This is a genomic window from Klebsiella sp. C283 (assembly GCF_048822555.1).
In the GTDB taxonomy this organism is placed as follows: Bacteria; Pseudomonadota; Gammaproteobacteria; order Enterobacterales; family Enterobacteriaceae; genus Klebsiella; species Klebsiella quasipneumoniae.
Window position 1 is genome coordinate 227,065 of sequence record NZ_JBMEZS010000007.1, and the last position, 115,343, is coordinate 342,407.

Genomic DNA, 115,343 nt, shown 5'->3' on the forward strand with positions numbered 1-115,343 from the left:
AAGACGTGGCGCGCTACAGCGAATTGACCCTGACCGGGGTGCTACAGAAGTCGAGTAACGTCGGTGTTTCTAAGCTGGCGTTAGCGATGCCGTCCTCAGCGTTAGTAGATACTTACTCACGTTTTGGGCTTGGAAAGGCGACCAATTTGGGGTTGGTCGGAGAACGCAGTGGCTTATATCCTCAAAAACAACGGTGGTCTGACATAGAGAGGGCCACCTTTTCTTTCGGCTACGGGCTAATGGTAACCCCGTTACAGTTAGCGCGAGTCTACGCAACGATTGGCAGCTACGGCATCTATCGCCCGCTGTCGATTACCAAAGTTGATCCACCGGTTCCGGGCGAGCGTGTCTTCCCGGAATCACTCGTTCGTACCGTCGTTCATATGATGGAAAGCGTGGCGCTGCCCGGCGGCGGCGGCGTGAAAGCGGCGATCAAAGGTTATCGCATCGCGATTAAAACCGGTACGGCGAAAAAAGTGGGGCCGGATGGCCGCTATATCAACAAATATATTGCTTACACCGCAGGCGTTGCGCCCGCCAGCCATCCGCGCTTTGCGCTGGTGGTGGTGATCAACGACCCGCAGGCAGGTAAATACTACGGTGGCGCCGTTTCCGCGCCGGTGTTCGGTGCCATCATGGGCGGCGTATTGCGCACCATGAACATCGAACCGGATGCGCTGGCAACGGGCGAAAAAAGTGAATTTGTAATTAATCAAGGCGAGGGAACAGGTGGCAGATCGTAATTTGCGCGACCTTCTCGCTCCATGGGTGCCAAACGCACCGGAGCGCATTCTGCGAGAGATGACGCTGGACAGCCGGGTGGCGGCTTCCGGCGATCTCTTTATCGCGGTACAGGGTCATCAGGCGGACGGGCGTCGTTATATCCCGCAGGCGATAGCGCAAGGTGTGGCTGCCATTATTGCTGAAGCGCAGGGCGAAGCGAAAGACGGTGAGATCCGTGAAATGCACGGCGTGCCGGTTATCTACCTGAGCCAGCTTAACGAACGTTTATCGGCGCTGGCCGGGCGTTTTTATCATCAGCCGTCGCAGCAGCTGCGTCTGGTGGGCGTGACTGGTACCAACGGCAAAACCACCACCACCCAGCTTCTGGCGCAATGGGCGAAACTGCTCGGCGAAACCAGCGCGGTGATGGGGACCGTCGGCAACGGGCTGCTGGATAAAGTGGTGCCGAGCGAAAACACCACCGGCTCTGCGGTCGATGTTCAGCACGTGCTTTCCGGCCTGGTCGAGCAGGGGGCAACCTTCGGCGCGATGGAAGTCTCTTCCCACGGGCTGGTGCAGCACCGCGTGGCGGCCGTGCAGTTTGCCGCCTCGGTATTTACCAACCTGAGCCGCGACCACCTCGACTACCATGGCGATATGGCGCACTACGAAGCGGCGAAATGGCTGCTGTACTCCACCCACCATTGCGGCCAGGCCATCGTCAACGCTGACGATGAAGTCGGTCGTCGCTGGCTGGCGAAGCTACCGGACGCGGTGGCGGTGTCGATGGAAGATCATATCAATCCGAACTGCCACGGCCGCTGGCTGAAGGCCACCGCGGTCAACTATCACGACAGCGGCGCCACCATCCAGTTTGACTCCAGCTGGGGCAACGGTGAAATTGAAAGTCGCCTGATGGGCGCCTTTAACGTCAGCAACCTGCTGCTGGCGCTGGCCACGCTGCTGGCGCTGGGCTATCCGCTGGCCGATCTGCTGAAAACGGCGGCTCGTTTACAGCCGGTATGCGGCCGTATGGAAGTGTTCAGCGCGCCCGGTAAACCGGCCGTGGTGGTGGATTATGCCCATACGCCTGACGCGCTGGAAAAAGCGCTGCAGGCCGCGCGCCTGCACTGCAGCGGCAAGCTGTGGTGCGTCTTCGGCTGCGGCGGAGACCGCGACAAAGGCAAGCGTCCGCTGATGGGGGCGATTGCTGAAGAGTTCGCCGATATCGTGGTCGTCACTGACGACAACCCGCGTACCGAAGAGCCGCGGGCGATTATCAACGATATTCTGGCCGGCATGCTCGATGCAGGTCATGCAAAAGTGATGGAAGGCCGTGCGGAAGCGGTGACCAACGCCGTGATGCAGGCGCAGGAGAACGACGTGGTGCTGGTGGCGGGTAAAGGCCATGAAGATTACCAGATCGTCGGCAACCGTCGTCTGGATTATTCCGACCGCGTCACCGTCGCGCGTCTGCTGGGAGCGGTAGCATGATTCGCTTTACGTTAAGCCAGCTCGCCGCGATCGCTCATGGCGAACGGCAGGGTAGCGATATCGCTATCGACGAGGTGACCACCGACACCCGTAAAATCACGGCGGGCTGCCTGTTTGTGGCGCTGAAAGGCGAGCGTTTCGACGCCCATGATTTTGCCGAACAGGCGAAAGCGGCAGGCGCCGGCGCGCTGCTGGTGAGCCGTCCGCTGCCCTGCGATCTCCCGCAGGTGATTGTGAAAGATACCCGGCAGGCTTTCGGCGAGTTGGCCGCCTGGGTACGTCAGCAGGTGCCGACTCGCGTCGTCGCCCTGACCGGCTCGTCCGGTAAAACCTCGGTCAAAGAGATGACCGCGGCGATCCTCAGCCAGTGCGGCAACACGCTGTATACCGCCGGCAACCTGAACAACGATATCGGCGTACCGATGACCCTGCTGCGTCTGACCAAAGAACATCAGTACGCGGTGATTGAGCTTGGCGCCAACCACCAGGGCGAAATCGCCTGGACCGTCAGCCTGACGCGTCCGGAAGCGGCGCTGGTCAACAACCTTGCCGCCGCGCACCTTGAAAGTTTCGGCTCGCTGGCGGGCGTGGCGAAGGCGAAGGGCGAAATCTATACCGGTCTGCCGGAAAACGGCATCGCCATTCTCAATGCCGACAACAACGACTGGCTGAACTGGCAGGCGGTGATTGGCGATCGCAAAGTGTGGCGCTTCTCGCCGAACGCGGCCAACAGCGATTTCACCGCGACTAACGTGCAGATCACCAGCCACGGCACCGAATTTACGCTGCAGACCCCAACCGGCAACGTTGACGTACTGCTGCCGCTGCCGGGACGCCACAACATCGCTAACGCGCTGGCGGCGACCTCGCTGGCGATGGCGGTAGGCGCCGATCTGGCGGCGGTGAAAGCCGGTCTGGCGCAGCTGCAGGCCGTTCCGGGACGTCTGTTCCCGATCCGCCTGACCGAGAGTCAGCTGCTGCTGGATGACTCCTATAACGCTAACGTCGGTTCGATGACCGCGGCGGTGCAGGTGCTGTCAGAGATGCCCGGCTTCCGGACGATGGTGGTCGGCGATATGGCGGAGCTTGGCGCGGAAAGCGCGGCTTGCCATCGTGAAGTCGGCGAAGCGGCGAAAGCGGCAGGGCTGGATTGCGTTCTCAGCGTCGGCGCCTTGAGCGCGGATATCAGCCGCGCCAGCGGCGTGGGCGAACATTTTAACGATAAAGCCGCCGTGGTGGCTCGCCTGCGCGAGCTGCTGGCGGAGCATAAGATAATGACCATTTTAGTGAAGGGTTCACGTAGTGCCGCCATGGAAGAGGTAGTACGCGCATTACAGGAGACTGGGACATGTTAGTATGGCTGGCCGAACATTTGGTCAAATATTATTCCGGCTTTAACGTCTTTTCGTATTTGACGTTTCGCGCCATCGTCAGCCTGCTGACCGCGCTGTTCATCTCTCTGTGGATGGGCCCGCGCATGATCGCCCGTCTGCAAAAACTCTCCTTCGGCCAGGTGGTTCGTAACGACGGTCCGGAGTCCCACTTCAGCAAACGCGGCACGCCGACCATGGGGGGGATCATGATCCTCACCGCGATCACCGTGTCAGTGCTGCTGTGGGCTTACCCCTCCAACCCGTACGTCTGGTGCGTGCTGACGGTATTAATCGGCTACGGGATCATCGGCTTCGTTGATGACTACCGTAAAGTGGTGCGCAAAGACACCAAAGGCCTGATCGCCCGCTGGAAGTATTTCTGGATGTCGGTGATCGCGCTGGGCGTGGCGTTCGCGCTCTATCTGGCCGGGAAAGACACCCCGGCGACCGAGCTGGTGGTGCCGTTCTTTAAAGACGTTATGCCGCAGCTGGGGCTGTTCTATATCCTGCTGGCCTACTTCGTGATCGTCGGCACCGGCAATGCGGTTAACCTGACCGACGGTCTCGACGGCCTGGCGATCATGCCCACCGTCTTCGTCGCGGCGGGTTTTGCGCTGGTGGCGTGGGCGACCGGTAACATGAATTTCGCCAACTACCTGCACATCCCCTATCTGCGCCACGCCGGCGAACTGGTGATCGTCTGTACGGCGATCGTCGGCGCGGGGCTGGGCTTTCTGTGGTTTAACACCTATCCGGCGCAGGTCTTTATGGGCGACGTCGGTTCGCTGGCGCTCGGCGGCGCGCTGGGCATTATCGCCGTGCTGCTGCGTCAGGAATTCCTGCTGGTGATTATGGGCGGCGTTTTCGTGGTGGAGACCCTGTCGGTGATCCTGCAGGTCGGCTCCTTTAAGCTGCGCGGTCAGCGTATCTTCCGCATGGCGCCGATCCACCACCACTATGAACTGAAAGGCTGGCCGGAGCCGCGCGTTATCGTGCGCTTCTGGATTATTTCGCTGATGCTGGTGCTGATTGGCCTGGCGACGCTGAAGGTACGTTAATCATGGCAGATTATCAGGGTAAAAAAGTCGTCATTATTGGGCTGGGCATGACCGGCCTGTCATGCGTGGACTTTTTCATGGCGCGCGGCGTAACCCCGCGCGTGATGGACACCCGCGTCGCGCCTCCCGGGCTGGATAAATTGCCTGAATCGGTCGAATGCCATGTCGGCGGCCTCAATGATACCTGGCTGCTGGCGGCGGATCTGATTGTCGCCAGTCCCGGCATCGCGCTGGCTCATCCTTCGTTGAGCGCGGCGGCGGACGCTGGCGTAGAGATCGTTGGTGATATCGAACTGTTCTGCCGCGAAGCGCAGGCGCCGATCATCGCCATTACCGGCTCGAATGGCAAAAGCACCGTCACCACCCTGGTGGGCGAGATGGCGAAAGCGGCCGGGGTTAACGTCGGCGTGGGCGGCAATATCGGCCTGCCGGCGCTGATGCTGCTGGATACCGATCGTGAGCTGTATGTCCTGGAGCTCTCCAGCTTCCAGCTGGAAACCACCTCCAGCCTGCAGGCGGTGGCGGCAACCATCCTCAATGTGACTGAGGACCATATGGACCGCTACCCGCTGGGGCTGCAGCAGTATCGCGCGGCGAAGCTGCGGATTTACGAGAATGCGAAGACCTGCGTGGTCAACGCGGACGATGCGCTCACCATGCCGGTACGCGGCGCGGACGATCGCTGCATCAGCTTTGGCGTCGATGTCGGTGACTACCACCTTAACCGTCAGCAGGGCGAGACCTGGCTGCGCGTTAAAGGTGAGAAAGTCCTCAATGTAAAAGAGATGTCTATCACGGGTCAGCATAACTACAGCAACGCCCTGGCGGCGCTGGCGCTGGCCGATGCCGCGGGCCTGCCGCGTGCCAGCAGCCTGAAGGCGCTGACCACCTTTACCGGCCTGGCGCATCGCTTCCAGCTGGTGCTGGATCACAACGGCGTGCGCTGGATTAACGACTCGAAGGCAACCAACGTCGGCAGTACCGAGGCGGCGCTGAACGGCCTGCAGCTTGATGGCACGCTGTATCTGCTGCTGGGCGGCGACGGCAAGTCCGCTGATTTCACCCCGCTGAAGCGCTACCTTGGCGGCGATCGTATCCGCCTGTACTGCTTTGGTCGCGACGGCGCCGAGCTCGCCGAGCTGCGTCCTGAGGTGGCGGTACAAACTGAAACCATGGAACAGGCGATGCGTCAGATTGCGCCCCTGGTGAAAGCGGGCGACATGGTTCTCCTGTCGCCGGCCTGCGCCAGCCTGGATCAGTTTAAGAACTTTGAACAACGGGGCGAGATGTTTGCCCGCCTGGCGAAGGAGTTAGGTTGATGCGTTTCTCTCTCCCACGCCTGAGAATGCCGCAACTGAGCTTGCCTCGGTTGAGACTGCCGCGACTGCCGGGGATGTTTATCTTCGCCTGGCTGTTCGCCGCGCTGAAAGGCTGGGTGATGGGCTCGCGCCCAAAAGATAACGACAGTCTGGTGATGTATGACCGGATGCTGCTGTGGCTGACCTTCGGCCTGGCGGCGATCGGCTTTATTATGGTGACCTCGGCGTCAATGCCGGTGGGGCAGCGTCTGGCGAACGATCCTTTCCTCTTCGCCAAGCGTGACGGCCTGTACATTGTGCTGGCCTTTGTCCTCGCGCTGGTGACGCTGCGACTGCCGATGGATTTCTGGCAGCGCCACAGTACCGCGATGCTGATCGCCTCGATCGTCATGCTGCTGATCGTGCTGGTGGTGGGTAGCTCGGTAAACGGTGCATCGCGCTGGATCGCCCTCGGTCCGCTGCGCATTCAGCCGGCGGAGTTCACCAAGCTGTCGCTGTTCTGCTACATCGCCAACTATCTGGTGCGTAAAGCTGACGAAGTGCGCAACAACCTGCGCGGCTTCTTAAAACCGATGGGCGTGATTTTCGTGCTGGCGATCCTGCTGCTGGCGCAGCCTGACCTCGGTACGGTGGTGGTGCTGTTCGTTACCACGCTGGCGATGCTGTTCCTCGCCGGCGCCAAGCTGTGGCAGTTCATCGCCATTATCGGCATGGGCATCTCGGCGGTGGTCCTGTTGATCCTCGCCGAACCGTACCGTATTCGCCGCGTGACCTCCTTCTGGAACCCGTGGGAAGACCCGTTCGGCAGCGGCTACCAGCTGACCCAGTCGCTGATGGCCTTTGGCCGCGGCGAGATGTGGGGGCAGGGACTCGGTAACTCGGTGCAAAAACTGGAGTATTTGCCGGAAGCGCACACTGACTTTATCTTCGCCATCATCGGCGAAGAACTCGGTTATATCGGTGTGGTACTGGCGCTTTTAATGGTATTCTTCGTCGCTTTCCGCGCCATGTCGATTGGCCGAAAAGCGCTGGAGATCGATCATCGCTTCTCCGGCTTCCTCGCCTGTGCGATTGGTATCTGGTTTAGCTTCCAGGCGTTAGTTAACGTCGGGGCGGCGGCGGGGATGCTGCCGACGAAAGGTCTGACGCTGCCGCTGATCAGTTATGGTGGTTCCAGTCTGCTGATTATGTCGACGGCCATCATGTTGTTGTTGCGAATTGATTATGAAACGCGTCTGGAAAAAGCCCAGGCGTTTACACGGGGTGTTCGATGAGCGGTCAGGAAAAGCGGTTGATGGTGATGGCGGGCGGTACCGGCGGGCATGTGTTCCCGGGACTGGCGGTCGCGCACCATCTAATGGACCAGGGCTGGCAGGTTCGCTGGCTGGGTACCGCCGATCGTATGGAAGCGGATTTAGTGCCGAAAAACGGCATCGAGATTGATTTTATCCGTATCTCCGGCCTGCGTGGCAAAGGGATTAAAGCACAGCTGCTGGCGCCGGTGCGGATCTTCAACGCCTGGCGTCAGGCGCGGGCGATCATGAAGCGTTTCCAGCCGGACGTGGTGCTGGGCATGGGCGGCTATGTGTCCGGGCCTGGCGGTCTGGCGGCGTGGTCGCTGGGGATCCCGGTGGTCCTCCACGAGCAAAACGGCATTGCCGGCCTGACCAACAAGTGGCTGGCGAAGATTGCGAAGAAAGTGATGCAGGCGTTTCCCGGCGCCTTTCCGCATGCGGACGTGGTCGGCAATCCGGTGCGCACCGATGTGCTGGCGCTGCCGCTGCCGGGGCAGCGTCTGGTGGGCCGTCAGGGGCCGATTCGCGTACTGGTGGTCGGTGGCTCTCAGGGCGCGCGCGTCCTGAACCAGACCATGCCGCAGGTGGCGGCGAAGCTTGGCGATACGGTGACCATCTGGCATCAGAGTGGTAAAGGCGGCCAGCAAACCGTGCAGCAGGCCTATGCCGCCGCGGGGCAGCCGCAGCATAAAGTGACGGAATTTATTGATGATATGGCCGCGGCGTATGCCTGGGCAGATGTCGTGGTTTGCCGTTCCGGCGCGCTGACGGTTAGCGAAATCGCGGCCGCGGGCTTACCGGCGCTGTTTGTACCGTTCCAGCACAAAGATCGTCAGCAGTACTGGAATGCGCTGCCGCTGGAGAAAGCCGGCGCGGCGAAAATTCTCGAACAGCCGGCGTTCACGGTAGAGGCGGTAGCCTCTACTCTGGCGAGCTGGGATCGGGAAACCTTGCTGGATATGGCGGAACGAGCGCGTGGCGCTTCGATTCCGGACGCTACCGAGCGGGTAGCAGAAGAGGTCAGCGCCGTAGCTTTGGCGCGCTAATTGCGGTGATTTTCACCGCCCGAATACAGAAGTTGATGGCGTAAAGAATGAATACACAAGATTTGGCAAAACTGCGTTCCATAGTGCCCGAGATGCGTCGCGTTCGGCACATTCACTTTGTCGGCATCGGCGGTGCCGGTATGGGCGGTATTGCCGAAGTGTTGGCTAATGAAGGTTACCAGATCAGCGGCTCCGACCTGGCGCCGAATCCGGTGACCCAGCAGCTGTCGCAGCTTGGCGCCACCATTTATTTCAACCATCGCCCGGAAAACGTGCGCGATGCCAGCGTTGTGGTCGTTTCCAGCGCGATTTCTGCGGATAACCCGGAAATCGTCGCCGCGCACGAAGCGCGTATCCCGGTGATCCGTCGTGCGGAAATGCTGGCGGAGCTGATGCGCTTCCGTCACGGGATCGCGATTGCCGGAACTCACGGCAAAACCACCACCACCGCGATGGTGTCCAGTATTTACGCCGAAGCCGGGCTGGACCCGACCTTCGTCAACGGCGGGTTGGTGAAAGCGGCGGGCGTGCATGCCCGTCTCGGCCATAGCCGTTACCTGATTGCGGAAGCGGATGAGAGCGATGCGTCGTTCCTGCATCTGCAGCCGATGGTCGCGATTGTGACCAACATCGAAGCCGACCATATGGATACCTACCATGGCGACTTCGAAAATCTGAAGCAGACCTTTATTAATTTCCTGCACAACCTGCCGTTCTACGGACGCGCGGTAATGTGCGTGGACGATCCGGTTATTCGTGAACTGCTGCCGCGCGTCGGCCGGCAGATCACCACCTACGGTTTCAGCGACGACGCCGACGTTCGCGTAGAAGACTACCGTCAGGTTGGGGCGCAGGGGCATTTCCGCCTGGTGCGTCAGGATAAAGAACTGCTGCAGGTGACGCTCAATGCCCCGGGACGCCATAACGCGCTGAACGCGGCGGCGGCGGTTGCCGTGGCGACGGAAGAGGGGATTGACGATCAGGCGATCCTGCGCGCGCTGGAAAGTTTCCAGGGAACCGGACGCCGCTTTGATTTTCTTGGCGAGTTTCCGCTGGCGGAAGTCAACGGCAAAGCGGGCAGCGCGATGCTGATCGATGACTACGGCCACCACCCGACGGAAGTCGATGCCACTATCAAAGCGGCGCGTGCCGGCTGGCCGGATAAAAATCTGGTGATGGTATTCCAGCCACACCGTTATACCCGTACTCGCGATCTGTACGATGATTTCGCCAACGTGCTGACCCAGGTCGATGCGCTGCTGATGCTCGATGTCTACCCGGCAGGCGAAGCGCCGATCCCGGGCGCCGACAGCCGCTCGCTGTGCCGTACGATCCGCGGTCGCGGTAAAGTCGACCCGATTCTGGTGTCCGACCCGGCGCAGGCCGCGGCGATGCTGGCGTCGGTGCTGACCGGTAACGATTTAGTGCTGGTGCAAGGTGCCGGAAACATTGGAAAAATCGCCCGTCACCTGGCTGAAATCAAACTGATCCCGCAAAAAACGGAGGAGGAGCGCCATGGCTGATAAAATCGCGGTGCTTTTCGGTGGAACCTCCGCTGAACGTGAAGTGTCGCTGAATTCAGGCGCCGCGGTGCTGGCCGGGCTGCGTGAAGCCGGGGTGGATGCCCATCCGGTTGACCCGCGCGATGTCGATATTACCCAGTTGAAAAAGCTGGGCTTTAAGAAAGCGTTTATTGCACTCCACGGCCGCGGCGGGGAAGATGGCACGCTGCAGGGGCTATTGGATCTGATCCAGCTGCCTTATACCGGCAGCGGCGTGATGGCTTCGGCGATTTCAATGGATAAACTGCGCAGCAAATGGCTGTGGCAGGGGGCCGGATTACCGGTCGCGCCGTGGGTGGCGCTGACCCGCGCCCAGTTTAGCGCCGGATTATCTGCTGATGTCGAACAGCAGATTGCGGCGCTGGGTCTGCCGCTCATCATCAAGCCCAGCCGCGAAGGCTCCAGCGTTGGGATGTCGAAAGTCAGCGAAAGCTGTGATTTAGCGAGTGCACTGGCGCTGGCTTTTCAGCATGATGATGAAGTTTTGGTCGAAAAATGGCTCAGTGGGCCGGAATTTACCGTCGCCATCGTCGGTGAAGAAATTTTACCGTCAATACGTATCCAGGCGGCTGGAACCTTCTATGATTATGAGGCGAAGTATCTCTCTGATGAGACGCAATATTTCTGCCCAGGATTGGAAGATCCAGCGCGTGAGTCAGCCATTCAGAGCCTGGTGCTTAAAGCCTGGAATGTTCTGGGTTGCAAAGGCTGGGGCCGTATTGACGTCATGCTGGACAGCGATGGCCAGTTTTATCTGCTGGAAGCGAATACTTCCCCGGGCATGACCAGCCATAGCCTTGTACCGATGGCGGCGCGTCAGGCAGGAATGAGCTTCTCCCAGCTTGTTGTACGAATTCTGGACCTGGCGGGGTGATATGTCGCAGGCTGCGCTGAATACGCGGAACCATGAAGAGGACGTTTCTTCTTCGCGTCGGAGTAATGGAACGCGGCTGGCAGGGATCGTTTTCCTGCTGGCGGTGCTGTTTACCGTGCTGGTCAGCGGGTGGATGGTTCTTGGCTGGATGGAAGACGCGCAGCGTTTACCGCTGTCGAAGATGGTGGTGACCGGCGAGCGTCACTATACGCGCAATGATGACATCCGCCAGGCGATCCTGGCGCTGGGTTCGCCGGGCACCTTTATGACTCAGGATGTGAACATCATTCAGAGTCAGATTGAACGTCTGCCATGGATTAAGCAAGCGAGCGTCCGAAAGCAGTGGCCCGATGAATTGAAGATTCATCTGGTTGAATATGTGCCGATTGCACGCTGGAATGATCAACATATGGTGGATGCAGAAGGAAATGCCTTCAGCGTGCCGGCGGATCGCACCAGCAAACAGAATTTACCGATGTTATATGGCCCGGAAGGCAGCGAGAACGAAGTGCTGCAAGGGTACCGTGACATGGGGCAGGTGCTGGCAAAGGATAAATTCACGTTGAAAGTGGCGGCAATGACCGCCCGTCGTTCCTGGCAGTTGACGCTTAATAATGACATTAAGCTCAACCTTGGCCGTGGCGACACCATGAAACGGCTTCAGCGCTTTATGGAACTCTACCCGGTTCTTCAGCAGCAGGCGCAGACCGACGGCAAACGGATTAGCTACGTTGATTTGCGTTATGACTCGGGTGCGGCAGTGGGCTGGGTACCTGCTCCCGCAGAGGAAACTAATCAACAACAGAATCAGGCACAGGCAGAACAACAATGATCAAGGCGACGGACAGAAAACTGGTAGTTGGACTGGAGATTGGCACCGCCAAGGTGGCCGCTTTAGTAGGGGAAGTTCTGCCCGACGGCATGATTAATATCATCGGCGTGGGCAGTTGCCCATCGCGTGGTATGGATAAAGGCGGTGTGAACGACCTCGAGTCGGTGGTGAAATGCGTACAGCGCGCCATCGACCAGGCCGAACTGATGGCGGATTGCCAGATTTCATCAGTTTATTTGGCTCTTTCGGGTAAACATATAAGCTGTCAGAATGAAATCGGGATGGTACCGATTTCGGAAGAAGAAGTGACGCTGGACGACGTCGAGAACGTGGTCCATACCGCGAAGTCGGTTCGCGTACGCGATGAGCATCGCGTCCTGCACGTGATTCCGCAGGAATATGCCATTGACTACCAGGAAGGGATAAAAAACCCGGTAGGGCTGTCCGGCGTGCGTATGCAGGCGAAGGTACATCTGATTACCTGCCATAACGATATGGCGAAAAACATTGTTAAAGCGGTGGAACGTTGTGGTCTGAAAGTTGACCAACTTATTTTCGCCGGTTTAGCGGCCAGTTATTCCGTATTAACAGAAGACGAACGTGAGCTGGGCGTCTGCGTGGTGGATATTGGCGGTGGTACAATGGATATCGCCGTCTATACCGGCGGCGCGCTGCGTCACACCAAAGTGATCCCGTACGCGGGCAACGTGGTGACCAGCGATATCGCCTATGCCTTCGGTACGCCGCCGAGCGACGCCGAAGCCATTAAGGTTCGTCACGGTTGCGCATTGGGTTCCATCGTCGGTAAAGACGAAAACGTCGAAGTACCGAGCGTAGGCGGACGGCCGCCGCGTAGCCTGCAGCGTCAGACGCTGGCTGAGGTGATTGAACCGCGCTATACCGAACTGCTTAATCTGGTCAATGAAGAGATCCTGCAGCTGCAGGAACAGCTCCGCCAGCAGGGGGTTAAACACCATCTGGCGGCGGGGATTGTGTTAACCGGCGGCGCGGCGCAAATTGAAGGTCTGGCGGCCTGTGCGCAGCGCGTGTTCCATACTCAGGTGCGCATTGGCGCGCCGCTGAACATCACCGGTTTAACGGACTATGCCCAGGAGCCGTATTATTCGACGGCGGTGGGGCTGCTGCACTACGGAAAAGAGTCACATCTGAGTGGTGAAGCGGAAGTCGAAAAACGCGTGACGGCGTCGGTGGGCTCGTGGATTAAGCGACTCAACAGCTGGCTGCGAAAAGAGTTTTAATTTTTTAAGAGAACGCAGACAATTAGCGTTCTCAGGCGACAGGCACAAAACGGAGAGAAACTATGTTTGAACCTATGGAACTGACCAACGACGCGGTGATTAAAGTCATCGGCGTCGGTGGCGGCGGCGGTAATGCCGTTGAACACATGGTGCGCGAGCGCATTGAGGGTGTTGAATTCTTCGCGGTGAACACCGATGCGCAGGCGCTGCGTAAAACGGCTGTTGGCCAGACTATCCAGATCGGTAGCGGTATTACCAAAGGTCTGGGCGCTGGCGCGAACCCGGAAGTCGGCCGTAATGCGGCGGACGAAGACCGTGAAGCGCTGCGTGCGGCCCTTGATGGCGCAGACATGGTGTTCATCGCGGCAGGCATGGGCGGCGGTACCGGTACCGGCGCGGCGCCTGTTGTTGCCGAAGTGGCTAAGGATCTGGGGATCCTCACCGTGGCGGTGGTCACTAAGCCGTTTAATTTTGAAGGCAAGAAGCGCATGGCGTTTGCTGAGCAGGGGATCACCGAGCTGTCCAAGCACGTTGACTCACTGATCACCATCCCGAACGACAAGCTGCTGAAAGTACTTGGCCGCGGCATTTCTCTGCTTGATGCGTTCGGCGCGGCAAACGACGTCCTCAAAGGCGCGGTGCAGGGTATCGCCGAACTGATCACCCGTCCGGGCCTGATGAACGTCGACTTTGCGGACGTCCGTACCGTGATGTCAGAAATGGGCTACGCGATGATGGGCTCCGGCGTGGCGAGCGGTGAAGACCGTGCGGAAGAAGCGGCTGAAATGGCTATCTCTTCTCCGCTGCTGGAAGATATCGACCTGTCCGGCGCGCGCGGCGTGCTGGTTAACATCACCGCGGGCTTCGACCTGCGTCTGGATGAGTTCGAAACCGTGGGTAACACCATCCGCGCATTTGCTTCGGATAACGCCACCGTGGTTATCGGTACCTCTCTGGACCCGGATATGAACGACGAACTGCGCGTCACCGTAGTGGCGACCGGTATCGGCATGGACAAGCGTCCGGAAATTACCCTGGTGACCAACAAACAGGTTCAGCAGCCGGTGATGGATCGCTACCAGCAGCACGGTATGTCCCCGCTGACGCAAGAGCAGAAGCCGGCGGCAAAAGTGGTGAACGACAATACGCCGCAAACCGCGAAAGAGCCGGATTATCTGGATATCCCAGCCTTCCTGCGTAAGCAAGCCGATTAAGAATCGACTGGAAGTTGGGCATCTGCGCTCTTTGTGCTAAACTGGCCTCCCGATAGTGGTGTACACTTCGGTTGGATAGGTAAATTGGCGAGATTATACGATGATCAAACAAAGGACTCTTAAACGTATCGTTCAGGCGACTGGTGTCGGTTTGCATACCGGCAAGAAAGTCACACTGACGTTACGCCCTGCGCCGGCAAATACCGGGGTCATCTATCGTCGCACCGACTTGAATCCACCGGTAGATTTTCCGGCTGATGCCAAATCTGTGCGTGATACCATGCTCTGTACTTGCCTGGTTAATGAGCATGACGTGCGGATTTCTACGGTTGAACACCTGAACGCCGCATTGGCTGGCCTGGGTATCGACAACATTATTGTTGAAGTCGATGCACCGGAAATCCCGATTATGGACGGCAGTGCGGCTCCGTTCGTTTATTTGTTGCTGGACGCCGGCATCGATGAACTGAACTGCGCCAAGAAATTTGTACGTATCAAAGAGACGGTTCGCGTCGAAGATGGCGACAAATGGGCTGAATTCAAACCGTACAATGGTTTTTCGCTGGACTTTACCATCGATTTTAACCATCCGGCGATTGATGCCAGCACCCAGCGCTATACGCTGAACTTCTCGGCCGATGCGTTCATGCGTCAGATTAGTCGTGCGCGTACCTTCGGTTTCATGCGCGATATCGAATATCTGCAGTCCCGCGGCCTGTGCCTGGGCGGCAGCTTCGATTGTGCCATCGTTGTTGACGATTATCGCGTACTGAACGAAGACGGTCTGCGCTTTGAAGACGAATTTGTTCGCCACAAAATGCTGGATGCGATCGGTGACCTGTTTATGTGTGGTCACAACATTATCGGCGCATTCACGGCGTACAAATCGGGTCACGCGTTGAATAACAAACTGCTGCAGGCTGTTCTGGCAAAACAGGAAGCCTGGGAGTATGTGACCTTCGAAGACGACGCAAAACTGCCAATGGCGTTCCGCGCACCGTCGATGGTTTTGGCGTAAGCCTGACCATTCAGTAAATTCGACTGGTAACCTGGTACTCTCTCCGACCAGGGAACCAGTCGTTTTTCTTTTATAGCCTCTTCCCGTTATTTTTCGCTGCGATTTCTGGGTAATAATTAGCGCGCGTTCGCTGCTTTATTAAGCGTTTTCCCCGGGCAACAGCCTTCATTCATGCTGCCTCAGCGCGCTATTAATGTTAGTATTTGAGCGCAAAATTATTTCTCCGGGTTGCTTTACCCCGTGGACATCAGGTTGTCCTGCGAAAAACGTTAATAAAGAGACAGCCTGAACGACAACGGGTATACCAAAGAAAGGTAATGAACGTGAGTGGATTGCTGACGCGCTGGCGACAGTTTGGCAGACGGTATTTTTGGCCGCATCTCCTGTTGGGGATGGTCGCGGCCAGCCTCGGCCTGCCTGCGCTAAGCAACGGCCATGAGACCGCGACGCCAGCGAAGGCGACCGCCAGCAACCATAATCCGAGCAAAGTTAATTTCTCCCAGCTGGCGCTGCTGGAGACGAATCGCCGGCCAAACTTTACCGTCGACTACTGGCATCAGCACGCCATTCGCACCGTTATTCGTCATCTCTCTTTCGCCATGGCGCCGCAGGCCTTGCCGGTGGCGGAAGAAGCGTCCCCGCTGCAGGCGCAGCATCTGGCGCTGCTCGACACGCTCAGCGCGCTGCTGACGCAGGACAGCACGCCGCCGGTGGTGTTCCGCCAGGCGGCGTATATCCCTTCCTCATATTCTGCCTTCCGCGTCAGCGCCTGGATAAGCCAGGTGGCGGGGATCCGCGCAGGGCCTCAACGTCTCAGCTGAAAATAACCACGGACTATCCTATTTTTTGTGACTCCGCACCGCGGGGCGTTTGAGATTTTATTATGCTTATTAAAATGTTAACCAAGGTTTTCGGCAGCCGTAACGACCGTACGCTGCGTCGTATGCGCAAAGTCGTCAATATCATCAACGGTATGGAACCGGCGATGGAAAAACTCTCTGATGACGAGCTGAAAGCGAAAACCGCTGAATTCCGCGCGCGCCTGGAAAAAGGCGAAGTGCTGGAAAACCTGATCCCTGAAGCTTTCGCCGTCGTTCGCGAAGCCAGTAAGCGCGTGTTCGGCATGCGTCACTTCGACGTCCAGCTGCTGGGCGGTATGGTGCTTAACGATCGCTGCATCGCAGAGATGCGTACCGGTGAAGGTAAAACCCTGACCGCGACCCTGCCGGCCTACCTCAACGCGCTGACCGGCAAAGGCGTTCACGTGGTGACCGTCAACGATTATCTGGCCCAGCGTGACGCCGAAAATAACCGCCCGCTGTTCGAATTCCTCGGCATGACCGTTGGCATCAACATGTCCGGCCTGCCGGCGCCGGCGAAGCGTGAAGCCTACGCTGCCGATATCACCTATGGCACCAACAACGAATACGGCTTCGATTACCTGCGCGACAACATGGCCTTCAGCCCGGAAGAGCGCGTTCAGCGTAAACTGCACTATGCGCTGGTGGATGAGGTGGACTCCATCCTGATCGATGAGGCGCGTACCCCGCTGATCATTTCCGGCCCGGCGGAAGACAGCTCTGAAATGTACCGCAAGGTCAACAAGATCATTCCACACCTGATCCGTCAGGAAAAAGAGGATTCGGACACCTTCACCGGTGAAGGCCACTTCTCGGTGGATGAAAAAGCGCGTCAGGTTAACCTGACCGAACGCGGTCTGGTACTGATTGAAGAGCTGCTGGTACAGGAAGGCATTATGGATGAAGGTGAGTCCCTGTACTCCCCGACCAACATTATGCTGATGCACCACGTTACCGCCGCGCTGCGCGCCCATGCGCTGTTCACCCGCGACGTTGACTACATCGTTAAAGATGGTGAAGTTATCATCGTTGATGAGCACACTGGCCGTACGATGCAGGGCCGCCGCTGGTCCGATGGCCTGCACCAGGCCGTTGAGGCCAAAGAGGGCGTGGAGATCCAGAACGAGAACCAGACCCTGGCCTCTATCACCTTCCAGAACTATTTCCGTCTGTATGAGAAACTGGCGGGGATGACCGGTACCGCCGATACTGAAGCCTTTGAATTCAGCTCCATCTACAAGCTGGATACCGTGGTCGTCCCGACCAACCGTCCGATGATCCGTAAAGACATGGCGGATCTGGTCTATATGACCGAAGCGGAAAAAATTCAGGCGATTATCGAAGATATTAAAACCCGTACCGCAGCCGGTCAGCCGGTGTTGGTGGGGACAATCTCGATCGAGAAATCGGAAGTGGTTTCCCGTGAGCTGACCAAAGCCGGCATTAAGCACAACGTTCTGAACGCCAAATTCCACGCCAGCGAAGCGGACATCGTCGCCCAGGCAGGCTATCCTTCCGCGGTGACCATCGCTACCAACATGGCGGGCCGTGGTACCGATATTATGCTCGGCGGTAGCTGGCAGGCGGAAGTCGCGGCGCTGGAAAACCCAACGCCTGAGCAGATTGAACAAATCAAAGCCGACTGGCAGGTGCGCCACGATGCGGTACTGGCCGCAGGCGGCCTGCACATCATCGGTACCGAGCGTCATGAATCGCGCCGTATCGATAACCAGCTGCGCGGCCGTGCCGGTCGTCAGGGGGATGCCGGTTCTTCCCGCTTCTACCTGTCGATGGAAGATGCCCTGATGCGTATCTTCGCCTCCGATCGCGTATCCGGCATGATGCGTAAACTGGGGATGAAACCCGGCGAAGCCATTGAGCACCCGTGGGTCACCAAGGCTATCGCCAACGCACAGCGTAAAGTCGAGAGCCGTAACTTCGATATTCGTAAGCAGCTGCTGGAATATGATGATGTGGCCAACGACCAGCGCCGGGCAATTTACACCCAGCGTAACGAACTGCTGGACGTGTCTGACGTCAGCGAAACCATCAACAGCATCCGCGAAGACGTGTTTAAGGCGACTATCGATGCCCATATTCCGCCGCAGTCGCTGGAGGAAATGTGGGATATCGAAGGCCTGCAGGAGCGTCTGAAAAACGACTTCGACCTCGACCTGCCAATCAAAGAGTGGCTGGATAAAGAGCCGGAGCTGCATGAAGAGACCCTGCGCGAACGTATTCTGCAGAGCGCGGTAGAGACCTACCAGCGTAAAGAAGAAGTGGTCGGCGCCGAAATGATGCGCCACTTCGAGAAAGGCGTGATGCTGCAGACCCTGGATTCGCTGTGGAAAGAACACCTGGCGGCGATGGACTACCTGCGCCAGGGTATCCACCTGCGCGGCTATGCGCAGAAAGATCCGAAGCAGGAGTACAAGCGCGAATCGTTCTCTATGTTTGCCGCGATGCTGGAGTCACTGAAGTATGAAGTGATCAGCACCCTGAGCAAAGTGCAGGTGCGGATGCCGGAAGAAGTCGAGGCGATGGAGCAGCAGCGTCGTGAAGAGGCCGAGCGCCTGGCGCAGATGCAGCAGCTCAGCCATCAGAGCGATGATGAAGCCGCTGCACAGGATCTGGCGGCGCAAACCGGCGAACGTAAAGTGGGGCGTAACGATCCCTGCCCGTGCGGTTCCGGTAAAAAATACAAACAGTGCCATGGCCGTCTGAGCTAAGGGCTGATAAAAAAACAAAGGCGCAGAGTTCTGCGCCTTTTTTATGGAGCTGATTCAATGAAAAAACTGCAAATCGCCGTAGGGATAATTCGCAATCCAGAAGGCGACATCTTTATTACCCAGCGCGCCGCCGATGCCCATATGGCGAATAAACTGGAGTTCCCGGGCGGGAAGATTGAATCTGCTGAAACGCCAGAGCAGGCATTGATCCGCGAGCTACAGGAAGAGGTGGGGATTACGGTCACCACGTTTTCACTATTTGATAAGCTGGAGTATCAGTTCCCCGATCGCCACATTACGCTGTGGTTTTTCCTCGTGGAAAGCTGGGAAGGCGAGCCCTGGGGCAAAGAAGGGCAGCCGGGACAGTGGATGGCGCGGCAGGCGCTGGATCCGGCGGCGTTTCCCCCGGCTAATGAACCGGTTATCCGCAAACTTATCGCCCAGGGCTGAGCCCCGGGTCGGGAGACTAACCCAACAGGCGTTGGGTTAGCGTGCCGTCAAATCAGGGCTGCTGTTCGCTCCAGTCATCGCTATCGGAGAGATCGCCCGCGCTGGGGATGCGCTTCTCCTCTGCTGCCCATTCTCCCAAATCGATCAGCTGGCAGCGCTTGCTGCAGAACGGACGATAGGGGCTTTGTTCGCCCCAAACCACATTTTTGCCGCAGGTCGGACAATTGACGATGGTCTCTTCTGACATGTTATCTCCTTAACAGCAGGCCAGTTCAAAATCAAAGCGCTCCGGCACGATCCCATACTCACTGTCCAGCGGCAGGAAGCGGATGGCGAAACGGCTCTTATGGCCGGAGATCTGCGGATAAAGCTGGTGGGCCAGATCGAGACGCAGGCGCAGCAGATCGGCATCTTCGCCATTATCCTGATAAAAGCCATTGAGGCTGGTCTGTTTGCGAAACTGCCCGGAGTTACGGATCAGATCGAGGATCAGGCTCAGGGACTGGACCAAAGGATCGAGGCTGGCAAGCCAACTGGCCACCTGCTCGTCACGATGCGCCTGCGGCATATGGAGCCAGATATGCAGGGTCGGTAAATCGAAGCTGCAGCAGCCTCCAGGGATACTCAGACGCTGACGCACTAGCGCAATCAGGCGATCTTCACGCAGAAACTGACCAATGCGCGGCGCGGCCATCAGGGTGCTGGAAGACTGCTTGAGCTGCTGGCGCAGCGCGTTAATGCGCTCCTGATCGACTCCCGGCACTTCTGCCCAGGACTGGAGCTTACGCTGCTGGCGCTCCAGCTCTTTGACCAGATCGGTACGCACCTCGCCGCGCTCCAGGACATCCAGCAGATCGCCGGCGTTACGGAAAAAATGGAGCGCATCGGCATGGCTGGCAATCATCGGATGGAAAGCCATCTGCTGGATCAGAAATTCGATGCGCAGCCAGGTGCGCATTTTCTCATTAAGAGGATGTTCAAACAGAACGGGGGTATGCATTACGAGTTTTCCTGTGAGGCGGCCTGCGATGCCAGCGTTAAGTACTTTTCGTGCAGGCGGGCAACATCCGATGCCACTGCATCCGGCGTGCCAGTGTTTTCAATAACATCGTCCGCGACGGCCAGGCGCTGCTCGCGCGTGGCCTGGGCGGCAAGAATATGTTCAGCATGTTCGCGGCTGACCTTATCGCGCAGCATGGTGCGTTCGATTTGCGTCTCTTTTGGCACATCGACGACCAGGACGCGATCGGCCTGGCTGGACAGGCGGTTTTCGACCAGCAAAGGTACGACCCAGAGGAGATAAGGGGAGGTGGCGGCCTGCATCTGGCGGCGCGTTTCCTGCTGAATTAGCGGATGCAACAGCGCGTTGAGCCAGGCTTTTTCCTCCACCTGAGCAAAAATTTTTTCCCGCAGCAGACGGCGGTTTAGCGTGCCGTCGGGAGCAATCATCTGTGGCCCGAAGTGGCCGGCAATGGCCTGGAGCGCCGGGGTGCCGGGTTCGACTACCTGGCGGGCGATAACATCGGCATCGATAACGTTAATCCCGAGCTGCGCGAAGGCGTCGGCAACCGTACTTTTACCGCTGCCAATCCCGCCTGTTAACGCGACTGTGTACCCCATATCTTCTGACCCTGAAACGGATTGCTCGTATTTTTTGGTATTCAGACAGCGAGGACGGGCAGTATGCCGGAGAGGCGACAGCGATCTTGTCGTGATGGCCCCGTGCCAACCGGGAGCGCCGTCCGCTATTCTGTTTATTTTAATCAAGCAAATCAAATGGTTAAAAATAATACGCTGGCGGGTGGAGACATAAGCGCTTTTTTCTCCATTCACCAGGTAAATTTATACGATTGTAGCGTAAAAAAAGTGAAAATCGCAGTCTTGCGCGGGCCTGATTCGTGCGTATGATAACGTCACTGGAGTTGTGCTCTCACATTAATGCCATTAACCCCAGGAATTCGCACATGCGTATTGAAGAAGATCTGAAGCTTGGTTTCAAAGACGTTCTTATCCGCCCGAAACGCTCTACCCTCAAAAGCCGTTCTGATGTTGAGCTGGAACGTGAATTCACCTTTAAACATTCAGGCCTGACCTGGTCCGGCGTGCCGATTATTGCGGCAAACATGGATACCGTCGGCACCTTCAGCATGGCGAAAGCGCTGGCCACTTTTGGCATTCTGACCGCAGTACACAAGCACTACACCGCAGAAGAATGGCAGGCGTTTGTCCAGAGCGTATCCGCAGACGTTCTCAAGCATGTGATGGTTTCCACCGGTACTTCCGACGCGGATTTCGATAAAACGCAACAGATCCTCTCTGAGAACCCACAGTTGAATTTTGTGTGCATTGACGTCGCCAATGGCTACTCTGAACACTTCGTTCAGTTTGTGGCGAAGGCGCGCGAAGCCTGGCCGCAAAAAACCATTATCGCCGGGAACGTGGTCACCGGTGAAATGTGCGAAGAGCTGATCCTCTCCGGCGCCGATATCGTCAAAGTTGGCATTGGCCCGGGGTCCGTTTGCACCACCCGTGTCAAAAGCGGGGTCGGCTACCCGCAGCTCTCCGCCGTGATCGAGTGTGCTGATGCCGCACACGGCCTTGGCGGCCAGATCATCAGCGATGGCGGTTGCACCATGCCGGGCGATGTGGCGAAAGCCTTCGGCGGCGGCGCTGATTTCGTGATGCTCGGCGGTATGCTGGCGGGCCACGAAGAGAGCGGCGGTACTGTGGTTGAAGAGAACGGTGAAAAATTTATGCTGTTTTACGGTATGAGCTCCGAGTCGGCGATGACCCGCCATGTAGGCGGTGTCGCGAAATACCGCGCGGCGGAAGGGAAAACCGTGAAGCTGCCGCTGCGTGGCCCGGTGGACAATACCGCGCGCGACATTCTCGGCGGCCTGCGTTCAGCCTGCACCTACGTTGGCGCCTCGCGACTGAAAGAGCTGACCAAACGCACCACCTTTATCCGCGTTCAGGAACAAGAGAACCGGGTATTCAACAGCCTGTAACCGGCTGCGCTGGCACCTGCGCGGTGCCAGCGTTTCTCATCCTCCCGCCCCGCCAATGGCATCGCCCAGGTGAAAAACGGGCAAATACATCGCCACCACCAGGATCCCAACCAGCGAGCCGGTTATTACCAGCATCAGGGGTTCCAGATGCGCAGCCAGACTGTCGGCTCGCTGATGGGTCTGCTCACGATGATGATGCGCCAGGTTTTCCAGCATCTGATCCAGCGCCCCCGCGCTTTCCCCCGTACGGATGAGCTGCAGACACAGCGGTGTAAATCCGCCGCAGCGGCTTAACGCCTGCCAGATCGGATCCCCCTGAACGATCAGCGCGCGGGCCTGCGCCAGGCGCTGGCGCCACAGCGGGCACGACAGGGTCTCTTCAACGCTTTGCAGCCCCTGCAGAAAGCTGATACCAGCGCTTTGGGTTAACGCCAGAACGGTGAATATCAGGCTCAGCTGTTGGCCGCCGATCAGGGGGCCGACGAGAGGGAGCGCGTTAAGCAGCTGCTGGCGACGCAGCAGCCAGTCGGCGCGCTGCCGGACCAGCTGGTTGAGCAGCAGCGGGCTCAGCAGAAAGGCCAACAGCAACGGCCAGCCGCGGCTCAGCATGTCGCCTGCCGCAATAACCATTCGCGTCAACAACGGCAGCGGCGTATTGAACGTCTGGTAGATGGCGGTGAATTCGGGAAGGACAAAATAGAGCATTCCAAGCACCACCAGCAACGCCAGAGTGAGCACGATTAGCGGGTAGCGCAGCGCCTTTTTGACCTTGCCGGCAAGCCGCTGCTGCTCCTGCTGCTGCTTGGCCAGCTGCTGGCAGCAAATATCGAGCTTGCCCGTCAGTTCGCCGGTGCTAATCATCGCCAGATACAGTGGCGGAAAAGCCTGCGGCCACTGCGCCAGTGCGGCAGAGAAGGCTACGCCCTGGGCCAGTTCGCGGCCCAGCGCCTCAAGCAGCGCCTGCCACTGCGCATGCGGTTGCTGCTGCGCCAACAGCGATAGCCCTTCCGCCAGCGGTAGCCCGGCCTGCAGCAGGGTTGCCAACTGGCGGATGGTTTCGCTGCTGTAGCGCGGGTGCCACAGGCTTTGCTTCACCGAACAGCGGCGTATAGCCAGCGGCATGATGCGCTGCTGCTGGAGGTGATGCAGCACCTCCGGACGACAGGCTTGCCATAGCATCCCCTGACAAGGAGCGCCTTGTGCATCGACGCCTCGCCAGCGCCAGAGACGCTTAGTCGCCATGGGGGATCCCCAGCACCCGCACCACCTCTTCGAGGCTCGTCAACCCCTGTTCGATAGCCTGACATCCGCTTTCAAAGAGCGTCATCATGCCCGCGGCTCGCGCCAGAGATTCGATCTCAAGGGCGTTGAGTCCCTGGACTATCCCCTGACGTAGCCCCGGGGTGACAGGCAAGACCTCGAACAGCGCCAGACGGCCATGATACCCGTGATAACAGTTTTCGCAGCCTGCTGCCTGCCAGCGCGGTAGCGGGCGGGGCCACAGACTGTGCGGCAGGTCGGCGGCGCTGCCGGCATTGCGCCGGCAGTGGGGGCAAAGCTTGCGGACCAGACGCTGGGCGATAACCAGCGAGAGCGCAGAAGAGATCATCCAGCGGGCGATGCCCATTTGCTGCAGGCGAGTGAGGGTTTCGCTGGTGGAATTGGTGTGCAGGGTTGAGAGCACCAGATGGCCCGTTTGAGCGGCTTTCAGCGCGATTTCAGCGGTTTCGGCATCGCGGATTTCACCCACCATCACAATATCCGGGTCCTGGCGTAACAGGGCGCGCAGGACGCTGTGAAAGGTCAGCCCGGCGCGCGGATTGATTTGCGTCTGGTTCATCCCGGCGATAGGGATCTCCAGAGGATCCTCGACGCTACAGATGTTCACTTGCTCTCGGTTTCGGGCCTGCAGGGCGCTGTAGAGGGTCACCGTTTTCCCGCTTCCGGTTGGGCCAGTGACCAGCAGCAGCCCCTGCGGCTGATTCAGGGCCTGGCGAAAGGCCGCCAGCTGAGAGGATGAGAGGCCGAGAGCCTCCAGATCCAGCGCCTGGTCAACCTGATGCAGAAGGCGCAGGACAATTTTCTCGCCATAGCGGCAGGGCAGGGTGGCGATGCGAAAGGAGAGCGGCCGTCCGGCGAGGTTCAGCGCGAACTGACCATCCTGCGGCAAACGATGCTCGGCGATATCGAGATTGGCCATCACCTTGAGTCGTGCGATAACCGGCGCGGCCAGCTCGGGCGCCAGCAGCGGCAGCGCGTGTAGCACGCCATCGACACGCAGGCGGATCCTTAAGTGCGCTTCCGTGGGCTCGATATGAATATCGGACGCCCGCTGACGCAGGGCCTGCTCGAGGATCTGGTTGACCCGCTCGGCGATGTTTTCCGGCCCTGCATTTTGCGCCAGCAGCGCCTGCTTTTCCTGGACTTGCAGGCGCTTATCCATCTGCTCCTGGCTCCAGCATTCAATATCGATCCGTTTTTGCGTCGCGAAACGCAGCGCCTCCATTAGCTCCGTCGGTGGGGTATCGACCACCGCAATGGATATCGTCTGCTCATCGCTGTGTAGCAGCAGGGCGTGATGGCGACGACAGAGAGGGATCAGCTGTTCTGTTTTCATGTTGTCGCCCTCACTTCACCCGGAAGACGTCTTCGCAGGCCTGCTGAAGTGCGCTGTTGTCGGTGATAGTGCAGACCCGCTGCCAGCCGGTGACGCCTTCGGCGTTATCCCAGGTCGGGGTCAGGGTGACGCCCAGTCCGTTGAGACTTTCCTGGCCGGTGAGGGTAACGACGCCTTTGGCCACGCTCATGGCGGAGAGGTAGCGCGTGGTTGTTGGCGAGGGGATGCCATTGCTGCCGCCGTCGCATGTCGTCAGGCCGCCATGATCGAGCGCGCAAAGTTCGATTGCCGTCCGGTAGGGGACAAAGGTCTGCAGCAGGTCGGTGAGGGCGGCTTTACGCAGGTAGTTCTGGTAGGCCGGGATGCCGATGGCGCTGAGAATGGCGATGATGCCGATGACCACCATCAGTTCAATCAGGGTAAAACCTCGTTGTTTATCCATAAGTCGCTCCTTGTTGTGACAGGAGCACTGTGACGGGATTCTGGGGGGCAGGCGAGGAGACGAAAACGATCCGGGAAACCGGGTTCCAGGGTTTTTACCGGTATTGCATGGCGAGCAAGAGCGACTGCGAGTCGGGTCGCAAATTCAGGCCTTCACGCCCGGAAGCGTGAAGGCCAAATCCTCAGCGGAAACGCATCGACAGGTCGAGCGCCTGCACATGTTTGGTCAGGGCCCCGACGGAGATATAGTCGACCCCGGTCTCGGCAAATTCGCGGATAGTGTCAAAGGTGACGTTGCCGGAGACCTCCAGCGCCGCCTGGCCAGCGGTGATTTTCACCGCCTCGCGCATCAGGTCGGTGGTGAAGTTATCGAGCATAATGATATCGGCCCCGGCTTTTAACGCCTGCTCCAGCTCATCCAGCGTTTCCACTTCCACTTCCACCGGCACATCAGGATGCAGCCAGAACGCCTTCTCCACCGCCTGACGGATCGAGCCGGAGGCGATGATGTGGTTTTCTTTAATCAGGAAAGCGTCGAACAGCCCCAGACGATGGTTGGCGCCGCCGCCGCAGAGAACCGCGTATTTCAGCGCGGTACGCAGCCCTGGCAGCGTTTTACGCGTATCCAGGAGTTGGGTTTTGGTGCCGGCCAGCAGGTCGACATAGCGGCGGACGACGCTGGCGACGCCGGAGAGGGTTTGCACAAAGTTCAGCGCCGTACGTTCGCCAGTGAGCAGAATGCGCGATGGGCCTTCCAGCTCGAACAGGGGTTGATCGGCTTTGACCGCGTCGCCATCGGCGACGTGCCAGGTGATCGTCACGTCGTCACCGGCGAGCTGAATGAAGACCTCTTCCACCCAGCGTTTACCACAGAAGACGCCATCTTCGCGGGTAATGACCACCGCATGCGAGCGTGCATCCTGCGGCAATAATTGTGCGCTAATATCGTTGCTGGCGTCGACTTCGCCGCCCAAATCTTCCCGCAGGGAGTGTGCGACAGCATCGGTAATATCGAGATTAATTCGTTCCAGCAGCACGTCACGGCGGCGGTCGGGGTTGTAACGACGAGGCGACATGATAAAGCTCCAGATAGATAAGATTCAGAAGTGGGAAACATGCTAACCTGAACGACGTTTCAGTACCATACACACTTCATCCTTTGGGCCGGCGTGTGGCCCGGAAGCATGAGTTCGCGAAAGGAGATCCCGCATGCAGTTGAACGAGGGATGGCTGGTCGGCGCGCGTCGGGTTCCCTCGCCGCACCATGACTGCCGTCCGGATGAAGAAGCCCCTTCCTTACTGGTAGTGCATAACATTAGCCTGCCACCAGGTGAATTTGGTGGTCCATGGATTGACGCGCTGTTCACCGGCACCCTGGATCCGCACGCGCATCCTTTCTTTGCCGAGATCGCTCATCTGCGCGTTTCGGCGCATTGTCTGATTCGGCGTGATGGTGAAATCGTGCAGTATGTGCCTTTCGATAAGCGTGCGTGGCATGCGGGGGTCTCCTGCTATCAGGGGCGCGAACGCTGCAATGACTTTTCCATCGGCATAGAGCTGGAAGGCACGGATACCCTGGCGTATACCGATGCGCAGTACCAGCAGCTGGCGGCGGTGACGGATCTGCTTATCACGATTTATCCTGCCATCGCCACAAACATCACGGGCCATAGCGATATCGCGCCCGTGCGCAAGACAGACCCGGGACCGGCCTTTGACTGGAAAAAATTTCGTGCGCTGCTCAGCGCGCCGTCAGAAAAGGAGACCTCATGACGCTGTTTACTACGCTGCTGGTGCTTATCGCTGAACGCCTGTTTAAACTGGGCGAACACTGGCAGCTTGATCATCGGCTGGAGGTGGTGTTCCGCCGGATAAAACATTTTTCGTTGCCGGGAACGCTGCTGATGACCCTGGTCGCCGTCGCGGTGGTCTACCTCATTCAGCGCTTGCTGCAGGGGCAGCTGTTCAACGTACCGCTGCTGGTGTTCTGGATCTTGCTGGGTCTGCTGTGCATCGGCGCCGGCAAGGTTCGGCTGCACTATCATGCCTATCTGAAAGCGGCGTCGCGCAATGACAGCCGCGCCTGCGATGCGATGGCCAGCGAGCTGACGTTGATCCATGGCGTCCCGCCGGGCTGTGATGAGCGCGAGTACCTTAGCGAACTGCAAAATGCGCTGTTATGGATTAACTATCGTTACTACCTGGCGCCACTCTTTTGGTTTGTGGTGGGTGGGGCGTGGGGGCCGCTGACGCTTATCGCTTATTGCGTTCTGCGTGCCTGGCAGACGTGGCTGGCGCGCTACCAGACGCCGCATCACCGTTTGCAGTCTGGAATCGATGGTATCCTGCATATTGTCGACTGGCTGCCGGTGCGTCTGGTGGGGGTTGTCTATGCCCTGGTGGGGCATGGAGAGAAAGCGCTTCCGGCGTGGTTTGCATCGTTAGGCGACCGCCATTCGTCGCAGTATCAGGTATTGACCCGCCTGGCGCAGTATTCCCTGGCCCGTGAACCGCACGTGGATAAAGTGGCGACCCCAAAGGCCGCGGTGTCGATGGCCAAGAAAACCTCGCTGGTGGTGGTGGTGATCATGGCGCTGCTGACGATTTACGGCACCCTGGTGTAACGGCCTGCGCCCGTACTCTATCTGTCAGGATACCCCACCTGCGGGGCTTTGATTGCCGGATGGCGCTGCGCTTATCCGGCCTGGGGCTCACACCACGCAGGCCGGCAAGCAATAGCGCCGCCGGGCGCTATATCTGACGCCGCGCTTGTCATGTTGCCGGGGGGGCGGCTTCGCCTGACCCGGCCAGGAAAACCCGCGCCCGCGGGCAGCATACCGAACCGCTACAGCGTATCCGCCGGCGGGATGCCGAAGTCGGGCATGCCGTCCTCTCTCCAGGCGACGAGTTTTAGCCGCGTATGACGATTGGGATCATACAGCGGGTCGCCTTCAATCTCGGTGTAATTCCGCGCGTGATATACCAGCACATCTTCTCCCGCCGGCGTTTGGGTAAAACTGTTATGGCCCGGGCCATACTGGCGGTTTTCATAGCTGGTCCGGAACACTGGCTGCGAGGCTTTATGCCAGTTTTCCGGCTGCAGCGGATCGGCCTCCCGGTCGATCCAGAGCAATCCCATGCAGTAGTTTTCATCGGTGGCGCTGGCGGAATAGCTGATGAAAAGCTTATCGCCATGCACCAGCACCGCGGGTCCTTCATTAACCTTAAATCCCCGGCACTCCCAGTCGAACTCCGGCTTGCTCAGCATGACCGGCTCGCCTTTTAGCGTCCACGGGTTGGCCATTTCAGCGAGATACAGGTTTGAGTTGCCCGCGATATGCGGAGATTTTTGCGCCCACAGGTACCAGCGTTTGCCCTGATGGATAAAGGTGGTGGCATCGAGGGCGAAGGTATCGAAAGGCGTCTCCACCTGGCCTTTTTCCTGCCAGCGGCCGGTCAGCGGATCGCTGTCGGCGCACTCGATAACGAACATGCGATGCTGGAACATGCCCAGCGCATCCAGATCGTGGGTATGGGTGGCGGCAAAATAGATATACCACTTACCGTCTATCTCATGTAGCTCCGGCGCCCAAATCAGCTGGCTCATCGGCCCGCTTTGCGGTGCGCGCCACACCACTACCGGCTCAGCATCGCGCAACCCCTCAAGGGTTGCCGCGCGCCGGATCTCCAGCCGGTCGTATTCCGGCACTGAGGCAATAAAGTAGTAATGATTCAGGTGGCGCAGAATAAAGGGATCTGCGCGCTGCTCAATAAAGGGGTTTGGCCAGTTGTTCATCAGGCTTTCCTTACGTGTTCACTGGTTTTCAGTTCCTGGTATTCATTCAGCTCGCTGTAGTTGCTGCGGCGCTTCTCTAAATCGCTCTGAATCTGGCGCATCAGGGTGCGGTCAACTTTAAGCAGGCGCACCACGCCGGCGGTGATCAGGTAGCCGACGCCGGGGATGACCGAGAACAGCAGCACGATGCCGTTGAGGGCCGAGGCGCTTTGCGCTTTGGCGCCGGCGTCGTAGCCGTACCATGACAGCAGGAATCCGACCATCGCCCCGGCGACCGCCAGGCCGACTTTAAGGAAAAACAGATTGCCGGAGAAGCTAATACCGGTGATGCGCTTGCCGGTTTTCCACTCGCCGTAGTCGTCAACATCGGACATCAGCGACCAGTGCAGCGGGGAGGGGATCTGATGCAGGATATTGAGCAGGAAGTAGAGCACCATAATCAGCGTGGTGGCGTGCGGGTTAAAGAAATAGAAGGCGCAGGAGAAGATCGCCAGCACGATGTTGGTCCAGAAGAAGACCTGCAGTTTGCACCAGCGGTCGGTGAGGACTTTTGCCAGCATGCTGCCAATCATCATCCCGACCACGCCGAGGCTGATAAACAGCGTGGCAAAATGGGTGCTTTGCCCCATCACCCAGGTGACGTAGTACATAGTGGCGGCCATGCGGATAAAGCCCGGACAGACGTTGCATAGCGTGAGCAGCAGGATGCGTACCCACTGGTCATTTTTCCACACGTCTTTGAGATCTTTTTTCAGTTCATCATTGGTCTGCACCGCCGGGTGGATGCGTTCGCGCACGGTGGCGAAGCAGAACAGGAACATACACATGCCGATAAAGGCCAGCACGGTCATCGCCATCTGATAGCCTTTCGCTTTATCGGCGCCGCCGAACCAGTCGGCCATGGGCAGCAGCGTCAATGACAGCAGCAGCGTGGCGATACCCACCATCACGAAACGATAGGACTGGCAGGCAACACGTTCTTTCGGGTCGGCGGTCATCACCGTTCCCAGCGAGCAGTAGGGTATATTAATCGCGGTATAGGTAATCGACAGCAGAAAGTAGGTAACAAACGCATAGATGACTTTGCTGTTATAGGTCCACTCAGGAGTGGTGAACATCAGCACGCTGAACAGGGCGTAGGGGAAGGCAATCCACAGCAGCCATGGACGAAAGCGACCATATTTACTGCGGGTGCGGTCGGCGAGGGCGCCCATGATCGGGTCGGTCACCGCATCGATGACGCGCACCGACAGCAGCAGTACGCCCACCAGCGCCGGCGCCAGGCCGAAGATATCGGTATAAAAATAGTTAACAAACAGCATGATGGCGCCAAAGATGATATTGCATCCGGCATCCCCCATCCCATAACCAATCTTTTCTTTTATTGAAAGTCTATTGTCTGCCATGTGCGGTCTCTCCGTTGCAGTATGGAGAGAATTATTGGCTGCTATCGAGAGAATTACGTTGCAGGAACGCGTTGACGATATGGATAAATAAGCTATGGAAGGGAAAGTGTGAAGCAGATAACAATGCTCTGCGCCCGTTATTAAGGGAGGGCGCAGAGCAAAGAGAATTATTGATGAGATGTATTATTGTGCTTTTACGGTGGCGGCGGCTTTCTGTTTAAACAGATAACCCACGCCCAGCACTGCGATCCATACAGGGATCAGCCAAACGGAAATCGCCATCCCCGGGGTCATCAGCATAATGATCAGCACCGCGGCCATAAACAGCAGGCACACCCAGTTACCCAGCGGGTAGAAGAGGGCGGGGAAGCGGGTGGTGACGCCCTGCTGCTGTTTGGCGCGACGGAATTTGATATGCGCGAGGCTGATCATCGCCCAGTTGATCACCAGGGCGGAGACCACCAGCGCCATCAGCAGGCCAAATGCGGATTCCGGCGCCAGGTAGTTGATCAGCACACACAGGGCGGTGACCACGGCGGAGACGAGAATGGTATTGACCGGCACGCCGCGTTTGTCGACGCTGAGCAGCGCTTTCGGCGCGTTCCCCTGCTGGGCAAGGCCGAACAGCATACGGCTGTTGCAGTAGACGCAGCTGTTATACACCGACAGGGCCGCCGTCAGCACCACCACGTTGAGGGCGTTTGCCACCAGCGTATCGCCAAGCTCATGGAAAATCAGGACGAACGGACTGGTGTCCGCGGTCACGCGCGTCCACGGCAGCAGCGAGAGCAGGACCGCCAGCGAACCAACATAGAAGATCAGGATACGGTAGATAACCTGGTTGGTGGCTTTCGGAATGCTTTGCTCCGGGTTATCCGCTTCCGCCGCGGTGATACCCACCAGCTCGAGACCGCCGAAGGAGAACATAATGATCGCCATCATCATCACCAGCCCGGTAAAGCCGTGCGGCAGGAACCCGCCTTGATCCCACAGGTTACGTACCGTCGCCTGCGGGCCGCCGTTGCCGCTGAACAGCAGCCAGCCGCCGAACAAAATCATCGCCACGACGGCGACCACTTTGATAATGGCAAACCAGAACTCCATTTCACCGAACACTTTCACGTTGGTCAGGTTAATGGCGTTGATGGCGATGAAGAAAACCGCCGCTGAGGCCCAGGTCGGGATTTCCGGCCACCAGAACTGGATATATTTGCCGACGGCGGTCAGTTCCGCCATTGCCACCAGGACATACAGCACCCAGTAGTTCCAGCCGGAGGCGAAGCCGGCAAAGCCGCCCCAGTATTTATAAGCAAAGTGGCTAAACGAACCGGCTACCGGCTCTTCCACCACCATTTCGCCCAGCTGACGCATGATCAGAAAGGCGATAAAACCGGCAATCGCGTAACCAAGAATGATACCCGGGCCGGCGGACTGAATGACGGACGCGCTCCCCAGAAACAGGCCGGTGCCGATAGCCCCGCCCAGCGCGATGAGCTGGATATGGCGGTTTTTGAGGCCGCGCTTCAGCCGATCGCCGTGCTGTTGACCTTCCATATGAAACCTCGTGTGTGGTTATTTTTTGTGTACGTCATCCGTCAGGTTGCTGCTTCACTGCTGTCCCTGCCAGAAAGCATAGCCAGCGAAAATTTGGGCGAAGTGGCCCACTTTTTACCTGAGTGATGGCGCGCACATATTGTTGTGTTTGTGTATTTTTCGACTTCCGTTTCTGTATTGTTTTGTTTACGGAAGGCGGTGCAGTAATTCAGAAAAGGGCCTTTCGTCTCAGGGAGAATAGTGGTAAGCGCGTTTGAATGCACCTGCTTTATGAAGGGATGATGACCATGTGTTTAAAAAGACATCAATAGACACATTCAGTATTATTCCGACGCATTGTTCTCATTTGGTTATTTATTCGTATTTACTGCTTTTATATTCACTTATCTGGTCGTTGAATCGGTTCAGATAGCGTAATTTTTCGTTTCCATTAAGTTAATGCTACCTCTTTATGAGTAAACGTAACATTTGTGCAAGGTTACATTTCTGAAATGTTATTTCTGTAAGGTTGTTAAAATGTCCGTGGTTTACTGATTTCAATCAAAACCTGTATGGACAGAAGGTGAATACTTTGTTACTTTAGCGCTACGAACTTTAAATTGGTAAGACCAATTGACTCCGGGCTAATGGCAGAGACAGGGAATATGGCCTACAGCAAAATCCGCCAACCAAAATTATCCGATGTGATAGAGCAGCAGCTGGAGTTTCTGATCCTTGAGGGGACCTTGCGCCCCGGTGAAAAACTCCCGCCTGAACGCGAACTGGCTAAACAGTTCGACGTTTCCCGCCCCTCGCTGCGTGAGGCGATTCAACGCCTCGAAGCCAAGGGCCTGTTGCTTCGTCGTCAGGGAGGTGGAACGTTTGTACAGAGCCGCCTGTGGCAGAGCTTCAGCGATCCGCTGGTCGAGCTGCTGTCCGATCACCCTGAATCCCAATTCGATCTGCTTGAGACCCGTCACGCGCTGGAAGGCATTGCGGCTTATTACGCGGCGCTGCGCAGCAATGATGAAGATCGCGACCGTATCCGCGAGCTGCATCAGGCTATTGAGCGGGCTCAGCAGTCGGGCGATCTGGACGCCGAGTCCGGCGCCGTCGTCCAGTACCAAATCGCCGTCACCGAGGCGGCACACAATGTGGTTTTGCTCCATCTGCTAAGGTGTATGGAGCCGATGCTGGCGCAAAACGTGCGTCAGAACTTTGAATTGCTGTATGCCCGCCGGGAAATGCTCCCGTTGGTCAGCAACCATCGCACTCGCATTTTCGAGGCGATAATGGCCGGGGAGCCGGAGCAGGCGCGTGAGGCGTCGCACCGTCACCTGGCGTTCATTGAGGAAATTTTGCTGGACCGTAGCCGTGAGCAGAGTCGTAGAGAACGCTCGCTGCGTCGTTTACAGCAACGAAAGGACGAGAACTCCGGTTCTTAAGCGCCATTTTTAGAGCGCGGCAACTAAACGCAGAACCTGTCTTATTGAATTTTTGGTTGTTCAAAGGTGAAGAACGAAGAGTTCAATGGGACAGGTTCCAGATTAATCAACGATTAGATAGATAAGGAATACCCCCCATGTCAGAACGTTTACCAAATGACGTGGATCCGATCGAAACTCGCGACTGGCTACAGGCGATCGAATCGGTCATCCGTGAAGAAGGTGTTGAGCGCGCTCAGTATCTTATTGACCAACTCCTTTCTGAAGCCCGCAAAGGCGGGGTGAAAGTGGCTGCTGGCGCATCGACCGGCGGTTACGTAAACACTATTGCCGTTGAAGATGAACCGGAATATCCGGGTAATCTGGATCTGGAACGTCGTATCCGTTCTGCGATCCGCTGGAACGCCATCATGACCGTTCTGCGCGCATCGAAAAAAGATCTCGAACTGGGCGGCCATATGGCTTCTTTCCAGTCTTCCGCAACCTTCTACGAAGTGTGCTTCAACCACTTCTTCCGCGCACGCAATGAGCAGGATGGCGGCGACCTGGTGTACTTCCAGGGTCACATCTCTCCGGGCGTTTATGCGCGTGCTTTCCTGGAAGGTCGTCTGACTGAAGAGCAGATGAACAACTTCCGTCAGGAAGTTCACGGTAAAGGTCTGTCCTCTTATCCGCACCCGAAACTGATGCCGGAATTCTGGCAGTTCCCGACCGTTTCTATGGGCCTGGGCCCAATCGGGGCGATTTATCAGGCTAAATTCCTGAAATATCTGGAACACCGTGGTCTGAAAGACACCTCCAAACAAACCGTTTACGCGTTCCTGGGCGACGGTGAGATGGACGAGCCGGAATCTAAAGGCGCGATCACCATCGCGACCCGTGAGAAGCTGGACAACCTGGTCTTCGTTATCAACTGTAACCTGCAGCGTCTTGATGGCCCGGTCACCGGTAACGGCAAAATCATTAACGAACTGGAAGGCATCTTCGCGGGCGCTGGCTGGAACGTTATCAAGGTTATCTGGGGCGGTCGTTGGGATGAGCTGCTGCGTAAAGACACCAGCGGTAAGCTGATTCAGCTGATGGAAGAAACCGTTGACGGTGACTACCAGACCTTCAAATCCAAAGACGGCGCTTATGTGCGCGAGCACTTCTTCGGTAAATATCCGGAGACCGCCGCGCTGGTTGCCGACTGGACTGACGAGCAGATTTGGGCTCTGAACCGCGGCGGCCACGATCCGAAGAAAGTTTACGCTGCACTGAAGAAAGCGCAGGAAACCAAAGGCAAAGCGACCGTCATCCTCGCCCATACCATCAAAGGTTACGGCATGGGTGATACTGCTGAAGGTAAGAACATCGCTCACCAGGTTAAGAAAATGAACATGGACGGCGTTCGCTACGTCCGCGATCGTTTCAACGTGCCGGTTGCCGATGCCGATCTGGAAAAACTGCCGTACGTAACCTTCCCGGAAGGTTCCGAAGAGCACACCTATCTGCACGCTCAGCGTCAGAAACTGCACGGCTATCTGCCGAGCCGTCAGCCGAACTTCACTGAGAAGCTGGAGCTGCCGACGCTGGAAGATTTCCGCCCGCTGCTGGAAGAGCAGAATAAAGAGATCTCTACCACTATCGCGTTCGTTCGTGCCCTGAACGTGATGCTGAAGAACAAATCCATCAAAGACCGCCTCGTGCCGATCATCGCCGACGAAGCGCGTACTTTCGGTATGGAAGGTCTGTTCCGTCAGATCGGTATCTACAGCCCGAACGGTCAGCAGTACACCCCGCAGGACCGTGAGCAGGTTGCTTACTACAAAGAAGACGAAAAAGGCCAGATCCTGCAGGAAGGGATCAACGAGCTGGGCGCAGGCGCATCCTGGCTGGCTGCGGCGACCTCTTACAGCACCAACAACCTGCCGATGATCCCGTTCTACATCTACTACTCGATGTTCGGGTTCCAGCGTATCGGCGACCTGTGCTGGCAGGCAGGCGACCAGCAGGCTCGCGGCTTCCTGATCGGTGGTACTTCCGGTCGTACGACGCTGAACGGCGAAGGTCTGCAGCACGAAGATGGCCACAGCCATATTCAGTCTCTGACTATCCCGAACTGTATCTCTTACGATCCGTCCTACGCCTACGAAGTGGCGGTCATCATGCATGACGGCCTGGAGCGTATGTACGGTGAGAAACAAGAGAACGTTTACTACTACATCACGACCCTGAACGAAAACTACCACATGCCGGCGATGCCGGAAGGCGCCGAGGAAGGTATCCGTAAAGGTATCTACAAACTCGAAACCATCGAAGGTAGCAAAGGTAAAGTTCAGCTGCTGGGCTCCGGTTCTATCCTGCGTCACGTCCGTGAAGCAGCGCAGATCCTGGCGAAAGACTACTGCGTGGGCTCTGACGTGTACAGCGTCACCTCCTTCACCGAACTGGCGCGTGATGGCCAGGATTGCGAACGCTGGAACATGCTGCACCCGCTGGAAACCCCGCGCGTGCCGTACATCGCTCAGGTGATGAACGACGCTCCGGCTGTGGCATCCACTGACTATATGAAACTGTTCGCCGAGCAGGTTCGTACTTACGTACCGGCTGACGATTACCGCGTACTGGGTACCGATGGCTTCGGTCGTTCCGACAGCCGTGAAAACCTGCGTCACCACTTCGAAGTTGATGCTTCCTATGTGGTCGTTGCAGCGCTGGGCGAACTGGCTAAACGTGGTGAAATCGATAAGAAAGTGGTCGCTGACGCGATCGCGAAATTCGACATCGATGCAGAAAAAGTTAACCCGCGTCTGGCGTAAGAGGTAAAAGAATAATGGCTATCGAAATCAAAGTACCGGACATCGGGGCTGATGAAGTTGAAATCACCGAGATCCTGGTCAAAGTTGGCGACAAAGTAGAAGCTGAACAGTCGCTGATCACCGTAGAAGGCGATAAAGCCTCTATGGAAGTCCCGTCTCCGCAGGCTGGCGTCGTGAAAGAGATTAAAGTCTCCGTCGGCGACAAAACCGAGACTGGCAAACTGATTATGATTTTCGATTCCGCCGAGGGTGCAGCAGCCGCTGCACCTGCGCAGGAAGAGAAGAAAGAAGCCGCTCCGGCCGCTGCTGCGCCAGCCGCCGCCGCGGCAGCGAAAGAAGTGCACGTCCCGGATATCGGCGGCGATGAAGTTGAAGTCACCGAGATCATGGTTAAAGTGGGCGACACCATCGCCGCTGAGCAATCCCTGATCACCGTAGAAGGCGATAAGGCCTCTATGGAAGTGCCAGCGCCGTTCGCGGGTATCGTGAAAGAGATCAAAATCAACACCGGCGATAAAGTGTCCACCGGCTCCCTGATCATGATCTTCGAAGTCGCGGGCGCTGCGCCTGCGGCCGCTCCGGCACAGGCTGCCGCTCCGGCTGCCGCGGCACCGGCTGCTGCTGCCGGCGCGAAAGACGTTAACGTCCCGGATATCGGCGGCGACGAAGTTGAAGTCACCGAAGTGATGGTGAAAGTCGGCGATAAAGTGGCTGCAGAGCAGTCCCTGATCACCGTCGAAGGCGACAAAGCGTCTATGGAAGTGCCGGCGCCGTTCGCGGGCACCGTCAAAGAGATCAAAATCAGCACCGGCGATAAAGTCAAAACCGGCTCCCTGATCATGGTCTTCGAAGTGGAGGGCGCTGCGCCTGCCGCCGCTCCGGCTCAGGCTGCTGCACCGGCACCGGCTGCTGCACCGGCTCAGGCCGCTAAGCCTGCCGCGGCGCCGGCTGCGAAAGCAGAAGGCAAAACCGAATTCGCTGAAAACGATGCTTACGTTCACGCGACTCCGCTGATTCGCCGCCTGGCGCGCGAGTTCGGCGTTAACCTGGCGAAAGTGAAAGGCACCGGCCGTAAAGGTCGTATCCTGCGCGAAGACGTTCAGGCCTACGTGAAAGAAGCCGTTAAACGCGCTGAATCCGCACCGGCGGCTGCCGCTGGCGGCGGTATCCCGGGCATGCTGCCATGGCCGAAGGTTGACTTCAGCAAGTTCGGCGAAATCGAAGAAGTGGAGCTGGGCCGTATCCAGAAAATCTCTGGTGCTAACCTGAGCCGTAACTGGGTCATGATCCCGCACGTTACCCACTTCGATAAAACCGATATCACCGATCTGGAAGCGTTCCGTAAGCAGCAGAACGCCGAAGCTGAGAAGCGTAAGCTGGACGTGAAATTCACCCCGGTTGTCTTCATCATGAAAGCCGTGGCCGCTGCGCTCGAGCAGATGCCGCGCTTCAACAGCTCGCTCTCCGAAGATGGTCAGCGCCTGACGCTGAAGAAATACATCAACATCGGTGTGGCGGTTGATACCCCGAACGGTCTGGTGGTTCCGGTCTTTAAAGACGTGAACAAGAAGAGCATCACCGAGCTGTCTCGTGAGCTGACCACCATCTCGAAGAAAGCGCGCGATGGCAAACTGACGGCGGGCGAAATGCAGGGCGGTTGCTTCACCATCTCCAGCATCGGCGGCCTGGGTACGACCCACTTCGCGCCGATTGTTAACGCGCCGGAAGTGGCCATCCTCGGCGTGTCTAAGTCCGCGATGGAGCCGGTATGGAATGGTAAAGAGTTCGTGCCGCGTCTGATGCTGCCGATCTCTCTGTCCTTCGACCACCGCGTGATCGACGGTGCTGATGGTGCCCGCTTCATTACCATCATCAACAACACCCTGAGCGACATTCGCCGCCTGGTGATGTAATCGAAAAAGCCGGCCTGACGGCCGGCTTTTTTCTGATAACCTCAGGCTGTTTGGGATTATCAGCAACAAAGGACAAAATCGTTTGCCGTTTGTTGTTTAAAAATTGTTAACAATTTTGTAAAATACACGCGGATAGAACGTCCCGGTGGACTTGGGCGTAAGAATAATAGCGTCAGACCCGCCGGATATAAATTACAGAGGTCATGATGAGTACTGAAATCAAAACTCAGGTCGTGGTACTTGGGGCAGGTCCTGCAGGCTACTCTGCAGCTTTCCGTTGCGCTGATTTAGGTCTGGAAACCGTCATCGTAGAACGTTACAGCACCCTCGGTGGGGTGTGCCTGAACGTGGGTTGTATCCCTTCTAAAGCGCTGCTGCACGTGGCAAAAGTTATCGAAGAAGCGAAAGCGCTGGCCGAACACGGCATCGTTTTCGGCGAACCGAAAACTGATATTGACAAGATCCGCACCTGGAAAGAAAAAGTCATCACTCAGCTGACCGGTGGTCTGGCTGGCATGGCCAAAGGGCGTAAAGTGAAGGTGGTTAACGGTCTGGGTAAATTCACCGGCGCTAACACCCTGGAAGTGGAAGGCGAAAACGGCAAAACCGTGATCAACTTCGACAACGCCATCATCGCGGCGGGTTCCCGTCCGATTCAACTGCCATTTATCCCGCATGAAGATCCGCGCGTATGGGACTCCACCGACGCCCTGGAGCTGAAATCCGTACCGAAACGCATGCTGGTCATGGGCGGCGGTATCATCGGTCTGGAAATGGGTACCGTATACCATGCGCTGGGTTCAGAGATTGACGTGGTTGAAATGTTCGACCAGGTTATCCCGGCGGCCGATAAAGACGTGGTGAAAGTCTTCACTAAACGCATCAGCAAGAAATTCAACCTGATGCTGGAAACCAAAGTGACTGCTGTTGAAGCGAAAGAAGACGGTATTTACGTTTCCATGGAAGGCAAAAAAGCGCCGGCGGAAGCACAGCGTTACGACGCCGTACTGGTGGCTATCGGTCGCGTACCGAACGGCAAAAACCTCGACGCAGGCAAAGCGGGCGTGGAAGTGGACGATCGTGGCTTCATCCGCGTTGACAAACAAATGCGCACCAACGTGCCGCACATCTTTGCTATCGGCGATATCGTCGGTCAGCCGATGCTGGCGCACAAAGGCGTCCACGAAGGTCACGTTGCCGCTGAAGTTATCTCCGGCCTGAAACACTACTTCGATCCGAAAGTGATCCCGTCTATCGCCTACACCGAGCCAGAAGTGGCATGGGTCGGCCTGACTGAGAAAGAAGCGAAAGAGAAAGGCATCAGCTACGAAACCGCCACCTTCCCGTGGGCGGCTTCCGGCCGCGCTATCGCTTCCGACTGCGCAGACGGTATGACCAAACTGATCTTCGACAAAGAGACCCACCGTGTTATCGGCGGCGCGATTGTCGGCACCAACGGCGGCGAGCTGCTGGGTGAGATCGGTCTGGCTATCGAAATGGGCTGCGACGCTGAAGACATCGCGCTGACTATCCACGCTCACCCGACTCTGCACGAGTCTGTTGGCCTGGCGGCAGAAGTCTTCGAAGGCAGCATCACCGACCTGCCGAACGCCAAAGCGAAGAAAAAGTAACTTTTTCTTTCAGGCAAAAAGCATAAGCGGCTCCCGGAGCCGCTTTTTTTATGCCTGATGTTTAGAACTGTGTCGCTATTCATAAACCGCTACACCTCATACATACTTTGTAAATAGTCACTCAGTAAACTTATAGTCGGTTAACGATATCGATGAGGTGTGTGATGAAACGCTTTTTAACCACTGCGCTGGTCGCAGCAACGTGCTTATCCGGTGTAGCCTGCGCGGCTGACGCCACGATTCCGTGGGCGGATAACAGCGGCGGCACGGAAACGACCCATATCGCGGCGATGGGCCAGGATCTGAATGCCCAGCATCAGCAGGTGACGAAGACCAGTGAAGGGGTATGGGCGGCGAATTCCGGCAGCATCAGCGCTGACGAAGCGGCATTGTCCAGTACGAAACCAGCCTTTGCCGGCGATCCGTCTCTGATGCCCCACCAGGGCTAAGTGAATGAAAACGCCCGGTTGCGTATTCGTAACCGGGCGTTTTTTTATGGATTGACTACCTGCCAGCCGGCGTCAGCGTCGGGGGCAAAGCGCGTTATCGCCTGGGCCTTTGCCGCGCTCTCTTCACCGAGATTGGCCTGATAAACCGTATCGTGCTGATCGATCATAAAGCTCATCACGCCGGTTTCCCCCCACGCCACCGGCCACGCCAGCAAGGCGACGCTCTGCTCATCTCTACCGGTGATAATGCGGAAGCGGTAGCCATGGTAGCCGCTGCCGGGTACCGTCGGGCTAAAGGCGGGCCCAAGCGGACTTGGCGCTTCGCCCGGCGAGGTGGGCCAGTACAGACCATCTTTTTTGCCTTCGCTACTGATGATTTTCTGCGCCCAGCGGTGGTTCAGTTGATAGTAATCCTGCTGGGCGTCAACGTAGGCGTGCATGGCGGCTATTGCCGACAGTTCATTACGGCCGATAGCGCGGGTGAGGATCTCCTCTTCGCCAGCGGCCATATCAAAGCGCCAGCCCTGGGATGATTTGACGATGGGGACGGGCAGGCGCCATGCTTCGCTACCAACGTCGAGCCAGGCGTTATCACCCTGCTGCACAATCACATGTTTCACCTGCCAGTCGCGCTGGAAGCGGTCGACGGCAGTGGGGTCGATCCCGTCGGGGGGTAAAAAATGCTGCCAGTTATCGCCAAGCACCTCGCTCAGCGCCGCGTCATTTTGCTGGCCGATCGCCTCGGCCAGCGCGCTCGCGGCCTGCTCGGGGGTGGCATATTGCTGCTGGGCGAAGGCGGCAAGCGGTGACAGCATTAACGTGAACAGGGCAATAGGTAATGGGTTTCTCATTCTGCTCATCCTCAGCGGCGGCGTAGTTCATGGTGTTCAGAAAGACGCTCTCTGGCGCCGTCGCGCTGCTCGCGGTTTACGCTGGAAAACTGACGACTCTGTCGTCCCCGTTCCTGCTGCGCTTGCCAGGAGGGGGCGCGGCTTTCGTTGCCGCTAAGGGCGCTGGCGCGCAGATGATTGACCGTCTGCTGACGCTGGGCGGGCGTGGCGGAATGGAGCTGCTGCCGGCGCTGTTGCTGCTGCGGTTTAGCATTCTGCTCGTGGTTCTTAATGGTTTCCCTACGCTGCTGTTGCTGCGGCGTCGGGTTTTTCAACTGCGCTTTCGCCGCGTCTCGACGCTGCTGGGTTGATGTCGGCGCGCTGTCGTAACCGCGGTAGTTGCTGCGCTGGGTGGCTTGTTTCAACTGCGCCGAGGCCGCCTGACGCTGGGCATCGCGCGAGGGAGTGTTTGCCGCCAGGTTGCCTGCCATGGCGGTCGACGCGCTGCGCTGCTGAAGCTGGGTCATTGCCGCCTGGCGCTGCGCCTCACGATCGACCGGCGCATGCTGGGTCGCGCTCAGTCCGCCGGATACGTTGGTCTGATGAAAGCGCTGGGCGACGGTATTATCGGGGTATGGCACGTGACCGCGATAGGCGGGATTGTGCTGCCAGTTTACGTGGTCGCCCGGCAGGTTTTGTCCGGTAATGCGGTTAAAATTATTCACATTGATATTGATGTTATCGCCATTATGCGAGTATTCCCCGCGGTGGTAGTCGTCATCGTGATGGTGGTAGTCATCATCATCATCCCAGTCGATGCTGCTGAACAGCGCCCAGGTGGTCGCCACGCCCAGGCTGTAACCGAATCCTTTCACGAAGCTATCGGTAAACTGCTCCCCGGGAGGGGGCGGCAGATAGACCGGAGGATAGGCGCTATTCGGCCAGGTACCATAGACGGTGGAGGGGTTGTAGTTGGGAACATAGACCACCTGCGGGTCGGTCGGTTCTATTTTTATGACCTGGGTCGGCGCAGGCGCCGCCGCGGTAGTGCTTGACGTTGATACGGTGCTGCTTTTCGAAGTGGTGGCCGGCACAGGCGCCGCTGCGGCGACAATCACTTTTTGCTGCGGCGTGGATTTCAGCGTCCCTGTCTCCTGGGCGATGGCACGCAGGCGTTGCACCGAGTCCATCACATCATGCGGCTGGGCCAAAAACGCATTACCCAGATTTTCCACCCAGGGCGGATTCTCACCCATCATCGCCAGCAGGGCAGGGAAAGCGACAAGCGATTTGACGCTGGGATCCCATGGCTGGCTGGCAACTGCCTGAACGGCGGGATCCCCTTTCATGGTAGGGTTATCCTGGGACCACTGCACCGCCTGCATGACGTTGTCCGGGTAGGTGGAAGCCATCAGCACCTGCGACAGCAGTCTGTCCGGGTAGAGCGCGATGGGGGCTACCCACTGGTCAATCTGCGCCTGGGTGTAGGTGGCGGCCACTGGCTGCGCGGCGGCGGGTGCGGCTGGCGTTGGCGCTGGCGCAGGCTGCGCCGTCGGCTGAGTGACCGTCTCTGGAGTACGGCTTTGCACATAGAGTGTTCCCGCCGCCGCGAGTAAGCCAGCGCTACAGAGCAGGGCGATAATATGGGGTTTGAACGGCAGTGACATAGAAGCTCCTGACCCAAAAAGTAACCCATCTCGCTAAAGTATCGGCGAAAACGGCGCGTTTGCTGAGTATAAGTAAGCGGTATGGCTTTTTATTGATGATTGTTGGGATCGGTCCATGGCGTTGTACGCGGAAAGGAATTTTTGTCGCGGGATTTGAACAGAAAGCCTGCAATATCCTGCCCTTAACGATTCAGCTAAATTTTAATGTTGCTTTTTTGTAAACAGATTAACACCTTTCAAAAATCCTGCTATGCTGCCGACGCGGTATCGGGCATTTACCCTACAAACTGCTGTCTCACAGGAGCGTGAAGAAAATCGCCCAGCCACTAAATCCTTCAAGATGCGTCAAGGCGGCAAACTGCCAATACCGAAGCAGATTGATTGAAGAGGTGTAGGCCGCATTATGACAATGAGAAGCGAGGAGAACCGTCGTGCTAGAAGAATACCGTAAGCACGTAGCTGAGCGTGCCGCCATGGGGATTGTTGCCAAACCCTTAGATGCAACCCAAATGGCCGCGCTGGTAGAACTGCTGAAAAACCCGCCTGCGGGCGAAGAAGAATTCCTGTTAGACCTGCTGATTAACCGTGTACCGCCGGGCGTCGACGAAGCCGCCTATGTTAAAGCTGGATTCCTTGCCGCGATCGCCAAAGGCGAAACGACCTCCCCCCTGGTTACCCCTGAAAAAGCCGTTGAACTGCTGGGCACCATGCAGGGCGGTTACAATATCCACCCGCTGATCGATGCCCTGGACGACGCGAAACTGGCGCCGATTGCCGCGAAAGCGCTGTCCCATACTCTGCTGATGTTCGATAACTTCTACGACGTGGAAGAGAAAGCGAAAGCGGGTAACGAGCACGCTAAACAGGTTATGCAATCCTGGGCCGACGCTGAGTGGTTCCTGAACCGCCCGCAGCTGGCAGAGAAAATCACCGTTACCGTTTTCAAGGTCACTGGCGAAACGAACACCGATGACCTGTCTCCGGCGCCGGATGCCTGGTCGCGTCCGGATATCCCACTGCACGCCCTGGCGATGCTGAAAAACGCCCGCGAAGGCATTGAACCGGATCAGCCGGGCGTGGTTGGCCCGATCAAACAGATCGAAGCCCTGCAGCAGAAAGGCTACCCGCTGGCCTACGTCGGCGATGTGGTCGGGACCGGCTCTTCACGTAAATCGGCCACCAACTCGGTGCTGTGGTTTATGGGCGACGATATCCCGAACGTGCCGAACAAGCGCGGCGGCGGTCTGTGCCTGGGCGGCAAAATCGCGCCAATCTTCTTCAACACCATGGAAGATGCGGGCGCGCTGCCTATCGAAGTGGATGTGTCAAACCTGAACATGGGCGACGTCATCGACGTTTACCCGTTCAAAGGCGAAGTGCGTAATCACGAGACCAACGAACTGCTGGCCAGCTTCGAGCTGAAAACCGATGTGCTGATCGACGAAGTTCGTGCCGGCGGCCGTATCCCGCTGATCATCGGTCGCGGCCTGACCACCAAAGCCCGTGAAGCGCTGGGTCTGCCGCACAGCGATGTCTTCCGTCAGGCGAAAGACGTAGCGGAAAGCACCCGCGGCTTCTCGCTGGCGCAGAAAATGGTTGGCCGCGCCTGCGGCGTTGCCGGTATCCGCCCGGGCGCCTACTGCGAGCCGAAAATGACCTCCGTCGGTTCTCAGGACACCACCGGTCCAATGACCCGTGATGAACTGAAAGACCTGGCGTGCCTGGGCTTCTCCGCTGACCTGGTGATGCAGTCCTTCTGCCACACTGCGGCCTATCCGAAGCCGGTTGACGTCACCACGCATCATACTCTGCCGGACTTCATTATGAACCGCGGCGGCGTCTCGCTGCGTCCGGGCGATGGCGTGATCCACTCCTGGCTGAACCGCATGCTGCTGCCGGATACCGTGGGCACCGGCGGCGACTCCCACACCCGTTTCCCCATCGGTATCTCCTTCCCGGCGGGCTCTGGTCTGGTGGCCTTCGCCGCCGCGACCGGCGTGATGCCGCTGGATATGCCGGAATCGGTGCTGGTGCGTTTCAAAGGTAAAATGCAGCCGGGCATTACGCTGCGCGACCTGGTCCACGCGATCCCGCTGTACGCCATCAAGCAGGGCCTGCTGACCGTTGAGAAGAAAGGTAAGAAAAACATCTTCTCTGGCCGCATCCTTGAGATTGAAGGTCTGCCGGATCTGAAAGTGGAGCAGGCGTTCGAGCTGACCGATGCCTCCGCTGAACGTTCTGCTGCAGGTTGCACCATCAAGCTGAACAAAGAGCCGATCGTTGAGTATCTGAACTCCAACATCGTCCTGCTGAAGTGGATGATCGCCGAAGGCTACGGCGACCGCCGTACCCTGGAGCGTCGTATCCAGGGCATGGAGAAATGGCTGGCGGATCCGCAGCTGCTGGAAGCCGATGCTGACGCGGAATACGCGGCAGTGATCGACATCGATCTGGCGGATATCAAAGAGCCGATTCTGTGCGCGCCGAACGATCCGGACGATGCCCGCCTGCTGTCTGACGTACAGGGCGAGAAAATCGACGAAGTGTTCATCGGCTCCTGCATGACCAACATCGGCCACTTCCGTGCCGCCGGTAAGCTGCTGGACAGCCACAAAGGCCAGTTGCCGACTCGCCTGTGGGTGGCGCCGCCAACCCGTATGGACGCCGCGCAGCTGACCGAAGAAGGTTACTACAGCGTATTTGGTAAGAGCGGGGCGCGTATCGAAATCCCTGGCTGTTCCCTGTGTATGGGTAACCAGGCGCGCGTCGCCGACGGTGCGACGGTGGTTTCCACCTCTACCCGTAACTTCCCGAACCGTTTAGGTACCGGCGCTAACGTCTATCTGGCCTCTGCCGAGCTGGCAGCGGTGGCTTCTCTGCTCGGTAAACTGCCGACGCCGGAAGAGTACCAGACCTTCGTGGCGCAGGTGGATAAGACAGCGGAAGATACCTATCGCTATCTGAACTTCAACCAGCTGGATCAGTACACTGAAAAAGCTGACGGCGTGATCTTCCAGACCGCGGTGTAAAACTATCCGGTCAGCCCGGCTGACCGTTTGGCTACAAACTCCCCAATGCCCGGTGAACATTGCATCACCGGGCATTTTTATTTCCAAACCTCCTGCCTGTTACGCTTTTTTTCTTTCGGTCTGCTGCGATAATTACTCCATGGGTACAGTGCAGCGGTGACGCATTGCCCTTGCAGAGGAAAAGACGATGGACTACGAATTTCTGCGCGATATTACCGGAGTGGTAAAGGTGCGAATGTCGATGGATCACGAGGCGATTGGCCACTGGTTCAACGAGGAGGTGAAAGACAATCTTGCTCTGCTTGACGAAGTGGAGCAGGCTGCGCGCACCGTGAAAGGCAGTGAACGTTCCTGGCAGCGTGCCGGACATGAATATACGCTGTGGCTGGATGGCGAAGAGGTGATGATCCGCGCCAATCAGCTGGAATTTTCCGGCGACGAAATCGAGGAGGGGATGAGCTACTACGACGAAGAAAGCCTCTCTCTGTGCGGTGTTGAGGATTTCCTGCAGGTGGTTGCCGCCTATCGTGAGTTTATGCAGCAGCGTTGATGACTCGTTTTGCGCCGGGCTGCGGAAAACCGTAGCCCGGCTAAGCGTCGCGTGCGCAGGGCACATCTCCGGGTCGCGACGAGTACCTTTCCCCCGCTTCCAGCCGGCGCAGAACCCAGGCCCGGCAAGCAAAAGCGCCGCCGGGCATTTGAGGCATTACACGGCAGGAATATTGCGGCCGTAGTAAATCTCGCGCATCTCTTTCCACAGCAGGTCGGTAATGACCTTGCGCTCTTCAGCGGTCAACTCTTCCGGTCGGGTATGGAACATGTAGTGCTTAAGGTCGAACTCCTTAAGCAACATTTTGGTATGGAAGATATTTTCCTGATAAACGTTGACGTCGACCATGTCATACAGCGACTTCATATCGTCAGACATAAAGTTCTGAATTGAGTTGATTTCATGATCGATAAAATGCTTCATCCCATTGATGTCGCGGGTAAAGCCACGCACGCGGTAGTCAATGGTCACAATGTCCGATTCCAGCTGGTGAATCAGATAGTTCAGCGCTTTGAGCGGTGAAATAACCCCGCAGGTAGAGACTTCGATATCGGCGCGGAAGGTGCACAGGCCGCCTTCCGGGTGGCTCTCCGGATAGGTATGCACGCAGATATGGCTTTTATCGAGATGGGCGACCACGGTTTCAGGCAGCGGGCCGGGGTGTTCGGTCTGGTCGATAAGCCGCGGGTCGACGGGCTCTTCGCTTACCAGAATGGTCACGCTGGCGCCCTGGGGTTCATAATCCTGGCGGGCGATATTCAGGATATTAGCGCCAATAATAGAGCAGGTTTCGCTCAGGATCTCTGTCAGGCGATTGGCATTATAAAGTTCGTCGATATAGGCGATGTAGCCGTCGCGCTCTTCTGCCGTTTTGGCGTAACAGATATCGTAGATACAAAAACTCAGGCTTTTGGTCAGGTTGTTAAAGCCGTGCAGCTTCAATTTTTTCAATTTAGTTCACCCCCTTATTTCGCTTCACGGTGCGGACAGAGCATCATGCAGATATTGTGGTAAGGCGAAGGCCGCCGTATGGATTGCCGGATTGTAGTAACGGCAGGTCAGGTTGGCTTTGTGAAAGCGCGCCTGAATGATTTCGCTGGAAAGATGGCGCAGCGCCTCGTTGTCGCTCGCCCAGGCAAAGGTCATAATCCCGCCGTAATAGGTCGGAATCGCCGCCTGGTAGAAGCTGACGTCGCGAAAATAGTGGCTCAGTTTGCGATGGCTGCCGACCGCTTCATCCTGCTGCAGGAAGCAGACGCCGTTCTGCGCAACGAAAATCCCTCCCGGATTCAGGCAGCGTTTGCAGCCTTCATAAAAAGCCGAGGTGAAGAGGCTTTCCCCCGGGCCAATAGGGTCGGTACAGTCTGAAATGATCACATCAAACGTTTGCGTCGTCTGGTTAACAAAATTGACGCCGTCATCAATCACCAGCGTAAAGCGCGGATCGTCATAGGCGCCGGCGCTATGGTTGGGCAGGTACTGGCGGCAGAATGAGACCACCCCGGCGTCGATTTCCACCATGGTGATGCTTTCGATGCTGCGATGACGAGAGACTTCGCGCAGCATCGCGCCATCGCCGCCGCCGATGATCAGGACATGCTTGGCGTTGCCGTGAGCCAGCAGCGGCACGTGGGTCATCATTTCGTGATAGATAAACTCATCGCGTTCGGTGGTTTGCACGACGCCATCCAGCGCCATCACCCGGCCAAAGGCGTGGTTGTCAAAGATGATCAGATCCTGATGATCGGTTTTTTCGTGGTACAGCACGTTATCAACGCTAAAGTACTGACCAAAATGGTCATGCAGCGTTTCATGCCACAGTGGATTATCGGCCACGGTGAGGCTCCTCCTTCGTTAACATCTGTTACACTCGTAAAACGAGTGCAACATCATAGACAACTATAGATGAGGATGCACGGCGGTTATTGCAGCAATTCGGCAGGAATAACAGCACCGCCCGGAGAGGGCGGTGGGGAGACAGGGCTATTTTGCCGGCGCGGGTTGGCTATCCACTATCCGCACGGAATAGACCATGGTGGCGCCTGGGGGGATCTTCGGTGGCAACCCTTTACTGCCATAGGCTTTGTCGGGCGGGACGACCAGCGTCACGGAGCCGTGGTTCTGCAGGCGCTTCAGCGGCCCGCGAAATACCGGGGGATAGGCATCCAGTTTCTGGGTAAGCGCCTGATCTTTCGTCTCCATATCATTGATCACCGTTCCGTCCGTCAGCATCTCTTTGATCACCACGGTCACCAGATCGTTGCCGCTAATCTTTCCTTTACCCGGGTAATCGATACGGCTGTAGACGCCCTCTTTGAAGACCACACCTTTTTTGCGCGCAAACGCCTGCTGGTATTTCTGACCGGCGCTGATGTTTTTCTGCTCGATTTTATTCAGGTTCTGGAAAACCTGCTGTGAAATGTCAAACAGCGCTTTATTACGCGCCTGTTCGCCGAGGCGAAGCTGGCCGCTGAAAGCATCTTCGATGCCCTGCAGCACCAGGCCAGCGTCGACGTTAACTCCCTGAGTGCGACGAGTCGTGAGGACGTTAAGCGCCTCTGTACCCATCGAGGCGCCGATGGCGTAAGCCTGCTGTTCACCTGGCGCGCTGAGTTTGGCGGCGGTTTTGCCGGTGGTATTTCTCGGCGTGACCGTCAGCTGCGTCCGCAGCAGCTGGATTTCATCCTCTTTCATCCGCAGCTGGGCGTTATCTTTGTCCGCCTGCAGGCGATAGGCCGCCACTATGGCCGCCATCTCGGGGGGCTCATCTTTTGCCGCCACGGCGGCATCGGCGCGGCTCGATGGCGCTTTCTCCGCCGCGGCGAGCCGGTTAGCCAGCGACTGCTTATCGGCGTTAAGGGTTTTGATCTGGTCGAGGGCGGTCTGCTTCTCTTTTTCCGCCGCCGCCAGCCGGTTGACCAGCGGCTGTTTGTCGGCGTTAAGTGCTTTGACCTGGTCGAGGGCGGCCTGTTTCTCTTTTTCGGCCGCCGTCAGCCGGTTGACCAGCGGCTGTTTATCAGCGTTAAGAGTTTTGACCTGGTCGAGAGCAGCCTGCTTCTCTTTTTCCGCCGCCGCCAGCCGGTTAGCCAGAGACTGCTTATCGGCGTTAAGGGTTTTGACCTGGTCGAGGGCGGTCTGCTTCTCTTTTTCCGTCGCCGCCAGCCGGTTGACCAACGGCTGTTTGTCGGCGTTAAGGGTTTTGACCTGGTCGAGGGTGGTCTGCTGCGCCTTCTCTGCCGCGGCGAGCCGGTTAGCCAGCGTCTGCTTATCTGTATTCAGAGCGGTGAGGCTGGCGCTGAGCCGTTTATTTTCAGCTGCGGCTTGCTGAAGCTGTAACGTTAATTGTTGGATCTGCTTCAGCGCGGCGGCCTGACTTTGCTGCAGAGTCGTATTCTGGACTGCGCCTTCTTTTTTAATTAACGCCTCATTTTTCGCGGTGGCGGCGGTTAAGGCGATCTGTAATTCTTTTATTTTGTTATTTAAGGCCGCATGCTCATTCGCGATGGAGGTTTCTGTGGCCGGAGTGTTAGCAAGCTGTTTTTTTAATTGCTGAATAGTTTTATTTTTTTGCTCAATCGTCGCCTGCTGGTTGACGATTCTTTTTTGCAATTGTGCGGTATTGGGCGTCTTTTTTTTATTATCTGCAGGTTGACGATCGCCTGACGTTTGCTTTGCGGTTGCAGCATCGCTTTTTTCATGCGCCTGGGTTTGCTGCTGGGCGTAGTCAAGAAACGCCGGCGCGGCGCCGGCGAAGAAAGGTGTTGAAAGCGCCAGCGCCGCGACGAGCATCAGCAGGGGCGCGTTGAGGGTCAGCGTGGCGGCTCTGTTCATGGCTGCTTGCTTTCACCCCGCTGTACCAGGCTATCGATTAGCGTTTTCTGAATATCGGCGCACAATTTGATGGATTTAAACTGATACATGGAGTCAATGCCAAGCCGGGTGGGATCCGCCACTTTCTCGCGCACGCTGTTATATTGTGACGCCGCACGCACTAAGGCATTGAAGTCATTGCTGAGTTTGGTTGCCTGCTGTGGGTTAACCTCTTTTAGCGAGTCCAGCGCCTGTCGGCAGGATTCAATGCGCGCTTGTTCGCTGGCCGCTCGCTCCTGCTCTGCCTGCTGCTGCGACGTTAGCGGGGTGGTGAGCGGTTTTACCTGCTGGCGAGGGGCGGTATTGCTACAGCCGGCTAATAACATAGCGGCAAGTGGAATAATACGAAGAGTCAGCGAGATATTCACAATTTCAGTCCATGAAGTAGATATATTTTCAACGGATTCTAAAAGGCTGCTTTTTATTTTGCAATATATCATCTGGGATATTTTATTGTTTTTATCTGGCAGGGCTGTTAGTACGGGTTTAATTTATTTATTGGCTTGATATATTGCGAGGTAGATAAAATTTATTTTGTATAAAATAATAATGGTAAATACTAAAGGCGGGTGAGTCGGGGAAAAGCGCGGCGCGTTGCCGCCCGCGCGGGAAATTATTTGACGTAAGCCAGCAGGCTAAGTGAATCGCGGGCCAGCGCTTTACATTTTTTCGCCGTCGGAAGGTTAATGCCGCTGAGATCGCGATAGCTGTCTTCGCCAAGGGCTTTCATGTTGTAGCTGTCGTAGTTGCTCAGATCCCATTGGTTCTGCTGAGCAAAGAACACCAAGGCGCGACGGATCTGCGTGTTGGGCAGGTTCTGGTAGCCACAGTCGTTTTTCAGAAACACAAAAACCGCGGTTAAATCAGCCATGTCTTCCGCTTCTGATTCGCTGAGCGCGTAGCTGTTGGCGGAGAGAGTAAGCAGGCTGCCGAGTACCATTGTTCTGAAAAGCGTCTTCATTTTTTCTACCGTTAGATCACCGACGCTTCAAATTAGCATACTTCTTTACACAGCGCCGATCTTTATTCTTACTCTTCTGCTTGACCTTCCCGTTACGGTAGGGTTTAAGCTCAAATATTCGCCCGCAGAATAAAAGGATGTGAATATGCAACGTCGAGACTTCCTCAAACTGACCGCTGCGGTCAGCATGGCCAGCGCGTTACCGCTTTGGAGCCGTGCGGTCTTTGCGGCCAGTCGCCCGGCCCTGCCGGTACCGCCGCTGTTGACGGCTGATGCGCGCAACCGTATCGCGCTGACCATCCAGGCGGGCAAAACGCAGTTTGGCGCTTTGAACGCCACCACCTGGGGGTATAACGGTTCGCTACTGGGTCCCGCGCTGCAGCTGACGCAGGGGAAGGCTATCACGGTGGACATTACCAACCAGCTGGCAGAGGAGACGACGCTGCACTGGCATGGTCTGGAGGTACCCGGCGAGGTCGACGGAGGACCGCAGGGGGTCATCGCCCCGGGCGCCACTCGGACGGTGAGCTTCACGCCAACGCAGCGGGCGGCCACCTGCTGGTTTCACCCGCATCAGCACGGGACCACCGGTCGGCAGGTGGCGATGGGGCTGGCGGGGCTGGTGCTGATCGAGGATGAAGAGAGCGGACGCCTGCTGTTGCCGAAGCAGTGGGGAATCGATGATGTACCGGTGATTGTGCAGGACAAGAAGTTTACCGCCGCTGGCGAAATTGATTATCAGCTGGATGTGATGAGCGCTGCCGTCGGCTGGTTTGGCGATACGCTGCTGACCAATGGCGCTCTGTATCCTGAACATGCCGCCCCGCGAGGCTGGCTACGTCTGCGCTTGCTGAACGGCTGTAATGCCCGTTCCCTCAATTTTGCGACCAGCGATAAGCGCCCGCTGTACGTGGTGGCCAGCGACGGCGGTCTGCTGGCAGAGCCGGTGAAGGTCAATGAATTGCCGGTCTTGATGGGGGAGCGTTTTGAGGTGCTGGTGGACACCAGCGACGGCAAACCTTTTGATCTGGTGACCCTGCCGGTGAGCCAGATGGGCATGGCCATTGCGCCTTTTGATAAACCACAGCCGGTACTGCGCGTCCAGCCGCTGGTCATTCCTGCCTCCGGTAAGCTGCTGGATACCCTGGCCGCTATGCCGGCGCTACCTTCTCTGACGGGGCTGACGCAGCGTCAGCTCCAGCTGTCGATGGATCCGATGCTCGACAGGATGGGCATGCAGGCGCTGATGGAGAAATATGGCGATCAGGCGATGGCAGGGATGGATCACGGCATGATGGGGCACGGCGGGATGGGCGACATGGGGAATATGCACCACGGCGACATGAGCAACATGAACCACGGGTCCGGCATGGATCATGGCATGTCGTCGGGCAAGGGATTTGATTTCCATAACGCCAACCGCATCAACGGCAAAGCCTTCGACATGAATGTGCCGATGTTTGCCGCCGCCAGAGGCCAGTATGAGCGCTGGGTGATTTCGGGTAAGGGCGACATGATGCTGCATCCGTTCCATATCCACGGCACCCAGTTCCGCATCCTGAGCGAAAACGGCAAGCCGCCAGCGGCGCATCGTCGCGGCTGGAAAGACACCGTGCGTGTGGAAGGGGACGTGAGTGAAGTATTAGTGAAGTTTGATCATCCGGCGCCGAAGGAGTTTGCCTATATGGCCCACTGCCACCTGCTGGAACATGAAGACACCGGGATGATGTTGGGGTTCACGGTTTAGGGCGGTATAGCCCAGGCGCGTGGGAGAGGGGATAAAGACAAAAAAAACGGCAACTTTCGTTGCCGTTTTGCGTTTTATTTCGCCTCATCCGGGAGCGCATAGGCGACGATATAATCGCCCATTTTGGTCCCGAACGAGCCGTGACCGCCGGCAGAGATGACAACATACTGTTTGCCATTCACTTCGTAGGTCATCGGGGTGGCCTGACCGCCGGCTGGCAGACGGGCTTCCCACAGCTTCTCACCGTTGCTCATATTGTACGCGCGCAGGTAGTTATCCGCGGTCGCGCCGATGAACAGAACGTTGCCCGCCGTGGAGATCGGACCGCCCAGCATCGGCATACCCATGGTGAATGGGAGTTTAACCGGCATCGGGAACGGCAGGCTGTCCTGCGGGGTACCGATACGTTTTTTCCATACCACTTCGTTAGTTTTCAGATCCAGCGCGGAGATATAGCCCCAGGCCGGCTGTTTGCACGGCAGACCGAACGGCGACAGGAACGGGTTCAGGGTGACGCCGTACGGGACGCCGTACTGCGGCTGCACGCCGGACTCGGTGCCTGAGCCTTTCGCATCTTTCGGCGGCTCCATTGGGTTGCCCGGGCCGCGTGGGATCAGTTTAGAGACGAACGGCAGCGCCATCGGGTTGGCGATAGCCACCTGACGGTTCGGATCGACGGAGATACCGCCCCATTCAAACATCCCCAGGTTACCCGGGAAGACGAGGGTGCCCTGCTCAGATGGCGGGGTGAAGATACCCTCATAGCGCATCTGATGGAAAATCACGCGGCACACCAGCTGGTCGAACATGGTGGCGCCCCACATGTCCGCCCCGGTCAGATCTTTCTTCGGACGGAAGCTCAGATCGGAGAAAGGCTGGGTTTTGGCGACGTAATCGCCTTTGGCGGCGCCCTGCGGAACCGGTTTTTCCGGGGCCGGGACCACCAGCTCGCCGTTACGGCGATCCAGCACGAAGATGTTGCCGGTTTTCGCCGGAGCATAGACGACCGGCACGGTTTTGCCGTTGACTTCAATGTCAGCCAGCGTCGGCTGCGAAGGCATGTCCATATCCCACAGGTCGTGGTGGACGGTCTGGTAGCTCCAGGCCAGCTTACCGGTGGTGGCGTTCAGCGCGACAATCGAGCTGGCATAGCGCTCTTGCTCCGGCGTGCGGTTACCGCCCCAGATATCCGGAGTGGTCACGCCCATCGGCAGATAGACCAGATCAAGTTTGGCGTCGTAGGCGGCAGGCGCCCAGGAGTTGGGTGAGTTGAGCGTGAAGTGATGCTCATCGCTTGGGATGGCGTTCGGATCTTTCGCGCCCGGATCGAAGGCCCACAGCAGTTTACCAGTATTCACATCAAAGCCGCGGATCACGCCTGATGGCTCGCGGGTAGAGAAGTTATCGGTAACTGCGCCGGCAATCACGATGGTCTTATCGGTGATAATCGGCGGGGAAGTGGGTTCATACATGCCCGGCGTGGTCACCGGCATGTTGGTCTGCAGGTTGAGAATACCTTTGTTGGCAAAGGTTTCGCACAGCTTACCGTTGTCGGCGTTCACTGCGAACAGGCGACCATCGTTCACCGGCAGGATAATGCGGCGCGGACAGTCGGCGACGACGTCGGCAGGGGCGTTATCCGCTTTCGCTTCGTGATACGAGACACCGCGGCAGGTGACGTGCTGGAACGACGGGTCGGCGTTCAGCTGCGGGTCAAAATGCCACTTCTCTTTACCGGAGGCGGCGTCAAGCGCGAACAGACGCTGGTGGGCGGTACACAGGAAGAGCGTGTCGCCGACTTTAATCGGCGTCACTTCGTTAGTGATTTCACCCGGATCGTTCGGCTGTTTCAGGTCGCCGGTGCGGAACACCCAGGCTTCCTTCAGGTTCTTCACGTTGTCGGCGTTAATCTGCTTCAGCGGGGAGAAGCGCTGGCCTTCCTGGTTGCGGCCATAGGCCGGCCAGTCGCCGTCGGCAACGTTGGAGATCGGCGCCGCCGGGGTGGCGTCGGCGCTCAGAGTGCCGTTGATCTCCTGCGGGTCGTTAAAACCGGCCCAGGTCAGCATGCCGCCGCTGATCAGCAAGGCGACGACCAGCGCGCCTACGGCGCCAGCGGAAGGCACCGGCAGACGACGCCAGACAAAGGGCAGGATCAGCCAGATACCAAAGAAGACGAGGATATCGCTACGCGGCGTCAGCGCCCAGAAGTCGAAGCCGACTTCCCAGACGCCCCAGATCATGGTCGCCAGCAGCAGCGCGGCGTACAGCCACAGCGCAGCGCGCTTGCCGCGGAACAGCATCACGGTCACGCCCAGCATCACCAGACCGGCGACGGGGTAGTACCAGGAGCCGCCAAGCACGACCAGCCATGCTCCGCCGATTAAAAGATAGAGGCCGCAGAACGCTGCAAATAGCGCAGTCAGCGTCACCAGGAGCCTTGATTGTTGAGACTTTGTTTCAGCCATAGAAAGTTACTCATGTGTTTGTTAATTTTTTAACTGCAATTAATTATAGGATTTAACAAGTGTGATCGGAATCACAAATATGGCTTTATTAATCCCTGCACCGCAGATTTCTTTTTGCTGGTATACTGGATGGCTTGCCGGTCATCGTCGGGGCGAAAGCAGCGGCTTTGATGATTTATATTTAGAATCAAATGGTTAGTCTTATGAAACATACTGTAGAAGTGATGATCCCGGAATCCGAGATCAAAGCGCGCATCGCGGAACTGGGTCGTCAAATCAACGAACATTATCAGGACAGCGGCAGCGAAATGGTGCTGGTGGGGCTGCTGCGCGGCTCGTTTATGTTCATGGCCGACCTGTGCCGTGAAGTGCAGGTGCCGCATGAAGTCGATTTTATGACCGCCTCGAGCTACGGCAGCGGCATGTCCACTACCCGTGATGTGAAAATCCTCAAAGATCTGGACGAAGACATCCGTGGTAAAGACGTTCTGATCGTGGAAGATATCATCGACTCCGGCAATACCCTGTCTAAAGTGCGTGAGATCCTCAGCTTGCGCGAGCCGAAGTCGCTGGCCATTTGTACGCTGCTGGATAAACCAAGCCGCCGTGAAGTGAATGTTCCGGTTGAGTTCGTCGGTTTCGCCATTCCGGACGAGTTCGTGGTGGGCTACGGTATCGACTACGCTCAGCGCTACCGCCATCTGCCGTATATCGGCAAAGTCACCCTGCTGGACGAGTAAGGGGATATCCCACTCTGGCGCGCGCGCCAGAGTGGCTAAGTCTGAAGGCTATTTGTGGTTGATGTGCTTGATCTTGAGGTTGGAGATCCCGTGGCGATAGCGCTGTTCAAGGGTTTCCCGGCTCACGGCGGTCACATCCAGATCGCGCAGCAGTCCGTCGTGAATGCCATATGCCCAGCCGTGGATGGTCACCTTCTGTCCGCGCTTCCACGCCGATTGCATAATCGTCGAATGTCCCAGGTTGTAGACCTGCTCCATTACGTTCAGTTCACAAAGGGTATCCAGCCGGCGTTCCTCCGGCATTTCCCCCAGCAGCGAGCTGTGTTTAAACCAGATATCGCGGATATGCAGCAGCCAGTTGTCGATGAGCCCCAGCTCCGGGTTCTCCACCGCCGCCTGTACGCCGCCGCAGCCGTAGTGGCCGCAGATAATAATGTGCTCGACTTCGAGAACATCGACGGCATACTGCACCACCGACAGGCAGTTGAGGTCGGTGTGGATCACCAGATTCGCCACGTTACGATGCACAAACAGTTCGCCTGGCTCCAGGCCGGTGAGTCGCTCAGCGGGTACGCGGCTGTCAGAACAGCCAATCCACAGGAAGCGCGGTTTCTGCGTTTGCGACAGTTTCTCAAAAAAGCCGGGGTCCTCTTCCACCAGCATTTTTGACCATAGTGCATTGTTGCTGATGAGTGTATCTATATCATTCATGGACGTTATCGGCCTGTAACCAAGTAAGTGCGTTGCGCTAATATAGGGTAAGCTCACCTTTTTTAAAACCATCTTAACCCGTGATACTTCTGGCTGCAGATGCGCTGGCCGCGCCAGTACAGCGCAAACGTCAGTCAGGCGGGTTAATGACGTGTCATGACACGAGAAGAGATATTTAATGACCATTGCTCTGGAATTAAAACAGCTCAAAAAAACCTACCCCGGCGGGGTTCAGGCGCTGCGGGGAATTGACCTGCAGGTTGAAGCGGGGGATTTCTATGCCCTGCTGGGCCCGAACGGGGCGGGAAAATCCACGACGATCGGCATCATCAGCTCGCTGGTGAACAAAACCTCCGGTCAGGTCAATGTCTTTGGCTACGATCTGGAGAAAGACGTCGTCAACGCCAAGCGCCAGCTTGGCCTGGTGCCGCAGGAGTTTAACTTTAACCCGTTCGAGACCGTGCAGCAGATCGTCGTTAACCAGGCGGGCTACTACGGCGTTGAACGTAAAGAAGCCATCGCCCGCAGCGAAAAGTACTTAAAACAGCTCGATCTGTGGGAAAAACGCAGCGAACGCGCGCGGATGCTCTCTGGCGGGATGAAGCGCCGCCTGATGATCGCTCGCGCGTTGATGCATGAGCCGAAGCTGCTGATCCTCGACGAGCCGACCGCCGGCGTCGATATCGAACTACGCCGCTCGATGTGGGGCTTCCTCAAGGATCTCAACGATCGCGGAACCACCATTATTCTTACCACCCACTATCTGGAAGAGGCCGAAATGCTGTGCCGCAACATCGGCATCATCCAGCACGGTACGCTGGTGGAAAACACCTCGATGAAAGCGCTGCTGTCGAAGCTGAAATCAGAGACCTTTATTCTCGACCTCGCGCCAAAAAGCCCGGTGCCGAAGCTCGAGGGCTACCAGTATCAGCTGGTCGATACCTCGACGCTGGAAGTGGAGGTCCTGCGCGAGCAGGGGATTAACAGCGTCTTTGCGCAGCTGAGCGCCCAGGGGGTGCAGGTATTGAGTATGCGTAACAAAGCCAACCGTCTGGAAGAGCTGTTTGTCACCCTGGTGCATGAGCGAAAAGGAGAGTCAGCATGATGCAGCTTTATTGGGTCGCGCTGAAAAGCATCTGGACCAAAGAGATCCACCGTTTTATGCGCATCTGGGTGCAGACGCTGGTGCCGCCGGTGATCACCATGACCCTGTACTTCGTGATTTTCGGCAACCTGATCGGGTCGCGCATCGGCGAGATGCATGGCTTTACCTACATGCAGTTTATCGTGCCGGGCCTGATCATGATGGCGGTGATCACCAACGCTTACGCCAACGTCGCCTCGTCGTTCTTCAGCGCCAAGTTTCAGCGCAACATTGAGGAGCTGCTGGTGGCGCCGGTGCCGACGCACGTGATTATCGCCGGCTACGTGGGCGGCGGGGTGGCGCGCGGGCTGTGCGTGGGTATCCTGGTGACCGCGGTGTCGCTGTTCTTTGTGCCGTTCCAGGTTCACTCCTGGCTGTTTGTCGCCCTGACGCTGCTCCTCACCGCGGTGCTGTTCTCGCTGGCCGGACTGCTGAACGCGGTGTTTGCCAAGACCTTCGATGACATCAGCCTGATCCCGACCTTTGTGTTGACGCCGCTGACCTATCTCGGCGGGGTGTTCTACTCGCTGACCCTGCTGCCGCCGTTCTGGCAGGGGCTGTCGCATCTGAACCCCATCGTCTACATGATCAGCGGCTTCCGCTTCGGCTTCCTCGGTATCAATGATGTGCCGCTGGTGACCACCTTTGCGGTGCTGGTGGTCTTCATCGTCGCCTTCTATCTCCTCTGCTGGTCGTTAATCCAGCGCGGACGCGGCCTGCGTAGCTGATACTCATCACGGTTAGCGCTTCCGGACGTCAATACGCGAAGCGCTAACCGCTTATCTTTGACCCCCATCACCGATACGCCATCTTCCCCTTGCTACATTATTGGCTGGCTAAGGAGGGAAGCATGCTTGGTTGGGTCATTACCTGCCACGATGAGCTGGCGCAGGAGATGCTGGATCGTCTTGAACAAAAATTTGGTCCGCTGGCCCAGTGCCGGGCGGTCAATTACTGGCGCAATCTCAGCAGCAATATGTTGAGCCGGATGATGTGCGATGCGCTGCATGCCACCGACTCCGGGGACGGGGTCATTTTCCTAACCGACAGAACCGGCGCGGCGCCTTATCGGGCCGCGGCGCTGATGAGCCACAAACATACCCACTGCGAAGTGATCTCCGGCGTCAGCTATTCATTACTTGAGGGAATGTATCTGTTGCGGGACACGTTAAGCAGCGAGGCGTTTCGCCAGGCTATCGTCAGCGCGGGCGGGCCTATGGTGAGCAGCCTGTGGCATCAGCAGCAGAAGAACCCCCCGTTCCGGTTGCGTCATGATACCTTTGGAAATTAAGCAGCGGGACAGATGCCGCTTTTGTTACAATAACCGCCGTTGATGGTTTACCGGTTCGATGCGCATGCTTGTCCGATTTTTTACTCTGCTTCTTTTACTGACCTCACTCAGCGCCTCCGCCAGTCTGCTTAGTCAGCAGGGCAAACCTGTGCGCTATATGCAAACCACCGAAGACGCGGTGATCTGGGCGCAGGTGGGGAACCATGTGGTCAGCGTGGGCAATGTGCGTGCCGGGCAGATCCTCGCGGTTGTCCCGACGGCGGCTGATTACTATGAGTTTCGCTTCGGCTTCGGCACCGGGTTTATTGACAAGGGCCATCTGGAGCCAGTGCAGGGGAAGCAGCGGGTGGAGGACCGTCTGGGGGATCTCAATAAGCCGCTGAGTAACCAGAATTTACTCACCTGGAAAGATACACCGCTCTATGACGCTCCCTCAGTGAGCAGCGCGCCGTTCGGCACGCTGGCCAATAATCTGCGCTATCCGATCCTCAGCAAGCTGAAAGACCGCCTCAATCAGACCTGGTTTCAGATCCGCATTGGCGATCGGCTGGCGTGGGTCAGCAGTCTGGATGCGCAGGAGGATAACGGGATCCCCGTGCTGACCTATCACCATATTCTGCGTGACGAAGAGAACACCCGTTTCCGCCATACCTCGACCACCACCTCGGTACGCGCCTTCAATAACCAGATGACCTGGCTGCGGGATCAGGGGTATACCACGCTGACCCTGTATCAGCTGGAAGGCTACGTGCGCAATAAAATTAACCTTCCGGCGCGGGCAGTCGCCATTACCTTCGATGACGGTTTGAAATCGGTAAACCGCTACGCCTATCCGGTGTTGAAACAGTATGGCTTCCACGCCACCGCCTTTATTATCTCTTCGCGCATCAAGCGTCATCCGCAGCAATGGGATCCGAAATCGCTGCAGTTCATGAGCATTTCTGAGCTCCGGCAGATCCAGGACGTCTTTGACATTCAGTCGCATACCCACTTCCTGCACCGGGTGGACGCCGGCCGGCGGCCGATCTTATTCAGCCGCAATTACCATAATATTCTGTTTGATTTTGCCCGTTCGCGCCGGGCGCTGAGCCAGTTTAATCCACATGTGCTCTACCTTTCCTATCCCTTCGGCGGCTATAACGCCACGGCGGTGCAGGCGGCGAATGACGCCGGGTTTCATATGGCGGTGACGACGGTGCGTGGGAAGGTGAAGCCGGGGGACAATCCGTTTCTGCTAAAGCGGTTATATATCTTACGCACGGATTCGCTGGAGACGATGTCGCGGCTGATCAGTAACCAGCCGCAGGGGTAAACTTCAGCGCTGCGCCTGAGCGCTGCGCCGTGGTCATCAGGCGACCTGCACCGGAATCGCTTTCGCCTGGCGCTTCATTTCGTTGTCGCCTTCGAAATAGGCGATGTTGGGCTGCCAGCGGCGCGCCTCTTCGTCAGACATGGTGACAAAGCTGGCGATGATCAGGATATCGCCGACGCTGGCGCAGTGCGCGGCGGCGCCGTTAACGGAGATGATTCTGGAACCCCGCTCGGCGGCAATGGCGTAGGTGGAGAAACGGTTGCCGTTGGTGACGTTCCAGAGGTGAATGGTTTCATTCTCCAGAATACCGGCCGCATCCAGGAAGTCCTGGTCAATGGCGCAGGAACCTTCATAGTGCAGGTCAGCCTGCGTCACTTTTACGCGGTGGAGCTTGCCCTGCAGCATATTACGCATCATAACTTCTACCCTTCAACCTTAATGTAGCAGAGCGGACACGACGTCCGCCCTGAGAAAAGCCCGGGCAAGTATTGCCCGATTTTTACCCGCTGTCTACTGACCGAGCGTGACGATCTGGTTGTCGATCAGGCGGGCCTGACCGAGCCAGGCGGCCATCAGGATCACCGCGCGCTGGCTGGCGTCGGTCAGCTCAACCAGGGTGTCGGCATCGCGGATCTGAATGTCGTCGGCGCGGAAACCTTTCTCGTTCAGCTCCTGCTCGGCGATAGCGATGATCTCGTCGAGCTGACGGTCGCCGGCGGCCAGTTTTTCCGCCACCGCGCTCAGCACTTTATACAGACCGGGGGCGATTTTGCGCTGGTCGGCGGTCAGATAGCCGTTACGCGAGCTCAGCGCCAGGCCATCCTTCGCGCGGACGATCGGCACGCCGATAATATCGATATCGTAGCCCATGTCGGCAACCATCTTGCGGATCAGCGCCAGCTGCTGGAAGTCTTTCTCGCCAAAGCAGGCGACGTCTGGCTGAACCAGGTTGAACAGCTTACTGACGATGGTCGACACGCCGCGAAAATGGCCCGGACGGCTGGCGCCTTCCAGCATAGTGGACAGACCGGGGACGTCGACGTAGGTCTGGCCTTCGGTGCCCTGCGGGTAGACTTCCGCTGGCGTCGGCGCGAAGACAAAGTCGACATGACGCTTGTTCAGCTTTTCGCAATCATCCTGCAGGGTGCGCGGGTAGCGCGCCAGGTCATCGGCGCGGTCAAACTGCATCGGATTGACGAAAATACTGACCACCACCACGTCCGCGCTGGCTTTGGCTTCATCAACCAGCTTCATATGACCATCATGCAGGTTGCCCATCGTCGGGACCAGCGCGATACGCTTGCCTTCCTGACGCAGACGGCGGATATGCTGACGCAGCAGCAGCACGGATTCTATAATCAGCACAACAAGACTCCTTAATGGAAACTGTGTTCTTCGCCCGGATAGACCCCGGATTCGACTTCGGCAATATACTGCCGCACCGCGGCGCGGATGTCGCCCGCCTCGGCAAGGAAATTTTTGGCAAATTTCGGAATGTGGCCGCCGGTAATGCCGAAAGCGTCATGCATCACCAGGATCTGCCCATCGGTGACGTTGCCCGCGCCGATGCCGATCACCGGAATGGTCAGGGCTTCGGTGATGCGTTTCGCCAGGGCGACCGGGACGCACTCCAGCACCAGCACCTGCGCGCCTGCCGCTTCCAGCGCTAACGCGTCTTCAAACAGGGTCTGCGCCGCATCGCCGCGGCCCTGCACTTTATAGCCACCGAATACGTTCACCGACTGCGGCGTCAGGCCGAGGTGGCCGCAAACCGGCACCGCGCGTTCCGCCAGCATCCTCACGGTCTCGGCCAGCCAGGCGCCGCCTTCGAGTTTGACCATATTGGCGCCAGCGCGCATCACGATGGCGGCATTTTCGAAGGTCTGCTCCGGCGTGGCGTAGGCCATAAACGGCAGGTCGGCGAGCAGCAGGCTGTTCGGCGCGCCGCGGCGGACGGCGCGGGTGTGATAGGCGATATCTTCCACGGTGACCGGCAGGGTGGAGTCGTGACCCTGCACCGTCATTCCCAGCGAGTCGCCCACCAGCAGCACATTAATGCCTTCATCGGCGAACAGCTTCGCGAAGCTATGGTCGTAGGCGGTAATGGTGGCAAAGCGCTTCTTTTCCTGTTTGCATTTCTGCAGCAGGGCAATGGTGGTCGGTTTCATAACATTTCCTGATGATGAAAGTCATATTAACCGGCATTCTAACAGCAGCATTTAGAGGGGCAATGATTTTGGGCAACCGATTACGACGATCGCCGTAAATGCTAAAAAAGGAGAGGGAATTACCAGATAGCGGGCTTTGTCGCGCCGAGATCATCCAGTACGGTACGCAGCGCAGGGCCGTCAGGAAAGCGGAGGTCCGGGGCGATCTCGAATAGCGGCCAGAGCATAAAGCCGCGGTTTTTCATATCGTAGTGCGGAACGGTCAGACGCTCGCTGTTAATGACCGCATCGCCAAACAGCATGATATCGAGATCGAGGGTGCGCGGCCCCCAGCGTTCGGCTTTGCGCACCCGACCCTGCTGCAGCTCAATGCGCTGGGTGTGATCGAGCAGCGCCTCGGGGGCCAGCGTGGTTTCCAGCGCGACGGCGGCGTTGAGATAGTCCGGCTGATCCTGCGGGCCCAGCGGCGGCGTACGGTAGAACGAAGAGACGTTCACCACGCGGCTGTAAGGTATTTCGCCCAGGGCGCGGATAGCCGCCTGCACCTGCGCCAGTGGCGAAGCGAGGTTACTGCCGAGGGCGATATAGACCAGGGTCATGCGTTACCCTGGCGCGGCGCGCGCTTGCGCGGACGGCGGTGGCGACGGCGCGGCGCCGGATCGTCCCCGAGGTCGTTGAGCATATCTTTTTGCGCCGGCGGCGCGGCGACCTGGAATTCGCCCCACCATTTGGTCAGACGCTGCAGTTCGCCGTTGTTTTCAGCGCCGGCGCGTAGCTCCAGCAGATCGTAGGCGGCGCGGAATTTCGGATGCTCCATCAGCTTCCAGGCGCGTTTGCCCTGGCGACGGGACATGCGCAGCTGCAGCTGCCAGATATCGCGGATCAGGGTGGTGATGCGCTTAGGGATCGCCAGCGTACGGCAGGCTTCGTCCAGTACGTCGTTCATCGCCAGCGCGAAGGCGTCATAGTACGCCAGACCGCTCTCCTGAGCGATTTTTTGCGCAGTTTCCAGCAGCGGATACCAGAACATCACCGAGAAGAGGAAGGCCGGATTGACGCGCATGTCGTTATGAATGCGGGTGTCGGTGTTCTTCAGCACCTGGTTGATGATCCGCTCCATCGGGCTATCGCCGCGCTCGGTAAAGTAGCGGGTGATGGTCGGGAACAGCGGCTGGAACAGGTTGTATTCCCGCAGCAGCAGGTAGGTCTGATAGCCATGCCCGGCCTGCAGCAGCTTGAGCACTTCTTCGAACAGGCGCGCCGGCGGCACGTCGTGGAGCAGGGCGGCCAGCCGCGGCAGCGGTTCGGCCGTTTCCGGGCTGATGGTCATATCCAGCTTGGCGGCGAAGCGCACCGCGCGCAGCATGCGTACCGGATCCTCGCGATAGCGGGTTTCCGGATTGCCGATCAGGCGGATCACGCCGTCCTGCAGATCCTTCATGCCGCCGACGTAGTCGCGCACGGTAAAGTCCGCCACGCTGTAATAGAGGCTGTTTATAGTGAAGTCGCGACGCTGGGCGTCCTCTTCGATCGAGCCGAAGATGTTATCGCGCAGCAGCATGCCGTTCTGGCCCCGCTGGGAGGTGACGCGATCGGTAGTATGTCCTTCGTGATGGCCACGGAAGGTAGCGACCTCAATGATTTCCGGCCCGAACATCACGTGCGCGAGGCGGAAACGGCGCCCGACCAGACGGCAGTTGCGGAACAGCTTACGCACCTGATCCGGCGTGGCGTTGGTCGTGACGTCAAAATCTTTTGGCTTTTTGCCAAGCAGCAGGTCGCGGACGCCGCCGCCGACCAGCCAGGACTCGTAGCCCGCCTTGTTGAGGCGGTACATGACCTTGAGGGCGTTTTCACTGATATCTTTGCGGGAAATAGCATGCTGCTCACGCGGGATCACCGTCATAGGCGTTGGTTCGACGGCGGCTTCTGCCTCGCGCTCCTCACGGCTTAGCACCTTACGGCAAAAATTAGCGACTCGGGTAAAAATGGTGCACCTCGTAGTGTCAGACGGACTTCAGATCAACTGTACAGTGTAAAAATAGCGGCTAATCATAGCTCAGCGGGAGCCATTTGAGAATGCTCGATTTTCGCGGGCTGCCAGTTGGCGACGGCCTGGGCGAGTAAATCAGCGACGCTCAGGGCCTGCCACTCCCCGGCGATCTCCTGATTCAGAAAGCGGAGCGCGCGGACGATTTCGGGGCGCGGATCGCCTTCCGGCAGCGCCGGCGCGTGGTTTTGTTTAGAGAGCTTATTGCCGTCGGCATTGAGGGCCAGCGGCAGATGGAGGTAGTCCGGCGCCTGCCAGCCAAAATGCTGATACAGCGAAATCTGCCGCACCGTCGGCTCAATCAGATCGGCGCCGCGGACGATCTCGGTGATCCCCTGAAAGTGATCATCGACCACCACCGCCAGGTTGTAGGCAAACAGCCCGTCGCGACGGTGGATAATAAAATCTTCACGCGCCAGCGGCTCGTTGGCGACCAGCGTGCCGCGCAGGCGGTCGGTGAACTGCAGAACCGGCCGGGTCTGGCGCAGACGCAGCGCGGCGTTTTCCGCCCCCAGCCCAAGGTCGCGGCAGTGACCATCGTAGATCCCGCCTACGGCGTGGATCCGCGCGCGGGTGCAGGTGCAGTAATAGCTCAGCCCTTGCTCACCCAGCCAGGCCAGCGCCTCGCGGTAGGCTTCGTGCCGTTGCGACTGCCAGAGCACCTCGCCGTCCCAGTGCAGACCGTAGTGGTCGAGCTGGCGCAGGATGGTGTCGGCGGCCCCGGGGACTTCGCGCGGCGGGTCGATATCTTCAATACGAACGCGCCAGATACCCTGGTTCGCGCGGGCTTGCAGGTAGCTGCCGAGCGCGGCGATCAGAGAGCCGAAGTGGAGTTCGCCGGAGGGGGAGGGAGCAAAGCGCCCTATATAGCGTGAGTCAGTCATGATACGGACAACAGAACCAGGCGGGAGAGACTCCCGCCAGAGAGTGAGGCAGCAGGGGATTAGCCCGCCATCTGTTTTTCGCGAATTTCCGCCAGGGTTTTGCAGTCAATGCACAGATCCGCTGTCGGACGCGCTTCCAGACGGCGAATGCCGATCTCCACGCCGCAGGATTCGCAGTAGCCGAAGTCTTCGTCTTCAACTTTTTTCAGCGTTTTCTCGATCTTTTTGATCAGTTTACGTTCGCGGTCGCGGTTACGCAGCTCCAGGCTGAACTCTTCTTCCTGGGCGGCACGGTCTACCGGGTCCGGGAAGTTAGCAGCTTCATCCTGCATGTGCGATACGGTGCGATCCACTTCATCCCTGAGTTGATTACGCCATGCTTCAAGAATACGCTTGAAGTGCGCCAGCTGGGCTTCGTTCATATACTCTTCGCCCGGTTTCTCTTGGTACGGCTCCACCCCAGCGATGGCGAGAATACTCAGGGACGATGTTTTACGGTTTTGCCCTTCTTGCATGTTGCTTCTCCTTAACACGCACTATCGATCCCCATGTGGGGGAAAATCAGGCCGCTATAAATAGCAGATGCTTTTCCGGATAGCAATTATCTAAACGTTACACTTGACAACCCTGTGAAGAAAAGCGTATTCGCGCTTGCGACCCGAACACTATTTAGCCACTTATTTACCGGGGTTTAACACCACGGCGATCGGCTTATTCAGAGTCATCCTCGTCGTAGAAAGTTCCGCTTTCCAGGCGAGAATTTCCACCCCCTTGTCGCGGGCTTCTGTTAACAGCTGTGCGTATCTGGCATCAATATGATGCGCGGGAGAGAAACGGTCAATTGCCGAATGCAGGACGGCAAATAAAATCACCGCGCGGTCGCCATTTGCCGCGACGGCCATCAGCTCCCGCAGGTGCTTCTGACCGCGCGTGGTCACCGCATCGGGAAAATAACCATATTCTTTCTCCGCCAACGTAACCGATTTCACTTCAATATAGCAGTTTTGGCGATCATCTGCCTGTAACATAATATCGATACGGCTATTCTCTGCGCCATATTTCACTTCGCTTTTCAGCTGGTTATAGCCTGAAAGTTCAGGGATTATTCCGGCGGAAATCGCCTCTTTCGCCAGCGTATTCGCGCGCAGCGTATTGACGCAAATAACGGCGCCCTGCTGCGTTTCAGTTAATTCCCAGGTGTGGGCATATTTGCGCTTCACATTGTCAGAGGTGGAATACCAGACGGTGTCGCCCGGGGCGGCGCAGCCGGTCATCGCCCCGGTATTCGGGCAGTGGAGCGTCAGCTCGCGGCCATCGGGGGTCACCACGTCGGCAAGAAATCGTTTGTAACGTTTAAGCAAAATGGCGGGCTGCAACGGCGGATCAAACTGCATCAACTTTCCTTATCAAACGGATAATGTTCCAGCGCCGTGTAGCGCGTGCGCCCCCGGCTAAAGCTGGATTCATAGAGCACGAACTCGTTCACCGGAAACGTCCAGCGAAAGCCGGGCGGCGGGATCGGCACCGCCTGGCGGGCGTCGCGCCACAGGGTAATATGCGGATGAAACGGCTGCGGACTCTGATAGCAGCCGCTGCGCGCCGCCTGAGCGCGCAGCATGCTGGCGAGCTGCAGCAGGCCGCGCGGCGGCTGACGGGTCCCGAGCCAGACCACCCGCGAGCGCAGCCACTGTCCGGCATCGTCCAGCGTCAGGGTAAAGCCCGGCGGCTGGAGGCGGCCGGCGAGGGCGGTCAGCGCCCGCTGTTTTTCCGCGCTCACCTCGCCGAGAAACGCCAGCGTGAGGTGAAGGTTATCCGCCGCGACGGGCCTGCCGGCATCCTCCGGGAAGTGCGTTGCCCGCCACTGGACAATCTGTTTGCGGATGGCAGGCGGCAGTTCAATCGCAAAAAACAGCCTTTTCGGCTCAGACATGATAGAGACTCGGTAATGAATTAGGGGGATGCTACAATGCGAGCCCCTGAATGTTAACCCCCGGAGCCTTTTGTGTCCTCATTGCCGGTTGCCGCCGTCCTCCCAGAATTGTTATCCGCCCTGCAGCATGCGCCGCAGGTTTTGCTCAACGCGCCGACCGGCGCCGGGAAGTCGACCTGGCTGCCGCTGCAGATCCTTGCCGAGGGCAACATCACGGGACGCATTATCCTGCTGGAGCCGAGGCGTCTGGCGGCGCGCAATGTCGCGCAGCGGCTGGCTGAACTGCTCGGCGAAAAGCCGGGGGAGACCGTGGGTTACCGCATGCGCGCCGAAACCTGCGTCGGACCGCAGACCCGCCTGGAGGTGGTCACGGAGGGGATCCTGACGCGCATGATCCAGCGCGATCCCGAGCTGACGGGCGTGGGGCTGGTGATCCTCGATGAGTTTCACGAGCGCAGCCTGCAGGCGGATCTGGCGCTGGCCCTGCTGCTTGATGTCCAGCAGGGGTTACGTGACGATCTCAAACTGCTGATTATGTCGGCGACCCTCGATAACGAGCGCCTGCAGCGTCTGCTGCCGGAGGCGCCGGTGGTGGTCTCGGAGGGGCGCGCTTATCCGGTGGAGCGTCGCTTCAGCCCGCTCTCCGCGCACCAGCGTTTTGATGAGGCGGTGGCGGTAGCGGCGGCGGAGCTCCTGCGGCATGAACAGGGGTCAATGCTGCTGTTTCTGCCCGGCGTCGGCGAGATCCAGCGCGTTCTCGACCAGCTGACGGAGCGCGTGGCGGAGGATGTCATCCTCTGTCCGCTGTATGGCGCGCTGCCCCTGAGCGAGCAGCGCAAAGCGATCCTCCCGGCGCCGGCCGGGAAGCGCAAAGTGGTGCTGGCTACCAACATTGCCGAGACCAGTTTGACCATCGAGGGCATCCGCCTGGTGGTCGACAGCGCCCAGGAGCGTATTGCCCGCTTTGACCCGCGCACCGGCCTGACCCGGCTGGTGACGCAGCGCATCAGCCAGGCATCGATGACGCAGCGCGCCGGACGCGCCGGTCGTCTCTCCCCGGGGATCTGCCTGCATTTGCTTGGCAAAGAACAGGCCGAACGAGCGGCGGCGCAGAGCGAACCGGAGATCCTGCACAGCGATCTGTCGGCGCTGTTGCTGGAGCTGCTGCAGTGGGGGTGCCACGATCCTGCCGCGCTGGCCTGGCTGGATCAGCCGCCGGCGGTGAACCTGGCCGCCGCGCGCCGCCTGCTGGAGGCGCTCTCGGCGCTGGACGGCGAGCGGCTGTCGGCGTTTGGCCGCAAAATGGCGACCCTCGGCAACGAGCCCCGGCTGGCGGCGATGCTGGCCGCTGCGCAGACCGATGACGAGGTGGCGACGGCGGCCAGGCTGGCGGCGATCCTCGAGGAGCCGCCGCGCGGCGGGCTGGTGGATTTGGCCGCCGTCTTTTCCCGTCAGCAGGCCAACTGGCAGCAGCGGGCACAGCAGCTGATGAAGCGTCTGGCCTGCCGCAGCGGACAGCCCGACGCCGGACGAATGGCCGCGCTACTGGCGTCGGCCTTCGCCGACCGCATCGCCCGTCGCCGCGGTCAGGAGGGACGCTATCAGCTGGCGAACGGCATGGGCGCGATGCTTGACGCCGACGACGCGCTGGGCCGCCATGAGTGGCTGATCGCTCCGCTGCTGCTGCAGGGCAGCGCCTCGCCGGATGCCCGCATGCTGCTGGCTCTGTCGGTGGATATCGGCGAGCTGATCGCCGCCCGTCCCGAGCTGGCGCAGCGTTCCGACACGGTGGAGTGGGATGAAGCGCAGGGGACGCTGAAAGCCTGGCGGCGGACCGTGACGGGCCAATTGGTGATCAAGACCCAGCCGCTGGCGAAGCCATCTGAGGCGGAGCTGCATCAGGCGATGCTCAACGGTATTCGTGAGAAAGGCCTTGCGGTGCTCAACTGGACGCCAGAGGCCGGGCAGCTGCGACTGCGGCTGCAGTGTGCGGCGCAGTGGCTGCAGGAAGAGGCATGGCCCGCGGTGGATGACGCTTCGCTGCTGGCCTCGCTGGAAGCATGGCTGCTGCCGCAGATGAACGGCGTTCACTCGCTGCGGGCGCTGAAGGCGTTGGATCTGCGTCAGGCGCTACAGGACTGGCTGCCGTGGCCGCTGCGCCAGAAGCTGGATCGCGAACTGCCGACGCACTATACCGTGCCGACCGGCAGCCGTCTGGCGATCCGATACCATGCGGAGAACCCGCCGGCGCTGGCGGTGCGTATGCAGGAGATGTTCGGCGAGGCCACGACGCCGGTTATCGCCGAGGGGCGGGTGCCGCTGGTGCTGGAGCTGCTGTCGCCCGCCCAGCGTCCGCTGCAGATCACTCGCGATCTCAGCGCCTTCTGGCAGGGAAGCTACCGCGAGGTGCAAAAAGAGATGAAGGGACGTTATCCGAAACACGTCTGGCCGGACGATCCGGCCAACGCCGCCCCGACCCGGCGCAGCAAAAAATATTCGTAGCCCCAGGCGCCGGGCGGCATTCTGCCCGGCCAGGCGAACCACTCACGCTAGACCATCTGCTGCCAGAGAAAAACGCCCCCTCCCGCCAGCGCCAGCCAGGGGCCGAAGGCCAGCGGCTGCTGCAGCGACTGCCGGGTCCACAGGCGCTGCAGCAGGGTCCACGCCAGCCCGCTGGCCGAGGCGAGCAACAGCACCTGCGGCAGAGCCTGCCAGCCGCACCAGGCGCCCAGCGCCGCCAGCAGCTTAAAATCGCCATAGCCCAGGGCCTCTTTGCCGGTCAGCAGGCGGAACAGCCAGTAGACCGACCACAGCGCCAGATAACCGGCCATCGCCCCGGCGACCGCGTCCGGCAGCGCAATGTACACCTCGTTAAGATTAAACAGCAGTCCGGCCCACAGCAGGGGCAGGGTCAGGCGATCGGGCAGCAGCTGGGTCCGGGCGTCAATCCGCGCCAGTATCAGCAGGAAGGAGAGCAGCATCAGGCCGCCCGCCAGCGCCAGGCCCGGCGCGAGCAGCGCCCCGGCGAGGATAAACAGCAGGCCGGTGGCCAGCTCGGTCAGCGGATAGCTCCACGAGATGCGCGCCTGACAGCAGCGGGCGCGACGGCCTAGCCAGAGGAAGCTGAGCAGCGGGATATTGTCCCGCCAGGCTATCGGCTGGCGACACTGCGGGCAGGATGAGCCCGGCGTGCTGAGGGTTATCGGCTCGTCGTCCGCGGTTTGGGTCAGCATGCGCGGCAGACGGTAGATCACCACGTTGTAAAAGCTGCCCAGCGCCAGGCCGAACAGCAGCAGGAAACCATACCAGACAAGGGGAAAATGCAGCGATAATGCGGCTAATGTCGTCATTTTTGCTCCTTTAATCACCATTTTCCCTGCAGCTGCCACGGCGTCGGGCCCGGGGCGTTTTTCGCCATCGGGCGGGTGACCAGCAGCGCCAGCAGGGGCGGCATCCCCTGACGGGGCTGTAGCGTACCGCGAAACAGATAGCGGCCATCGGGCGACAGGGTTCCCTGGCCGCTGAGGCTCAACTGATGAGAATCCTGGCGGATGGCCAGCGCCACGGCGCCGTTCGCCGTACAGCTTAAGGCGCCACTGACCTGGGCCAGCTCCAGGCTACCGACCGGAGAGTGCAGCCGGGCCTGACGCCACTGCGCGCGTCCGGCGGTGATTTGCCGGCAGCGCCCCTCGCTGAAGTGCGCTTCGGCCAGGCTGAAAGTGACCTCTCCCTCGGCGCTGACGGGCATAGTCGGCGTTAGCCAGCGACCAAGCAGGCTGGCGGGGGCGGTGAGCCGCCCCTCCTGCAGACGCAGATCGCGGATGCCCCACAGCCGGGCCTGGCCCTCCACGCCGCGGGGATCGCTGAGCGCGATCTGCCAGCCAGCCAGGGTGAGCGACCACGTCAGCCGCTCAAGCCGCACGCCGCGCCAGGAGACCGACTGCGCTGCGCCGCGCCAGATGCTGCCGCTAAGGTTGGCCACTTGTACCTCGGGCGGCAGCATCGGGACTAACAGACGCGCCGGGGCGGTGGCGGTCAACCACAGCAGATAGAGCGCCAGCAGTAGCCCACCCGCGAACGCGTTAGCTTTCATCGTCGCGCTCCAGCAGCAGATGGTTGACCGTGACCCAGCCCGGCCGCGACGGCTGCCCGGTTACGGACAGCGAGATCGCGTTGACGCCGCGCATCGCCGGGGCGTCCAGCCAGTCCATTAGCGCCTGGAAGGCGCAGGGCTGAAGGGTGACCTGCAGACGTTTCCCCTGCGGCTGCAGACGAACGACTTCCAGCCCGTGGCTCGCCGCCTCGCGCATCACCAGCGCGGTGAGCGCCTCTTTTGCCGCCGGCGCGGGCTGCTGGCTGAGCTGCTGCAGGCGCGGACCCTGCTGCGTCATCCAGCGCAGGCTGGCCTGCTCTTTCACCAGGGTTTGCCGCCACTGCGCCTCGCGGGCCCGCCAGGGCTGCCACAGCCCGTACCAGAGGGCGCAGGCTGTCAGCAATCCCGCCAGGCCGAGCAGCAGGCGCTGCTCCGACAGCGTGCGCTGCCGCCACCAGATGAGCAGATTAGCCATCGTTTTCCTCCAGCGTCAGTTGTCCTTCAATGCCATCCGGCCTGGTGGTCATGTCGCCTGGCCGGACGCGAAACCGCGGCTGCGCTCGCTGGGTAAACTGCTCCAGCGACCGGGAAGAGGCCGCGGCGATATCCAGCTGCAGACGGTTGCCTGCGGCATCCCAGCTCAGCGCCCGCAGGCGGATCCCCGGCGTTTCGCTGATGATGTTTTGCAACGCGCTGAGGCGGTCGACGAGGGGAGCATGCTGCGCCTGACGGGCAAGGCCTTGCAGATGCTGCTGCATCTGCAGTCGCGGGTTAATCACCTTTTTCTCCGTTGGAAACCAGCGATGATAGTAGGCCCGGCTGGCCTGTCGGGCGGCCTCGGCCTGGCGCGCCAGATCGCGATGATCCAGCACGCTGTTCACCGCCGCCAGCAGCGCCAGGGCCAGCGCGGCATACCGCGCCGGACGCCAGCTCGTCTGATCAGGCCGCCGACGGCGGACGGCGAACTCCCCCTGCAGCAGACTGAGCTTCTGCGCCGCCGGATGACTTGCGGCGAGGGAGAGCAGCGTCTGCGCAGGCTGCGCGCGCCACTCTCCCGGCGCCGCGGGGGGCGGCGAATAGCTGTCGATGACGTGCTCTTCCGCCTCGCCCTGCAGCAGCTCCGCCAGCCAGGGGCTTTCCGCCGCCATGCCGGCCCATGGCTGGTGGCGGATCAGCCACTGGTCGTCCGCCTGCACCGCGCTCCACGCCGGCGGTTGCCAGGGCAGGGCCAGCACATCGGGCGTCAACGCCAGGGGCCGTAGCGAGAGCGACTCGCAGCGCGCCAGCCAGTCGCGCATTTTTTGCCGCTGCACGGCGACGATCTCGCACTGGGCCTGCTGGCGGTGGAGCAGGGCAAAATGGGTGGCTTCCACCTCGTCGGCCAGCTGCTCTTCCAGCAGGAAGGGGGCCACCTGCAGCGGCGGTTTACGCAGGCCCGCCGGCAGGGTGAGGGTGTGAAACGCGCAGTCGCTGGCCGGGATCAGCACCCAGGCCGGGTAATGCGCCGCCAGCGTCGGGAAAGGGCTGGCGTCGTCAGCCGGCCACCGGCCGCTGGCTTCGTGGTGCGGCTCGCCGGGGGCGAAGAGTTGCCAGTGCAGCGGCGCCTGCCCGGGGGCGAAGCGCACGATCAGCATGGCCTGGGGGGAAGCGTTAAACTTATTCATCAACCACCATAGAAAGTCCGTATCGCCGCTGGACGACGGTAAAGGCGCGCCCCTCCTGTTGCAGGACGCTGTGCAGCTGAAAGCGAAGGTTGCCGGTCACCACGGTGAAGGCGGCGATAAAGCGTGCGCTGTGCACCGTCAGCCACGGACGGGCGAGCGTGGTTTCGGTTTTCTGCAGCGTCGGCTGCGCGAGAAAGGCGGCGACGCTGCTCCACCCGGTTCGCGGGCGGTTGTACAGCAGCTGTTGCGCCTCCTGCAGCGTCAGATCGCCGGGAAAGAGGGCCGCCAGCAGGGCGGCCTGGGAGGGGCGCAGGGTGTTGACATTGACCTGCAGCGCATCATCCGGCTGGACGCAGACGAAGGGGAGCAGGCGCTGATAGAGCGCGGCGTCCATTCCGGCCAGCAGGCGCAGCTCGCTGACATCCTGCATCGGCTGGTTGGCGGCGAGATAGCCCGGGGTTTGCGCCATATAGACCTCGTCTTCCGCGCCGTTCAGCCGCGGCTGGCCGTCGCTGTCCGTCCAGTCGCCGAGGGCGGCGGCTATCTGGCTGGCGCGCAGCGGCGACTCGCCGAGCAGCGCCAGCAGCCGGGCGAAGACGTCGGTCGGGTAGGGCGTACCGCCGCTGGTCTCATCCGCGCGATGGTTGATGGCATTGAGATTAAAGCAGGCGTGCCCGTCGCGGATCGTGGCGAGGATTTCGCCATCGTCGAGGGTAAAGCGGCGCCCCTCCTGCGCCCAGGTTTGCGCCAGGTTCGTTTGACTGGGCGAGTCCAGCGCGTCGCGTTGCAGTAGCGCGGCGGCCATGTTTTCCGCCGCCAGGGCGTACCATCTGGCCTGCAGATTATCGAGGGTCACGGCGGTGTGTTGATACATGACCGAGGTGCGTTCGGTCATGGCGCTGGCGAGGATCATCATCAGGGCGAGGATGAACAGCACCATCAGGAGCGCGACGCCGCGTTGCCGATTTTTCACTGGCCGCCTCCCGGGGTGAGTAAAAACAGGCGGGTTATCTCCCCGCTGTTCGCCAGCGTCAGGGTGATCTCCAGCCCCTGCGGCAGCGACTGCGAGCGGTCCCAGGTCTCCTGCCAGCGCCCGTCGGCATAAAACCGCAGGCGAAACGCCGTCACCTCGCGCAGCAGCACCCGGACCGTCGGCTGGCTGCCGGTCAGCGGATCCTGTTGATCGAAGCTGAGCCGTTCAAGCTGCTGCTGGCGCAGGCGGTAGCTGACGTTCTGGATCTCCGAGCGCGGGAGGATCCCCAGCGGATTCGGCCAGCCGCTGCGGCTGAAGGCCAGCCCCCAGTCGTCGCTCTGCAACTGGAAACGTCCGGCGAAGAAAAGCGTGTCGCTGTTTCTGGCGCGACGGGGAATGATGTGCGTGACATCATCGGCGATCTGGCGAAAGGCGCGCTGGAGGGCGGCGATCTGCTGGCTCTTCTCGCGGGTCAGGCCATCGGCGCGGATGACGTTCTGCAGCACCATCACGGCGGCGGCGCTGAGGACGGCGAGGATAGCCAGCGCCAGCAGCGTTTCAATCAGGGTGAAACCGCGCATTTTCGTTATCATGGCGACGTCACCCAGGTGCGAAGCGTTGCCAGCGGCGCGGGATCGCTTTTTTGCCGCCGGACCTCCACGTCCAGCGCCCGCAGCTGCGGCAGCGCGGTTTCCACCCCCTGCCAGCGGACGAACCAGCGCGTCCCGGCGGCCTCCACGGTGGTTTCGGACCAGCTGAGGGCGGGCCAGCGTTTCTCCAGCCGCAGCTGCACCAGCTGATTATCCGCCAGCCAGCTGGCGAGGATTTTCTCTTCCATACGCCCAAGCTGGCGCGTCTGCTGCAGGGTGGACTGCATCACCGCCAGGCCGGCGAGGGCGAAAATCACCAGCGCGACCATCACTTCGATAAGCGTCATTCCGCTCTCGCGTTTCATGGCTGCTCCCGCGCCGCCAGCGGCTGACTGTCGCCCTGGGCGTCGATGTTGATGCCCGTCGCGGCGTCAATCCGCAGCTGAAACGGCGTGACTTCGCCGCCGGGGAAAATGATCACGTCGGGCTGTTCGCCCGGCGTCCACGCCTGGCCGTCGGGAAAGCGCAGCGTCAGTCTGGCCTGCGGGAGGGTTTCCGCCGTGGTGGCGCGCCCGGCCTGCAGCGGCAGCCACTGCGCGTTGCCCCAGCGGTCGTCAGCCGCCGCCGGGGCGCCTTCGTCTGCAGGCTGCAGGCGCATAAACTGCCAGCGGTCAGGGTGGATGACGATCCCGAAGAGCTGGCCGGTTTGCTGCCCGCGCTCGCGGACAAAGTCCAGCTGTGCCTGAAAGCGCGCCAGGATCTGCGTGGCCTCCTGGGTGCGGGCGGAGGGAAACGCCAGCAGCACCATGCTGGCGCTGACGCCGATCAGCAGCAGGACCAGCATCATTTCCAGGAGGGTGAAACCGCGCTGAGACACTATTTCTTCCCGAGGGTCCAGTTGCCGATGTCGTCATTGGTGTCGGGCATTCCGTCCGGGCCGACGCTGAAGACGTCGATGGCGCCATGCTGACCGGGGCTTAACAGCTGATACTCATTTCCCCACGGGTCCTGCGGCAGGCGGCGGATATAGCCCCCTTCCGGGTAGTTGCGGGCATGCGGCTCGGCGGCCGGGGCGGTTACCAGCGCCTGCAGTCCCTGTTCGGTATTCGGGTAGCGGCTGTTGTCCAGCTTATACATGTCCAGCGCCCCCTCGAGCGCCACCAGATCGCTGACCACCTTCTGGCGGTCCGCTTTCTCCTTGTTGCCCATCAGGTTAGGTACCACCAGGCTGGCGAGGATGCCGAGAATGACGATCACCACCATAATTTCCAGTAACGTGAAGCCGCGTTGCCGTTGCATAGTTTTCTCCATTAATACAGTCACATACTCATAAGGGTATTCAGTTGCAGGATCGGCTGCAGGATGGCCAGCACGATAAACAGCACCATGCCGGCCATGGTGACCACCAGCAGGGGTTCAAACAGGCTGAGGGACATCTGGATCTGCGCGCTCAGCTCCCGGTCCTGGTTCTCCGCCGCGCGCTCCAGCATGGCGGTCAGCTCACCGCTCTGCTCGCCGCTGGCGATCATGTAGCGCATCATCGGCGGAAACAGCGCCGTGGCCTCCAGCGCGCGATGCAGGCTGACGCCCTCGCGCACCGATTCGCTGGCGGTCTCCAGCTGGCTGCGCGCCCAGGCATTGCTGAGGACGCCGGCGCTGATGCGCATCGACAGCAGCAGCGGCACCGCGCTGGCGTTGAGAATGCTTAAGGTGCGGGCGTAGCGCGCGCTGTTGACGCTGCGCGTCACGCGGCCGAGGACCGGCAGACGCAGCAGCGCCCGGTCCCAGGCGAGCCGCCGGGCGGGCTGGCGCAGCAGATAGCGCAGCCCCAGCAGCGCCAGGAATGACAGCAGCACCAGCCAGGGGCCCGCGCTGCGCACAATGTCGCTCAGGCTCATCAGCAGCCGGGTAGAGAAGGGCAGGGCCTGTTTTAGATGGACAAACTGCTCGACGACTTTCGGCACCACGGTGGAGAGCAGAATGGCGATCACGCTGATGGCGACCAGCGTCAGCACGATGGGGTAGATCATCGCCTGTAGCAGGCGGGCGCGAAGCTGCTGGCGCTGCTCGGTATAGTCCGCCAGCCGGTTCAGCACGCCGTCGAGATGGCCGGAGGTTTCGCCGGCCGCCACCATGGCGCAGAACAGGCCATCGAAACAGGCGGGATAGGCGCGCATCGCCTCCGCCAGCGAATGGCCTTCAAGCACTTTGCTGCGCACCCCGGCCATTAACGTTCTCAGCGACGCCTTTTCGCACTGCTGGGCGACGGCATCGAGCGCTTTTTCCAGCGGAATGCCGGCGGCGACCAGGGTGGCCAGCTGGCGAGTGAGCAGGGCTAAATCACCGGCGCTGGTGCGCCGGGCGATCAGCCCGCCGCGCCACAGCCGGCTCGCCGGGTCGGCGGCGGCCACTTCCAGCGCCAGCCAACCCTTGTCCCGCAGCAGCTGGCGGGCGTGGCGGGCGGAGTCGGCCTGTTGAACGCCGCGGCGGGTTTTGCCCTGCGCGTCCAGCGCCTGATAGCGAAAGAGGGCCATCTCAGACGCTGTCCGCCGTTTGCTGTTCGGTGACCCGCATCACCTCCTCCCAGCTGGTGATCCCCGCCAGCGCTTTATCGCGCCCGGCATGGCGCAGGGTCTGCCAGGCTGGCCCCAGCTGCTGGATCAGGGTGATCTCATTTTCGCCGCGGTGGATGGCGGCGCGGACGCGGTCGTCAATGAGCAGCAGCTCGTGAATGCCGGTGCGTCCGCGATAGCCGGTGAAATTACACCGGGCGCAGCCTTTTGGCTGCCACAGCGGCGTACCGGCCGGGACCGCCATCTGCCGGGCGGCGTCAGCATCCGCCTGCCAGGGCTGACGACAGTGCGGGCACAGCCGACGCACCAGCCGCTGCGACATCACCGCCAGCAGCGAAGTAGAGAGTAAAAAGGGCTCCACCCCCATATCCTGCAGGCGGGAAACGGCCCCCAGCGCGCTGTTGGTGTGCAGCGTCGACAGCACCAGGTGGCCGGTCAGCGAGGCCTGGACGGCGATCTGGGCGGTTTCGCCATCGCGGATTTCGCCCACCAGCACCACGTCCGGATCCTGGCGCAGTATGGCGCGCAGGCCGCGGGCGAAGGTCATCTCGACTTTGGCGTTGACCTGGGTCTGGCCGATGCCTTCCAGCTCATACTCCACCGGATCTTCAATGGTCATGATGTTGCGCTCCCGGGCGTCGAGGCGGCTGAGGGCGGCGTAGAGCGTTGTGCTTTTCCCTGATCCGGTCGGTCCGGTGACCAGAATGATGCCGTGTGGCCGGGCGATCAGCGCGTCGACCTGGTCAAGCAGGGCGGGGGGCATGCCCAGCGTCTGCAGATCCAGGTTGACGCTGTTTTTGTCCAGCAGGCGCAGCACCACGCGTTCGCCGTGGCTGGAGGGCAGGGTGGAGACGCGCACGTCTATCGCCCGCCCGCCGATACGCAGCGCCATGCGGCCATCCTGGGGCACCCGTTTTTCGGCAATGTCCAGGCTCGCCATCACCTTGATGCGCGAAATGAGCAGCGCGGCCAGCCGCCGCTGCGGGCGCAGAATTTCCCGCAGCACGCCGTCGACGCGAAAGCGAATTTGCAAATGGCGCTCATAGGTTTCGATATGGATATCGGAGGCTTTCTCTTTGATGGCCTCGGTGAGCATGGCGTTGATCAGACGGATAATCGGCGCATCGTCTTCGCTGTCGAGCAGATCGTCGGTATCCGGCAGCTCTTCGGCGAGGGTATAGAGGTCAAGCTCATTGCCGATGTCGGCCATCATCCGGTGCGCTTCCGCCGAGTCGCGCTGATAGCTGAGCACCAGCACTTTCTCGAACGCTTCCGGCGCCAGACGGCTGACGCTCATCGGCCCGTCCGCCAGGCGGCGCGCTTCCAGCAGCGCCCGGGCGGCGGTATCAGCGCGGCACAGCGCTTCGCAGCGTTCGCCGTCGCTGAGCAGCACCAGATGGTGCGCGCGGGCCCACGCGAAGGGCAACAGCGGACGGCGTTCGGCAGCTGGCGTCATGGGCGGCCTCCGAGGTTAAAGGCGTCAATGGCGGCGCTAACCTGGCGGAAGGCCTGGGTCTCCTGCTGCGGATAGATGTGCAGCAGATCGTTGCTGAGCGATGCTTCGCTGCTCTCTTTGCCCCGCTGTTTGGTTTGCGCATCGTTGAAGGCGGTGTACTGGCCGGAGGAGGCCCGGCGGTACTCATCGCGGTCGCGAATAATGGTCGGGCGGATAAACAGCATCAGGTTGCGTTTAGACACTTTCTTGCTGTCGGAGCGGAACAGCGCGCCGATCACCGGGATGTCGCCGAGCAGCGGCACTTTGTCGGCGCTATCGGTGACGCTTTTATCCAGCAGCCCGCCAACCACCACCGTTTCGCCGCTACCCACCAGCACGGCGTTATTCACCGTCCGGGTATTAAAGGTCGCCCCGAGATCGCTGCTGGTGCTGGAGGCCGAATCGGCGACGCTCGATACTTCCTGCTCAATCTCCAGCAGCACGGCATCGCCTTCGTTAATCTGCGGTTTCACCTTCAGCTTAATGCCCACGGTTTTGCGCTCGACGGTATTGAAGATGTTGTCGCCGGAGGTGGTTTGCGAGCCGGTTAACACCGGGACTTCCTGGCCGACGTTGAAGGTGGCTTGCATATTGTCGAGGGTGACGATGCTGGGGGTGGCCAGAATATCGTTCTTGGTACTGCTGGAGAGGGCGGTGAGCAGCATCGCCCAGTTCCCCTGGTAGAAGCCGGCGGCGATACCGTTAAACGAGCCGAGGGCGCTGGCCAGCGAGCTGCTGATGGTGCCGTCTTTGTTGTACTGGTTGGCGCCGGCGATCGCGGTGGAGATCGGCAATCCGCTGTTGGTAAACTGGGTCATGCCGGCGTTTTTATTGGCCCACTGGATACCGAGGTTGAGTCCGTCGGCATCCTGCACTTCGGCGATAATCGCCTCCACCAGCACCTGCGGGCGGCGGATATCCAGCTGGGCGATCACCCGCTCCAGATCGTTCATCACGTCCGGCGCCGCGGTGACGATCAGGGCGTTGGTCTGGCCGTGGGCTTTGATAATAATATTTTTATCGATCGCGGCCACCGGTTTGGCGCTTTGCTTATCGTTCTGCAGCGAGCTGCTGATCCCGGTCAGGACCTCCACCAGATCGGCGGCTTTGGCGTACTTCAGGTAGATCACTTTGGTGTTGCCCTGCACCGCCTGCTGGCGGTCGAGCTGTTTGATCATGGCGATAATGCGCTGGCGCGAGTTTGGCTCGCCGCTCACCAGCACCGAGTTGGTGCGCTCATCGGCCACCACGTTCGCCACCATCGATCCCGGCAGCGCCGACTTGCTGGTGTCTTTATTGAGTTCGGTAACCAGTTTGACCACCTCCGCGGCGGAGGCCCAGGAGAGAGGCACGGTCACCACGCTGCGATCCCCGGCGTTGTCGACGCGTTCGACAATGGTCAGCAGGCGTTTGATCACCGCCGCGCGGCCGGTCATCAGCAGGACGTTGGAAGGTTCATAATGGACCACGCTGCCGGCGCCAGCGTTATCGTTCAGCTGGCGGAGCAGCGGCGCGAGATCGCGAGCGGCGACGTTGGTCAGGGGCACCACCCGGGTGACGACCTCATCGCCTTCGCCCGGCGCGGCCTCGCTGGCGACCGGAACGGCCGAGGTCTTGGCATCTTTGGCGCGGACCACCTTCAGCACGCCGTTATTCATATTAATCACGGCGAAGCCATATACATCCAGCACGCTGAGGAAGAATTGATAATATTGCTCTTCATTGAGCATATCGTAACTGCGCACGGTGATAGTGCCGCGTACGCTGGGATCGATAATCACCGTTTTATTCAGGTTTTTGCTGACGGTATTGATAAATTCCTGGATATCGGTGCCTTTAAAACTGGCGGAAAATTCCTCCGCGGCGGCCGGAGAAAATAGCAGCGGGGTTAATATCAGCAGCGCAGGAAGCATTTTTCGCAGGCGTTTCATGGTTGGCAATTATTCATCCCCCAGGGAGAAAGCAATATCGTGTCGTTGGCCTTCCCGCTCAACGGTTAGCGTTATTTCGGTCATATCGGCCAGATTCTGCAGCGCCTGTTGCGCTTGTTCCTGATCGCGTAAATCGATGCCATTTAAAGCGATCGCCAAATCATTTTCCTGCAGGCCGGCCTGGCGAAACAGCGAGGCGTCTTTGCCAGGGTTAAGTCGGTAGCCCTGCAGTTTGTCGCCGCTGAGTACCGGCGAAATCGTTAAATAAGTGAGGATATTTTGCGGCTGCTCACGGAGTCGCTTCATAAGGGGCGGACGGGGCGCGGCGGCGGGCGATGACGACGACGCGCGGGTATCGTTAAATAATAAAATGGCCTCCTGGCGCCCCTGATAGTTGACGATGATCCGGTCTGGCAGGATGGCAGCGATCTGTGCATCGTATCCCGGGGTGGTATCGCCGACGCTAAGGCTAACCTGCTGATTTCCTTTTTCAATAATCGCGATGGAACGCGCCGGGTTGCTGCTGGCAAGCAGCCCGGCCAGGCGTAGCTTCAGGCTGGAAACCGGCACCTGATCGAGGCTGGTGGCCTCCGCTGGCGCGGGGGGATTTTTCGTCGCCAGGCCAAACAGGGTAAACGCGGGCCGCACGTTTTTTAATTCCGGTTCCGCTGCCGGAGGCGCAGTTAACGGCAGGGCGGAAATATCCTCAGAACTGACAGGGAATACCACTCGCCAGGTTAATTTCGCCAGCTGCGGAATGGCGGTTATTAATATGATGAGCGTCACAATTCGGGGTAATAATTTAATTATCCCTTTATTTATATTTGTTAACCCCATCACAGAAATTGGCATTTTAATCCCTTTGCTAATTTATTTTTCTGCACGCTGGCGTAATACCCTACCGAAACAGGTAGGTGATTATTGGCTTTTGAATGAATTATTGCCGGAGAGTGGCGATAAGCGTGGCGAATCATAATCAGTTTGCGGTTTGCGGTCGTCATTCCCTTTATTCATTTACTCCCCCGGCTTCCTACGCCCCCCTCTCATTTGTGGGGGATGATTGCGCCTGAGAAAGCAAAAATATCTAATTAGCGCGCTGTAAAGATATTCATCCTTTCTTACCTTTTATAATTTAATAAGCATATTAGGGACTATCGAATGCTCAGATATACCTGTCATGCCCTATTTCTTGGATCGTTAGTATTATTGAGTGGCTGTGATAACAGCTCTTCCTCCTCTTCCTCTGGCTCACCTGGCGAACCCGGTAATCCTGGCACGCCCGACCCGCAGGATGTCGTCGTCCGTTTACCGGACGTTGCCGTCCCTGGCGAAGCGGTACAGGCCTCTGCCAACCAGGCTGTCATTCATCTCGTCGATATCGCCGGCATCACCAGCAGCACGCCGGCCGACTATGCCAGCAAAAACCTCTATCTGTGGAATAACGAAACCTGTGATGCGCTGAGCGCGCCGGTGGCGGACTGGAATGATGTCAGCACCACGCCGACCGGCAGCGACAAATATGGCCCTTACTGGGTGATCCCGCTGACTAAAGAGAGCGGATGTATCAACGTGATCGTCCGCGATGGCACCAATAAGCTTATCGACAGCGACCTGCGCGTCTCTTTCAGTGATTTCACCGATCGGACGGTATCGGTCATCGCCGGCAACAGCGCGGTCTATGACTCCCGCGCCGACGCCTTCCGCGCCGCCTTTGGCGTGGCGCTGGCCGATGCGCACTGGGTCGATAAGACCACTCTGCTGTGGCCGGGCGGGGAAAATAAACCCATTGTGCGTCTCTATTACAGCCACAGCAGTAAGGTGGCCGCCGACAGTAACGGCGAATTTACCGATAAGTATGTCAAGCTGACCCCGACCACCGTCAGCCAGCAGGTGAGCATGCGCTTCCCGCATCTCGCCAGCTATCCTGCCTTTAAGCTGCCGGATGACGTCAACGTCGAGGAATTGCTGCAGGGCGAGACGGTGGCGATATCCGCCGAAAGCGACGGGATACTGAGCTCCGCCACCCAGGTGCAGACCGCCGGCGTGCTGGATGATACCTATGCCGCCGCCGCTGAGGCGCTGAGCTATGGCGCCCAGCTAACCGATAGCGGCGTAACCTTCCGCGTCTGGGCGCCCACGGCGCAGCAGGTCGAGCTGGTGCTCTACAGTGCGGACAAGAAAGTGGTTGCCAGTCACCCGATGACCCGCGACAGCGCCTCCGGCGCCTGGTCCTGGCAGGGAGGGAGCGACCTGAAAGGCGCGTTCTACCGCTACGCGATGACGGTCTACCACCCGCAGTCGCGCAAAGTCGAGCAGTACGAAGTGACCGATCCCTACGCCCACAGTTTGTCGACCAACTCGGAGTACAGCCAGGTGGTCGATCTGAACGACAGCGCGCTGAAGCCGGAAGGCTGGGACGGGCTGACGATGCCGCACGCGCAGAAAACCAAAGCTGATCTGGCGAAGATGACGATCCACGAATCGCATATTCGCGATCTCTCCGCCTGGGATCAAACCGTTCCTGCGGAGCTGCGCGGTAAGTATCTGGCGCTCACCGCCCAGGAGAGCAATATGGTTCAGCATCTGAAGCAGCTGTCGGCCTCGGGCGTGACCCATATTGAGCTGCTGCCGGTATTCGATCTGGCGACGGTCAATGAGTTCAGCGACAAAGTCGCCGATATTCAGCAGCCGTTCAGTCGCCTGTGCGAGGTCAACAGCGCGGTGAAGAGCAGCGAGTTCGCGGGCTATTGCGACAGCGGTTCGACGGTTGAAGAGGTGCTGACTCAGCTGAAGCAGAACGACAGTAAGGATAACCCGCAGGTGCAGGCGTTGAATACGCTGGTGGCGCAGACCGACTCCTATAACTGGGGCTACGATCCGTTCCAATACACAGTACCGGAAGGATCTTACGCCACCGATCCGGAAGGCACGGCGCGCATTAAAGAGTTCCGCACCATGATTCAGGCGATCAAGCAGGATCTGGGAATGAACGTCATTATGGACGTGGTGTACAACCACACCAACGCCGCCGGCCCGACCGACCGCACCTCGGTGCTGGATAAGATCGTCCCCTGGTACTATCAGCGTCTGAACGAAACCACCGGCAGCGTGGAATCGGCCACCTGTTGCTCCGACTCGGCGCCAGAGCACCGGATGTTCGCCAAGCTTATCGCCGATTCACTGGCGGTATGGACCACCGATTATAAGATCGATGGCTTCCGCTTCGACCTGATGGGCTACCACCCGAAAGCGCAGATCCTCTCGGCCTGGGAGCGCATTAAAGCGCTGAACCCTGATATCTACTTCTTTGGCGAAGGCTGGGATTCCAACCAGAGCGATCGCTTTGAAATTGCCTCGCAAATCAATCTCAAAGGCACCGGGATCGGCACCTTCTCCGATCGTCTGCGCGACGCCGTGCGCGGCGGCGGACCGTTCGACTCCGGCGATGCATTGCGCCAGAACCAGGGCGTGGGCAGCGGGGCCGGCGTTCTGCCGAATGAGCTGACCACCCTGACCGACGATCAGGCGCGCCATCTCGCCGATCTGACCCGTCTCGGCATGGCCGGTAACCTTGCGGACTTCGTGCTGATCGACAAAGACGGCGCGGTGAAGAGAGGCAGCGAGATTGATTATAACGGCGCGCCTGGCGGCTACGCGGCTGATCCGACGGAAGTCGTGAACTATGTGTCAAAACACGACAACCAGACGCTGTGGGACATGATCAGCTACAAAGCCGCTCAGGAGGCGGATCTCGACACCCGCGTCCGGATGCAGGCGGTGTCGCTGGCCACGGTCATGCTCGGCCAGGGGATCGCCTTTGACCAGCAGGGCTCGGAGCTGCTGCGCTCCAAGTCCTTTACCCGCGACTCGTATGATTCCGGCGACTGGTTTAACCGCGTGGATTACTCCCTGCAGGACAACAACTACAACGTCGGTATGCCGCGCAGCAGCGATGATGGCAGCAACTATGACATCATCGCCCGCGTGAAGGACTGGGTGGCCACCCCGGGTGAAGCCGAGCTCAAGCAGATGACCGCGTTTTATCAGGAGCTGACCGCGCTGCGTAAGTCATCTCCGCTGTTTACCCTCGGCGACGGCGCGACGGTGATGCAGCGTGTGGACTTCCGCAATACCGGCGCCGATCAGCAGACCGGTCTGCTGGTGATGACCATCGATGACGGGATGCAGGCTGGCGCCAGTCTGGACAGCCGCGTCGACGGTATCGTGGTGGCGATTAACGCCGCCCCGGAAAGCCGGACGCTGCAGGATTTCGCCGGCACATCGCTCCAGCTGAGCGCCATCCAGCAGGCGGCGGGCGACCGTTCGCTGGCCAGCGGCGTGCAGATTGCCGCTGACGGCTCGGTCACGCTGCCGGCCTGGTCGGTTGCTGTTCTCGAATTGCCGCAGGGCGAATCGCAGGGCGCCGGCCTGCCGGTGAGCAGTAAATAACGTGACGTGGGGCGCCCGTAAGGGCGCCTTCTCGTTATCGTGAGGGAACAGGAGATCGTGGTGATTGTTCGTGATGACAGTGAAAGAGGGATCCCCCCGTTGGTGGCGCATCAGCCGCCTTCCGCGCAGGCGGACGCGCCGGTGATCCGCGGCCGGATGGTGCAGATCCCAGGCTGGATTATCCCGCTGTACGCCGGATTATTATTCGCGCTCGGCTGGTTTGGCGGCGAGCAGTGGCGTCATCCGGCACCGCCGCAACCGCTGCCCTTGCCGGTGGCGCATGCGGCGCTTCTGCCGTTAACCGCTGCCGGAGAGGCCGCGCCAAAGACGCCGCCGCCGGCGACAAAACCCAGCGCGCCCGCCGCGCCGGTGGTGGACAGCGATACGCTGCCGCCTCTGCGCTATAGCGCGCATGTCTACGCCTCGTTAGCGGAAAAGCGCAGCATTGTGTTAAATGGCAAAGCGTGGACGGAGGGCGACTCCCCGCTGCCCAATCTGGTGGTGGAGCAGATCCAGCAGGATGTGACGATCTTTAGCTTCAACGGCACGACCTTTACCCTCGCGGCGCTGGAGGACTGGCCCGGGGGGAAAATTGACGAGGAGCCGAAAGGCGAATAAGGGGCACGCGCAATAAAATGCGCGTTGAAGATATTTTGCTTAGTCGCCGCGCAGGCTGGCAATAAAGGGAGCAAGCTGGCGATTAAATTGACTGCACTGGGCGGCTTCCGGGGTGCTGTCCTGTAAAAGCTGTTGGTAAAGCCGGTCGCTATTTTGGCTTAACGTTGCCGGATCAATATTTCCCCAGCCGCGCGCTTTGCCGACATTCACCGCCGCGCGATAAATAGCTTCATCGGCGGGCAGATCGCTACGATTACATTTATTCTTGAGATAGCGCGTTCCTGCCGCCACGGACGAGAGCTGCTCGAGCTGCGCCTGGCTACTGATGGCCGGACTGAGCGTTGAGGCGGGTTTCTGTTGGCAGCCAGAGAGCACGGCCACCACGCAAAGCGGAAATATAAGCGGAATGCGCATAGTAGAGTAATCAAAATAATGAATCACTGGCCGCTAGTTTAACAAATATTTCCCTGGTGTCATCATAAAATATGATTCTGCATAAATGTTAACAGGCTCTCATTTTTATTGGCAGAAACTCGATTAATCCCCTTTACTTCTTTCAATAATAAACATTGGCGGCCGGAAAATATATTTTCTGCGGCAGATGATGCCGCCGCATTTGGCATCAGGGCGAGCGTCATTTTTTATGTTATTAAAAAACATACTCTTTCCCATCTTGTTACGTGAGTACGAGGTAAAATGCTGGTTAAGAATGTCGCATTTTAGTGCTATCCTGTATGCCCTGAACATTACGTGCTATGTTCTGACTCATTCTGCCAGTGATGCGTTTAACACAATGATTTTATGGTGAATTTTTATTGTTAGTATCATGTGAAACGAAGCAAACCAACCCTTTGAAAGATGGGCGGCGCGTTCTGCCCGCCAGCAGGTTGTCGTCCCGAGGGTAAGCAGCCAGGACGTTAATTTGAGAGATTTCTTCTTCCTCTGAACAGGGGAAGTATTGAGAATCAGGCCTTTGCGCCTGAACGTTGCGGAGAAAAAGCATGGCGGGAGATGACCGCGAGCCTATCGGACGTAAGGGAAGACCCTCACGTCCGACAAAACAGAAAGTCACCCGTCGCCGGGTCCGGGAAGAGGACTACGACGACGAGTATGATGACGATGATTATGAGGATGAGAAACCGGTGCCGAGAAAAGCCAAAGGCAAAGGTGGCAAGCCTCGTCGTAAGCGCAGCTGGCTGTGGCTGCTGGTCAAGCTGGGGATTGTCTTCGCGGTGCTGATTGCCGCCTATGGCGTCTACCTCGACCAGAAAATCCGCAGCCGCATTGACGGTAAAGTCTGGGAGCTGCCGGCCGCGGTCTATGGCCGAATGGTGAACCTTGAGCCGGACATGCAGATCAGCAAAAACGAGATGGTGCGTCTGCTGAACGCCACCCAGTATCGTCAGGTCAGCGCGATGACGCGTCCTGGCGAATATACGGTGCAGGCCAACAGCATCGAGATGATCCGCCGTCCGTTCGATTTCCCGGACAGTAAAGAAGGGCAGGTGCGCGCGCGTCTGACCTTCGACGGCGACCATCTGGAAACCATCGAGAATATGGATAACAACCGCCAGTTCGGTTTCTTCCGCCTCGATCCGCGGCTTATCACCATGCTGCAGTCGCCGAACGGCGAGCAGCGTCTGTTCGTGAAGCGCAGCGGCTTCCCCGACCTGCTGGTGGATACGCTGCTGGCGACCGAAGACCGCCACTTCTACGAGCACGATGGTATCAGCCTCTATTCCATCGGCCGTGCGGTGCTGGCGAACCTGACGGCAGGCCGGACGGTGCAGGGGGCAAGTACCCTGACCCAGCAGCTGGTGAAAAACCTGTTCCTCTCCAGCGAACGCTCCTACTGGCGTAAAGCCAACGAAGCGTACATGGCGCTGATCGTCGACGCCCGCTACAGCAAGGATCGCATCCTTGAGCTGTATATGAACGAGGTGTACCTCGGTCAGAGCGGCGATAACGAAATTCGCGGCTTCCCGCTGGCCAGCCTGTACTACTTTGGCCGTCCGGTGGAAGAGCTGAGCCTCGACCAGCAGGCGCTGCTGGTGGGGATGGTGAAAGGGGCGTCAGTCTATAACCCGTGGCGCAACCCGAAACTGGCCCTTGAGCGACGCAATCTGGTGCTGCGCCTGCTGCAGCAGCAGCAGGTCATCGACCAGGAGCTGTACGACATGCTGAGCGCGCGTCCGCTGGGTGTGCAGCCGCGTGGCGGGGTGATTTCACCACAGCCGGCGTTTATGCAGATGGTGCGTCAGGAGCTGCAGGCGAAGCTGGGCGATAAAGTGAAAGATCTCTCCGGCGTGAAGATCTTTACGACCTTCGACTCGGTGGCGCAGGATGCCGCGGAAAAAGCGGCCACCGAAGGGATCCCGGTACTGAAGAAACAGCGCAAGCTGGCAGATCTGGAAACCGCCATGGTGGTGGTGGACCGCTTTACCGGTGAAGTGCGGGCGATGGTCGGCGGCGCGGAGCCGCAGTTCGCCGGCTACAACCGTGCGATGCAGGCCCGCCGGTCGATTGGTTCTCTGGCCAAGCCGGCGACCTATCTGACCGCGCTGAGCCAGCCGAACCAGTATCGCCTGAATACGTGGATCGCCGATGCGCCAGTGACTATTCGCCTGTCCAACGGCCCGACCTGGTCGCCGCAGAACGACGATCGTCGCTTCAGCGGCCAGGTGATGCTGGTGGATGCCCTGACCCGTTCGATGAACGTGCCGACGGTTAACCTCGGGATGGCGCTGGGCTTGCCGGCGGTGGTCGATACCTGGACCAAACTGGGGGCGCCGAAGAATCAGCTCAACGCCGTGCCGGCGATGCTGCTTGGCGCGCTGAACCTGACGCCAATTGAAGTGGCCCAGGCCTTCCAGACCATCGCCAGCGGCGGCAACCGTGCGCCACTCTCCGCCCTGCGGTCAGTGATTGCGGAAGATGGCACGGTGCTGTATCAGAGCTACCCGCAGGCGGAGCGCGCGGTGCCTGCCCAGGCGGCCTACATGACGCTGTGGACCATGCAGCAGGTGGTGCAGCGCGGGACGGGGCGTCAGCTGGGCGCGAAGTATCCGGGCCTCCATCTGGCGGGGAAAACCGGGACCACCAACAATAACGTCGATACCTGGTTTGCCGGGATCGACGGTAGCCAGGTGACCATCACCTGGGTGGGTCGCGATAATAACCAGCCAACCAAACTGTACGGCGCCAGCGGTGCGATGTCGATTTACCAGCGTTATCTGGCGAACCAGACGCCAACGCCGCTGGTGCTGACGGCGCCTGAAGACGTGGTCGACATGGGCGTGGACAGCAACGGCAACTTCGTCTGCAGCGGCGGTATGCGTTCGCTGCCGGTGTGGACGACGCAGCCGGATGCGCTGTGCCGCCAGGGCGAGATGATGCAGCAGCAGCAGTTGCAGCAGCAGGAAGCGAACAACCCGTTCAATCAGTCCGGGCAGCAGCAGCCTCAGCAGCAACAGCAGCAGCAACAGCAGCCGCCGAAGCAGCAGGAGAAGAGCGACGGCGTCGCGGGCTGGATCAAGGATATGTTCGGCAGTAACTGATTTAAGCCCTAAGACCAGACCCCTTAAGACGAAAGTATTAAGGGGTTTTTTTATGCCTGTAAAAAAGTTAACGGCTCTTTAACTCCATAATAACTATCTGGTTATTAATTCAGCCTTCAACCCGCAGCGACAGGCATATCGCTTGCCTTGCCTTCAACGTTTCGCCTATTATATCGCCCGTCATAATAATAATTCTCGTTTACGTTATCATTCACTTTCATCAGAGATATACCCATGGCGCGTCCAAAAACTGCTCAGCCAAACCACTCGCTGCGTAAAGTCGCAGCTGTAGTAGCCACGGCGGTTAGCGGCATGTCTGTCTACGCACAGGCAGCAGAACAACCGAAGCAAGAAGAAACCATCACCGTCGTTGCCGCCCCGGCCGCCCAGGAAAGCGCCTGGGGACCGGCGCCGACCATCGCGGCGAAACGCTCCGCCACGGCGACGAAAACCGATACCCCGATAGAAAAAACGCCGCAGTCTGTGTCGGTGGTGACGCGCCAGGAGATGGAGATGCGTCAGCCGACGACGGTAAAAGAGGCGCTCTCCTATACGCCAAGCGTCTTCTCCACCCGCGGCAGTTCGACCACCTATGACGTGGTCACCATTCGCGGCTTCACCACCTCGACGACCGTCAACACCAACCAGTATCTGGACGGCATGAAGCTGCAGGGGAATAACTACTCTGAAGTCTCCATGGATCCTTACTTCCTGGAGCGCGTGGAAGTGATGCGCGGGCCAACCTCGGTGCTGTACGGCAACAGCAACCCGGGCGGTATCGTCAGCATGGTCAGCAAACGCCCGACCACCGAGCCGCTGAAAGAAGTGCAGTTTAAGATGGGCACCGACAATCTGTGGCAGACCGGGTTTGACTTCAGCGACGCCATTGATGATGCCGGCGTCTGGTCCTACCGCCTGACCGGCCTGGGCCGCAGCCAGGATGCCCAGCAGCAGATGGCGAAATCGACCCGCTACGCGGTGGCGCCCTCCTTTAGCTGGCGTCCGGATGATAAAACCGACTTCACCTTCCTGAGCAACTTCCAGAATGATCCGGATGCGGGCTACTACGGCTGGCTGCCGCGCGAAGGCACCGTGGTGCCGTATTACGACGCCAACGGTAAGGCGCATAAGCTGCCGACCGATTTCAACGAAGGCGAGGCGGATAATAAAATCTCCCGCCGCCAGAAGATGGTGGGCTACAGCTTCTCCCATCAGTTCGATGACACCTTTACCGTGCGGCAGAACCTGCGCTATGCCGATGTGCATACGCTCTATCGTTCGGTGTACGGCAACGGCTATGTCGCGCCGGGCTACATGAATCGCGCCTATGTGCGCTCCGACGAGCACCTGAACACCTTCACCGTCGATACTCAGCTGCAGTCTGATTTCGCCACCGGCGCGGTTAGCCATACCCTGCTGACCGGCGTGGACTACTCGCGGATGCGTAACGATGTGGATGCCGACTACGGGACGGCGGATCCCATCAGCATGAACAATCCGCAGTACGGTAACCCGAATATTCAGGTCACCTTCCCGTACGCGGTGCTCAACCGGATGGAGCAGACTGGCCTGTACGCGCAGGATCAGATGGAGTGGGATAAATGGGTGATGACCCTGGGCGGCCGTTACGATTACGCCACGACCTCAACGTTAACCCGCGCCACCAACAGCCTGGCGGAGAACCACGACCAGCAGTTCAGCTGGCGCGGCGGCATCAACTACCTGTTCGATAACGGTATCTCTCCGTACTTCAGCTACAGCGAATCGTTTGAACCGGTATCGGGCGCCAGCAGCAGCGGTAAGCCGTTCGATCCGTCGCGCGGTAAGCAGTATGAAGCCGGCGTGAAATATGTGCCGAAAGATATGCCGGTGGTGGTCACCGCGGCGGTCTATCAGCTGACCAAAGACAAGAACCTGACGGCGGATCCGGCTAACCAGGCGTTCAGCATCCAGACCGGCGAAATCCGCTCCCGTGGCCTTGAGCTGGAGGCGAAGGCGGCGGTGAACGCCAATATTAACGTCACCGCAGCCTACAGCTACACCGATGCGGAGTACACTCACGATACAGTGTTCAACGGCAAACGTCCGGCGGAAGTGCCGCGTAACATGGCCTCCCTGTGGGCGGATTATACCTTCCACGAAACCGCGCTGAGCGGTCTGACGATTGGGGCCGGGGCGCGCTATATCGGTTCAACGGTCAGCTACTACAAAAATGACACCAGCACCGGTAAGAAAAATGATGCCTTTAGTGTGGCCGGTTATGCGCTGATGGATGCGACGGTGAAATACGATCTGGCGCGCTTTGGCCTGCCGGGCTCGTCGGTCGGCGTCAACGTCAACAACCTGTTCGACCGCGAATATGTCTCCAGTTGCTACAGCGAATACGCCTGCTACTGGGGGGCCGGACGTCAGGTCGTCGCCACCGCCACCTTCCGTTTCTAACCACCTACGGGCGCGGTTCGCCGCGCCCTTTATCAGGTTATCGCTATGCAGGAACAGACTCCGCACGCAGAAACCACCTTCGCGCTGGATCGCGTCACTTTCCGTGTGCCTGGCCGCACGTTGCTCCATCCGCTCTCGCTCACCTTCCCGGCCGGAAAAGTCACAGGCCTGATCGGCCATAATGGCTCCGGCAAGTCGACGTTATTGAAAATGCTTGGCCGCCATCAGCCGCCTTCCGCAGGCGATGTGCTGCTGGACGGCCAGCCGCTGGAGAGCTGGGGCAGCAAAGCCTTTGCCCGCAAAGTGGCCTATCTGCCGCAGCAGCTGCCGCCGGCCGAAGGTATGACGGTGCGCGAGCTGGTGGCGATCGGCCGCTATCCGTGGCACGGCGCGCTGGGTCGCTTTGGCGCGGCGGACCGCGAGAAAGTGGAAGAGGCGATTGCGCTGGTAGGGCTGAAGCCGCTCGCCCATCGTCTGGTGGACAGCCTCTCCGGCGGCGAACGTCAGCGGGCGTGGATCGCCATGCTGGTGGCGCAGGATAGCCGCTGTCTGCTGCTCGATGAACCCACCTCGGCGCTGGATATCGCCCATCAGGTTGATGTTCTCGCGCTGGTGCATCGTCTCAGCCAGCAGCGCGGTCTGACGGTGATCGCCGTCCTGCACGACGTTAATATGGCGGCCCGCTACTGCGACTATCTGGTAGCCCTGCGCGGCGGGGAAATGATCGCCCAGGGGACGCCGGCGGAACTGATGCGCAGCGACACCCTGGAACAAATCTACGGCATCCCGATGGGGATCCTGCCGCACCCGGCCGGCGCGGCGCCGGTAAGCTTTGTCTATTAATGATGACCCCGACTCAGATAACCCGACGTCGCCTGCTGACCGCGATGGCGCTCTCGCCGCTGCTGTGGCAGATGCGCGGCGTGCAGGCGGCGAACGTTGACCCGCAGCGTGTGGTCGCCCTGGAGTGGCTGCCGGCGGAGCTGCTGCTGGCGCTGGGCGTCACGCCTTACGGCGTGGCCGATATCCCTAACTATCGCCTGTGGGTAAACGAGCCCGCGCTGCCCGACTCAGTGATCGATGTCGGTCTGCGCACTGAACCCAATCTTGAGCTGCTGACGCAGATGAAACCGTCGTTTATCGTCTGGTCAGCAGGCTACGGCCCGTCGCCGGAGAAGCTGGCGCGTATCGCCCACGGTCGCGGATTCACCTTTAGCGACGGCAAACGCCCGCTGGCGATGGCTCAGCGCTCGCTGCTGGAGATGGCTGACCTGCTGGGCAAACCGCAGCAGGCTCAGCGCCACCTGGCGGAGTTTGAGGCGCTGATGGCGAGCCTGAAGCCGCGCTTTGCCGGACGCGGCGACCGTCCGCTGCTGATGATCTCCCTGCTCGATCCGCGCCACGTTCTGGTGTTTGGCGAAAACTGCCTGTTCCAGGAGGTGCTTGACCGCTTTGGTATTAAAAACGCCTGGCGCGGCGAAGCGGCGTTCTGGGGCAGCGTTAGCGTTGGCATCGACCGGCTGGCGGCGTTTAACGAGGCCGATGTGATCTGTTTTGATCATGGTAACGAGCGGGAGATGACCCAGCTGCTGGCGACCCCGCTGTGGCAGGCGATGCCGTTCGTGCGCGCGGGACGCTTCCAGCGCGTTCCGGCGGTGTGGTTCTATGGCGCGACGCTGTCGGCGATGCATTTTGCCCGCGTGCTGGCCGAGGCCCAGGGGAGTCCGGCATGAATACGCGTATTTCACCGTTAGCCAGTATCCTGCTGGCCGCGCTGCTGGTCGCCGCCTTCGCGTTGAGTATCGTCAATCTCAATGTCGCCTTGCCCTATGCGCAATGGCGGCAGGCGCTGCGGCAGCCGGATAGCGATCAGATTGCCCAGATGCTGTTTCATTACAGCCTGCTGCCGCGGGTGGCCGTTTCACTGCTGGTGGGGGCCGGGCTGGGACTGGTCGGCGTACTGTTCCAGCAGGTGCTGCGCAATCCGCTGGCGGAGCCGACCACCCTTGGCGTCGCCACCGGCGCGCAGCTGGGGATAACGGTCACCACGCTGTGGGCCATCCCCGGCGTGCTGGAGTCGCAGTTTGCCGCGCTGGCCGGGGCCTGTCTGGTGGGTGCGCTGGTGTTTGGCGTCTCCTGGGGCAAGCGTCTGTCGCCGGTAACGCTGATCCTGGCGGGCCTGGTGGTCAGCCTCTACTGCGGGGCGCTTAACCAGCTGATGGTGATTTTCCATCACGACCAGCTGCAGAGCATGTTCCTGTGGAGCACCGGGACGCTGACGCAAACCGACTGGAGCGTGGCGCAGCGCCTGTGGCCGCAGCTGCTGGGCGGGGCGATACTCACCCTGCTGCTGCTGCGTCCGCTGACTCTGATGGGGCTCGATGACGGGGTGGCGCGCAACCTGGGGCTGGCGCTGTCTCTGGCGCGCCTCGGCGCCCTGACGCTGGCGATCGTGATGAGCGCGCTGCTGGTCAATGCGGTCGGGATTATCGGCTTTATCGGCCTGTTCGCGCCGCTGCTGGCGAAAATGCTCGGCGCCCGTCGACTGCTGGCCCGGCTGCTGCTGGCGGCGCTGATCGGCGCGCTGCTCCTGTGGCTTTCCGATCAGGTGATCCTCTGGCTGAGCCGGGTATGGCGGGAAGTCTCCACCGGCTCGGTCACCGCCCTGATTGGCGCGCCGCTGCTGCTGTGGCTGCTGCCGCGGCTGCGCAGCATCAGCGCCCCGGTGATGAACGGCGGCGATAATGTGCAGCCTGAACGCTATCACGTGCAATGGTTTGTTCTCGGGGGCGTCGCGTTGCTGCTGCTGGCGATGAGCGTAGCGCTGGCCTTTGGTCGCGATGCCCACGGTTGGCTGTGGGCTCACGGCGATCTGCTGGAGCAACTGCTGCCCTGGCGCTGGCCGCGAGTGCTGTCGGCGCTGTTCGCCGGGGTGATGCTGGCGGTCGCCGGCTGTATTATCCAGCGCCTGACCGGCAACCCGATGGCCAGCCCGGAAGTGCTGGGCATCAGCTCCGGCGCCGCCTTTGGCGTGGTGCTGATGCTGTTCTTCGTGCCTGGCGACGCCTTTGGCTGGCTGCTGCCGGCCGGGAGCCTTGGCGCGGCGGCCACTTTGCTGATCATTATGCTGGCCGCCGGGCGGGGCGGTTTCTCGCCGCATCGGATGCTGCTGGCGGGGATGGCGCTCAGTACCGCCTTCACCATGCTGCTGATGATGCTGCAGGCCAGCGGCGATCCGCGCATGGCGCAGATCCTGACGTGGATCTCGGGGTCGACCTACAGCGCGACGCCGGAGAGGGTGGTACGCAGCGGCGCGGTGATGCTGGTCCTGCTGGCGCTGGCGCCGCTCTGTCGCCGCTGGTTAACCATCCTGCCGCTGGGCGGGGAGGCGGCGCGGGCGGTGGGCATGGCGCTGACGTCATCGCGGATTGTTCTGCTGCTGCTGGCGGCCTGCCTGACGGCGGCGGCGACGCTGACCATCGGCCCGCTGAGCTTCGTCGGGCTGATGGCGCCGCATATTGCGCGCATGATGGGCTTCCGGCGAACGCTGCCGCATATGGTGATCTCCGGACTGACTGGCGGGCTGCTGCTGATCTTCGCCGACTGGTGCGGACGGATGATCATGTTCCCGTACCAGATCCCGGCGGGGCTGCTGTCGACCTTTATCGGCGCGCCGTACTTTATCTATTTGCTGAGGAAGCAGAGCCGCTAACGATCCCGGATGGCCTCAACATCCCCGGTGGCGCGAGTGCTTACCGGGGCTACAGTGCTGTGCGATTTGGTAGCCCGGATAAGGCGCAATGCGCCGCATCCGGGAAAATCCCTGCGTCACCAGGCATTCAAGCACCTTACAGTTTGGCAAATACCCGGCGCGCGGCGTCGATGGTATTGTCGATATCTTCCTCGCTGTGGGCGACGGACATAAAGCCGGCCTCAAACGCTGACGGCGCCAGGTACACGCCTTCCTCCAGCATCAGATGGAAGAAGCGCTTGAAGCGTTCGACGTCGCACTTCACCACGTCCTGATAGCAGGTGACGGTTTCGGCATCGGTAAAGAAGATGCCGAACATGCCGCCGACGTTATTGACCACCAGCGGGATCCCGGCGTCACGCGCCGCATCCAGCAGGCCTTGCGCCAGCTGGTTGGTCAGCTCGGTGAGGGTTTCATGCACGCCCGGCTGCGCCACTTCGCTTAAGCAGGCGAAGCCGGCGGCCATGGCGATCGGGTTACCGGAGAGGGTTCCGGCCTGGTAGACCGGACCGGTGGGCGCCAGCGCGTCCATCACCTCGCGACGGCCGCCGAAGGCGCCTACCGGCATCCCGCCGCCGATGATTTTCCCGAGACATGTCAGATCCGGCTCCACGCCGTAATAAGCCTGCGCGCCCGCCAGCGCCACGCGGAAGCCGGTCATCACTTCGTCGATGATCAGCAGGGCGCCAAATTCGTCGCACAGCGCGCGCAGGCCCGGCAGGAACTCCGGCTGCGGCGGAATGCAGTTCATATTCCCGGCGACCGGCTCGACGATGATGCAGGCGATATCCTGCGGATACTGCTCGAACGCCGCGCGCACGGAGGCGAGGTCGTTATAGGTGCAGGTCAGGGTATGTTTGGCGAAATCAGCCGGCACGCCCGGCGAGTTCGGCTGGCCGAGGGTCAGCGCGCCGGAACCGGCTTTCACCAGCAGGCAGTCGGCATGGCCGTGGTAGCAGCCTTCGAACTTGATGATCTTGTCGCGGCCTGTGAAACCGCGCGCCAGGCGAATCGCGCTCATGGTGGCTTCGGTACCGGAGTTCACCATGCGCACCATATCCATGGTCGGCACCAGCTCGGTCACCAGCGCCGCCATTTTTACTTCCATTTCGGTCGGCGCGCCAAAGCTCAGGCCGCGGGACGCCGCCTCGATCACCGCGTTGCGGATCGCCGGATGGTTGTGGCCCAGCACCATCGGACCCCAGGAGCCGACATAATCGATATAGGCTTTTCCATCCACGTCATAGAGGTAAGCGCCATCCGCGCGTTCGATAAACAGCGGGGTGCCGCCGACGCCGGTGAAGGCGCGGACCGGCGAGTTAACGCCGCCGGGGATCAGTTCACGCGCAGCGTGGTACAGATTTTCAGATTTGCTCATGGCCAGGGTCCTGGTTCGTGAAAAATGTTTTATCGGCTATTCTAAGTTATTCCAGGATGGTTATGAAAGTTTTGCCCAATTGAAACAATGTGCCGCAAGGGCATTTTTTTGACGACGCAGCGCGCCGGGGCGGCTAAAATGCCTCTCTCTTCATTTGTATTACCAATAATTGATAACGGCATGAAAGCAGAAACTCCCTCTTTTGAAGCACATCAGTTCGTGCGGGTGCGTCGCGGCGATGCGGTGCGCCGGTTGATTCAGCGCGATAAAACGCCGCTGGCGGTGCTGTTTATGGCGGCGGTGGTCGGCACGCTGGCCGGACTGGTGGGTGTGGCGTTTGAAAAGAGCGTGAACTGGGTGCAGAACCAGCGGATCGGCGCCCTGGCGCAGGTGGCGGACCACTGGTATCTGGTCTGGCCGCTGGCGTTTATCTTGTCGGCGCTGCTGGCGATGGTCGGCTATTTCCTCGTGCGCCGCTTTGCGCCGGAGGCTGGCGGATCGGGGATCCCGGAAATCGAAGGGGCGCTGGAGGAGCTGCGGCCGGTGCGCTGGTGGCGCGTGCTGCCGGTGAAATTCATCGGCGGCATGGGGACCCTGGGCGCCGGAATGGTGCTGGGACGCGAGGGGCCGATGGTGCAGCTTGGCGGCAACATTGGACGCATGGTGCTGGATATTTTCCGCATGCGCAGTCCGGAAGCGCGGCACACGCTGCTGGCGACCGGTGCGGCGTCGGGGCTCTCAGCGGCCTTTAACGCGCCGCTGGCCGGTATCCTGTTTATCATCGAAGAGATGCGCCCGCAGTTCCGCTACAACCTGATCTCCATTAAAGCGGTATTTACCGGCGTGATCATGTCGAGCATTGTGTTTCGCATTTTCAACGGCGAGGCGGCAATTATAGAGGTGGGCAAGCTGAGCAATGCCCCGGTGAATACCCTGTGGCTGTACCTGGTGCTGGGGATGCTGTTTGGCTGCTTTGGCCCGCTGTTTAATTTTCTGGTGCTACGCACCCAGGATCTGTTCCAGCGCATTCACGGCGGCAACATCAAAAAATGGGTGTTAATTGGCGGGGTCATCGGCGGGCTTTGCGGCCTGCTGGGGCTGATGCAGCCCTCCGCGGTGGGGGGCGGCTTTAACCTGATCCCCATCGCCGCCGCCGGTAACTTCTCCGTCGGTTTGCTGCTGTTTATCTTTATTGCCCGCGTGGTGACCACGCTGATCTGCTTCTCTTCCGGCGCGCCGGGCGGCATTTTCGCCCCGATGCTGGCGCTCGGCACGCTGCTGGGCACGGCGTTCGGCATGGCGGCTATTCCGCTGTTTCCGTCCTACCATCTCGATGCTGGCACCTTCGCCATCGCCGGCATGGGGGCGCTGCTCGCCGCCTCGGTGCGCGCGCCGCTGACCGGGATTGTGCTGGTGCTGGAGATGACCGATAACTATCAGCTCATTTTGCCAATGATTATTACCTGCCTTGGCGCAACACTACTGGCGCAATTCCTCGGCGGTAAGCCTTTGTATTCGACCATTCTGCAACGTACTCTGGCGAAGCAGGAGGCCGAGCAGGCGGCAAAAGCGCAGCAGGCACCCCGGGAGAATACTTGAACGATTTACCAGGGTATTAGATAATGGCTCAAAAGGTCCGGTTATTCTTTAACCGGCCGGAAGTATCAATGGGAGCAAAAAATGAGTGATGACGTAGCGTTGCCGCTGGAGTTTACCGAAGCCGCAGCCAATAAAGTAAAACACCTGATTGCGGATGAAGATAATCCGAACCTGAAACTGCGCGTGTATATCACCGGCGGCGGTTGCAGCGGTTTCCAGTATGGCTTCACCTTCGACGATCAGGTGAACGAAGGGGATATGACCATTGAGAAACAGGGTGTCGGCCTGGTGGTTGACCCGATGAGCCTGCAGTACCTGGTCGGCGGCTCTGTCGACTATACCGAAGGGCTGGAAGGTTCACGCTTTATCGTGACCAACCCGAATGCGAAAAGCACCTGCGGCTGCGGGTCCTCGTTCAGCGTTTAAAGCGAGCGCGGCAGGGGCTTTTTCTCGCAGCGAGAGGGCGCCAATGCTAAAAACGGTAACCTCAGGGTTACCGTTTTGCTTTTATGGCCGTCCGTTATCGTCCAGGGCAAACGTCGGCAGCTTCAGGTGCCAGCGGATCGCCGCCAGCCGGATCGCCAGGGTCACCACCATCCCCATCATTGCCGAATTCTCCAGCGGGAGATGGAAGGTGTCGTGCGCGGTGGCGTGGACAATGCCGCCGACAATACAGGCGGTGGCGTAGATCTCGGTGCGCAGAATCATAGGAATTTCGCGCGCCAGCACGTCGCGGATTATCCCGCCGCCAACGCCGGTCACCACCCCCATGCATACCGCTACCAGCGGGCCGCTGCTGGCGAGAAAGGCTTTATTGACGCCGATGCCGACAAACACCGCTAAACCGACGGCGTCGAGCACCGGCAGGATCCATTTCGGCAGCCGGCGCGGCTGGCGGACCAGCAGGATGGTCAGCATGCTGGTGACCATCGCCACCACCAGATCGGTGGGATCTTTGACCCAGAATACCGGGCCATTCGCCAGCGCCATGTCGCGGATGGTTCCGCCGCCCACCGCCGTCACCACGCCTAACACCAGCACGCCAAACGGGTCCATGCGTAATTTTCCGGCCAGCAGAACGCCGGAGATCGCGAAAACGGCCGTGCCAATAATATCCAGCCAATAGACAAGCATCGTTGATTCCCACTGAACATCCGCTTTACCGGATGGTTATTTTACCTGGTCGAGCGCCGCACAAAGTTGTTTGGCGGCGAGGATAATACGTGGGCTTGCGCGTTCAAACCAGTCGCTGTGTAACGCAATCAACGAAATGGTGAGCTGATGTTGCCAAAAGCGCTGCGCCTCGGCGATGCGGCTGGCGTCGCCGGTCACCACAATCGCCTGCGGCTGACGGGCCAGCACCTGTTCGCGGCTCACCTGCGGCCAGGGAACACGGCTGGCGGCAAAGATATTCTCGCCGCCGCACAGCCTCAGCACCTGATCCTGAATCGAGCCGGGGCCGCTGGTGAACAGCGGGGCGGAACCGAACTGCAGGAAGACGCGTTTCTTCGGCGCGCTGGCATAGCGCGCTTTCAGCGCATCGTATTCCTGCTGCATCGCCTGCGCCGCCTGCTGCGCTTTTTCCGGCTGCGGGCTCCACTTCGCCAGTTGACGCAGGGTGGCGATGATCTCTTCGATGGTTGAAGTCTGCACCCAGAGGACGTGGATCCCCAGCGACTGCAGCTGGTTAACCTGACGTTCGGCATTACCGCCGCGCCAGGCCAGCACCAGGTCTGGCTTTAACGCTACGATGCGCTCCAGGTTCATCCCCTGCCAGCTGGCAACCTGCTCAATCGTTTTGGCCTGCGGCGGATAATCGGAATAGCTACTGACGCCGACCGGCGTGATCCCGGCGGCAAAGGCCAGTTCGGTATTGGCGGGGGAGAGGGTGATCACCCGCGGCGCGGCCAGCAGCCACGCCGGGGCGAGTAACAGCAGCGCGGCAAGCGCGAAGGAGAGCGACTTAGCCACGTGCCAGGTTCTGGACCAGATTCTCCACCATCAGGGTGGACTGTCTGGCGGCGACCGCAAGGAACTCCTCAAAGCTGAGGTGAGACTGCTGGTCGGCCACATCGGAGATGGCGCGAACCACCACGAAGGGAACCTTAAAGTTATGGCAAACGTGAGCGATAGCGGTCGCTTCCATTTCCACAGCGATCGCCTGCGGGAAATTATGGCGGATCTTCGCCAGACCGACAGAGCCGTTAATGAAGGCATCGCCGCTGACGATCAGGCCGCGAACGGCATTGAGATCTAACGCGTTAATGCAGCTCTCCGCGGCGGCCACCAGTTTTTCGTCCGCTTTAAAGCCCGCCGGGCAGCCAGGCAGCTGGCCGTACTCATAACCGAAGGCGGTGACGTCGGCGTCGTGGTAGCGCGCTTCATCGGAGACGACGATATCGCCGACCTTCAGCGTCGGCGCCAGGCCGCCGGCAGAGCCGGTATTAATGATCACGTCAGGCTGGCAACGCTCCAGCAGCAGGGTCGCGCCCATCGCCGCCGCCACTTTCCCGATACCAGACTTCAGCAGCGCGACGTCAACGCCGTGAAGTTGGCCGGTATAGATTTCGCTCCCGCCAATAGTGATAGTCTGGCGGTTTTCGATTTTGTCGCGCAGAAGGGTAACTTCCTCTTCCATAGCGCCAATAATGCCAATTTTCATAGATTTACTCGCGATGTGTCAGGTTTAGTTGCATAGTCTATCATGCGCTTAAGGGGAAGCGTATTGCTCGCGCGGGAGAGGCTATGGCAAAGATTGATTTTCGCAACAAGATAAACTGGCGTCGACGCTTCCGTTCGCCGCCGCGTGTCGAGACGGAGCGCGACATCCTGCGGATCTTCGAAAGCGATCGGGGACGGATCGTCAACTCGCCGGCCATCCGTCGCTTACAGCAAAAAACTCAGGTCTTCCCGCTGGAGCGCAACGCGGCGGTGCGTACCCGTCTGACCCACTCGCTGGAGGTGCAGCAGGTGGGGCGTTATATCGCCAAAGAGGTACTGAGCCGGCTGAAAGAGCAGAGGCTGCTGGAAGAGTATGGCCTGGAAGAGCTGACCGGGCCATTCGAGAGCGTCGTGGAGATGGCCTGCCTGATGCACGATATCGGCAACCCGCCGTTTGGCCATTTTGGCGAGGCGGCGATTAACGACTGGTTCCGCCAGCGTCTGGCGCCCGGCGATGCGCTCGGGCAGCCGCTGACCGACGATCGCTGTGAAGTGCAGGCATTACGCCTGCAGGAGGGGGAAACGTCGCTTAACGCGCTGCGCCGCAAAGTGCGCCAGGATCTCTGTTGCTTTGAGGGCAACGCCCAGGGCATTCGTCTGGTCCATACGCTGATGCGCATGAATCTGACCTGGGCGCAGGTCGGCTGTATTCTGAAATATACTCGTCCGGCGTGGTGGTCCGAGGCGACGCCAGCCAGCCACAGTTATTTAATGAAGAAGCCTGGCTACTATTTAGCCGAAGAGGAGTATGTGGCGCGCCTGCGTAAAGAACTGGATCTGGCGCCTTACAATCGGTTCCCATTAACCTGGATTATGGAAGCCGCGGATGACATCTCATATTGCGTCGCGGATCTCGAGGACGCGGTGGAAAAACGTATTTTCAGCGCTGAGCAGCTTTATCAGCATCTTTACGACGCCTGGGGCAGCCATGAAAAAGGATCGTTATTCTCGCAGGTGGTGGAAAATGCCTGGGAGAAATCACGAGCCAATTCCCTGAAGCAGAGCGCGGAAGATCAGTTTTTTATGTATTTGCGGGTGAACACGCTGAATAAGCTGGTGCCCTACGCGGCGCGCCGATTTATTGACAACCTGCCGGCCATCTTTACGGGTGACTTTAATCATGCGCTGCTTGAGGACGACAGCGATTGCAGTCAGCTGCTGGAGCTTTATAAAAATGTAGCGATGAAACAGGTGTTTAGCCATCCGGATGTCGAGCAGCTGGAATTGCAGGGCTACCGGGTGATCAGCGGCCTGCTGGATATCTATCAGCCGCTGCTGAAATTATCACTGGAGGATTTCAGCGAATTAGTAGCGCAGGAGCGGGTACGGCGTTTACCCATTGCCTCCCGGCTGTATCAGAAACTTTCAACCCGCCACCGGCTGGCCTATGTGGAAGCGGTAAATAAGCTCGCGCGCACAGCGCCTGAATTTGTGCTGATGGAATACTATTATCGCTGCCGTCTGATTCAGGATTATATCAGCGGGATGACGGATTTATATGCGTGGGATGAATATCGACGACTGATGGCGGTGGAATAGGCTGGAGTTTTGTAAAGATGGACAATAAATTTTTACTTTTTCCAGAAACTTAATTCCGGAACTTAGCGCTATAAAATGACTCTGATAGTCACGTACACAGCAACTTTCGTTTTCTGATATTGAGATTGAAACTGATGAAAAAAACCACGTTAGCAATGAGTGCACTGGCTCTGAGTTTAGGTCTGGCATTGTCCCCGCTCTCTGCGAGCGCGGCGGAAACGGCATCTTCGGCCACTAACGCGCAGCAGATGCCAAGCCTGGCCCCGATGCTGGAGAAAGTGATGCCGTCGGTGGTGAGCATTAACGTTGAAGGTAGCACCACCGTTAATACCCCACGGATGCCGCGTAACTTCCAGCAGTTCTTTGGCGATAACTCGCCGTTCTGCCAGGATGGTTCTCCATTCCAGAGTTCGCCGTTTTGCCAGGGCGGCGGACAGGGCGGTCAGCCTGACGGCGGCCAGCAGCAGAAATTCATGGCGCTGGGCTCCGGCGTGATTATTGATGCGGCCAAAGGGTATGTGGTGACCAACAACCACGTCGTGGACAACGCCACCACGATTAAGGTCCAGCTGAGCGATGGTCGTAAGTTTGATGCCAAAGTCGTGGGTAAAGACCCGCGCTCTGATATCGCGCTGATTCAGATTCAGGATCCGAAAAACCTGACGGCAATTAAGCTTGCCGACTCTGACGCGCTGCGCGTCGGCGACTACACCGTGGCTATCGGTAACCCGTTCGGTCTGGGCGAAACCGTGACCTCCGGGATTGTTTCCGCGCTGGGTCGTAGCGGCCTGAACGTGGAAAACTACGAAAACTTTATCCAGACCGATGCGGCGATTAACCGCGGGAACTCCGGTGGCGCGCTGGTGAATCTCAACGGCGAGCTGATCGGCATCAACACCGCCATTCTGGCGCCGGACGGCGGCAACATCGGTATCGGTTTTGCTATCCCGAGCAACATGGTGAAAAACCTGACCGAACAGATGGTGAAATATGGCCAGGTGAAACGCGGCGAGCTCGGCATCATGGGCACCGAACTGAACTCTGAGCTGGCGAAAGCGATGAAAGTCGACGCCCAGCGCGGCGCCTTCGTCAGCCAGGTGATGCCGGGGTCGGCGGCCGCGAAAGCGGGCATTAAAGCCGGCGACGTGATCACCTCCCTCAACGGGAAGGCGATCAGCAGCTTCGCCGCGCTGCGTGCTCAGGTCGGCACCATGCCTATCGGCAGCAAGGTTGAGCTTGGCCTGCTGCGCGATGGCAAACCGGTGACCGTCACCGTCGAACTGCAGCAGAGCAACCAGACCCAGGTTGACTCCAGCACCATCTTCAACGGGATTGAAGGGGCGGAAATGAGCAACAAGGGTCAGGACAAAGGCGTGGTGGTCAATAATGTGAAAGCCGGCACCCCGGCGGCGCAGATTGGCCTCAAGAAAGGCGACATCATTGTCGGGGCCAACCAGCAGCCGGTGAAAAACATCGCCGATCTGCGGAAAATCTTCGACGCCAAACCGTCCGTGCTGGCGCTGAACATTCAGCGCGGCGACGCCTCCATCTACCTGCTGCTGCAGTAATCGTCAGCGCTTGATCCCAGCCCCTTCCCTCGCCGAGGGCAGGGGCTTTTTTTCGTTCTGTGACCGCTTCCACAACTCCACATATCTCATCCGGGCTTCGGGCATATGCACAATGCAGCAGGGCGACGACTCTTTTATGCTGGTGCCCTGCAAAGGGGAGGATTACATGGCTGGCTGGCATCTCGATACCAAAATGGCGCAGGATATTGTGGCGCGGACGATGCGCATCATCGATACCAACATCAACGTGATGGATGCCCGCGGGCGGATTATCGGCAGCGGCGATCGGGAAAGGATTGGTGAATTGCACGAAGGCGCGCTGCTGGTGCTTTCCCAGGGGCGGGTGGTGGATATCGACGACGCGGTGGCTCGCCATCTGCACGGGGTGCGCCAGGGCATTAACCTGCCGCTGCGCCTGGAGGGGGAGATCGTCGGGGTGATCGGCCTGACCGGCGAGCCGGAGTCGCTGCGAAAATATGGCGAGCTGGTGTGCATGACGGCAGAGATGATGCTGGAGCAGTCGCGACTGATGCATCTCCTGGCGCAGGACAGCCGTCTGCGCGAAGAGCTGGTGATGAACCTGATTCAGGCGGAAGAGCATACCCCGGCGCTGAACGAATGGGCTCAGCGATTAGGCATCGACCTGAATCAGCCGCGCGTGGTGGCGATGATTGAGGTGGACAGCGGCCAGCTCGGCGTAGACAGCGCGATGGCGGAATTACAGCAACTGCAGAACGCGCTGACCACGCCCGATCGCCATAATCTCGTGGCCATTGTCTCGCTCACGGAAATGGTGGTGCTGAAACCGGCGCTGAACAGCTTTGGCCGCTGGGACGCCGACGATCACGTCCGGCGCGTCGAGCAGCTTATCGCCAGGATGAAAGAGAATGGCCAGCTCCGTTTCCGCGTGGCGTTGGGCAACTTCTTCACCGGCCCCGGGAGTATCGCCCGCTCTTACCGTACCGCTCGCACGACGATGATGGTGGGCAAGCAGCGGATGCCGGAGAGCCGCTGCTATTTCTATCAGGATTTGATGCTGCCGGTGCTGCTTGACAGCCTGCGCGGCGGCTGGCAGGCCAATGAGCTGGCTCGTCCGCTGGCGCGTCTCAAGGCGATGGATAACAACGGACTGCTGCGGCGAACGCTGCAGGCGTGGTTTCGCCATAACGTGCAGCCGCTGGCGACGTCGAAGGCCCTGTTTATTCATCGTAATACGCTGGAGTACCGGTTGAATCGTATCTCGGAGCTGACGGGGCTGGATCTTGGCAGCTTTGACGACCGGCTGCTGCTGTATATCGCGCTGCAGCTGGATGAACAACGCTAAGGCGTGGAGGTAAAAAAATGCCGGGTAGCGACTCGCCATACCCGGCCTGGACGATGCATGCTGTCGGTAGCGGTTTGATACCGCCAGCCCGGTCAGGCGACGCGCCGCCGGGGATGCGCTTACTTACGGGTGAGCTTTTCCAGATCGGCTTCGATTTCGCTGATCTTATTGGTGACCACGCTTTCCAGATGGCGTAAATCGTCGAGGATTTTACGCTTGAGATCGATTTCAGTGCGATCGCGCTGGCAGATCTGATCCAGCTCATCGATGACGTAGCGCAGATTGGGGCTGATCTCCTGGACCTCTTTGTAGCCCTGGCCGACGCCGTCGGCGACGACGGTTTTGCGCTGACGCGGATATTTGAACTTCACGCTCTTGGCGAAGAATTCGCCTTTGTCTTTCTGAAAATAGATTTTCAGAATGTCGTTGTTAGCTTCCTGCCGCAGGCTATAGCGATCGATCTCATCAGGGTTGGTAATGCCAAGACTTTTCAGATTATCGTACATAACGGTACCTTTGATAGCATCATAACCATTGAATAATTAACGAAAAAATCCATTCTCGCCAGCATCAAATATCAAAAAAGCGGGATATCTCCCGCTTTTTATTTGCTTTAGTCGATGGTGCGCAGCAGTTCGTTAATGCCGACCTTGCCGCGAGTTTTAGCATCGACTTTCTTCACGATCACTGCGCAGTACAGACTGTATTTACCATCTTTCGACGGCAGGTTGCCTGACACCACTACCGAGCCAGCCGGCACGCGGCCGTAGAAGACTTCGCCGGTTTCTCGATCGTAGATTTTGGTGCTCTGACCCAGGTAAACGCCCATGGAGATCACGGAGCCTTCTTCGACAATCACCCCTTCAACTACTTCAGAGCGCGCGCCGATGAAGCAGTTGTCTTCGATGATGGTCGGGTTCGCCTGCAGCGGCTCCAGTACGCCACCGATGCCGACGCCGCCGGACAGGTGAACGTTTTTACCGATCTGCGCGCAGGAGCCGACGGTGGCCCAGGTGTCAACCATGGTGCCTTCGTCAACGTAGGCGCCGATGTTAACGTAGGACGGCATCAGCACGGTGTTGCGGGCGATAAACGCGCCCTGGCGCACCGCTGCCGGCGGCACCACGCGGAAACCTTCTTTCTGGAAACGCGCTTCGTCATAGTCAGCGAATTTCATCGGTACTTTATCGAAGTAGCGGCTTTCCGCACCATCGATAACCTGGTTATCGTTAATACGGAAAGAGAGCAGTACCGCCTTCTTCAGCCACTGATGCGTCACCCACTGACCGTCGATCTTCTCAGCGACGCGCAGCGCGCCGGAATCCAGAAGGGCAATAACCTGGTTAACCGCTTCGCGGGTCACGGTATCCACATTGGCCGGCGTGATGTCGGCGCGACGCTCAAAGGCGGACTCAATAACGTTCTGTAACTGCTGCATTGTTTCTTTCCATTCACTAAAAAAAATACGTCACCCTTTATCGTTTGGATTGAGGGCCGCTGTCAACCGTTGTTGCACTTCTTGTTGCAGCTCATTATTAAGGGCACGCCGGTCGGCGGTAGCGATTATAAATAAATCTTCTACTCGCTCACCAATTGTCGTAATTCGCGCCCCGTGAAGCGAAATTCCGAGGTCGGCGAACACCTGACCGACGCGGGCGAGCAGCCCGGGCTGGTCAAGGGCAATCAGCTCGAGAAACGATTTGCGATCGGTATGGGTCGGCAGGAAATTCACCTCGGTGTCCACCGAAAAATGACGCAGCTTTGCCGCCTGACGACGGGGCGCCGGGGGCTCCCAACTGCGCTGGGTGATGGTCTGTTCCAGACCCTGGCGGATCGCCTCGTGGCGGTCGGCGGACAGCGGACTGCCGTCAGGCTCAAGGACGATAAAGGTATCCATCGCCATGCCGTCGCGGGTGGTGAAGATCTGCGCGTCGTGGACGCTGAGGTTGCGACGGTCCAGTTCGCCACACACCGCGGCGAACAGGTAAGGGCGATCCGGGCTCCAGATAAAAATCTCCGTTCCGCCGCGAGTGGCCTGCGAGCTCAGGAGGATCATCGGCTTATTCAGATCGTGGCGCAGCAGGTTGCGGGCGTGCCAGGCGAGCTGCGTCGGCGTATGTCGCACGAAATAGTTGGCGCGGCAGCGGTTCCAGATTTGATGCAGCGCCTCTTCATTAATATTGTCCATCCGCAGCAGGGCCAGCGCCTGCAGCTGATGGTGACGCACCCGTTCGCGCATGTCCGGGGTGCTTTGCATGCCGCGACGCAGCTGTTTTTCAGTGGCGAAATAGAGTTCGCGCAGCAGGCTCTGCTTCCAGCTGTTCCACAGGGTTTCGTTGGTGGCGCAGATATCGGCGACGGTCAGGCACACCAGATAGCGCAGGCGATTTTCCGTTTGCACCTCCTCGGCGAACTGCTTAATCACCTCCGGATCCTGAATATCGCGCCGCTGGGCGGTGACCGACATCAGCAGGTGGTGACGCACCAGCCAGGCGACCAGCTGCGTTTCACGGGAGTTCAGCCCGTGCAGTTCGGCAAATTTCAGCACATCCTGTGCGCCGAGGATCGAGTGGTCGCCGCCGCGCCCTTTGGCGATGTCGTGGAACAGGGCGGCGATTAAAATCAGCTCCGGGTGCGTTAAGCGCGGCCACAGTTCCACGCACAGCGGGTGGCGGCTACGGGTCTCTTCTTTAGCAAAGCTCTCCAGCTTGAGCATCACGCGGATGGTGTGTTCATCGACGGTGTAGGCGTGAAACAGGTCGAACTGCATCTGGCCGACGATATGGGACCACTGCGGCATATAGGCCCACAGCACGCTGTGACGATGCATCGGCAGCAGTCCGCGACTCACTGCCCCCTGATGGCGCAGCATGCTGAGAAAGAGCGTGCGCGCCTCCGGGATATAGCACAGCGGCTGGGTCAGATGGCGGCGGGCGTGGCGCAGATGGCGCAACGTCGTGGAGTAGATGCCGGTGATGGTGCTGTTGCGCACCATGATATAAAACATGCGCAGAATGGCCTGCGGCTCGCGAATAAACAGCGTATCGTCACGCAGATCGATCAGCGTGCCGCGCAGCTGGAAATCATCATCGATCGGGCGCGGTTTTTCATCCTCGGTCAGGGCGAGGATGGCCTCTTCAAACAGCTGCAGCAGCATCTGGTTCAGCTCGCTTACCCGGCGGGTGACGCGGAAGAAGTCCTTCATCATATGCTCAATCGGCTGGTTGCCGTCGCCTTCATAGCCGAGCCGGCGGGCGACGCTGAGCTGGCGGTCGAAAAGCAGGCGGTTGTCATAGCGAGTGAGTTCGAGATGCAGCGCGAAGCGGATACGCCACAGCTGGTGCAGACACTCGTTGAGCTCATTGCGCTCGGCCTCGGTCAGAAAGCCGAAGCCGACCATCTCATCCATCGAGGTGGCGCCGAAATGGCGGCGAGCCACCCACTGTAGCGTATGGATATCGCGCAGGCCGCCGGGGCTGCTTTTCACGTCCGGCTCGAGGTTATAGCTGGTGCCGTGATAGCGCTGATGACGGACGTTCTGCTCTTCGACTTTCGCGGCGAAGAACTTTTCTGATGGCCAGAAGCCGTCGCTAAAAATATGTTTTTGCAGTTCAAGGAACAGCGCGACGTCGCCGATCAGCAGGCGCGATTCGATTAAGTTGGTGGCGACGGTGAGATCCGAAAGCCCTTCCAGCAGACACTCTTCGAGAGTGCGCACGCTGTGGCCTACCTCCAGTTTGACGTCCCACAGCAGCGTCAGCAGTTCGCCGACCTTTTGCGCCTGGTCGTCCGGCAGCTTTTTGCGGCTGAGGATCAGCAGATCGACGTCAGAGAGCGGATGCAGCTCGCCGCGGCCATAGCCGCCGACAGCCACCAGCGCCAGGTCGCAGACGGATTCAAAGCCGCAGGCGATCCACAACCGCTGCAGCAGCTGGTCGATAAATTCGGTGCGCGCCGCAATGAGCTGCTCCGCGGCGATACCGGCGTCAAACGCCTCGCCCAGCCAGTGCTGAAAGGTATCGATGTGCGCCTTAATTGCAGCACAGTTCAGATCGCCCTGCGGCCAGCTCACCGGAGGTTCCGGCGGGATGGGCAGAAGGGGGGAGGCTGTGTCAGGTAATGAGTTGCTCATCGCGTCACCATAAGAAAAAACTATCTAATAAAAAAGCCGGCGGGCGCCGGCTTTTCATCATTCATCGTGCGAGATTATCGCCGGGATGGTGTCATCCTTACGTAGCGTCAGAATTTCGCAGCCGTTGTCTGTCACCACAATAGTATGCTCGTACTGCGCAGACAAGCTCCGGTCTTTGGTTTTCACCGTCCAGCCGTCTTTCATGCTGCGGATCTCTTTTTTACCGGCGTTGACCATCGGCTCGATGGTGAAGGTCATGCCTGGTTTGAGCACGACGTTGGTTTCCGGCGAGTCGTAGTGCAGCACCTGCGGCTCTTCATGGAAGCCGCGGCCGATGCCGTGACCACAGTATTCGCGAACCACGGAGAACCCTTCCGCTTCCACATATTTCTGGATCGCCGCGCCGATGGTGCGCAGGTTGATGCCCGGCTTCACCATCTTCAGCGCCAGGTACAGACTTTCCTGAGTGATGCGGCACAGGCGCTCGCCGAGAATCGTCGGTTTGCCAACGATAAACATTTTGGAGGTATCGCCATGGAAATCATCTTTAATGACGGTCACGTCGATATTCACGATATCGCCATCTTTCAGCAGCTTGCCGTCGTCAGGGATACCGTGACAGACCACTTCGTTGACCGAAATGCAGACGGATTTCGGATAGCCGTGATAGCCGAGACAGGCGGAAATGGCCTTCTGCTCGTTAACGATATAGTCGTTACAGATACGGTCCAGTTCGCCAGTGCTGACGCCCGGCTTAACCCAGGGTTCGATCATTTCCAGCACTTCAGCGGCCAGACGACCGGCAACGCGCATTTTTTCAATATCTTCAGATGTCTTAATAGAGATAGCCATGGAGTATGTCCAGCAGTGTCGATATTTTCGACAATAATAGAGTAAGTCCTGTCAATGGTAACAGTCCGGGCAGGCTGGTGCCAAACTGAGAATCATTAACAGCACGTGACGTCAACAAGAGTTGGTGTCTGGATGGATTTTGTGATATAAAGCGCGCCGGACTTCCGTTCCATCTCAGATACACAAGGATGGGACGTAAGCGACATCGCTCACTTTGTGTAATAACACACACGTATCGGCACATATTCCGGGGTGCCCTTCGGGGTCGGTAATATGGGATACGTGGAGGCATAACCCCAATTTAATCTATAGAGGTTTTAAACATGGCAACTGTTTCCATGCGCGACATGCTCAAGGCTGGTGTTCACTTCGGTCACCAGACCCGTTACTGGAACCCGAAAATGAAGCCGTTCATCTTCGGTGCGCGTAACAAAGTTCACATCATCAACCTTGAGAAAACCGTACCGATGTTCAACGACGCTCTGGCTGAACTGAACAAGATCGCTGCTCGTAAAGGTAAAATCCTTTTCGTTGGTACTAAGCGCGCTGCAAGCGAAGCGGTAAAAGACGCTGCTCTGAGCTGCGACCAGTTCTTCGTGAACCATCGCTGGCTGGGCGGTATGCTGACTAACTGGAAAACCGTTCGTCAGTCCATCAAACGTCTGAAAGACCTGGAAACTCAGTCCCAGGACGGTACTTTCGACAAGCTGACCAAAAAAGAAGCGCTGATGCGTACTCGTGAGCTGGACAAGCTGGAAAACAGCCTGGGCGGTATCAAAGACATGGGCGGCCTGCCGGACGCACTGTTCGTTATCGACGCTGACCACGAGCACATCGCTATCAAAGAAGCAAACAACCTGGGCATCCCGGTATTTGCTATCGTTGATACCAACTCTGATCCGGACGGCGTAGACTTCGTTATCCCGGGTAACGACGATGCAATCCGCGCAGTAAGCCTGTACCTGGGCGCTGTTGCTGCTACCGTTCGTGAAGGTCGCTCTCAGGACCTGGCTTCTCAGGCGGAAGAAAGCTTCGTAGAAGCTGAATAATAAGGTTTAAGCCCTTATTAGTACCGTGTATGAATAGGGGCCCATTACCGGCCCCTTTTTTCAATTTACGCTGTTTGGCCGTTGGCCGGGCAGTATCCACATCTCCCGAGGATTTTAGAATGGCTGAAATTACCGCTTCCCTGGTAAAAGAGCTGCGCGAACGTACTGGCGCAGGCATGATGGATTGCAAAAAAGCGCTGACTGAAGCGAATGGCGACATCGAGCTGGCAATCGAAAACATGCGTAAATCCGGCGCGATCAAAGCGGCGAAGAAAGCAGGCAACGTGGCTGCTGACGGCGTGATCAAAACCAAAATCGAAGGCAACTACGGTTACATTCTGGAAGTTAACTGCCAGACTGACTTCGTTGCTAAAGATGGTGGTTTCCAGGCATTTGCTGACAAAGTACTGGACGCCGCTGTTGCGGGTAAAATCTCCGACGTTGAAGTTCTGAAAGCGCAGTTCGAAGAAGAACGTGTTGCCCTGGTTGCTAAAATCGGTGAGAACATCAACATCCGTCGTATCGCTGTTCTGGAAGGCGACGTTCTGGGCAGCTACCAGCACGGTGCGCGCATCGGCGTTCTGGTTGCCGCTAAAGGCGCTGACGAAGAGCTGGTTAAGCAGCTGGCAATGCACGTTGCCGCAAGCAAGCCGGAATTCGTTAAGCCGGAAGACGTGTCTGCTGAAGTGGTAGAGAAAGAGTACCAGGTTCAGCTGGACATCGCGATGCAGTCCGGTAAGCCGAAAGAAATCGCAGAGAAAATGGTTGAAGGCCGCATGAAGAAATTCACCGGCGAAGTTTCTCTGACTGGTCAGCCTTTCGTCATGGAGCCGAGCAAATCTGTTGGTCAGCTGCTGAAAGAGCACAACGCTGACGTGACTGGCTTCATCCGCTTTGAAGTGGGCGAAGGCATCGAGAAAGTTGAGACTGACTTTGCAGCAGAAGTTGCTGCGATGTCCAAGCAGTCTTAATTTTTACAAGGAGCCGCCTGAGGGCGGCTTCTTTTTGCGCCCATTTTGTAAATTCAGCCAACTGCTTATAGTGACCGCGCTGAAATGCGACATACAATGTCGCCGGAATTCTCACATCTCATTCGTTGACAGTCTCAGGAAAGAAACATGGCTACCAATGCAAAACCCGTCTACAAACGTATTCTGCTGAAATTAAGTGGCGAAGCGCTGCAGGGCTCAGAAGGCTTCGGTATTGATGCAAGCATACTTGACCGCATGGCTCAAGAGATCAAAGAGCTGGTTGAGCTGGGTATTCAGGTTGGCGTAGTAATTGGTGGCGGTAACCTGTTCCGTGGTGCTGGTCTGGCGAAAGCGGGTATGAACCGCGTTGTGGGCGACCACATGGGCATGCTGGCTACGGTTATGAATGGCCTCGCGATGCGCGATGCGCTCCACCGCGCCTATGTGAACGCTCGTTTGATGTCCGCCATTCCGCTGAACGGCGTGTGCGACAACTACAGCTGGGCAGAGGCGATCAGCCTGCTGCGCAACAACCGCGTGGTGATCCTTTCCGCGGGTACCGGCAACCCGTTCTTTACCACCGATTCCGCAGCCTGCCTGCGCGGGATTGAAATTGAAGCCGATGTGGTGCTGAAAGCCACCAAGGTTGACGGCGTATTCACCGCCGATCCGGCCAAAGATCCTTCCGCCACGATGTACGATCAGCTGACCTACAGCGAAGTGCTGGAAAAAGAGCTGAAAGTGATGGATCTGGCGGCCTTCACCCTGGCGCGTGACCATAAATTGCCGATTCGCGTCTTCAACATGAACAAACCTGGCGCGCTGCGTCGCGTGGTGATGGGCGAAAAAGAAGGCACATTGATCACGGAATAATTCCCGTCAGCGCCAAATCCGGGTAAGATTCCGCTTTACTTTCGCGGGGATATTACCCGGTGATTTTCATTAAATCTGACTATACTTAGCTCATTTTCCGACGGGTGCCCCGTCTGGTCTGACTGAGACAAGCTTTCAAGGATTCGTAACGTGATTAGCGATATCAGAAAAGATGCTGAAATCCGCATGGAAAAATGCGTCGAAGCATTCAAAAACCAAATCAGCAAAATTCGCACGGGTCGTGCTTCTCCGAGCCTGCTGGACGGGATTGTTGTTGAATACTACGGTACGCCGACCCCGCTGCGCCAGCTGGCCAGCGTCACCGTCGAAGACTCCCGTACCCTGAAAATCAACGTCTTTGACCGTTCTATGTCCGCGGCTGTTGAAAAAGCGATCATGGCGTCCGACCTCGGTCTGAACCCAAGCTCTGCCGGTAGCGATATTCGTGTTCCGCTGCCGCCGCTGACCGAAGAGCGTCGTAAAGATCTGACCAAGATCGTGCGTGGTGAAGCTGAGCAGGCGCGCGTTGCCGTACGTAACGTTCGCCGCGACGCCAACGACAAAGTCAAAGCGCTGCTGAAAGAGAAAGAGATCAGCGAGGATGACGATCGCCGTTCTCAGGACGACGTGCAGAAAATGACTGACGCCGCCATCAAGAAAGTTGACGCGGCGCTGGCAGACAAAGAAGCGGAACTGATGCAGTTCTGATGCTCTGCCCTTACTCGGGCCTGACAGCGTCTGGCCTGAGTAAAATCCGAAACGCCGTACAGAAGACTGTACGCTCAATTCTCGGGATTGCGTTGCGACCGCTGGCCTTGTAGCCTTTAGCGCTAAGTTGAAGGCCTGATGCCGCCGTCTTATCCCTGATAATTGCTGCGTAGGGGCTTGCTGGCGGCGTTTTGCTTTTTATTCTGTTTCCACTCTTCTGGACGTCTCATGAAGCAATTAACCGTTCTCGGTTCGACCGGCTCCATTGGCTGTAGCACGCTGGACGTGGTACGCCATAATCCCGGTCGCTTTTCCGTCGCCGCGCTGGTCGCGGGGAAAAACGTTGACCGTATGGTTGAACAATGCCTTGAATTTACCCCCCGTTACGCCGTGATGGACGATGCGCAAAGCGCTGAGCGGTTGCGCACCCGTCTGCAGGAACATGGCTGCCGTACCGAGGTGCTGAGCGGCCAGCAGGCGGCTGCAGAGGTCGCAGCGCTGGAGGAGGTCGATCAGGTGATGGCGGCTATCGTCGGCGCGGCGGGTCTGGTGCCGACGCTGGCGGCGATCCGCGCCGGAAAAACGGTGTTGTTAGCAAATAAAGAGTCGCTGGTGACCTGCGGTCGCTTGTTCATGGAGGCGGTTCAACGGTCGGGGGCGCGATTGCTGCCGGTCGACAGCGAACATAACGCGATTTTTCAGAGTATGCCGGAGACAATTCAGCAGCATCTGGGATACGCTGACCTGGCGCAGAACGGCGTTTCGTCCATTCTGCTGACCGGCTCGGGCGGGCCTTTCCGCGAGACAGCGGTAGCTGAACTGGCGGCGATGACGCCGGATCAGGCCTGCCGTCATCCCAACTGGTCGATGGGACGCAAGATCTCCGTCGACTCCGCCACGATGATGAACAAAGGTCTGGAATATATTGAAGCGCGCTGGCTGTTTAACGCCTCGGCCCGGCAGATGGAGGTCCTTATCCATCCGCAGTCGGTGATCCA

103 protein-coding genes (2 of these 103 only partly in view) are annotated in these 115,343 nt (G+C 59.0%); 51 read left to right on the plus strand and 52 right to left on the minus strand.

Annotated elements, in window-relative coordinates; all coding sequences use genetic code 11:
• The 16 genes from ACOI7Z_RS15585 to mutT form a co-directional block, all read left to right on the plus strand.
• Window positions 1–743, plus strand: the 3' portion of a protein-coding gene (locus ACOI7Z_RS15585; RefSeq protein WP_023291977.1) for a peptidoglycan glycosyltransferase FtsI. It extends 1,024 nt beyond the left edge of the window; 743 of the gene's 1,767 nt are visible here — the last part of the coding sequence; the start codon falls outside the window, past its left edge; it ends in the stop codon at window positions 741–743.
• Window positions 730–2,217, plus strand: coding sequence for a UDP-N-acetylmuramoyl-L-alanyl-D-glutamate--2,6-diaminopimelate ligase (gene murE / locus ACOI7Z_RS15590; protein ID WP_023291978.1), 1,488 nt, complete (start codon window positions 730–732; stop codon window positions 2,215–2,217). Before ACOI7Z_RS15585 ends, murE begins: the two co-directional genes overlap by 14 nt.
• Window positions 2,214–3,572 carry a UDP-N-acetylmuramoyl-tripeptide--D-alanyl-D-alanine ligase gene (gene murF, locus ACOI7Z_RS15595; RefSeq protein WP_420702354.1) on the plus strand — a complete coding sequence of 453 codons (1,359 nt, stop codon included), beginning with the start codon at window positions 2,214–2,216 and terminating at the stop codon, window positions 3,570–3,572. Before murE ends, murF begins: the two co-directional genes overlap by 4 nt.
• Window positions 3,566–4,648, plus strand: a complete 1,083-nt coding sequence (gene mraY / locus ACOI7Z_RS15600; protein ID WP_004204335.1) for a phospho-N-acetylmuramoyl-pentapeptide-transferase — start codon at window positions 3,566–3,568, stop codon at window positions 4,646–4,648. Before murF ends, mraY begins: the two co-directional genes overlap by 7 nt.
• A 2-nt stretch (window positions 4,649–4,650) precedes the next feature.
• Window positions 4,651–5,967: a UDP-N-acetylmuramoyl-L-alanine--D-glutamate ligase gene (gene murD / locus ACOI7Z_RS15605; protein ID WP_023291980.1), complete on the plus strand. Its 1,317-nt coding sequence runs from the start codon at window positions 4,651–4,653 to the stop codon at window positions 5,965–5,967.
• The gene (gene ftsW, locus ACOI7Z_RS15610) at window positions 5,967–7,241 is read left to right on the plus strand and encodes a cell division protein FtsW (protein ID WP_004204337.1); all 1,275 of its coding nucleotides are present in this window, start codon (window positions 5,967–5,969) and stop codon (window positions 7,239–7,241) included. The genes murD and ftsW overlap by 1 nt, the downstream gene beginning before the upstream one ends.
• Window positions 7,238–8,308 (plus strand): undecaprenyldiphospho-muramoylpentapeptide beta-N-acetylglucosaminyltransferase, encoded by a 1,071-nt coding sequence (murG, locus tag ACOI7Z_RS15615; protein WP_032429099.1) that lies wholly within the window; start codon window positions 7,238–7,240, stop codon window positions 8,306–8,308. The genes ftsW and murG overlap by 4 nt, the downstream gene beginning before the upstream one ends.
• Before the next feature lie 47 nt (window positions 8,309–8,355).
• The gene (gene murC / locus ACOI7Z_RS15620; protein ID WP_065882758.1) at window positions 8,356–9,831 is read left to right on the plus strand and encodes a UDP-N-acetylmuramate--L-alanine ligase; all 1,476 of its coding nucleotides are present in this window, start codon (window positions 8,356–8,358) and stop codon (window positions 9,829–9,831) included.
• Window positions 9,824–10,744: a D-alanine--D-alanine ligase gene (locus ACOI7Z_RS15625; RefSeq protein ID WP_085551405.1), complete on the plus strand. Its 921-nt coding sequence runs from the start codon at window positions 9,824–9,826 to the stop codon at window positions 10,742–10,744. The genes murC and ACOI7Z_RS15625 overlap by 8 nt, the downstream gene beginning before the upstream one ends.
• 1 nt (window position 10,745) lies before the next feature.
• Complete coding sequence (gene ftsQ, locus ACOI7Z_RS15630; protein WP_004204342.1) at window positions 10,746–11,576, plus strand: cell division protein FtsQ; 831 nt, start codon at window positions 10,746–10,748, stop codon at window positions 11,574–11,576.
• Complete coding sequence (ftsA, locus tag ACOI7Z_RS15635) at window positions 11,573–12,835, plus strand: cell division protein FtsA (protein WP_004204343.1); 1,263 nt, start codon at window positions 11,573–11,575, stop codon at window positions 12,833–12,835. The genes ftsQ and ftsA overlap by 4 nt, the downstream gene beginning before the upstream one ends.
• 62 nt (window positions 12,836–12,897) lie before the next feature.
• On the plus strand, window positions 12,898–14,049 hold the full coding sequence (ftsZ, locus tag ACOI7Z_RS15640) for a cell division protein FtsZ (protein WP_002888628.1): 1,152 nt from the start codon (window positions 12,898–12,900) through the stop codon (window positions 14,047–14,049).
• A gap of 100 nt (window positions 14,050–14,149) precedes the next feature.
• The gene (gene lpxC / locus ACOI7Z_RS15645; RefSeq protein ID WP_002888632.1) at window positions 14,150–15,067 is read left to right on the plus strand and encodes a UDP-3-O-acyl-N-acetylglucosamine deacetylase; all 918 of its coding nucleotides are present in this window, start codon (window positions 14,150–14,152) and stop codon (window positions 15,065–15,067) included.
• A gap of 323 nt (window positions 15,068–15,390) precedes the next feature.
• Window positions 15,391–15,888: a secA translation cis-regulator SecM gene (secM, locus tag ACOI7Z_RS15650; protein ID WP_196531386.1), complete on the plus strand. Its 498-nt coding sequence runs from the start codon at window positions 15,391–15,393 to the stop codon at window positions 15,886–15,888.
• 62 nt (window positions 15,889–15,950) lie between these two features.
• The gene (gene secA, locus ACOI7Z_RS15655; RefSeq protein ID WP_023291985.1) at window positions 15,951–18,656 is read left to right on the plus strand and encodes a preprotein translocase subunit SecA; all 2,706 of its coding nucleotides are present in this window, start codon (window positions 15,951–15,953) and stop codon (window positions 18,654–18,656) included.
• Window positions 18,657–18,713: 57 nt separating this feature from the next.
• On the plus strand, window positions 18,714–19,106 hold the full coding sequence (mutT, locus tag ACOI7Z_RS15660; protein ID WP_004204347.1) for an 8-oxo-dGTP diphosphatase MutT: 393 nt from the start codon (window positions 18,714–18,716) through the stop codon (window positions 19,104–19,106).
• A gap of 52 nt (window positions 19,107–19,158) precedes the next feature.
• Here the strand turns inward: mutT and yacG are convergent, their stop codons facing one another.
• The 3 genes from yacG to coaE are packed head-to-tail and all read right to left on the minus strand — an operon-like array spanning window position 19,159 to window position 20,726.
• Window positions 19,159–19,353, minus strand: coding sequence for a DNA gyrase inhibitor YacG (yacG, locus tag ACOI7Z_RS15665; RefSeq protein WP_004204348.1), 195 nt, complete (start codon window positions 19,351–19,353; stop codon window positions 19,159–19,161).
• 9 nt (window positions 19,354–19,362) lie between these two features.
• Window positions 19,363–20,106 carry a cell division protein ZapD gene (gene zapD / locus ACOI7Z_RS15670; RefSeq protein ID WP_017901182.1) on the minus strand — a complete coding sequence of 248 codons (744 nt, stop codon included), beginning with the start codon at window positions 20,104–20,106 and terminating at the stop codon, window positions 19,363–19,365.
• Window positions 20,106–20,726 (minus strand): dephospho-CoA kinase, encoded by a 621-nt coding sequence (gene coaE, locus ACOI7Z_RS15675; protein WP_032453842.1) that lies wholly within the window; start codon window positions 20,724–20,726, stop codon window positions 20,106–20,108. The genes zapD and coaE overlap by 1 nt, the downstream gene beginning before the upstream one ends.
• Window positions 20,727–21,070: 344 nt before the next feature.
• On the opposite strand from coaE, the gene ACOI7Z_RS15680 reads away from it, so the two are divergent.
• Complete coding sequence (locus ACOI7Z_RS15680) at window positions 21,071–22,114, plus strand: GMP reductase (protein ID WP_420702355.1); 1,044 nt, start codon at window positions 21,071–21,073, stop codon at window positions 22,112–22,114.
• A 36-nt stretch (window positions 22,115–22,150) separates the two neighbouring features.
• Here ACOI7Z_RS15680 and hofC read toward each other — a convergent pair whose 3' ends face one another.
• The 4 genes from hofC to nadC form a co-directional block, all read right to left on the minus strand.
• Window positions 22,151–23,356, minus strand: coding sequence for a protein transport protein HofC (gene hofC, locus ACOI7Z_RS15685; RefSeq protein WP_087849885.1), 1,206 nt, complete (start codon window positions 23,354–23,356; stop codon window positions 22,151–22,153).
• A complete protein-coding gene (gene gspE, locus ACOI7Z_RS15690) occupies window positions 23,346–24,731 on the minus strand; it encodes a type II secretion system protein GspE (protein WP_023291990.1) in 1,386 nt (461 codons plus the stop codon). Before gspE (ACOI7Z_RS15690) ends, hofC begins: the two co-directional genes overlap by 11 nt.
• A 10-nt stretch (window positions 24,732–24,741) precedes the next feature.
• Window positions 24,742–25,173 carry a prepilin peptidase-dependent pilin gene (gene ppdD, locus ACOI7Z_RS15695; protein WP_004204358.1) on the minus strand — a complete coding sequence of 144 codons (432 nt, stop codon included), beginning with the start codon at window positions 25,171–25,173 and terminating at the stop codon, window positions 24,742–24,744.
• Window positions 25,174–25,354: 181 nt separating this feature from the next.
• Window positions 25,355–26,248, minus strand: coding sequence for a carboxylating nicotinate-nucleotide diphosphorylase (gene nadC / locus ACOI7Z_RS15700; protein WP_023291991.1), 894 nt, complete (start codon window positions 26,246–26,248; stop codon window positions 25,355–25,357).
• A gap of 133 nt (window positions 26,249–26,381) precedes the next feature.
• On the opposite strand from nadC, the gene ampD reads away from it, so the two are divergent.
• Window positions 26,382–26,945 (plus strand): 1,6-anhydro-N-acetylmuramyl-L-alanine amidase AmpD, encoded by a 564-nt coding sequence (gene ampD / locus ACOI7Z_RS15705; protein ID WP_023291992.1) that lies wholly within the window; start codon window positions 26,382–26,384, stop codon window positions 26,943–26,945.
• Window positions 26,942–27,796 (plus strand): beta-lactamase regulator AmpE, encoded by an 855-nt coding sequence (gene ampE / locus ACOI7Z_RS15710; RefSeq protein WP_032453846.1) that lies wholly within the window; start codon window positions 26,942–26,944, stop codon window positions 27,794–27,796. Before ampD ends, ampE begins: the two co-directional genes overlap by 4 nt.
• A gap of 221 nt (window positions 27,797–28,017) precedes the next feature.
• Here ampE and ACOI7Z_RS15715 read toward each other — a convergent pair whose 3' ends face one another.
• From ACOI7Z_RS15715 to aroP, 3 genes are all read right to left on the minus strand, one after another.
• The gene (locus ACOI7Z_RS15715; RefSeq protein WP_087849886.1) at window positions 28,018–28,968 is read right to left on the minus strand and encodes a family 43 glycosylhydrolase; all 951 of its coding nucleotides are present in this window, start codon (window positions 28,966–28,968) and stop codon (window positions 28,018–28,020) included.
• A complete protein-coding gene (locus ACOI7Z_RS15720) occupies window positions 28,968–30,374 on the minus strand; it encodes a glycoside-pentoside-hexuronide (GPH):cation symporter (protein ID WP_017901173.1) in 1,407 nt (468 codons plus the stop codon). The genes ACOI7Z_RS15715 and ACOI7Z_RS15720 overlap by 1 nt, the downstream gene beginning before the upstream one ends.
• A 183-nt stretch (window positions 30,375–30,557) precedes the next feature.
• Window positions 30,558–31,928: an aromatic amino acid transporter AroP gene (gene aroP, locus ACOI7Z_RS15725; RefSeq protein WP_023291995.1), complete on the minus strand. Its 1,371-nt coding sequence runs from the start codon at window positions 31,926–31,928 to the stop codon at window positions 30,558–30,560.
• A gap of 644 nt (window positions 31,929–32,572) precedes the next feature.
• Here aroP and pdhR point away from each other — a divergent pair.
• The 5 genes from pdhR (at window position 32,573) to ACOI7Z_RS15750 (ending at window position 40,146) form a co-directional block, all read left to right on the plus strand.
• Window positions 32,573–33,352 (plus strand): pyruvate dehydrogenase complex transcriptional repressor PdhR, encoded by a 780-nt coding sequence (gene pdhR, locus ACOI7Z_RS15730; protein WP_002888699.1) that lies wholly within the window; start codon window positions 32,573–32,575, stop codon window positions 33,350–33,352.
• 137 nt (window positions 33,353–33,489) lie between these two features.
• Window positions 33,490–36,153 carry a pyruvate dehydrogenase (acetyl-transferring), homodimeric type gene (gene aceE / locus ACOI7Z_RS15735; RefSeq protein ID WP_087849887.1) on the plus strand — a complete coding sequence of 888 codons (2,664 nt, stop codon included), beginning with the start codon at window positions 33,490–33,492 and terminating at the stop codon, window positions 36,151–36,153.
• 14 nt (window positions 36,154–36,167) lie between these two features.
• On the plus strand, window positions 36,168–38,066 hold the full coding sequence (gene aceF, locus ACOI7Z_RS15740; RefSeq protein ID WP_087849888.1) for a pyruvate dehydrogenase complex dihydrolipoyllysine-residue acetyltransferase: 1,899 nt from the start codon (window positions 36,168–36,170) through the stop codon (window positions 38,064–38,066).
• A 206-nt stretch (window positions 38,067–38,272) separates the two neighbouring features.
• A complete protein-coding gene (lpdA, locus tag ACOI7Z_RS15745) occupies window positions 38,273–39,697 on the plus strand; it encodes a dihydrolipoyl dehydrogenase (RefSeq protein WP_002888731.1) in 1,425 nt (474 codons plus the stop codon).
• Between the two features lie 164 nt (window positions 39,698–39,861).
• A complete protein-coding gene (locus ACOI7Z_RS15750) occupies window positions 39,862–40,146 on the plus strand; it encodes a hypothetical protein (RefSeq protein ID WP_023291998.1) in 285 nt (94 codons plus the stop codon).
• A 44-nt stretch (window positions 40,147–40,190) separates the two neighbouring features.
• On the opposite strand, the gene ACOI7Z_RS15755 is transcribed toward ACOI7Z_RS15750, so the two are convergent.
• Window positions 40,191–40,997: a DUF2950 family protein gene (locus tag ACOI7Z_RS15755; RefSeq protein WP_032453849.1), complete on the minus strand. Its 807-nt coding sequence runs from the start codon at window positions 40,995–40,997 to the stop codon at window positions 40,191–40,193.
• An 11-nt stretch (window positions 40,998–41,008) separates the two neighbouring features.
• Complete coding sequence (locus ACOI7Z_RS15760; RefSeq protein WP_087849889.1) at window positions 41,009–42,643, minus strand: DUF3300 domain-containing protein; 1,635 nt, start codon at window positions 42,641–42,643, stop codon at window positions 41,009–41,011.
• A gap of 431 nt (window positions 42,644–43,074) precedes the next feature.
• On the opposite strand from ACOI7Z_RS15760, the gene acnB reads away from it, so the two are divergent.
• A complete protein-coding gene (gene acnB / locus ACOI7Z_RS15765; RefSeq protein ID WP_004204372.1) occupies window positions 43,075–45,672 on the plus strand; it encodes a bifunctional aconitate hydratase 2/2-methylisocitrate dehydratase in 2,598 nt (865 codons plus the stop codon).
• A 187-nt stretch (window positions 45,673–45,859) separates the two neighbouring features.
• A complete protein-coding gene (gene yacL / locus ACOI7Z_RS15770; RefSeq protein ID WP_004204373.1) occupies window positions 45,860–46,222 on the plus strand; it encodes a protein YacL in 363 nt (120 codons plus the stop codon).
• 156 nt (window positions 46,223–46,378) lie between these two features.
• On the opposite strand, the gene speD is transcribed toward yacL, so the two are convergent.
• The 5 genes from speD to ACOI7Z_RS15795 all read right to left on the minus strand — a co-directional run bounded on the left by speD (window position 46,379) and on the right by ACOI7Z_RS15795 (window position 51,053).
• Entirely contained in the window at window positions 46,379–47,173 is a 795-nt protein-coding gene (speD, locus tag ACOI7Z_RS15775; protein ID WP_004204375.1) for an adenosylmethionine decarboxylase, read from the minus strand.
• 24 nt (window positions 47,174–47,197) lie between these two features.
• Entirely contained in the window at window positions 47,198–48,058 is an 861-nt protein-coding gene (gene speE, locus ACOI7Z_RS15780; RefSeq protein WP_065882751.1) for a polyamine aminopropyltransferase, read from the minus strand.
• Between the two features lie 147 nt (window positions 48,059–48,205).
• The gene (locus ACOI7Z_RS15785; RefSeq protein WP_165454425.1) at window positions 48,206–49,396 is read right to left on the minus strand and encodes an FKBP-type peptidyl-prolyl cis-trans isomerase N-terminal domain-containing protein; all 1,191 of its coding nucleotides are present in this window, start codon (window positions 49,394–49,396) and stop codon (window positions 48,206–48,208) included.
• A 653-nt stretch (window positions 49,397–50,049) separates the two neighbouring features.
• Window positions 50,050–50,460: a hypothetical protein gene (locus ACOI7Z_RS15790; RefSeq protein ID WP_023292003.1), complete on the minus strand. Its 411-nt coding sequence runs from the start codon at window positions 50,458–50,460 to the stop codon at window positions 50,050–50,052.
• A gap of 245 nt (window positions 50,461–50,705) precedes the next feature.
• Window positions 50,706–51,053: a YacC family pilotin-like protein gene (locus ACOI7Z_RS15795; RefSeq protein ID WP_004204381.1), complete on the minus strand. Its 348-nt coding sequence runs from the start codon at window positions 51,051–51,053 to the stop codon at window positions 50,706–50,708.
• Between the two features lie 145 nt (window positions 51,054–51,198).
• Here ACOI7Z_RS15795 and cueO point away from each other — a divergent pair, with 145 nt between their 5' ends.
• Window positions 51,199–52,800, plus strand: a complete 1,602-nt coding sequence (cueO, locus tag ACOI7Z_RS15800) for a multicopper oxidase CueO (protein ID WP_043521999.1) — start codon at window positions 51,199–51,201, stop codon at window positions 52,798–52,800.
• Window positions 52,801–52,874: 74 nt separating this feature from the next.
• Here cueO and ACOI7Z_RS15805 read toward each other — a convergent pair whose 3' ends face one another.
• Window positions 52,875–55,265, minus strand: coding sequence for a glucose/quinate/shikimate family membrane-bound PQQ-dependent dehydrogenase (locus ACOI7Z_RS15805; protein WP_032455031.1), 2,391 nt, complete (start codon window positions 55,263–55,265; stop codon window positions 52,875–52,877).
• Window positions 55,266–55,344: 79 nt separating this feature from the next.
• On the opposite strand from ACOI7Z_RS15805, the gene ACOI7Z_RS15810 reads away from it, so the two are divergent.
• Together ACOI7Z_RS15810 and hpt are read left to right on the plus strand one after the other, a co-directional pair.
• The gene (locus ACOI7Z_RS15810) at window positions 55,345–55,464 is read left to right on the plus strand and encodes a hypothetical protein (protein WP_032426021.1); all 120 of its coding nucleotides are present in this window, start codon (window positions 55,345–55,347) and stop codon (window positions 55,462–55,464) included.
• A 4-nt stretch (window positions 55,465–55,468) separates the two neighbouring features.
• Window positions 55,469–56,005 carry a hypoxanthine phosphoribosyltransferase gene (hpt, locus tag ACOI7Z_RS15815; RefSeq protein ID WP_004204384.1) on the plus strand — a complete coding sequence of 179 codons (537 nt, stop codon included), beginning with the start codon at window positions 55,469–55,471 and terminating at the stop codon, window positions 56,003–56,005.
• 48 nt (window positions 56,006–56,053) lie between these two features.
• Here the strand turns inward: hpt and can are convergent, their stop codons facing one another.
• Window positions 56,054–56,716, minus strand: a complete 663-nt coding sequence (gene can, locus ACOI7Z_RS15820; RefSeq protein ID WP_004204385.1) for a carbonate dehydratase — start codon at window positions 56,714–56,716, stop codon at window positions 56,054–56,056.
• Window positions 56,717–56,894: 178 nt separating this feature from the next.
• On the opposite strand from can, the gene ACOI7Z_RS15825 reads away from it, so the two are divergent.
• The 4 genes from ACOI7Z_RS15825 to ACOI7Z_RS15840 all read left to right on the plus strand — a co-directional run bounded on the left by ACOI7Z_RS15825 (window position 56,895) and on the right by ACOI7Z_RS15840 (window position 60,463).
• A complete protein-coding gene (locus tag ACOI7Z_RS15825) occupies window positions 56,895–57,821 on the plus strand; it encodes an ABC transporter ATP-binding protein (RefSeq protein ID WP_004204387.1) in 927 nt (308 codons plus the stop codon).
• Window positions 57,818–58,588, plus strand: a complete 771-nt coding sequence (locus ACOI7Z_RS15830; RefSeq protein WP_004204389.1) for an ABC transporter permease — start codon at window positions 57,818–57,820, stop codon at window positions 58,586–58,588. The genes ACOI7Z_RS15825 and ACOI7Z_RS15830 overlap by 4 nt, the downstream gene beginning before the upstream one ends.
• 122 nt (window positions 58,589–58,710) lie before the next feature.
• Complete coding sequence (locus tag ACOI7Z_RS15835) at window positions 58,711–59,151, plus strand: PTS sugar transporter subunit IIA (protein WP_065882749.1); 441 nt, start codon at window positions 58,711–58,713, stop codon at window positions 59,149–59,151.
• A 58-nt stretch (window positions 59,152–59,209) separates the two neighbouring features.
• Window positions 59,210–60,463 (plus strand): polysaccharide deacetylase family protein, encoded by a 1,254-nt coding sequence (locus ACOI7Z_RS15840; RefSeq protein WP_023292008.1) that lies wholly within the window; start codon window positions 59,210–59,212, stop codon window positions 60,461–60,463.
• A gap of 36 nt (window positions 60,464–60,499) precedes the next feature.
• On the opposite strand, the gene panD is transcribed toward ACOI7Z_RS15840, so the two are convergent.
• From panD to thpR, 9 genes are all read right to left on the minus strand, one after another.
• Window positions 60,500–60,880 carry an aspartate 1-decarboxylase gene (gene panD / locus ACOI7Z_RS15845; protein WP_004204397.1) on the minus strand — a complete coding sequence of 127 codons (381 nt, stop codon included), beginning with the start codon at window positions 60,878–60,880 and terminating at the stop codon, window positions 60,500–60,502.
• A gap of 93 nt (window positions 60,881–60,973) precedes the next feature.
• Window positions 60,974–61,828: a pantoate--beta-alanine ligase gene (gene panC, locus ACOI7Z_RS15850; RefSeq protein WP_086075019.1), complete on the minus strand. Its 855-nt coding sequence runs from the start codon at window positions 61,826–61,828 to the stop codon at window positions 60,974–60,976.
• Window positions 61,829–61,839: 11 nt separating this feature from the next.
• Window positions 61,840–62,631: a 3-methyl-2-oxobutanoate hydroxymethyltransferase gene (gene panB, locus ACOI7Z_RS15855; protein WP_086075018.1), complete on the minus strand. Its 792-nt coding sequence runs from the start codon at window positions 62,629–62,631 to the stop codon at window positions 61,840–61,842.
• 119 nt (window positions 62,632–62,750) lie between these two features.
• Complete coding sequence (gene folK / locus ACOI7Z_RS15860; RefSeq protein ID WP_048296707.1) at window positions 62,751–63,230, minus strand: 2-amino-4-hydroxy-6-hydroxymethyldihydropteridine diphosphokinase; 480 nt, start codon at window positions 63,228–63,230, stop codon at window positions 62,751–62,753.
• Window positions 63,227–64,621 (minus strand): polynucleotide adenylyltransferase PcnB, encoded by a 1,395-nt coding sequence (gene pcnB, locus ACOI7Z_RS15865; RefSeq protein ID WP_071787251.1) that lies wholly within the window; start codon window positions 64,619–64,621, stop codon window positions 63,227–63,229. The genes folK and pcnB overlap by 4 nt, the downstream gene beginning before the upstream one ends.
• Window positions 64,622–64,683: 62 nt before the next feature.
• Window positions 64,684–65,565: a tRNA glutamyl-Q(34) synthetase GluQRS gene (gluQRS, locus tag ACOI7Z_RS15870; protein ID WP_048296709.1), complete on the minus strand. Its 882-nt coding sequence runs from the start codon at window positions 65,563–65,565 to the stop codon at window positions 64,684–64,686.
• Window positions 65,566–65,624: 59 nt separating this feature from the next.
• Entirely contained in the window at window positions 65,625–66,080 is a 456-nt protein-coding gene (dksA, locus tag ACOI7Z_RS15875) for an RNA polymerase-binding protein DksA (protein ID WP_002888845.1), read from the minus strand.
• Between the two features lie 162 nt (window positions 66,081–66,242).
• Entirely contained in the window at window positions 66,243–66,959 is a 717-nt protein-coding gene (sfsA, locus tag ACOI7Z_RS15880) for a DNA/RNA nuclease SfsA (RefSeq protein ID WP_023292014.1), read from the minus strand.
• Window positions 66,959–67,495, minus strand: coding sequence for an RNA 2',3'-cyclic phosphodiesterase (thpR, locus tag ACOI7Z_RS15885; protein WP_023292015.1), 537 nt, complete (start codon window positions 67,493–67,495; stop codon window positions 66,959–66,961). Before thpR ends, sfsA begins: the two co-directional genes overlap by 1 nt.
• 72 nt (window positions 67,496–67,567) lie before the next feature.
• On the opposite strand from thpR, the gene hrpB reads away from it, so the two are divergent.
• Window positions 67,568–69,997 (plus strand): ATP-dependent helicase HrpB, encoded by a 2,430-nt coding sequence (gene hrpB, locus ACOI7Z_RS15890; RefSeq protein ID WP_087849890.1) that lies wholly within the window; start codon window positions 67,568–67,570, stop codon window positions 69,995–69,997.
• A gap of 47 nt (window positions 69,998–70,044) precedes the next feature.
• Here the strand turns inward: hrpB and ACOI7Z_RS15895 are convergent, their stop codons facing one another.
• Genes ACOI7Z_RS15895 through ACOI7Z_RS15960 form a run of 14 tightly spaced genes read right to left on the minus strand, consistent with a single transcriptional unit; the run spans window position 70,045 to window position 81,788 of the window.
• Window positions 70,045–70,845, minus strand: a complete 801-nt coding sequence (locus ACOI7Z_RS15895; RefSeq protein WP_087849891.1) for a prepilin peptidase — start codon at window positions 70,843–70,845, stop codon at window positions 70,045–70,047.
• A gap of 14 nt (window positions 70,846–70,859) precedes the next feature.
• Window positions 70,860–71,588, minus strand: a complete 729-nt coding sequence (locus ACOI7Z_RS15900; protein WP_087849892.1) for a type II secretion system protein N — start codon at window positions 71,586–71,588, stop codon at window positions 70,860–70,862.
• Entirely contained in the window at window positions 71,578–72,063 is a 486-nt protein-coding gene (locus tag ACOI7Z_RS15905; RefSeq protein ID WP_080901681.1) for a type II secretion system protein M, read from the minus strand. Before ACOI7Z_RS15905 ends, ACOI7Z_RS15900 begins: the two co-directional genes overlap by 11 nt.
• A complete protein-coding gene (gspL, locus tag ACOI7Z_RS15910) occupies window positions 72,056–73,252 on the minus strand; it encodes a type II secretion system protein GspL (protein WP_086075015.1) in 1,197 nt (398 codons plus the stop codon). Before gspL ends, ACOI7Z_RS15905 begins: the two co-directional genes overlap by 8 nt.
• Window positions 73,245–74,225 carry a type II secretion system minor pseudopilin GspK gene (gene gspK, locus ACOI7Z_RS15915; RefSeq protein WP_087849893.1) on the minus strand — a complete coding sequence of 327 codons (981 nt, stop codon included), beginning with the start codon at window positions 74,223–74,225 and terminating at the stop codon, window positions 73,245–73,247. Before gspK ends, gspL begins: the two co-directional genes overlap by 8 nt.
• Complete coding sequence (gene gspJ / locus ACOI7Z_RS15920; RefSeq protein WP_023292022.1) at window positions 74,222–74,818, minus strand: type II secretion system minor pseudopilin GspJ; 597 nt, start codon at window positions 74,816–74,818, stop codon at window positions 74,222–74,224. Before gspJ ends, gspK begins: the two co-directional genes overlap by 4 nt.
• A complete protein-coding gene (gene gspI / locus ACOI7Z_RS15925; protein WP_032452553.1) occupies window positions 74,815–75,180 on the minus strand; it encodes a type II secretion system minor pseudopilin GspI in 366 nt (121 codons plus the stop codon). Before gspI ends, gspJ begins: the two co-directional genes overlap by 4 nt.
• Complete coding sequence (gspH, locus tag ACOI7Z_RS15930; RefSeq protein WP_065882744.1) at window positions 75,177–75,692, minus strand: type II secretion system minor pseudopilin GspH; 516 nt, start codon at window positions 75,690–75,692, stop codon at window positions 75,177–75,179. Before gspH ends, gspI begins: the two co-directional genes overlap by 4 nt.
• Window positions 75,692–76,114, minus strand: coding sequence for a type II secretion system major pseudopilin GspG (gene gspG / locus ACOI7Z_RS15935; RefSeq protein ID WP_002889054.1), 423 nt, complete (start codon window positions 76,112–76,114; stop codon window positions 75,692–75,694). Before gspG ends, gspH begins: the two co-directional genes overlap by 1 nt.
• Before the next feature lie 20 nt (window positions 76,115–76,134).
• Window positions 76,135–77,349 (minus strand): type II secretion system inner membrane protein GspF, encoded by a 1,215-nt coding sequence (gspF, locus tag ACOI7Z_RS15940; RefSeq protein ID WP_087849894.1) that lies wholly within the window; start codon window positions 77,347–77,349, stop codon window positions 76,135–76,137.
• A gap of 1 nt (window position 77,350) precedes the next feature.
• Window positions 77,351–78,844, minus strand: coding sequence for a type II secretion system ATPase GspE (gene gspE, locus ACOI7Z_RS15945; RefSeq protein ID WP_044521064.1), 1,494 nt, complete (start codon window positions 78,842–78,844; stop codon window positions 77,351–77,353).
• The gene (pulD, locus tag ACOI7Z_RS15950; RefSeq protein WP_023292027.1) at window positions 78,841–80,814 is read right to left on the minus strand and encodes a GspD family T2SS secretin variant PulD; all 1,974 of its coding nucleotides are present in this window, start codon (window positions 80,812–80,814) and stop codon (window positions 78,841–78,843) included. The genes gspE (ACOI7Z_RS15945) and pulD overlap by 4 nt, the downstream gene beginning before the upstream one ends.
• A gap of 9 nt (window positions 80,815–80,823) precedes the next feature.
• Window positions 80,824–81,666, minus strand: coding sequence for a type II secretion system protein GspC (gene gspC, locus ACOI7Z_RS15955; protein WP_087849895.1), 843 nt, complete (start codon window positions 81,664–81,666; stop codon window positions 80,824–80,826).
• Window positions 81,651–81,788, minus strand: coding sequence for a hypothetical protein (locus ACOI7Z_RS15960; protein WP_032429281.1), 138 nt, complete (start codon window positions 81,786–81,788; stop codon window positions 81,651–81,653). The genes gspC and ACOI7Z_RS15960 overlap by 16 nt, the downstream gene beginning before the upstream one ends.
• A gap of 184 nt (window positions 81,789–81,972) precedes the next feature.
• Here ACOI7Z_RS15960 and pulA point away from each other — a divergent pair, with 184 nt between their 5' ends.
• Window positions 81,973–85,263: a pullulanase-type alpha-1,6-glucosidase gene (pulA, locus tag ACOI7Z_RS15965; protein WP_420702361.1), complete on the plus strand. Its 3,291-nt coding sequence runs from the start codon at window positions 81,973–81,975 to the stop codon at window positions 85,261–85,263.
• Between the two features lie 60 nt (window positions 85,264–85,323).
• Window positions 85,324–85,881 carry a type II secretion system assembly factor GspB gene (gspB, locus tag ACOI7Z_RS15970; protein WP_065882740.1) on the plus strand — a complete coding sequence of 186 codons (558 nt, stop codon included), beginning with the start codon at window positions 85,324–85,326 and terminating at the stop codon, window positions 85,879–85,881.
• Window positions 85,882–85,920: 39 nt separating this feature from the next.
• On the opposite strand, the gene gspS is transcribed toward gspB, so the two are convergent.
• Complete coding sequence (gspS, locus tag ACOI7Z_RS15975; protein WP_023292031.1) at window positions 85,921–86,295, minus strand: type II secretion system pilot lipoprotein GspS; 375 nt, start codon at window positions 86,293–86,295, stop codon at window positions 85,921–85,923.
• A 62-nt stretch (window positions 86,296–86,357) separates the two neighbouring features.
• Window positions 86,358–86,504, minus strand: a complete 147-nt coding sequence (locus ACOI7Z_RS15980) for a hypothetical protein (protein WP_044521095.1) — start codon at window positions 86,502–86,504, stop codon at window positions 86,358–86,360.
• 378 nt (window positions 86,505–86,882) lie between these two features.
• Here ACOI7Z_RS15980 and mrcB point away from each other — a divergent pair, with 378 nt between their 5' ends.
• From mrcB to fhuB, 5 genes are all read left to right on the plus strand, one after another.
• Window positions 86,883–89,438 (plus strand): bifunctional glycosyl transferase/transpeptidase, encoded by a 2,556-nt coding sequence (gene mrcB / locus ACOI7Z_RS15985; RefSeq protein ID WP_087849896.1) that lies wholly within the window; start codon window positions 86,883–86,885, stop codon window positions 89,436–89,438.
• A 234-nt stretch (window positions 89,439–89,672) separates the two neighbouring features.
• Window positions 89,673–91,880, plus strand: a complete 2,208-nt coding sequence (gene fhuA, locus ACOI7Z_RS15990) for a ferrichrome porin FhuA (protein ID WP_032452784.1) — start codon at window positions 89,673–89,675, stop codon at window positions 91,878–91,880.
• A gap of 45 nt (window positions 91,881–91,925) precedes the next feature.
• Window positions 91,926–92,723 (plus strand): Fe3+-hydroxamate ABC transporter ATP-binding protein FhuC, encoded by a 798-nt coding sequence (fhuC, locus tag ACOI7Z_RS15995; protein WP_032452785.1) that lies wholly within the window; start codon window positions 91,926–91,928, stop codon window positions 92,721–92,723.
• Entirely contained in the window at window positions 92,723–93,613 is an 891-nt protein-coding gene (gene fhuD / locus ACOI7Z_RS16000; RefSeq protein ID WP_087849897.1) for a Fe(3+)-hydroxamate ABC transporter substrate-binding protein FhuD, read from the plus strand. Before fhuC ends, fhuD begins: the two co-directional genes overlap by 1 nt.
• Window positions 93,610–95,592: a Fe(3+)-hydroxamate ABC transporter permease FhuB gene (gene fhuB, locus ACOI7Z_RS16005; RefSeq protein WP_087849898.1), complete on the plus strand. Its 1,983-nt coding sequence runs from the start codon at window positions 93,610–93,612 to the stop codon at window positions 95,590–95,592. The genes fhuD and fhuB overlap by 4 nt, the downstream gene beginning before the upstream one ends.
• Window positions 95,593–95,728: 136 nt before the next feature.
• Here the strand turns inward: fhuB and hemL are convergent, their stop codons facing one another.
• Window positions 95,729–97,009, minus strand: a complete 1,281-nt coding sequence (hemL, locus tag ACOI7Z_RS16010; protein WP_017900647.1) for a glutamate-1-semialdehyde 2,1-aminomutase — start codon at window positions 97,007–97,009, stop codon at window positions 95,729–95,731.
• A gap of 180 nt (window positions 97,010–97,189) precedes the next feature.
• Here hemL and clcA point away from each other — a divergent pair, with 180 nt between their 5' ends.
• Both clcA and erpA read left to right on the plus strand, forming a co-directional pair.
• Window positions 97,190–98,608: a H(+)/Cl(-) exchange transporter ClcA gene (gene clcA, locus ACOI7Z_RS16015; RefSeq protein WP_032429103.1), complete on the plus strand. Its 1,419-nt coding sequence runs from the start codon at window positions 97,190–97,192 to the stop codon at window positions 98,606–98,608.
• 81 nt (window positions 98,609–98,689) lie between these two features.
• Window positions 98,690–99,034 carry an iron-sulfur cluster insertion protein ErpA gene (gene erpA / locus ACOI7Z_RS16020; protein WP_002889275.1) on the plus strand — a complete coding sequence of 115 codons (345 nt, stop codon included), beginning with the start codon at window positions 98,690–98,692 and terminating at the stop codon, window positions 99,032–99,034.
• 81 nt (window positions 99,035–99,115) lie between these two features.
• Here the strand turns inward: erpA and ACOI7Z_RS16025 are convergent, their stop codons facing one another.
• The 3 genes from ACOI7Z_RS16025 to mtnN are packed head-to-tail and all read right to left on the minus strand — an operon-like array spanning window position 99,116 to window position 101,270.
• Window positions 99,116–99,742 (minus strand): TRIC cation channel family protein, encoded by a 627-nt coding sequence (locus tag ACOI7Z_RS16025; protein ID WP_087849899.1) that lies wholly within the window; start codon window positions 99,740–99,742, stop codon window positions 99,116–99,118.
• 36 nt (window positions 99,743–99,778) lie between these two features.
• Window positions 99,779–100,579, minus strand: coding sequence for a vitamin B12 ABC transporter substrate-binding protein BtuF (gene btuF, locus ACOI7Z_RS16030; RefSeq protein ID WP_023292039.1), 801 nt, complete (start codon window positions 100,577–100,579; stop codon window positions 99,779–99,781).
• Window positions 100,572–101,270: a 5'-methylthioadenosine/S-adenosylhomocysteine nucleosidase gene (gene mtnN / locus ACOI7Z_RS16035; protein ID WP_004204440.1), complete on the minus strand. Its 699-nt coding sequence runs from the start codon at window positions 101,268–101,270 to the stop codon at window positions 100,572–100,574. The genes btuF and mtnN overlap by 8 nt, the downstream gene beginning before the upstream one ends.
• A gap of 83 nt (window positions 101,271–101,353) precedes the next feature.
• Here mtnN and dgt point away from each other — a divergent pair, with 83 nt between their 5' ends.
• From dgt to cdaR, 3 genes are all read left to right on the plus strand, one after another.
• The gene (gene dgt / locus ACOI7Z_RS16040) at window positions 101,354–102,868 is read left to right on the plus strand and encodes a dGTPase (RefSeq protein WP_048296734.1); all 1,515 of its coding nucleotides are present in this window, start codon (window positions 101,354–101,356) and stop codon (window positions 102,866–102,868) included.
• 134 nt (window positions 102,869–103,002) lie between these two features.
• Window positions 103,003–104,436: a serine endoprotease DegP gene (degP, locus tag ACOI7Z_RS16045; RefSeq protein WP_023292042.1), complete on the plus strand. Its 1,434-nt coding sequence runs from the start codon at window positions 103,003–103,005 to the stop codon at window positions 104,434–104,436.
• A gap of 166 nt (window positions 104,437–104,602) precedes the next feature.
• The gene (gene cdaR / locus ACOI7Z_RS16050; protein WP_023292043.1) at window positions 104,603–105,760 is read left to right on the plus strand and encodes a DNA-binding transcriptional regulator CdaR; all 1,158 of its coding nucleotides are present in this window, start codon (window positions 104,603–104,605) and stop codon (window positions 105,758–105,760) included.
• A gap of 119 nt (window positions 105,761–105,879) precedes the next feature.
• Here the strand turns inward: cdaR and ACOI7Z_RS16055 are convergent, their stop codons facing one another.
• The 4 genes from ACOI7Z_RS16055 to map form a co-directional block, all read right to left on the minus strand.
• Complete coding sequence (locus tag ACOI7Z_RS16055; RefSeq protein ID WP_002889292.1) at window positions 105,880–106,266, minus strand: DUF3461 family protein; 387 nt, start codon at window positions 106,264–106,266, stop codon at window positions 105,880–105,882.
• A gap of 107 nt (window positions 106,267–106,373) precedes the next feature.
• Complete coding sequence (dapD, locus tag ACOI7Z_RS16060) at window positions 106,374–107,198, minus strand: 2,3,4,5-tetrahydropyridine-2,6-dicarboxylate N-succinyltransferase (RefSeq protein ID WP_002889295.1); 825 nt, start codon at window positions 107,196–107,198, stop codon at window positions 106,374–106,376.
• 30 nt (window positions 107,199–107,228) lie between these two features.
• The gene (gene glnD, locus ACOI7Z_RS16065; protein ID WP_087776504.1) at window positions 107,229–109,892 is read right to left on the minus strand and encodes a bifunctional uridylyltransferase/uridylyl-removing protein GlnD; all 2,664 of its coding nucleotides are present in this window, start codon (window positions 109,890–109,892) and stop codon (window positions 107,229–107,231) included.
• A 57-nt stretch (window positions 109,893–109,949) separates the two neighbouring features.
• Window positions 109,950–110,744, minus strand: a complete 795-nt coding sequence (gene map / locus ACOI7Z_RS16070) for a type I methionyl aminopeptidase (protein WP_004204446.1) — start codon at window positions 110,742–110,744, stop codon at window positions 109,950–109,952.
• A 323-nt stretch (window positions 110,745–111,067) separates the two neighbouring features.
• Here map and rpsB point away from each other — a divergent pair, with 323 nt between their 5' ends.
• The 5 genes from rpsB to ispC form a co-directional block, all read left to right on the plus strand.
• Window positions 111,068–111,793 carry a 30S ribosomal protein S2 gene (gene rpsB / locus ACOI7Z_RS16075; protein WP_004204447.1) on the plus strand — a complete coding sequence of 242 codons (726 nt, stop codon included), beginning with the start codon at window positions 111,068–111,070 and terminating at the stop codon, window positions 111,791–111,793.
• A gap of 119 nt (window positions 111,794–111,912) precedes the next feature.
• Complete coding sequence (gene tsf / locus ACOI7Z_RS16080; RefSeq protein ID WP_004151930.1) at window positions 111,913–112,764, plus strand: translation elongation factor Ts; 852 nt, start codon at window positions 111,913–111,915, stop codon at window positions 112,762–112,764.
• A 147-nt stretch (window positions 112,765–112,911) separates the two neighbouring features.
• Window positions 112,912–113,637, plus strand: a complete 726-nt coding sequence (gene pyrH / locus ACOI7Z_RS16085) for a UMP kinase (protein ID WP_002889306.1) — start codon at window positions 112,912–112,914, stop codon at window positions 113,635–113,637.
• A gap of 150 nt (window positions 113,638–113,787) precedes the next feature.
• The gene (gene frr / locus ACOI7Z_RS16090; RefSeq protein ID WP_002889308.1) at window positions 113,788–114,345 is read left to right on the plus strand and encodes a ribosome recycling factor; all 558 of its coding nucleotides are present in this window, start codon (window positions 113,788–113,790) and stop codon (window positions 114,343–114,345) included.
• A 228-nt stretch (window positions 114,346–114,573) separates the two neighbouring features.
• Window positions 114,574–115,343, plus strand: the 5' portion of a protein-coding gene (gene ispC / locus ACOI7Z_RS16095) for a 1-deoxy-D-xylulose-5-phosphate reductoisomerase (protein WP_044521082.1). It continues 433 nt past the right edge of the window; only the first 770 of its 1,203 coding nucleotides appear in the window; it begins with the start codon at window positions 114,574–114,576; the stop codon falls past the right edge of the window.

Coding starts and splice junctions, on each gene's coding strand:
- ampE (WP_032453846.1), top strand. CDS start 26,942: ATGACGCTGTTTACTACGCTGCTGGTGCTTATCGCTGAACGCCTGTTT.
- tsf (WP_004151930.1), top strand. CDS start 111,913: ATGGCTGAAATTACCGCTTCCCTGGTAAAAGAGCTGCGCGAACGTACT.
- ACOI7Z_RS15905 (WP_080901681.1), bottom strand. CDS start 72,063: ATGGCTAATCTGCTCATCTGGTGGCGGCAGCGCACGCTGTCGGAGCAG.
- murG (WP_032429099.1), top strand. CDS start 7,238: ATGAGCGGTCAGGAAAAGCGGTTGATGGTGATGGCGGGCGGTACCGGC.
- sfsA (WP_023292014.1), bottom strand. CDS start 66,959: ATGCAGTTTGATCCGCCGTTGCAGCCCGCCATTTTGCTTAAACGTTAC.
- aceE (WP_087849887.1), top strand. CDS start 33,490: ATGTCAGAACGTTTACCAAATGACGTGGATCCGATCGAAACTCGCGAC.
- murF (WP_420702354.1), top strand. CDS start 2,214: ATGATTCGCTTTACGTTAAGCCAGCTCGCCGCGATCGCTCATGGCGAA.
- ACOI7Z_RS15680 (WP_420702355.1), top strand. CDS start 21,071: ATGCGTATTGAAGAAGATCTGAAGCTTGGTTTCAAAGACGTTCTTATC.
- gspC (WP_087849895.1), bottom strand. CDS start 81,666: ATGCCAATTTCTGTGATGGGGTTAACAAATATAAATAAAGGGATAATT.
- gspF (WP_087849894.1), bottom strand. CDS start 77,349: ATGGCCCTCTTTCGCTATCAGGCGCTGGACGCGCAGGGCAAAACCCGC.
- yacG (WP_004204348.1), bottom strand. CDS start 19,353: ATGTCAGAAGAGACCATCGTCAATTGTCCGACCTGCGGCAAAAATGTG.
- dksA (WP_002888845.1), bottom strand. CDS start 66,080: ATGCAAGAAGGGCAAAACCGTAAAACATCGTCCCTGAGTATTCTCGCC.
- ACOI7Z_RS15825 (WP_004204387.1), top strand. CDS start 56,895: ATGACCATTGCTCTGGAATTAAAACAGCTCAAAAAAACCTACCCCGGC.
- lpdA (WP_002888731.1), top strand. CDS start 38,273: ATGAGTACTGAAATCAAAACTCAGGTCGTGGTACTTGGGGCAGGTCCT.
- fhuB (WP_087849898.1), top strand. CDS start 93,610: ATGAATACGCGTATTTCACCGTTAGCCAGTATCCTGCTGGCCGCGCTG.
- fhuD (WP_087849897.1), top strand. CDS start 92,723: ATGATGACCCCGACTCAGATAACCCGACGTCGCCTGCTGACCGCGATG.
- ACOI7Z_RS15895 (WP_087849891.1), bottom strand. CDS start 70,845: ATGACGACATTAGCCGCATTATCGCTGCATTTTCCCCTTGTCTGGTAT.
- ACOI7Z_RS15805 (WP_032455031.1), bottom strand. CDS start 55,265: ATGGCTGAAACAAAGTCTCAACAATCAAGGCTCCTGGTGACGCTGACT.
- mtnN (WP_004204440.1), bottom strand. CDS start 101,270: ATGAAAATTGGCATTATTGGCGCTATGGAAGAGGAAGTTACCCTTCTG.
- ACOI7Z_RS15760 (WP_087849889.1), bottom strand. CDS start 42,643: ATGTCACTGCCGTTCAAACCCCATATTATCGCCCTGCTCTGTAGCGCT.
- zapD (WP_017901182.1), bottom strand. CDS start 20,106: ATGCATACCCCCGTTCTGTTTGAACATCCTCTTAATGAGAAAATGCGC.
- ACOI7Z_RS15900 (WP_087849892.1), bottom strand. CDS start 71,588: ATGAAAGCTAACGCGTTCGCGGGTGGGCTACTGCTGGCGCTCTATCTG.
- can (WP_004204385.1), bottom strand. CDS start 56,716: ATGAATGATATAGATACACTCATCAGCAACAATGCACTATGGTCAAAA.
- ACOI7Z_RS15755 (WP_032453849.1), bottom strand. CDS start 40,997: ATGAGAAACCCATTACCTATTGCCCTGTTCACGTTAATGCTGTCACCG.
- ftsW (WP_004204337.1), top strand. CDS start 5,967: ATGCGTTTCTCTCTCCCACGCCTGAGAATGCCGCAACTGAGCTTGCCT.
- yacL (WP_004204373.1), top strand. CDS start 45,860: ATGGACTACGAATTTCTGCGCGATATTACCGGAGTGGTAAAGGTGCGA.
- aceF (WP_087849888.1), top strand. CDS start 36,168: ATGGCTATCGAAATCAAAGTACCGGACATCGGGGCTGATGAAGTTGAA.
- hemL (WP_017900647.1), bottom strand. CDS start 97,009: ATGAGCAAATCTGAAAATCTGTACCACGCTGCGCGTGAACTGATCCCC.
- map (WP_004204446.1), bottom strand. CDS start 110,744: ATGGCTATCTCTATTAAGACATCTGAAGATATTGAAAAAATGCGCGTT.
- aroP (WP_023291995.1), bottom strand. CDS start 31,928: ATGGAAGGTCAACAGCACGGCGATCGGCTGAAGCGCGGCCTCAAAAAC.
- mutT (WP_004204347.1), top strand. CDS start 18,714: ATGAAAAAACTGCAAATCGCCGTAGGGATAATTCGCAATCCAGAAGGC.
- pdhR (WP_002888699.1), top strand. CDS start 32,573: ATGGCCTACAGCAAAATCCGCCAACCAAAATTATCCGATGTGATAGAG.
- gspE (WP_044521064.1), bottom strand. CDS start 78,844: ATGACGCCAGCTGCCGAACGCCGTCCGCTGTTGCCCTTCGCGTGGGCC.
- pulD (WP_023292027.1), bottom strand. CDS start 80,814: ATGAAACGCCTGCGAAAAATGCTTCCTGCGCTGCTGATATTAACCCCG.
- gspL (WP_086075015.1), bottom strand. CDS start 73,252: ATGAATAAGTTTAACGCTTCCCCCCAGGCCATGCTGATCGTGCGCTTC.
- ACOI7Z_RS15835 (WP_065882749.1), top strand. CDS start 58,711: ATGCTTGGTTGGGTCATTACCTGCCACGATGAGCTGGCGCAGGAGATG.
- clcA (WP_032429103.1), top strand. CDS start 97,190: ATGAAAGCAGAAACTCCCTCTTTTGAAGCACATCAGTTCGTGCGGGTG.
- murC (WP_065882758.1), top strand. CDS start 8,356: ATGAATACACAAGATTTGGCAAAACTGCGTTCCATAGTGCCCGAGATG.
- ftsA (WP_004204343.1), top strand. CDS start 11,573: ATGATCAAGGCGACGGACAGAAAACTGGTAGTTGGACTGGAGATTGGC.
- ACOI7Z_RS15840 (WP_023292008.1), top strand. CDS start 59,210: ATGCGCATGCTTGTCCGATTTTTTACTCTGCTTCTTTTACTGACCTCA.
- fhuA (WP_032452784.1), top strand. CDS start 89,673: ATGGCGCGTCCAAAAACTGCTCAGCCAAACCACTCGCTGCGTAAAGTC.
- hofC (WP_087849885.1), bottom strand. CDS start 23,356: ATGGCGACTAAGCGTCTCTGGCGCTGGCGAGGCGTCGATGCACAAGGC.
- gspE (WP_023291990.1), bottom strand. CDS start 24,731: ATGAAAACAGAACAGCTGATCCCTCTCTGTCGTCGCCATCACGCCCTG.
- ACOI7Z_RS15750 (WP_023291998.1), top strand. CDS start 39,862: ATGAAACGCTTTTTAACCACTGCGCTGGTCGCAGCAACGTGCTTATCC.
- ftsZ (WP_002888628.1), top strand. CDS start 12,898: ATGTTTGAACCTATGGAACTGACCAACGACGCGGTGATTAAAGTCATC.
- gspG (WP_002889054.1), bottom strand. CDS start 76,114: ATGCAACGGCAACGCGGCTTCACGTTACTGGAAATTATGGTGGTGATC.
- erpA (WP_002889275.1), top strand. CDS start 98,690: ATGAGTGATGACGTAGCGTTGCCGCTGGAGTTTACCGAAGCCGCAGCC.
- ACOI7Z_RS15810 (WP_032426021.1), top strand. CDS start 55,345: ATGGCTTTATTAATCCCTGCACCGCAGATTTCTTTTTGCTGGTATACT.
- secA (WP_023291985.1), top strand. CDS start 15,951: ATGCTTATTAAAATGTTAACCAAGGTTTTCGGCAGCCGTAACGACCGT.
- ampD (WP_023291992.1), top strand. CDS start 26,382: ATGCAGTTGAACGAGGGATGGCTGGTCGGCGCGCGTCGGGTTCCCTCG.
- rpsB (WP_004204447.1), top strand. CDS start 111,068: ATGGCAACTGTTTCCATGCGCGACATGCTCAAGGCTGGTGTTCACTTC.
- ACOI7Z_RS15830 (WP_004204389.1), top strand. CDS start 57,818: ATGATGCAGCTTTATTGGGTCGCGCTGAAAAGCATCTGGACCAAAGAG.
- degP (WP_023292042.1), top strand. CDS start 103,003: ATGAAAAAAACCACGTTAGCAATGAGTGCACTGGCTCTGAGTTTAGGT.
- pulA (WP_420702361.1), top strand. CDS start 81,973: ATGCTCAGATATACCTGTCATGCCCTATTTCTTGGATCGTTAGTATTA.
- panD (WP_004204397.1), bottom strand. CDS start 60,880: ATGATGCGTAATATGCTGCAGGGCAAGCTCCACCGCGTAAAAGTGACG.
- dgt (WP_048296734.1), top strand. CDS start 101,354: ATGGCAAAGATTGATTTTCGCAACAAGATAAACTGGCGTCGACGCTTC.
- panB (WP_086075018.1), bottom strand. CDS start 62,631: ATGAAACCGACCACCATTGCCCTGCTGCAGAAATGCAAACAGGAAAAG.
- ftsQ (WP_004204342.1), top strand. CDS start 10,746: ATGTCGCAGGCTGCGCTGAATACGCGGAACCATGAAGAGGACGTTTCT.
- lpxC (WP_002888632.1), top strand. CDS start 14,150: ATGATCAAACAAAGGACTCTTAAACGTATCGTTCAGGCGACTGGTGTC.
- coaE (WP_032453842.1), bottom strand. CDS start 20,726: ATGGGGTACACAGTCGCGTTAACAGGCGGGATTGGCAGCGGTAAAAGT.
- hpt (WP_004204384.1), top strand. CDS start 55,469: ATGAAACATACTGTAGAAGTGATGATCCCGGAATCCGAGATCAAAGCG.
- ACOI7Z_RS16025 (WP_087849899.1), bottom strand. CDS start 99,742: ATGCTTGTCTATTGGCTGGATATTATTGGCACGGCCGTTTTCGCGATC.
- ACOI7Z_RS15795 (WP_004204381.1), bottom strand. CDS start 51,053: ATGAAGACGCTTTTCAGAACAATGGTACTCGGCAGCCTGCTTACTCTC.
- fhuC (WP_032452785.1), top strand. CDS start 91,926: ATGCAGGAACAGACTCCGCACGCAGAAACCACCTTCGCGCTGGATCGC.
- dapD (WP_002889295.1), bottom strand. CDS start 107,198: ATGCAGCAGTTACAGAACGTTATTGAGTCCGCCTTTGAGCGTCGCGCC.
- mrcB (WP_087849896.1), top strand. CDS start 86,883: ATGGCGGGAGATGACCGCGAGCCTATCGGACGTAAGGGAAGACCCTCA.
- gspI (WP_032452553.1), bottom strand. CDS start 75,180: ATGAAACGCGAGAGCGGAATGACGCTTATCGAAGTGATGGTCGCGCTG.
- cdaR (WP_023292043.1), top strand. CDS start 104,603: ATGGCTGGCTGGCATCTCGATACCAAAATGGCGCAGGATATTGTGGCG.
- ppdD (WP_004204358.1), bottom strand. CDS start 25,173: ATGGATAAACAACGAGGTTTTACCCTGATTGAACTGATGGTGGTCATC.
- gspJ (WP_023292022.1), bottom strand. CDS start 74,818: ATGATAACGAAAATGCGCGGTTTCACCCTGATTGAAACGCTGCTGGCG.
- glnD (WP_087776504.1), bottom strand. CDS start 109,892: ATGAGCAACTCATTACCTGACACAGCCTCCCCCCTTCTGCCCATCCCG.
- murD (WP_023291980.1), top strand. CDS start 4,651: ATGGCAGATTATCAGGGTAAAAAAGTCGTCATTATTGGGCTGGGCATG.
- ACOI7Z_RS15980 (WP_044521095.1), bottom strand. CDS start 86,504: ATGCCAAATGCGGCGGCATCATCTGCCGCAGAAAATATATTTTCCGGC.
- pyrH (WP_002889306.1), top strand. CDS start 112,912: ATGGCTACCAATGCAAAACCCGTCTACAAACGTATTCTGCTGAAATTA.
- ACOI7Z_RS15715 (WP_087849886.1), bottom strand. CDS start 28,968: ATGAACAACTGGCCAAACCCCTTTATTGAGCAGCGCGCAGATCCCTTT.
- mraY (WP_004204335.1), top strand. CDS start 3,566: ATGTTAGTATGGCTGGCCGAACATTTGGTCAAATATTATTCCGGCTTT.
- ACOI7Z_RS15625 (WP_085551405.1), top strand. CDS start 9,824: ATGGCTGATAAAATCGCGGTGCTTTTCGGTGGAACCTCCGCTGAACGT.
- ACOI7Z_RS15960 (WP_032429281.1), bottom strand. CDS start 81,788: ATGATTCGCCACGCTTATCGCCACTCTCCGGCAATAATTCATTCAAAA.
- cueO (WP_043521999.1), top strand. CDS start 51,199: ATGCAACGTCGAGACTTCCTCAAACTGACCGCTGCGGTCAGCATGGCC.
- folK (WP_048296707.1), bottom strand. CDS start 63,230: ATGACCCTGGTCTATATCGCCCTCGGCAGTAACCTCGCTTCGCCACTG.
- nadC (WP_023291991.1), bottom strand. CDS start 26,248: ATGTCGCCTCGTCGTTACAACCCCGACCGCCGCCGTGACGTGCTGCTG.
- thpR (WP_023292015.1), bottom strand. CDS start 67,495: ATGTCTGAGCCGAAAAGGCTGTTTTTTGCGATTGAACTGCCGCCTGCC.
- ACOI7Z_RS15720 (WP_017901173.1), bottom strand. CDS start 30,374: ATGGCAGACAATAGACTTTCAATAAAAGAAAAGATTGGTTATGGGATG.
- gspS (WP_023292031.1), bottom strand. CDS start 86,295: ATGCGCATTCCGCTTATATTTCCGCTTTGCGTGGTGGCCGTGCTCTCT.
- gluQRS (WP_048296709.1), bottom strand. CDS start 65,565: ATGACTGACTCACGCTATATAGGGCGCTTTGCTCCCTCCCCCTCCGGC.
- ACOI7Z_RS16055 (WP_002889292.1), bottom strand. CDS start 106,266: ATGTACGATAATCTGAAAAGTCTTGGCATTACCAACCCTGATGAGATC.